Here is a 115343-nt window from a genome sequence, read left to right as displayed (position 1 = left end):
GGTCCCGTCCTCGTCCTGTTCCGCGTTCACCACCGACCAGGAGAACCCCACCCGGTCGGGGCCGCCGTGCCGGCCCGCGTCGTAGACGCTGAAGCCGAGACGTCGGCCGAGTTCGTCCCGTGCCAGCTCGTCGGCCTCGGTGACGACGGCCGTCAGGACCGCCACGCCGGGCCCGGTCGCCAGGCAGTCGACCCGGGCCACCATCCGCACCGTGACGTCCTGCTCGGCCACCCGGTGCGCGATGCGCACGGTTCCGGACGCGTCGGTGGGCAGGCCCCCCGGCAGGTCCGGCATCGGCCGGCTGTACGGCCTACCGACGGCGTCGAAGGTGAACGTCCGGACGTCACTGTCCGGCCAGTACGTCAGCCGGACGTCCGCCGATCCCGTCACCCGCGCCGTCGGTCCGGGCCGGAACTCGGGTACGGGTACCCGGGTTCCGGCCCCGCCGGCTGCGGGTGCGGCAGACGCCTGCGACCCGGTCAGCACGATGACGACCGCTGCCGCCGCCGCACCGATCCGATAGCTTGTCGTGCTCATCCTCTCCCCCTTCACCGACCGCCCGTCCGGACGTTCCGGAGTTCCACGATCCGCACCCGGGTGCTCCGGCACCTCCCTCTCCGGAGCCAGGCCGGTCCCCTTCCGGGGTGGCTCCGGCCACCGGCACCGGCCACTTCCGACGCGGCATCGTCCACCCGGGAGCCCGGGCCGGTGCCGATGACCGCTCTCGACCACGAATAAAGTGAAACGCCCTAAACAATCATCAGAGTGGACAAAAGAAGTGGGATAGAGCGCTCTCACAGGCTCTCGGATATTGACGTCGTCTTATGTTCGCGGGAAGGATCGGGCTGGCGCGCACCCGAACCGTTCTGGAGGCACGACAATGCGTTCGCACTCGCGATCCCGAACACCACTGATAACTCTGCTCACCGGCCTGCTCGTCGTCTCGCTGCTGCCCCCCGGCGCCGCGTCCGCGGCGCCCGGCGGAGCCACCGACTCCGCCGCCGCCAACTCCGCCGTCGGATCGGGCTGGCACGGCGGCCGGCCCGACTACCGCAACCCGAGGCTGCCGATCGACCGGCGGGTCGCCGACCTGCTCGGCCGGATGACCCTGGCGGAGAAGGTCGGCCAGATGGCCCAGGCCGAGCGGGCGGCGGTGGACGCCGACCCGACACTTGTCGCCCAGTGGAACCTCGGCTCACTGCTCTCCGGCGGCGGCTCGCTGCCCACCCCGAACACCCCGGAAGCCTGGCTGTCGATGGTCAACAACTTCCAGCGGCAGGCGCTGACCACCCGGCTGGGCATCCCGATCATCTACGGCGTCGACGCCGTGCACGGGCACAACAACGTCTACGGCGCCACCGTCTTTCCGCACAACATCGGCCTGGGCGCCACCCGCAACCCGCAACTCGTCCGGCAGATCGGCAAGGCCACCGGCGAGGAGGTGAGGGCCACCGGCATCCCGTGGAACTTCGCCCCCTGCCTCTGCGTCTCCCGGGACGAGCGCTGGGGCCGGGCGTACGAGGCGTTCAGCGAGGAGCCGGGGCTGGTCGGCGAGATGAGCAGCTACGTCGACGGGCTGCGCGACGCCGGGGTGCTGGCCACCGTCAAGCACTACGCCGGAGACGGCGACACCGTGTACGACCAGGCCGTTGCCGACGCGAACGAGAGCCTGCCACCCGGCTCCCAGCGGTACACGATCGACCAGGGCGTCACCGTGACCACCCGGGCCGAGTTCGCCCGGACCAACCTCGCGCCGTTCTGGACCGCGCTGCGCCGGCACGACGTGGACAGCGTGATGCCCTCCTTCTCCAGCGTGGACTGGATCGAGGACGGCGTCGGCAACCCGGTCAAGATGCACGCACACAAGGAACTGCTCACCGACGTACTCAAGGGCGCGCAGCGGTTCAAGGGCTTCGTCATCTCGGACTGGGAGGGCATCCACCAGATTCCCGACCCGGACGAGCCGACCGTGGCCGGGCTGACCGCGCACAAGGTACGGACCGCGGTGAACGCCGGCATCGACATGGCCATGGTGCCGAACAACGCCAAGCTCTTCATCGACCTGCTGCTCGCCGAGGTGCGGGCCGGCCGGGTCAGCCAGGCCCGGATCGACGACGCGGTACGCCGGATCCTGCGGGCCAAGTTCGAGATCGGCCTCTTCGAGCGCCCGTACGCCTCCGCCGACGACCTCGACGAGGTGGGCAGCCGGGAGCACCGGGCGCTGGCCCGACGGGCGGTCGCCGAGTCGCAGGTGCTGCTGAAGAACAGCAACCGGGCGCTGCCGCTACGCAAGGACGCCAAGATCTACGTCGCCGGGCGGAACGCCGACGACATCGGCAACCAGTCGGGCGGCTGGACGATCACCTGGCAGGGCGCCTCCGGCGACATCATCCCGGGCACCACGATCCTGGAGGGCATCCGCGAGGTGGCGCCACGGGCGAAGGTCACCTACAGCGCGGACGGCTCCGCCCCGACCGCCGGCTCGGACGTCGCGGTCGTGGTGGTCGGCGAGACGCCGTACACCGAGGGTTTCGGGGACGTCGGCGGGCCGGAGTGCGGCTGGTGCACCACCCCGCAGCAGGAGGAGAAGTCGCTCTCCCTCCAGCCGGGCGACAAGGCGGTCGTCGACAGGGTCTGCGGGGCGATCGACACCTGCGTGGTCCTCGTCGTCTCCGGCCGGCCGCAGGTGCTCACCGACCAGCTCGGCCAGATGGACGCGCTCGTCGCCTCCTGGCTGCCGGGCAGCGAGGGTGCCGGCGTCGCCGACGTCCTCTTCGGCCGGCGCCCGTTCACCGGCCGGCTCTCGGTGACCTGGCCGCGCAGCGAGGCGCAGGTGCCGATCAACATCGGTGACCGGAACTACCGCCCGCTCTTCCCGTACGGGTACGGCCTGCGTACCCGCTGAAAGTCCGGCCAGCCGGGGCGTGCCGCCGGTACCCGTGACCCGGGTACCGGCGGCACGCCCCGCCGTACTGGCGGCGCGCACCGCCCCCACGCTGGCCCACCGTCCGGCGGGCTGCCGGGCATTACCAGGACCACCTGGTTGAATACCGGGCCATGGAAATCTGGGCAGTCCTCGCCGTCGGTCTCCTCCTGCTCGTGCTGCTCCTGTTCGGGTCCTCCTCGGCGAGCCAACGCCAGCGGGAGACAGCCGCCCGACTGCGGCGGGTCGAACGGAAGCTCGACCTCGTGCTGGACCATCTCGGGTTGGTCGACCCCGAGGCGGTGCCGTCCGAGGTGGTGGAACACCTCCGGAAGGGACAGCGGATCGCGGCGGTCCGGGCGTACCGGCAGGCGACCGGCGAGAGCCTGCTGGAGGCGAAGCAGGCGGTCGACCGGATCGCCGAGCAGCGCGGGCTCTGACCGGGCGCCCCGGGCCGCCACCGGAGGCCGGGCCGCCGCCTGAGGATCGTCGGACCGGCCGGGTAGGGTCCGGCCCGTGACGCCTATCGACTGGTCCGGGGTACGCGACCAGGTGACCGCGCTGGCCGGTACGCCGGACGGCAGGGTCTTCGGCGCCGACGGTCACGGGTTCCGGCTCGAACCACCGCTCGACCCCAGCGAGCTGGCACAGCTGGAGGAGCAGCTCGGCGTGCAGCTGCCGGGCGACTACCGGCGTTTCCTGCTGGAGGTGGGCCGGGGCGGGGCCGGACCGTTCTACGGGCTGTTCCCGCCGCGCCGGGTGGCCGGCCGCTGGTGCTGGGTGGGCGACGGCGCCGAACTCACCGGGTTGGACACCCTCGCCGAGCCGTTCCCGCACACCGCCGCCGGCAACCCGGCGACCGACCTGCCGGAGCCGCCGGACGAGTCGGAGTTCGGCACCGACGAGGAGTTCACCGCCGCCGAGACCGCCTACTGGGCGCATTACGAGCGGGTGATGTACGACCCGGAGCACAGCGTCGGCGCCGTCTATTTGTGCCACCTCGGTTGTGCGTACCGGCACATGCTCGTGGTCAGCGGCCCGGAGCGGGGCTCGATGTGGGCCGACGACAGCGCCTCCGACGGAGGCTTCAGCCCGCTGGCCGGGCCGCACGGCGAGCGGATCGGCTTCGCCCGGTGGTATCTCGACTGGTTGGACGAGGCGACCGCCAAGGCGACCGAGCCGCTGCCAGGATAGCCGTGGCACCGGACGGCGGACGCCGCACCGCTGCCGGAACGGCTCACGGTCGACACCGGACGCTCGCGCAGCACCCGCTGCCGGAACAGGCCGGGGCGACACCGGACCGGGGCCGTCGGGCAGCCTGCTGGTACCGCCCGACGGCCCCGGCGGAGGGACCGGCCGAGGGACGGATCAGCCGGTCGCGCAGGCCGCGCCGTTCAGCGTGAACGACGCGGGCCGGGGGTTGCTGCCGGTGTGCGTGCCGTTGAAGCCGAAGCTGGTCGAGGCGCCCGGGGCGAGCGTCCCGTTGTAACCGAGGTTGGTGGCGGTCACCGCCGTGCCGGACTGGGTCACGGTGGCCGACCAGGCCTGGGTGATCCGCTGCCCGGCCGCGAAGGAGAAGGCGAGCGTCCAGCCGTTCACAGTGCTCGTCCCGGTGTTGGTGACTGTGATGGTGCCGCTGAACCCGCTGCTCCAGTCATTGCTGGTGTAGCCGATCCGGCAGCCACCGGCCGGCGCGCCGGGCGTGGTCACCGAGACCGGTGCCGACGCCGCCGAGACGTTGCCGGCCGCGTCCACCGCGACCACGTAGAACTGGTACGTGGCGCCGGCCGTCAGGCCGGTGACCGCGAAGGTGGAAGTGGTCGGCGAGCCGAGCAGGGCATCGGTGGCGCCGGCCTCGCGGTAGACCCGGTAACCGGTGACGCCGACGTCGTCGGTCGGCGCGGTCCAGCTCAGGGTGGCCCCGGTCGACGTCACCGCCGAGGCGGTCGGGGTGCCGGGCGTACCCGGTGGGGTGGTGTCGCCGGTCCCGGTCGGACGGGTGGTCACCGAGACCGGCGCGGACGCCGTCGAGCGGTTGCCGGCGGCGTCCTTTGCCACCACGTAGAACTGGTACGTCGTTTCGGCCGCCAACCCGGTCACCGCGTACGTCGGGGTGGCCGCCGAGCCGAGCAGCACGTCGGTGGCGCCGTTCTCCCGGTACACGTCGTAGCCGGTCACCCCGACGTTGTCGGTGGCGGCGGTCCAGGTGAGGGTGGCTCCGGTCGTGGTCACCGCCGAGGCGGTCGGGGTGCCGGGCGTACCCGGCGCGGTGGTGTCCGGCGCGGACGGTGCCGGTTCGGCCCCCCAGATCAGCGAGCCGCCCTCATAGAGCGCCACCTTCGGGTTGGGTCCGGCGCTGGCCTGGTACGACGGGTCGTTGCTCGGATCCCAGGTGCCGCCCTCCGGTACGCCGATCTTGAACTGCACCTCCATCCGGTGCGCCGACTGTCCGGCCGGGGCGATGGTGTGCCCGGAGCAGTCGACCTCGACGTACCAGATGTCGCCGGAGAGTTGCCGGGCCTCGGTCGGCGCCGGGCAGCCCTGGGTGTAGCCGCTCGTCACCTGGATCGCGCTGGTCCCCTCGGGCCGGAAGTAGTACCGGAACGCGGAGTCGGTGAGCGCCCGGGCCGGGAAGGCGGACCTGTTGTAGACGATCGCCTTGATGCCGGTGGCCCTCGGCTCGGCCTGCATCACCGTGGTCTCCACGGTGATCTCGTCGATGTCCGGTCGCTCGGTCGGCGGGAAGCTCGCCGACGGCGTGCCGCCGTACTCGGAGACCAGCCGGGCCAGCGCGGAGGTGAGCCCGGCGTTGTAGTCGGTGGCGACCTCGTTCATCACGTAGTCGCTCCGGCTGTCGGTGTACGCGTCGTTCGGCGAGGACGGCCCGCCGACAAGTGCGCCGTAGAGCGTGTGCCGGGTCGCCTCCGGCACCTGCATGCTGTCCCACCAGGAACCGTGCGCGGTGCGGTGGTGCGGGTTCTTCGGCGGGTTGGCACCGAAGCCGATCATGTAGCTGGAGTTGCGCGGGTTGTCGCCGAGGGCATAGTCGATCTGCCGCACCGCGAAGTCGTGGTAGCGGGCCTTCCGGGTGGCGTCGGTGGTCTTGTCGCTGTAGACGAGTGCCGCGAACGCGGTGTTGGCGGCATACCGCAGCGCGCCCCAGGTGTCCAGCACCGCCATCCCGCCCGGGGAGGTACGCACCTTCTCCCCGTTCACCCCGACCGTCCAGTAGTCGAGCCAGCGGTTGGCGTCGTCGACGTACTTCTGCTTGCCCGTCAGGTTGGCCAGCAGCACGTACGCCCCGAACTGCTTGTTGTCCCAGGCCACCGTCCACTTGTACATCCGGGTGCTGGACTGCTGCTCGGTGCCGAGCCGGTCGTACTCGGTCTCCGCCTTGGTCAGGTAGCTGGCGTCCCCGGTGGCCCGGTAGAGCCAGATCGCACCCCAGACCAGCTCGTCCTGGTAGCCGCTCCACGACTTGTAGAAGTTCGTCACGTCGGTGATGCACTCGTGGTACGCCCGGCGCACCGTGTCGGCGAAGCTGTAGAGCTGCCGGGCGTGCGTCAGCAGCCGGTCCGCGTAGGCCGGGTCGGTGGGACGGAACACCATCGAGGAGGCGGCCATCGCCGCCGCCGTCTCCCCGGCCAGGTCCGAGCCCCCACAACTGGCATCGATCTTGTACGCCGGCCGCGCCATCGGCAGCACCTCGGCCGGTCCCCACCACTTGTGGTCGTCGTCGCCCTTGCCGACCTGCCCGTAGAGCACGTTCGCCGACGGGTGCGCCCTGATGAAGTAGTCGTTGACGAAGCGCAGGTTGTTCAGCAGGTGCGGCAGCTGGCCGGAGGCCTGGTAGCCGGCCCGGTACTCCACCGCACCCCAGGCCAGCATGGTGGTGCTGAACGCCATCGGGAAGCCGAACTTGACGTGGTCGCCGGCGTCGTACCAGCCGCCGGTGAGGTCCAGCCGCACGTCGGAGCCGTCGGTCAGGGCCGAGTCGCCGCGCCAGGAGACCCGGTTCCAGTCGGGCAGCGGACCGGACTGCTGGGCCTCGTAGAAGTAGAGCGACTTCTGCAGCGCCTCGGCGTAGTTGAAGGCCGGCGCCGCCGCCGTGGCCGAGCCGGTCCCCACCGCCGACCCGGCCCTGGCCACCGTGCCGCTGCCGGGGGCCGGGGCGGCGGTCGCCGGGGCGATGCCGGTCAGCACCAGGGCGGCGGCGCTCAGCGCCGCCGCGCCGGCCACCGCCACCGAGCGGAGGTACCAGCGGCCCGGCCGCTGGCCGCGGTCGGGCCGCTGCCGGCCGTCTGGTCGCTGCCGACCGTCGAGGCGTTGCCGGGCGCCTGGCTTGGGCCGGGGACCGGGCCGGGGACGTTGCCCGTTCGGCCGGGCCGGGGCAATGCGGTCGCGCACTAGAATTGCTCCTGTCCGTGGAGCCGCGCGCGGCGACGCGTAGCGGAGGACACGAGGGGCGGATGTGGGCGCATCCGCCCCTCTCCCTGCGCGGTGCACGACGCGGGTGCTGGGCCTGGGAATTTCTACTGCGGTGTGGTGCCGGTGCGAGGGAGGGTGGATCTCGGTCCGTCGGAGCCCCGGGAGCGCTCCCATGGATGTCCAACAATGTAACTGCGCCATTGCCGGTTTGTGAAGGACCCAAACCGGCGACACCTCGATCACGATCGGGCACGGGTGCCGGCGGACGGGCGGCAGCACCGGCTCCGGCGCGCATGGCGAAGGGGCCCCTCCGGCCGTCCTACCGGAGGGACCCCTCCCTTCTCGCCCCAGTCAGGCGGTTCCGGGGCCCGGCCCCGAACCAGGACCGGACCGCCGGGTCTGTGCCACGCCGCTACGCCTCGGCGGCGGCGGGAGTCTCTGAATCGGACGTGACGGCGCCGCGAGCCCCGGCATCGGGAGTCCCGGCGACGGAAGCCCGCCCCGTCGAAGCCCCGGCGACGGAAGCTCCCACCGTCGAGGCCCCGGCCGTCGACACCGGAGCCGTCGAAGCCCCGGGGGCGGGGACCACGGTGGCGGAACCGCCGGCGGTCTGCCGGTCGTGCAGCGGCACGGTCACGGTCCACCGGCCACCGTCCCGGTCGATCGTCCGCGGCCGGCACAGCCGGTCCAGGATGCGCAGCATCCCCACGTTGTCGGCCCGGGTGTGCGCCAGCAGCGCGGCGTAGCCGGCCCGGGTGCCGTACCCGACCAGGCGGCGCAGGAGTGCCGTGCCGAGACCCCGACGCTGCCAGCCGTCCTCGACCAGCAGGGCGAGCTCGGCCAGCACCCCCTCGGCGGACAGGTTCGCCATCCCCACCACCCGCTCCGGCGTGCCGTCCGCACTCTCGGCCAGCGCCAGCAGGGTCACCCCGTGTGCCGGGGAGAGCAACCGGCGCAGCCGCTCCGGCGTCGCCCCGCCCCGCCCCGGATAACGCCGGCCCAGGGTCCGCGCCGAGCAGCGTGCCTGCATCGCCAGCAGCCCCGGCAGGTCGGCCGGCACCGCCGGGCGTACGGTCAGCTCGGCCCCGTCCGGCAACACCAGGGTCACCCGGTCGGCGGCCTGCCGGGCCAGCACGCCGGCCAGGTCCACCAGCGCCTGCGCACGGGCGTACTCGGCCGGGGTGAAGCTCGGCGCCGTCCGGAGCACCTCGAAGGAGCCGCCGTACGGGTCGGGCAGTCGCATCGTCCCGGCGTCGTGCCCCGGACCGGCGGGGCCGCCGGCCACCGGCCGCCAGGTGACCGAGTCCGCGTTGAGCAGGCCGCGCAGCGACTCACCGAGAGCGTCCGGGTCACGCACCAGTCGGCTGGCCAGCCCGAGCGCCCGGGTCGGCTGGTCGGCCAACCCCTGCGCCTCGCTGCGGGCCACCCAACAGTTCCGGCCCCGCCCGCGCTCCACCGCGGCGACCAGGTCGTCCGAGGTCAACTCGGCCGGCGCGTCCACCAGGAAGTCGTCGACGGCCCCCGCCTCGGTCGTGTGCACCTGGACGGTGAGGATGTTCACCCCGCGCAGCGCCAGGCTGGCGGTGAGCACGGAGAGGAACCCCGGCCGGTCGGCCACGGTCGCCCTGATCCGCCACAGTGTCATCGCAACTCCTTCCCGCTTCCAGCCTGCCCGCCCGCTGTTGCCGCCCGGTTGCTCAGCGGTGACGGGTCGTGATCGCCGGCAGTCGCCCGACCGCCGGTGCGGGCCCGGGCGGACCGACCGGCGCCACCGCGGAGCCGGCCGCCATCCGGGCCGGTGTCGTGGCCGGACCGACCGGCGCCACGGCGGAGCCCGCCGTGATCCCGGCCGGCGCCATCGTCGCGGCCGTCTCCGGCCCCATCGCCGGACCGGACCTCGCGGGCGCCGTCGGCCCGGCCAGCATCGCCGTGGAGCCCCCCGGCACCACCACCGGCGGCATCGGCACCACCGGGGACGACCCGCCCGCCACCGGCCCGGCCGCCGTCTCCCCCGCGGGCGGCGCGCTGACCAGGTCGAGCCGGTCGCCGAGAATCGTCGCGGCGGCGCGGACCAGTTGGGCGATCCGGTCCACCTCGGTGACGTGGAAGCCGGCCGCCTTCAGCCCCTCGCCGTCCACCCGGGCGAGCATCAGCACCAGTCCGGCCCGGCCGAACGGCGCGACCGCGTAGTGGGTGCCCACCGGTCCGTTCAGCGCCCGGGCCCGCAACGGGGTCACCTCCGGCAACTCCAGCGGGCTCGGTGCCCGCCAGCTCGCGTACGCCACGGCGGGTGCGCCGCTGCCCCGTACCGTCCCGGCGCCCATCCCGGTGCGCGCGGCCCAGTCCGCCGGCACCACGGCCGCCGCGGCCCAGTCGGCGGCGAGCAGCCCGGGTACGGCGTCGACCAGGGTGCCCAGCCCGTCCGCCGGGTTCGCGGCGATCTGGGCGAGCAGCTCGGCGTCCTGACCGCCGCCGGTCGGCGAGCCGATCGCCCGCCACATGCCGTTCACGCGTACTCCGGGGATGGCGCCGAGCCCGGCGCAGAGCCGGTCGACCCGGGAGGCGCCCGGCCAGACCACCGTGAAGTCGTCCACCGCCCGGCCACCCAGCCGCTCCAGCACCACCACCTGGACGATGTCGGCACCCGCGACGCCCAGCGTGCGAGCGACCTGCCCGAGCGTTCCGGGTCGATCCGGCAGGGTCACCCGAACCCTCAGCAACATGTCCGTCCCCTCCGTCGGCGGACCGGCGCGCGTTCCGCCGGCGAACTGTCAACCAGGCTGCCCGATGACCATTTCGCCCCTGTTGCCGCGCCATGTCCCCACCGCAACAACCCGTGTTCACCCCGAAGACGTACGGTGCGCGCGGGTGACCAGGCCAGCCGGCCCGGCCCGACTTCCAGCCAGGGCTTGACCGCACGGCCGACGATGTCATCAACTGTCCGGATGACCGATCCGCCGGCCACCGCCGTCCGGCCGGAACCTCCCGCCCCGTCCGGGCTCGACCTCGACCGGCTGGCCGGCCATCTCGCGGCGCACCGCCCCGACCTGCTGGCCGGCCCGCTCCGGGCGGAAGTGCTCGCCGGCGGCCGGTCCAACCTCACCTACCTGGTCCGGTCCGGGGACCGCGAGTTCGTGCTGCGCCGGCCGCCGCTGGGGCACGTGCTGGCCACCGCGCACGACATGGGCCGGGAGTTCCGGGTGATCTCCGCGCTCGCCCCGACCGGCGTGCCGGTGCCGGCCGCCCTGCTGCACTGTGCCGACGAGGCGGTGCTCGGGGCGCCGTTCTACCTGATGGAGCGGGTGCCCGGGGTGGTGTTCCGCAGCCGCGACCAGACCGATCCGCTGACCTCCGCCCAGCGCCGCGCGCTCGCGCTGGTCATGATGGACGTGCTGGCGGAGCTGCACACCGTCGACCCGGCCGCCGTCGGGCTGGCCGACTTCGGCCGCCCGGAAGGCTTCCTAGCCCGGCAGGTGCGCCGCTGGGGCGGGCAGCTCGACCGGTCCCGCAGCCGGCCGCTGCCCGGCATCGACGAGCTGCGCCGATGGCTGGCCGCCACCGCGCCGGACGGGGCCAACAGCGGGCGGATCGTGCACGGCGACTACCGGCTGGACAACCTGGTCGCCGAGTGCGGTCCCGTTCCGGGCGACGGCCCGGCGAGCCCGCCGGTGACGGTCCGGGCGGTACTCGACTGGGAGATGGCCACCCTCGGCGACCCGCTCGCCGACCTCGGGCTGCTGCTGACCTACTGGGAGGTGCTCGGCAACTCGGAGGTGGCCGAGGGCAACCCGGTGGCGGACGGGCTCGGCCCGCGTGCCGGCTTTCCGTCCGGCGCCGAGCTGCTCGACCGGTACGCGTCCCGCAGCGACGTCGACGTCGGCCCGTTGGACTGGCACGTGGCGTTGGGCTGCTTCAAGCTCGCCGTCATCTGCGAGGGCATCCACTACCGGCACACCCTTGGGCAGACCGTCGGCGACGGGTTCGACCGGATCGGGGCCCTGGTCCACCCGCTGGTCGCCTACGGCCTGACCGCATTCCGCCGGAACTGACCCGGCCCACCGCCGCATCGCCGGACGTCCCGCCGAGCGCACCTGTCGAGGAGTACCGATGGACTTCGGGTTCGACCCGCGCACCGCCGAGCTGCACGAGGCGCTGCACGACTTCCTGACCGACCGGATCCTGCCGGCCGAGCCCGTCTACGCCGAGCAGGTCGCCGCGGCCGCGGAGAGCGGCACCGACCGGTGGAGCCGGCCGCCGATCATGGCAGAGCTGAAGGCCGAGGCCCGGCGCCGGGGGCTGTGGAACCTCTTCCTGCCCCATCCGGAGTACGGCGCCGGGCTCGGCAACCTCCAGTACGCCCCGCTGGCCGAACTGACCGGCCGCAGTCCGCAGCTGGCCCCGGAGGCCCTCAACTGCGCCGCACCGGACACCGGCAACATGGAACTGCTCGCCGACTTCGGCAGCCCGGCCCAGCGGGAGCGCTGGCTGCGCCCGCTGCTCGACGGCGAGCTGCGCTCGGCGTTCTGCATGACCGAGCCGGAGGTCGCCTCCTCGGACGCGACGAACATCGCCACCACCATCGAGCCGGACGGCGACGGGTACGTGGTCACCGGACGGAAGTGGTGGTCGACCGGGGCGATGGACCCGCGCTGCGGGATCTTCGTGGTGCTGGGCAGGACCGACCCGTCGGCCCCCCGGCACCGGCAGCACAGCATGGTGTTGGTGCCCCGGGACACTCCCGGGGTGACGGTGCACCGGGGCCTGACCGTCTTCGGCTACTCCGACGGCGCGCACGGCGGGCACGCCGAGGTGAGCTTCGACGGCGTACGGGTGCCGGCGGACCATCTGATCGGCGCTCCCGGCGACGGCTTCGCGATCGCACAGGCGCGGCTCGGTCCGGGCCGGATCCACCACTGCATGCGCCTGGTCGGGATGGCCGAGCGCGCCCTCGAACTGCTCTGCCGGCGGGTCGCCGAGCGGGTCGCGTTCGGCCGGCCGCTTGCCGAGCAGGGTGTGGTGCGGGAGTGGATCGCCGAGTCCCGGGTACGGATCGAGCAGGCCCGGCTGCTGGTGCTGAAGACCGCCTGGCTGATGGACACCGTCGGCAACAAGGGCGCGCACACCGAGATCCAGGCGATCAAGATCGCTACTCCGGCGATGGCCGAGTGGGTGATCGACAAGGCGATCCAGGCGCACGGCGGCGCAGGGGTCAGCCAGGACACGCCGCTGGCCACGCTCTGGGCCGGCGCCCGTACCCTCCGGCTGGCCGACGGCCCGGACGAGGTGCACCGGGCCGCGCTGGCCCGCCGCGAGCTGCGCCGCTGGACCGGCGGCTGAGCCGCCGCGCCACCCGGCGTCGTCCAGCGCGCACGGCCAAGACGTCACCTCGCCGGACCACCGCCGGGCGGGGCGCTCGGCCACGACGCATCTGGCCGGACAGGCGACCGGTGCGGGCGGCGGGGACCTCCTGGCTGGCGGCCCGCAGGTCGCGGTCCGGGCTGGGCGGCCGACCCGGAATCCCGGCGGGCCCCGGGCTCAGCCGGACTGGCGGTGCACCAGGTGGGTGTCGAGCAGCACGTACGGCACGTCGCGCTCCTCCCGCCGGATCCGCGAGACGAGCAGCCGGGCCATCTGCCGCCCCATCTCCTCCATCGGCTGGAAGACGGTGGTCAGCGGCGGCTCGGTCTGCCGGGCGATCGGGGCGTCCTCGAAGCCGACCACCGCCACGTCCTCGGGGACCCGCCGGCCCGCCTCGCGCAGCGCCCGCAGCGCCCCGCAGGCCATCAGGTCGGAGGCGACGAAGACCGCGTCGAGTTCGGGACAGCTGTCCAGCAGCCGGCGCATCGCCGCCGCGCCACTCGTCTCGCTGAAGTCGCCGTACGCGATCATGCCCTCGCTGACCAGGCCGCCGCTGTCGCGGACCGCCTCCCGGTAGCCGGTCAGCCGGGCCACGCCGACGCCCATGTCCTGTGGACCGGCGATCGTCGCCACCCGCTTGCGGCCCTGCCCGACGAGGTGTTCGACCGCCTGCCGGGCGCCACCGGCGTTGTCCACGTCGACGAAGTACGCCCCGGACGGGTCGCCGAGCATCCTGGCCGGCCGGCCGCCGAGCACGGTCGGCAGCTCGCGCTGCTCCAGCAGGGTGGGCAGCGGGTCGGCGTCGTGCAGCGAGAGCAGCAGCACGCCGTCGACGTGCTGGTTGGTCAGGTGGTGCTCGACCCGTTCCCGCTCGGCCGGCGACTGTGCCATCGCCAACCAGAGCTGCATCGGGGTCTCCAGCAGCGCGGAGCTGATCCCGCGCACGATGCCGGCGAAGAACGGCTCGCCGAAGACCCGCTCCTCCGACTCGGAGACCACCAGGGCCACCGAGTCGGTCCGCTGGGTGACCAGGGCCCGGGCCGCCCGGTTCGGCACGTAGCCCAGCTCGGCGATGGCCCGCTGCACCGCCGCCCGGGCCTCCGGGCTCACCTGGGGTGATCCGTTGACGACGCGGGACACGGTGCCCCGCCCCACTCCGGCGCGGGCGGCGACCGCGTCCAGGGTGGGCCGCCCGAGCGAGCGGGTGCGCTGGGTTGTCATCGTCTGTCCCTCCGACGTCGGATGTCCGGCACCGACCCGCTGCGGGTCGGTGCCGGGCACCCCCAATACTGGCTGACCACGCCTATTGAACCCTCTTCGACCTGGACAGCGCCTCGCCTGCGTCCCGACCTTCACTCAGGGGCATGCCGGACCGCGAGCAGAGGTCGAAGGTTCATTGTGCGGCCAAACCGTTACGTCGGATGACCTCGGAGTACCACCTGGCGCTCGACTTGGGGATCCGGCGCTGGGTTTCGTAGTCGACGTAGACCATGCCGAAGCGCTTGGTGTAACCCCACGCCCACTCGTAGTTGTCAAGCAGTGACCAGGCGAAGTAGCCGCGCAGCGGCACCCCCGCATTGATCGCGGCGTGGCAGGCCCGCAGGTGCGCGTCGAAGTAGCCGAGCCGGTCCACGTCGTCGATCCGGTCGTCCACCACCTCGTCGACGAACGCGGAGCCGTTCTCGGTGATGTAGAGCGGCAGTTCCGGATATTCCCGGTACACCCGCTCCAGGGTCTCGACCAGCCCTGGTGCGTCGATCTCCCAGTCCATGTCGGTCACCGGGACACCCCGGGTGACGAACCGGACCTGCTCGCTGCCGGGCCAGGTCGACGGGGCCCGCCAGTACGGCTCCGGCTCGACGCCCTCGATCGGGGCGGCGACCACGTGCCGGCTGTAGTAGTTGATGCCGAGGAACGTCATCGGGGTGGAGATGGTCGCGAGGTCGCCCTCCCGGACGTGCCCGAAGTCGGTCACCGCGGCCAGGTCGGCGACCACGTCGGTCGGGTAGCTGCCGCGCAGCACCGGGTCCAGGAAGATCCGGTTGGCCAGCCCGTCGATCCGGCGGGCCGCGTCGGCGTCGCCGGCCGAGGAGGTCTGCGGGGAGACCGCGTACAGGTTGAGGGTCACCCCGACCTCGGCCTGCGGCCGGGCCGCCCGGATGGCCTGGGTGGCCAGGCCGTGCCCGAGCATCAGGTGGTGCGCCGCCCGGACCGCCTCCCTCGGGTTGGTCCGCCCGGGCGCGTGCCCGCCGGAGCCGTAGCCGAGGAAGGCCGAGCACCAGGGCTCGTTGAGGGTGATCCAGTGGTTGACCCGGTCGCCGAGGGCGGCGACGGTCAGCTCGGCGTACTCGGCGAACCGGGCGGCGGTGTCCCGGTTCGGCCAGCCGCCGGCGTCCTCGATCGCCTGCGGCAGGTCCCAGTGGTAGAGCGTGATCCACGGCTCGATGCCGTGCTCCAGCAGCTCGTCGGTGAGTCGCCGGTAGAAGTCCAGCCCCTCGGAGTTGCCGGACCCGTGCCCGTCGGGCTGGATCCGGGGCCAGGCGACCGAGAGCCGGTACGCCTTCAGCCCCAGCTCGGCCATCAGCTTCACGTCGTCGCGGTAGCGGTGGTAGTGGTCGCAGGCGACGTCCCCGGTGTGCCCCTGCAGGACCCGGCCGGGGGTGTGGCTGAAGGTGTCCCAGATCGATGCGCTTCGACCGCCCTCGTGCACCGCCCCCTCGATCTGGTACGCCGCGGTCGCCGCGCCCCAGACGAAGCCGGCGGGAAAGTCCACGGCTCCGCCTCCCTCGAGCAGTTGCGTGGACTGTGGGCTCGCGGAGTTGCTCACGACTTGACGGCGCCTTCCATGATGCCGCCGATGATCTGGCGGCCGAAGATGATGAACACGATCAGCAGCGGCAGGGTCGCCAGTGCGGTACCGGCGAACAGGGCTACATAATCCGTCTGGTACGGGCCGGACGAAAGGATCTTCAACGAGTACTGCACGGTCGGCGTGTCGGGGGTGAGCACGACGAACGGCCAGAGGAACTCGTTCCAGGTCTGCATGAAGGTCAGCAGGCCGAGTACGGCCGCCGCCGGGCGCAGTGCCGGGAGGACGACGTTCCAGTAGACCCGCCAGGTGGAGCAGCCGTCGAGCCGGGCTGCCTCGATCAACTCGTCGCTGATCGCCGAGGTCGCGTACTGACGCATCATGAAGACCCCGAAGCCCTGCACCAGGAACGGCACGATGACCGCCTGGAGGGTGCCGGTCCAGCCCAGCTCCACCATCATCAGGTAGAGCGGGATGATGCCGAGCTGGGTCGGCACCATCATGGTCAGGATGATCACCAGCAGCAGGGCGTTGCTGCCCCGGAACTTGAGCTTGGCGAAGGCGAAGCCGGCCAGGGTGGAGAAGAAGATCACCGAGATGGTCACCACCGAGGAGACCACCGCCGAGTTGATCAGGCCGTAGACGAACGAGGCGTCCTCGTTGGCCAGCATCCGGTCGATGTTCTCGAAGAGCTTGCCACCCGGGGTCGGCGGCATCTCGTAGACGGCGCCGTTGTCCCGCGAGGCGATGATGAACGACCAGACGATCGGGAAGATCGAGAGCACCGAGCCGATGATCAGCGCGAGGTAGGTCAGCGGGCTGGCCTGCCAGAGCTGGGCACCGGGCGCCCCACGGCGGCGACGGCGGCGGGCCGGCGCCGGGTCGGGGGTCACCGTCCGGGGCAGGGTCTGGATGGTGGTCACTTCTGCTCCCCCTTGACCGAGCGGCGGACCATCGCGAAGTTGATCAGCGCGAAGATGACGATCATCAGGAAGAGCAGCCAGGACATCGCGGCACCGGAGCCGTACTCGAAGTTGCCGGTGAAGGTGCGCTCGTAGATGTACATCGCCAGCGTCTGGAACTCGTTGGAGGCGCCGCCCCGGATCATGCCGAAGCCGTACATCAGGGGCTCGGTGAAGATCTGCAGGCCGCCGATGGTGGAGATGATGATCGTGAAGAGGATGGTGGGCCGGATCAGCGGGACGGTGATCTTCCAGAACTGCCGCCAGCTGGAGGCGCCGTCCAGGGCCGCCGACTCGTAGAGGTCCTTCGGGATGGCCTGCATCGCACCCAGGTAGATCAGCGCGTTGTAGCCGGTCCACCGCCAGTCGACCATGAAGGCGACCGCGAACCAGGAGGCGTAGCGGCTGTCCCGCCAGGCGACCGGGTCGAAGCCGACGGTGCCGAGCAGCCAGTTCACCAGGCCGTACCGGTCGGCGAAGATCAGCGCGAAGATGATGCCGACGGCGGCCACCGAGGTGATGTTGGGGATCAGGATGCCCATCCGGAACAGCGTGCGGGCCCGCATCTGCCGGTTCAGCAGGTTGGCCAGCATCAGCGCCACCACGAGCTGCGGCACGGTGCTGAGCACGAACATGCCGAACGTGTTGTAGGCGGCGTTCCAGAACTGGGAGTCGTCCATCAGGACCCGGTAGTTCTCCAGCCCGACGTACTCCTTGCTGCCACTGAGCAGGTCGTACTCGAAGAGGGAGACGTAGACCGTGTAGAGGACCGGGAAGAGGCCGAAGATCCCGAAGAGGATGAAGAACGGGGCGACGTAGAGGTACGGCGAGTACTTGATGTCCCAGCGACCGAGGCGGTACGACCGCCGGCGGTGCGACGGTTCCGGGGTGGGTGGCGTGGCAGCGTGCCGTGGTGTTGCCGCGCCGACAGCAGTGCTCATTGCGGGGTCCTTCCGGGGAGGTGGACCGGCCGGTGACCTCGCGGCGGTGCCCACACCCAGCGCGGGTGTGGGCACCGCGCCGGGCCCACGGGCTCCTCACCCGTGGGCACGGCAGGTCACCGGTCGACTAGCTGGTCGCCTTCTTGGCCTCGTCCATCGCCTTCTTCCAGGCGGCGTCCGAGCTGAGCTGGCCGCGCTCGGCTGCCTGCATCTGCGGCTCGACGATGGTCTCCCAGACCTGCTGGTGCTTGGCACCGAGGAAGACCGGCTTCATGTTCTTGACGCTCTCGCCGAAGATCTGGCCGGTCGGGGCGCCGCTGAAGTACTCGCTCGTCTTGTCCTTGAAGGCCGGGTCCTCGAGGCCGGCGATGTCCGACGGCATCGCACCGGCCTCCTTGAACGCCGCCAGGTGACCCTCCTTGCTGGTCAGGTACTTGGCCAGCTGGAACGCCTCCTTCGGGTGCTTGGTCTGCGCCGGCACCGCGAGGTAGGAGCCGCCCCAGTTGCCGCCACCGCCGGGGATCTTGGCGATGTCCCACTTGCCGGAGTTCGCCGGGCCGGACCGCTGCGCGATGACGCCCTCGGTCATCCAGGCCGGGCAGGGGATGGTGGCGAACGCCGAGTTCTTGAAGGCGGCGTCCCAGTCGGCGCTCCAGCGCTGCGCCTTGGCGGTCAGGCCGTCGGCCGCCATCTGCAGGCCCATGTCCCAGGTCTGCTTGACGATCGGGTTGGTGTCACCGATGAACTTGTTGTCCTTGTCGAAGAAGAACGTCTCGGAGTTCTGCATGACGTGCGGCTGCATCAGGCTGGTCGCGCTGTCCAGCCAGGCGGCCTTGACCTTGCCGCTGGCCTTGAACTCCTTGCCCAGCGCGATGTAGTCCTGCCAGGTGCTGATCCGCTGCGAGACCTGCTCGCGGTCGGTCGGCAGGCCGGCCTGCTCGAACAGGTCCTTGCGGTAGCACATGGCCAGGCCGCCGACGTCGGTGCCGAGCCCGATCAGCTTGCTGCCGTCCGGCGTCAGGGCGTTGTTCCACTTCCACTCCGGGAAGTTGGACTTCAGCTCGTCGGCCCCGAGTTCCAGCAGGTTGGCGAACTTGTCGTGGTTCTGCACGTAACCCAGCAGGACACCCTCTTCGAGCCCGACCACGTCGCCCGCGCCGCTGCCCGCGGCGAGCCACTGCACCAGCTTCGGCTGGAAGTCGCGCAACTCGCCCATCTTCTGGTGCTCGACCTTGATGTTCGGGTTGGCGGCCTCGAAGTCCTTGATCGCCTGGTCGTAGCCGAAGTTCTGGAAGGTCTGCAGGACCAGCTTGACCTGTCCCCCTTCGCCGGAGGACCCCTCGTTGTCGCTCTTGCTGCACGCCGTGCTGCCGAGAGCCACGCCCGCGGCGAGCGCGGCGACCGCGACGGTGCGGAGCCGGCGCCTGATGACGCTCATCCCTGACCCCTCTCAGGTGGGTTAACTCGTGTTGTGGTGGCGGAGATTTCGTGTGTCCGACGGTGCTGCTGGTGCGTTCCCGGTGTGGGAAGGTGCGTATGTCCACCCGCCGGGTGGCGCCGGGCTGATGGCTCGGCGCCGTGCGTTGGGGATTCGGTTCGACGCCTCGACGGGGCTGCTGTGGCTTGGGCCACAGACCCCCGGGAGCGCTCCCATGAGATTGCCGGGACGTTTCGGGGGTGTCAATGGGCATCTGGGAGCGTTCCCATTTCGTTACCGTCGGCGCCGGGTCACTCACCCGCAAAGCGGGCGTTATCCCCGAGGTAACGCGGAAGCTGACCGGCGGGTAACCGGACCGGCCGCCGCGCGGGCCCGCGGCAGGACGGGTTCCGCACCCGGCGTCGGGCAGGGTCCCGGTCCGGAACCCCGGAGTTCACTGTGGAGCGTCCATGCAATGGAACGGTCCAGCGGTGACGTGGTGCGGCTGGAACGGTGCAGCGGTGGAGTGGCGGTGCCGGACCGGGTCAGCTGAGCCAGCGGGCCAGGGTGCTGGCCCGGCCGGGGTCGAAACCCGACGGCTCGAAGGGCCGGCCGAGCCAGGCCCGCAACGAGTCGTGCTCCGGATGCCCCGGATCGGCCATCGCGGCGAGGAACTGCCGGTAGCCGAACGGGCCGCCGACGTCCTCGGGCGGGCAGGCCCCCTCCCCGGCGGAACAGACCGGATAGCGCTCCTCCGGATCGGCGCCGAAGACGTCCTCGACGGTCACGTCGTGCTCCCACCAGTCGCCGAAGTCGTAGGTGTAGAGGAACCGGCCGCCCTTGGTCGCCACCGCGTCCAGCCGGGTGTCCAGCTCGTCCCGGAGCGTCAACTCCCCCTCGGGGTCCGGTACGCCGTACTGGACCCCGTCGATGTCGAACGAGTGCAGGTGGCAGTTCTGCCAGCCCAGTACGGACTGGAAGACCCGGTGCACCCGGTCCAGGGTGTAGCCGCCCGGCACCAGCACCCGCCGCCAGACCGGCGGTGTGACGTCGGCGAGCGACACCTTGAGCTGGAAGATCTGACGGCGCATCGTCTCCCACCCTCTCGGCATAGGCTTACCGGCATGATCTGCCGAGCCTGCCGGGAGGACAGACACGACGAGTGCCGGGGCCGCAACTGGTGCGACTGCCAGCACCGTACCCCCGCACCCGTCCCTCCGGTCACCGGTCCGGCCAGCGAATGAGCGGGAATGTCGGAATCACCCGGCTCCGGCCTGCCCCGACGACGACCCCGCTGGACGAGCCGGCACTTGTCGCGCTCTATCCGCGCGCCGACCGGCCACACCTGCGGATGAACTTCGTGACGAGCGTCGACGGTGCGGTGGAACTGGACGGGCACTCCGCCGGGCTCTCCAGCGGACCGGACAAGCGGGTCTTCGGACTGCTCCGGATGCTCTGCGACGTACTGCTGGTCGGCGCCGGGACGCTGCGGCACGAGGGGTACCGGGGGCTTCGGCTGGACGAGCGACGCCGGGCGTGGCGGCGGGAGCACGGGCTGGCCGAGTACCCGACGCTTGTGGTGGTCTCCCGGACGCTGCGCCTCGACCCGGAGTCGGCGGCCTTCGCGGACGCCCCGGTCCGGCCGGTCGTGCTCACGACCGAGCGGGCCGAGGCCCCGGCCGGGCTCGCCGACGCCGCCGAGCTGCTGCGCCGGGGCGAGGAGCAGGTCGACCTGGCCGCCGGCCTGGCCGAGCTGCACCGCCGGGGACAGCACCAACTGCTCTGCGAGGGCGGGCCGCACCTGTTCGGTTCGCTCACCGCCGCCGGCCTGGTCGACGAGGTCTGCCTGACCGTGGCGCCGATGCTCACCGGTCCGGGCGCCGGCCGGATCACCGCCGGACCCACCACCAGGCCGCACGGGATGTCGCTGCGGCACGTGCTCGCCGCCGGGGACGAGCTGCTGCTCCGGTACGTCCGGGAGTGAGCCGACGCGGTGGTGCCCCGGCCCGTCGCCCGGGGCTCCACCGCACAGCACCTACCGTCGGGCGGCGTTCCAGCCGACCAGCTCGGCCGGACGGTTGGTGATGATCCCGTCCACTCCCAGGTCGTCGAGCTGCCGCCAGCCGGCCGGGGTGTCGACCGTCCAGACCATCAGCGCGATCCCGGCCCGGTGCAGTCCGGCGACGACCGCCGGCCGGGTGAGCAGCGCCGCGGCCGACGGGTTGTAGCTGGCCAGCCCGAGGTCGGCGGCGACCGCCACCGGGTCGGCGTCCAGCGTGCTGCGGAGCAGCCCGAGCGGCAGCTCCGGGGCGAGTTCGCGGGCGTACCGCAGCACGTCGACCTCGAAGCTCTGCACAAGTACCCGGTCGGCCATCTGCTGCTCGCGGACCACCGAGACGATCCGGGCGACCTCGGCCCGGCTGTGCGCGCCCTTGATCTCCAGTACCAGCCGGCCGCCCCGGGTCCGCAGGTCCGCCAGCTGCTCGGCCAGGGTCGGCATCCGGACCCCGGCGTAGTGCGGGGCGAACCAGGAGCCGGCGTCCAGCGCCCTGAGCCGGCTGCTGGTCAGCGCGCGGACCGCCCCGGTGCCGTCGGTGGTGCGGTCCACCGTCGCGTCGTGCAGCACGAACGGCACACCGTCGCTGCTCGGCTGCACGTCGTTCTCGATCCAGTCGGCGCCGCCGCGCCGGGCGATCTCCTGGGCGACCAGGGTGTTCTCCGGCGCCGCCGCCGAGGCGCCCCGGTGTGCGATCACCGCGACCGGGCTGCCCGGCGGCCGGAGCAGGGCGCTCGGGGCCAGCTCGGTGATCCGCACGTCGTCGAAGGAGACGGTGGCACCGTTGACGAGGAGCGCCTGCCCGGCGCCGCCCGAGCGGCGCAGGCTGCCGGTCCGGAGCAGTTCCCGGCCGTCGAAGGACCACCGGGCCTGGCTGCCGTGCACCTCGATCGCCACCCGGACGTCCCGGCCGGTGCCGGCGGCGGTCGGCGCGGCGGCGGTGTCCGTGACGTTCCAGGCGTTCCCGGTGGTGCGCTCGGCGAACTCCAGCCCGTTGGCCGCGGTGGTGCCGCTGCGCATGGTGGCGATCCACCACGGCGTCGCCCCGGTGGCGGGTACGTCGAGGCCGAGCGCGGCCCAGCGGGTGCTGGCGGTCACGGACTCGAAGCGTACGGTCGCCTCGAACCGGAAGTGCTCCAGGTACGCCCCAAATGTGATCTTGTTGTTCTGCCCGGAGCCGGTCGACGTGCCGTACAGCCGGCCGTTCCGCACCTGCCAACCGCCGTCCACCGCCCGCCAGCCGGCCGGCAGCGCGGCACCGTCGAAGTTCTCCGCCACGTGCACCCGGCCCGGCTCGGCGGCGGCCGGTCCCGGCTCGACGGTGGCGGCGGCTCCGGCGCCGACGGTGACGGCCAGCAGCAGCGCGACGGCGGACGCCGGGACACGCCGACCGCCTCGGATGCTGTCCCGCCCCGGCGGGGTGCCCGGACTCCGGCGGCTGCCGGCACTCCGGCGGAGACGGTGCCGCGCCGCGCACGGCGTGTTGCCTCCGGCTCGTGCCGGATCGAGGGTCATCATGGCGACCGAGGCTAACCGGACACCGGGAGCGGCCCACCAAGATCAGGTTAACGTGTCGCAAACCAGCCGGGTACGCCCGAGCACGGGACGAAGCCGGCAGCCGCCCGGCGGTTTCCGCACCGTCAGCCCGCTCGCCGGACCGGGCACCGCCGCGCCGCGTGGCACGGTGTCGTACTGGTGAGGCAGGATGCGACTCGTGTGTCTTGACCAGATTCCCACCCTGACCGGGGCGACACGGGCCGGTGCGACACGGATCGGGGTGACACGGTGACCGACAGTCAACCAGAGGGTCCGGGCGCAGTGGTCGGCCGGGTGCTCGGCACCGCCGACGCCACCCCGTTGCAGTTCTGGACCGCCGTCAACCCCGGCAGCTACCTCCAGCTCGACGACGTGGTGGTGACCCGTCGCGAGCTGCCCGACCGGGAGCCGGTCACCATCGCCGGGGTGGTCACCCAGGTCCGGGCCCGGCACGAGGGCGCGCAGTTCGACTCCGACGTCTTCGCCATCGCCGACGGCACCCTGCCGGCGATGGTGCAGGAGGCTGCCGAGATCACCACCACCCGGGTCGACCCGGAGCTCTACGTGCCGCCGTCGCCAGGTGCCGTGGTGCACCGGGCCGAGGGCGAGGCCCGGTCGGCGGCGCTGCACTTCGACCGGATGGAGCGCCGGGTGCCGATGGGGATCGGCCGGGACGGCGTGCCGGTCTTCCTCAACGCCGACTTCCTGGACGGCTCGCGCGGCGCGCACGTCTCGATCTCCGGCATCTCCGGGGTGGCCACCAAGACCAGCTTCGCCACCTTCCTGCTCTACTCGGTGTTCCGCTCCGGTGTGCTCGGCGGCGACGCGGTGAACGCCAAGGCGCTGATCTTCAACGTCAAGGGCGAGGACCTGCTCTTCCTCGACCACCCGAACAGCCGGCTCGACGCCGCCACCACCGAGACGTACGCGAAGCTGGGGCTCGACGCGGGCGCGTTCCCGGACGTCCGGGTCTACGCACCGCCCCGGGCCGGTGACTCCTCCGGCACCCCGGACGTGAGCAGCCGGCTCGCCGGGGTGGACAGCTTCTACTGGACGCTCACCGAGTTCTGCGCCGACCGGCTGCTGCCGTACGTCTTCGCCGACGCCGACGACGAGCGCCAGCAGTACACGATGGTGGTGCACTCGGTCGCCGCCCACCTGGCCCGGTACGCCCAGCCCGCCGACGGCGGTGTCAGCGTCGACGGGGTGCGGATCCACTCCTACCCCGACCTGGTCGACCACGTCGTCGAGCAGCTCACCGACGACGAGACCCGGTCGGAGTGGGCCGGCAGCGCGGTGAGCATGGGCACCGTCAACGCCTTCGCGCGGCGGCTGATCGGCAGCAAGAAGGACCTGGCCAGACTCATCAGGGGCGATCTGGCCACCCGCCGGCCGCACAGCGTGAACACCGCCGAGAGCGCCCAGCTGACAGTGGTCGACCTGCACAATTTGCCGGACCGGGCGCAGCGGTTCGTGGTCGGGGTGACCCTGAAGACCGAGTTCGAGCGCAAGGAGAAGGCCGGCACCGCCAAGCCGCTGCTCTTCGTCGTCCTCGACGAGCTGAACAAGTACGCCCCGCGGGAGGGGTCGTCGCCGATCAAGGAGGTGCTGCTGGACATCGCCGAGCGGGGCCGCTCGCTCGGGGTGATCCTGATCGGGGCGCAGCAGACCGCCAGCGAGGTCGAGCGGCGGATCGTCACCAACTCGGCGATCCGGGTGGTCGGCCGGCTCGACCCGGCCGAGGCGTCCCGCCCGGAGTACGGCTTCCTCCCCGCCGCACAGCGGCAGCGGGCGCTGCTGGCCAAGCCCGGCACCATGTTCGTCAACCAGCCGGACATCCCGGTGCCGCTCTGCCTGGACTTCCCCTTCCCGGCCTGGGCGACCCGGGTCTCCGAGGCCGGCACCGCGCCCACCGGGACACTCCGGTCGATCACCCAGGCAGCCGACCCGTTCGCGGTGGTCGGCTCCCGGGCCGGCACCCTCTCCGACGACGACATCCCCTTCTAGACAGTTACGGGTGAGGCGTGAAGATCCTGCACACCTCCGACTGGCACGTCGGCAAGGTCCTCAAGGGACAGTCCCGGACCGGCGAGCACCGGGACGTCCTCGCCCAGCTGGTCGAGGTCGCCCAGGCCGAGTCCCCCGACCTGGTGATCGTCGCCGGTGACCTCTACGACACCGCCGCGCCGACCCCGGAGGCGACCCGGCTGGTCACCCGGGCACTCTCCGCGCTGCGCCGCACCGGCGCACAGGTGGTGGCGATCGGCGGCAACCACGACAACGGCCCGGCGCTGGACGCGCTGCGCCCGTGGGCCGACGCGGCCGGGGTGGCACTGCGGGGCAGCGTGCGGGACAACCCGGCCGAACACGTCATCGACGGCACGACCGCCGACGGCGAGGCGTGGCGGCTGGTCGCCCTGCCGTTCCTCTCCCAGCGGTACGCGGTCCGCGCCGTCGAGATGTACGAGCTGACCGCCGCCGAGGCGGTGCAGACGTACGCCGACCACGTCGGCCGGGTGCTCGGACGGCTGACCGAGAGCTTCGACTCCGCCGACCGGGTGCACCTGGTCACCGGCCACCTGACAGTGGTCGGTGCGCGCACCGGCGGCGGCGAGCGGGAGGCGCACACGGTGCTCAACTACGCCGTACCTGCCTCGGTCTTCCCGGGCAACGCGCACTACGTGGCACTGGGGCACCTGCACCGGGCGCAGCAGGTGCTCGGCCCGTGCCACATCCGCTACAGCGGCAGCCCGCTGCCGATCGACTTCGGCGAGGAGGAGAACCGCCCCTCGGTGAGCATCGTCGAGGTCGGCACCCGGACGGCCGCTCGGGTCCGGGAGGTGCCGATCACGGCGGCGGCGCCGCTGCGCACCGTACGCGGCACCCTGGCCGAGCTGGCGACTGTCGACGACCCGACGGCGTGGCTGCGGGTCTACGTCCGGGAGGCGCCGAGAGCCGGGCTGCGTGAGGAGGTGCAGGAGCTGCTGCCCCGGGCGCTGGAGGTGCGGATCGACCCGGAGATGCTGCCCGACACCGGCGCGACCCGGGCCGCCCGGCGCGCCGGCCGCTCCCCCCGGGAGCTGTTCGGCGACTACCTGACCAGCCGGGGCGAGGCCGACGACGGGGTACGCGAACTCTTCGACGAACTCTACGACGAGGCGAGCAGATCGTGACCGACGAGGCCAGCCAGATCGTGACCGACGAGGCCAGCCAGATCGCGACCGAGGAGGCCAGCAAGTGATGGACGAGGAGGCGACCCGATAGTGCGTCCGCTCCGGCTCGACCTGGCCGGCTTCACCGCCTTCCGGGACGCCACCACAGTCGACTTCACCGACGCGGACTTCTTCGCCCTGGTCGGGCCGACCGGCTCGGGCAAGTCCAGCGTGCTCGACGCGATCTGCTTCGCGCTCTACGGCACGGTGCCGCGCTGGGGTGGCGCCCGGGGCATCGCGAACGCGCTGGCACCCTCGGCGAACGAGGCCCGGGTCCGGCTGGTCTTCGAGTCCGCCGGGGCGCGGTACGTGGCGACCCGGGTGGTGCGCCGGGACAGCCGGGGCAACGTCAAGACCGGCAACGCCGGGCTGCAACTGATGCCGCCCGGGTTCGACGTGACGAAGCTGGACACCGGGCTGAGTCCGGAGGATCTCGGCGAGGTGGTCGCCGGTACCCCGGCCGAGATGGACGACGCGGTACTGGAGGCGGTCGGGCTGCCGTACGAGCAGTTCACCAGCTGCGTACTGCTGCCGCAGGGGCAGTTCGCCGACTTCCTGCACGCCAAGCCGGCCACCCGGCAGCAGATCCTGGTCAACCTGCTCGGCCTCGGCGTCTACGAGCAGGTGCAGAAGCTCGCCACCGCCCGGGCCGGCCGGGCGGACGCCGCGCTGGACGCGGTGGACCGGATGCGGCACGGGCTCGGCGAGGTCGACGACGAGGCGCTGGCCGGGGCTGCCGCCCGGGTCGACGCGATGCGGGAGCTGGCCGCCGGGCTGGACGCGGCCGTACCCGAACTCCGGGCCGCCCGCGCCGCCGCGACGGACGCGGAGGCGGCGCTGGCCGGGCTGGACGCCGAACTCGCCGAACTGGCCCGGGTCCGCCCGCCCGGCGACCTCGGCACCGTCGCCGAGGCGCTGGCGCTGGCCCGGACCGGGGCGACCGAGGCCAACACGGCGGTGACCGTCGCCGAGGAGCGCGAGGAGAAGCTCCGGGGCGAGCTGGCCGGTGCCGGCGACCCGGCGGCACTGCGGCTGCTCCAGCAGGCGCACGCCGACCGGAAGCGGGTCGCCGACGAGGCCGCGACCCTGGCCGACGCGCTGGCCGGCGCCGATGCCGACCACACCGCGGCGGTGGCCGCGCTGGACCAAGCCCGCGCGCAGGCGCAGCGGGCCGGTGCGGAGCTGGAGGCGGCCCGGACCGCCTACCAGGAGGCGCAGACCGCCGACCGAGCCGCCGCGCTCCGCGCCCACCTGCATCCCGGGGCGCCCTGCCCGGTCTGCACCCAGCCGGTGACCGAGGTGCCGCAGCTGCCGGCCGGCTCGGCGGTGGCCGCCGCCAAGCAGGCCGGCGAGGCCGCCCGCTCCGCCGCCGACGCCGCCGACCGGCTGGTCGGCCAGCGGGACGCGGCCGCCCGGGAGCTGGAACGCACCCTGCACCAGGCGCGGGCCCGGCACGAACAGCTCACCGGCCGGCTCGCCGAACTCGACGCCCAGCTCGCCGACTCCCCCGGTCCGGCCGCACTGCGCCGGGAACTCGACCGGATCGCCGGACTGCGCCGCGACCTCGAGGCGGCCGGCGGGACGGTCCGGTCCGCCCGGGAGGCGGCCCGGCGGGCCCAGGCCGGCGTGACCGCGGCCGAGCAGCGGCTGCGCGGCGCATGGCACGACTTCGACGCCGCCCGGGACGGGCTGGCCCGGCTCGGCCCGCCGGCCGCCGACCGGACGGACGTGACCGCGGCCTGGGCCGGGCTCGCCGACTGGGCCGCCCGGGCCACCGACGAGCGGCGGGCGGGACGGGCCGACGCCGCCTCGGCGGTGACCGACGCACACGCCGTCGTCGACGCGGTCGCCGAGCGGATCGCCGGCCTCTTCACCGCCGTCGGGCTGGACCGGCCGGGCACGGACGCCGACCCGGTACGGCTGGCGGTGGTCGCCGTCGAGCGGGCCGACGCCGAGCACCGGCGGCTGGTCGAGCGCCGGGAGCAGCTTCGGGAACTGACCGAGCAGCGGGCCGGGCACGAGCGGGAGTCCCGGGTCGCCAAGGCGCTGGCCGGTCACCTACGGGCGAACAACTTCGAGCGCTGGCTGCTGGCCGAGGCGCTCGACATGCTCGTCGACGGCGCCTCCCGGATCCTGCGCGAACTGACCGGCGGGCAATACGACCTGGCGCACGACAAGGGCGAGTTCTTCGTCGTCGACCACCACGACGCCGGACTGCGCCGGGCGGTCCGGACGCTCTCCGGCGGCGAGACCTTCCAGGCGTCGCTGGCGCTGGCGCTGGCCCTCTCCGAACAGCTCGCCGGGCTCTCCACCACCACCGCCAGCCTGGAGTCGATCGTCCTCGACGAGGGCTTCGGCACCCTCGACGCGGCCACCCTGGACACCGTCGCCGCCACCCTGGAAAATCTCGCCGCCCGGGGCGACCGGATGGTCGGGGTGGTCACCCACGTGCCGGCGCTGGCCGAGCGGATCCCGGTCCGGTTCGAGGTACGCAAGGACGCCCGCAGCTCCCGGGTGGAACGGACCGGCCGGTGAGCACCCGGCTCTTCGTCGACGCCTGGGACCCCGCCTACGGCGCCTCGTTCGAGGCGGCCGGCGGCCCGGCGGCACCGTCCAGCGCACAGGTGCGGACCGACGTGGAGCTGCCCGCCGACGAGTGGCGGCCGATCGCCGCCCCGGACACCGTCGAGCCGCCGGACGTGGTGCTGCTGGTCGACGGGGTACGCCGGATCGACGCCAGCGTCTGGACCGAGGAGCCGGACGGCAGCTCCTTCCCCGGGCTGGCCGCCTCGTACGCCGCCGGGGTGGTCCGCTGCGACCTGCGCCGGGGCGCCGCCGAGCTGGCCGGCGCCGAGGTGGAGCGGGGGCTCTTCACCGCCAGCCCGTCGGCACAGGACGTGGTCGCCGGGCAGATCCGGTACGCCGTACACCGGTTGAGCGGGACCGGGGAGCTGAGCAAGTTGCCGGCGGCGGTCCAGGGGCCGCTGACCGCGCTGGAGGTGAAGGTCTCCGGTGCGGTCCGGGACGACGGCGACCTGCTGGTGGTGGACGGCCCGCTGCGCAGCCGGCGGCAACTGCCGCGCACCATCGGCTACATCAAGACCCAGCACAGCCAGTACCTGGACGGCCGGCACACCGCGCTGGTCACCGGGCTGGCCGCCCGGGAACGCTCCCCGGTCTTCCGGCTCGGCACCGCCTGGGGCGGCTACTCGTGGTATCTGCGGCTGCCCGGCTCGGGGCGCGGACCGTGGGCCGGAATCGTCCGGGTCGAGTGCTCGGCCGAGCTGGCCGAACGGCAGGCGATCGAGCTGGCCGACCTCTCCCTGGCCACGCTGCCGAAATTCGCCTCCACCCCCTACAAGGACCCCCGGGCACCGCAGAACCTGATCCCGATCGCCGGGCTGGAGCGCCGGCTGCGGGCCCGGCTCGGCGACGGCCGGCTGCTGCACCGTGCCCTCACCCTGGCCACCAGCCGAGCCGCCACCGGCCTCCCCCACTGACCCGCCGGCCTTCTCCGGTGACCCGTCACCGACCTCCCTCGCTGACCCGCCACCGGCCGCACGGTGATCCGCCACCGCTTCCGGCCGACCCGCCCGACCTGGTCGGGCGGGTCGGCGGGGATACTTCACCGGTGGGGCGGAAGAGGCGGACCGACGCGCTGGCGGTCAAGGTGGCGACCGGGCTGGCGGAACTGCGCCCGGACCCGGACCGGCCCGACTCGTACACCCTGCTCGTCGACGGGGCACCGCAGTCGCACGTCGACCTCGCCGACCCGACCCACCTGGAGTTCGAGTACGTCCGCCGGATCGCCATCGTGCTCGACCTCGTCGCGCCGTCCGGCGAGCCGCTGCGGGTACTGCACCTGGGCGGTGGCGCGCTGACCCTGCCCCGGTACCTCTCGGCCACCCGGCCCGGCTCGACGCAGCGGGTGGTGGAGATCGACGCCGGCCTGGTCGACCTGGTCCGGGAGAAGCTGCCCTGGCCGGCGGACCCTCGACTGCGGGTCCGGATCGGCGACGCCCGGGAGGTGCTCGGCACGGCCCGGGACGGCAGTTACGACATCGTGGTCGCCGACGTCTTCGCCGGGGCCCGCACCCCGGCGCACCTCTCCTCGGTGGAGTTCGCCGCCGAGGCGGCCCGGGTGTTGCGCCCCGGCGGCGTGTACGTGGTCAACGTGGCCGACGGCCCGCCGCTGCGGTACGCCCGTTCCCAGGTCGCCACCGTCCGGGCCGTACTTTCCGAGGTCTGCCTGATCGCCGACTCGGCGGTGCTGCGCGGCCGCCGGTACGGCAACCTGGTGCTCGCCGCCAGCCGGGCCGAGCTGCCGGTGCCGGAGCTGCTCCGGCGCGCCGCCGGAGACTGGTTTCCCGGCCGGGTGCTGGCCGGCGCCGACCTGGACCGGTTCGCCGACGGCGCCCGGGTGGTCGCCGACGCCGCGGCCCGATCCTCCACACCGCCGCCGCCGGGCAGCTTCAACATCGCCATCTAGTCGGGCCGCCAGCCTCCTTCGACACCGCCGTCGACCGGGGATCCGGCATCCCTTCGACATCGCCATCTAGTCGGACATCGGCGGATGAACCGTCACCGGGCGGCCGCCGCCCGCACAACTTCTCCGAGCTGCGTTGATCCGGCCCGACCCGGAATCCGTACATCCGGGCGGCGGGATCGATCCGGGCCTCGGGTGTGGGGCCGGGTACGCGCGCCTTCGACGCGGAGGTATGGCTGGGATGCAGGCGGTAGCCGGCGGATGGTATGGCGACACGGTCATGCCGGGGCGAATGTGCGCCACCTCGCAACGCCGGTCAATTCGGCACCGGAAAAGTCTCGACGCGCGGCCGAACGGACGGAATGATGGGCCGGTGACACCGCGACCGGCTGCCGGCCGCCACAATTCGACCCCCGCCGAGACGAGGCACTCCGACGAACTCGTTCGAGTGCTCTACGAGGAACATGCCAAACCTCTGCTGATGTTCGTCCTGCGACTGACCGGCGGTGACCGGCAGCGCGCCGAGGACGTGGTCCAGGAAACCCTGTTGCGCGCCTGGCGCAACGCACACCGGCTCGGCACCCACGGCCAGACGTCGTTGCGTCCCTGGTTGGTCACCGTCGCCCGACGGATCGTGATCGACGACCACCGCAGCGAACAGGCCCGGCCCGCCGAGACGTACGACCGCGATCTCGAAGGATTCTCCGAGTCGGACGACACGGACCGGGTGCTGCGGATGATGACCATCACGGACGCCCTGCGCACGTTGAGCCAGCCGCACCGGGAGGTGCTGGTCGCGACGTACTTCCGGGGACGCACCGTCCCGGAGGCGGCCGAGGAGCTGGGGCTGCCGCTCGGCACCGCCAAGTCCCGGGTCTACTACGCGCTCCGGGCGCTCCGGGCGGCCCTGCTGGAGCGGGGGGTGACCGAGTGAGCGCCGAGATCCACTGGGACGTCGCGTCGTACGCCCTCGGCGTCCTGGACGAGCGGGACACCGTGCGTTTCGAGGAGCACCTGGCGAGCTGCCCGCAGTGCGGGCTGGAGCTGGAGTCGCTGTTGCCGGTGGTGGACATGCTGGGCGAGGTCGACGGCCGCGACCTGATGACCGCCGAGCGCGCCGAGTCCGACGGGCTGCTGTTCGAGCGGGTCGCGGCGGCGGTCGGCGCGGACCGGCGGCGGGCCCGCAGCCGGCGGCTCTACAGCCTCGCCGCCGGGGTGGTGCTGGTGGCGATGCTGACCGGCCTGGCGCTGTTCGCCGGGACCCGGTTCGCCGACCCGGGTACGACCACCGCCCAACCGCCGCGGACCGGCACGTCCGCCAGCCCGGGAGCCGGCGGCCGGCCCACCCCGGCCGGCGAGCGGTTCACCGCCACCGACCCGGCCAGCGGGGTGAAGATGGAGGTGGTCCTCGGCTCGACGGCCTGGGGCACCCGGATCTGGTACTCGCTGAGCGGGCTGTCCGGGCCGAAGAGGTGCCGGCTGGTGCTGCTGCACAAGAACGGGCAGACCGAGGCGCTGTCCAGCTGGAAGGTGCCCAAGAACGGGTACGGCACGGCGGCCCAGCCCAACCCGCTGATGCTGGAGACGGCCACCTTCGCCGGTCAGGACGACATCGACCGGATCCAGGTGCAGGTGATCGACGACGACGGTACGACCGAGCCGCTGGTGACGGTGCCGGCCTGACCACGCCGGCCGGTGGTCACCGGTAGTGGGCCCCACCCCTGCTGCCGCACTGCTGCGGCTGTTGGCCCGGCGCCGCCGGACACGCATTGTTCCGGCTGCGCCACTCCTCGAACAATTGTGCGCCGAAAATCGGCTCGCGGGTCGACCCGTCGACGTTGCGACGGTGCCCGCAAACGGCGGGCGGCCGGACGGCTTCTGATTTGTACGTGCCGCACGGCGGGGAAGTTCAACGTTTCGCTGTGAAATTGTCCACTGCAAATAGGCTCATCCGGGCGGCCGGGCCGGCCGTACTTCCCGGCAACCTGTCCAGCGAAGGAGGGGACGTGGCACCGACGAAGCGCACCGGCGTCGTCCTGGTCGGCGCGGCCCTGGCCGCGATGACGGCCTGCGCACCAGCGGGAACCACCCCGAACACAAGTGTCGCCGACAACGCGCAGCCGGCGGCGAACGCGGCCGCCGAGCCGACCGCCGAACCCAGCGCCGTGCCGACCCCGGTCGAGGTGGCCGATGTGGACGTGACCGCCGGCCTGGTCGGCAAGCGGGTCCCCCGGATGGGTCAGGTGGTCACCGACGACAAGGGCTTCGTGCTCTACCGCTTCGACCGGGACTCGGCGAAGCCGCCGAAGACGACCTGTGCCGGCGAGTGCGCCCGGCTCTGGCCGCCGGCGCTCACCAACAGCAGGCCGGAACTCAAGGGCGTCGCCGCGGACAGGGTCGGTACGGTCGCCCGCCCCGACGGCACCAGGCAGATCACCATCGGCGGCTGGCCGGTGTACCGCTACATCGGCGACAAGAGGCCCGGGCAGTGGAAGGGCCAGGGCGTCGGCGGTACCTGGTTCGTGGTGACCCCGACCGGCACCAAGAACCTGAGCTGCCTGCCGACCGGTACGCCGAAGCCGGTCGCCCCGCCGCCGGCCGACGGGGAGGAAGAGGAGCAGGCTCCGCTGAGTTACTGAACGTTCCGCCACGGATGTTGTCCCCACAGCCGCGGCGGCCGGTCGTTGCCAGGGTGGGCGCGGTCGGTCGCCGCCGTGATTCCGGACGCGACGCGCGGCAACCGTCGCTGTCCGGCTGTGACGCCGGCCCTGCTCGGGGTCGGCGTCGCGGCCTGTCCGGCCCGGCCTCGACCAGCCACTGTGGACGACAACGGCAGGGCGTTGCGTGCTCCGGCGACCACTGCGACGCCCCCGCCGATGGTTCGCCCCCGGAAACATAATTTCCTTTTAAGTGGACCTCAAGAGTCTCCTATCTTCGCTACTCCGGTTTGACTCCCAGGCAACGCATTCCGTACGGTTTTTTTCGCACCGTTACCGGCTGAATATTCGGAAAGGCAGGAAGATGGAGACGATATACGGGTTGCCACCTGGCGACTACGATCGTCCGTCCACTTCGCCGTTTTCCGTGGCCAGCGCCGCGCCCGGTGACCCCCGCCGGGCCGACGGCGCGCCGATCGCCGGCTTCCGGGCCCGCCGCAGCGCCGGCCCGCCCAGCATCCCGATCCGGCCGGCCGCCCCCGTGGCCCCGGCATCACCGACCCTGGTCCCGCTGAGTTCCGACCTCGCTGACCGAACCCTCTAAGGAAGAGGTGGCACCACGTGAAGAACACCCCCGTCCGCTCCTCACGGCGGCGCTCGAACAAACCACCACGCAACAAGCGCCTGATCGCCGTGCTGGCCACGCTGGGCGTGTTCGGCGCGATCGTCACCGTGACCCAGGTTTCGAACGCCGGCACCTGGAACCGGTTCGGCCGGCCCACGGCGTCCAAGCCCTGCCCGACCGCCCCGGCACCGGCGACCAGCGCCCCGGGTGCGGCGAACCCGTCCGCCTCGGCGATCGCGGAGGGTCCTGGCACGGCGGCCAAGCCGCAGACCCGGTCGTACCACGACCACGGTGCCGTCCAGCACCCCGGTGACGGGCAGGAGCCGGGCACCCTGGCGCAGCGTGGTCGCCCCGGCGGCGGCGCGAACTGCACCCCGAGCCCGGGCACCGGTGGCAGCCCCGCGCCCGGCAACCCGGCCGCGCTCGAACCGCTCGGCGCCGACTGCTCCGACAGCGACCTCCAGGGGCACGACGGCTTCCAGAACGGGCCGCGCTGCGTCGGCACCGCGTTCGGCGAGGTCGGCGCGCCGGAGCAGAACCCCAGCCTGCTGATCACCCGGGCGCCGAACTCGGTCCGGGTCAACCAGCAGTTCACGCTCCAGGTCAGCACCCGCAACCTGGTCCGGGACCGGTTCCTGCCGGCCGCGCAGGGCGGCTACTACAAGGAGAGCTCGTTCCTCACCGACGAGGGTCTGGTCCGCGGCCACTTCCACTCCGCCTGCCGGATGCTGACCAGCACCCGTAACGCGCCGGACCCGGCGCCGGTGCCGGCCTTCTTCGTGGCCACCGAGGACGGCAACGGCGGCGCGCAGCCGGACACCGTCACGGTGACCGTGCCGGGCCTGACCCAGCGGGGTCTCGCGCAGTGCGCGATCTGGGCCGGCGACGGCTCGCACCGGATCCCGATGATGACCCGCGCCAACCAGGTGCCGGCCTTCGACGTGGTGCGGATCACCGTCCGGTGATCCCGGCCGGCCGAAGGGCCGGCCCGCCACAGGCCGGACGGCACCGGAACGCGCACGGGCGTTCCGGTGCCGTCCTGTCATATCCGCCGACGCTCCCGTCCCCGCCGTCAGCCGCCTATGCTGCCCGTCCCCGCCGTCAGCCGCCTATGCTGCCCGTTCGCGCCGTCCGGCAGACGTCCCGGTCCGGGCGGCGGACGGCCTGCCGTCGGCCGGCTTCCGGTCGGGCGTGGCAGAGTGTCCGGGTGACCGACACCGGGCCGAGCGCGAGCCGGCTGCTGCGCCCGCCCGAGCCCTACCAGTTCGGCGGCTCGCTCCGGTCGCTGGCGATGGGGGCGCACGACCCCTGCGCCCGGTTCGTCGGCGACACCTTCTGGTGGGCCACCCGTACCCCGGACGGGCCGGGGACGTTGGCGCTACGCCGGGTCGGAGGTGACCTGGTCGCCGACTGCTACGGGCCGGGCGGCGGCTGGGTGGCCGACCGGGCCGATGCCGTGGCCGGGCTCCGCGACGACCTGACCGGCTTCGACCGGCTCGCCGCCGGGCACCCGCTGGTGGCCAGGCTGGCCAACCTCCACCGGGGGCTCCGGCTCCCCGCCACCGGGCAGATCTTCCCCCGGCTGCTCCGGGCGGTCCTGGAACAGAAGGTCACCGGCAAGGAGGCGTTCCGGGCGTACTCGGCGACGGTGCGCCGGTTCGGCGTACCTGCCCCCGGGCCGCTGCCCCGGCTCTGGGCCCCGCCGGAACCGAAGGTGATCGCCTCGCAGCCGTACTGGGTGTTCCACCCGTTCGGGGTGGAGCAGCGGCGGGCCGAGACGCTGCGGCGGGCGGCGGTCGAGGCGGACCGGCTGGAACGGTGTGCCGACTCGGCCGAGGCGACCCGCCGGCTCACCGCCATCGCCGGGATCGGCCCGTGGACGGCCGCCGAGGTGGTCCGGGTCGCCTTCGGGGATCCGGACGCGGTGAGCGTCGGCGACTACCACATCCCGAACACGGTGGCCTGGGCGCTGGCCGGGGAGGCTCGCGGCGACGACGCCCGGATGCTGGACCTGCTGGAGCCGTTCCGGGGCCACCGTGCCCGGGTCTGCGTGCTGTTGGAGGCCGGCGGCCACCACGCGCCCCGGTTCGGCCCCCGGATGCCGATCCGCTCCTTCGCCCGGTTCTGACCCACCGGAGACAGGGCGCAGGGTCGAAGCACGGCATCGCGGGTCGAGGCACGGCATCGCGGGTCGAGGCACGGCATCGCGGGTCGAGGCACGGCATCGCGGGTCGAGGCACGGCATCGCGGGTCGAGGCACGGCATCGCGGGTCGAGGCACGGCATCGCGGGTCAGGGCGCGGACAGCCGGCGCAGGGTCGAGGCGCAGCGCCAGGCGTAGCCGCGCTGGAAGAGCGGCAGCAGCGGCCCGGCGGTCCGGGCCAGCACACTGGCGGGCCGGCTGAACGCGGTGAGTGTGAACCAGACCCGGCCGTCGTCGGTGCGCTCGACGAGGAACGCCTCCTCGCCCCGTACCGGGTGGCCGGGAAGGGTGCCGTAGCCGAAGCCGGCCCGGCGGTCGTCGCGTACCGTCCAGACCACCTCGCAGGGTGCGGCCAGCCGGAACCGGCCCAGCCCGAGCCCGGCGGTGACCCTCACCCCTGGCTCGGCCCGGGGCGCGCTGGCGTCGATGCGCACCCCCATGGCCCGGTGCATCCGCCAGCGGAGCACCGCCTCGCCCGCCACCTCGAAGCCGCCGGCCGGCAGGACGGCACGGTACCGCAGGTGCCGGTAACCGGATGGCAGCCGGCCGGTACGGGTGGCGCCGACCTCCGGATAGTTCGGTCCGGGCATCGCCTGGTGCACCTCCCCCAGCGATAGCCGCCCGGTGGCCGGGGGCTACCTGTCGATGGCGTCGCGGCGTGGCGTGCGCAGCCTAACCGCTGGGACAACCGCGCCCCCGGTGCGGCCGGGACCGCGACCCACCTGGTTGCCTGACGGGCGTGTCCACTGAGCTTCCTGCACCGAGCGCCGCCGACACCGCCGGAGACGACACCGACAGCGCCGGAGACGGCATCGACAGCGCCGGAGACGCCGCTGACAGCGCCGGAGGCGGCATCGACACCGCCGGACCGGTCGTCGTCCGGCCGGCCACGGTGGCCGATGCCGGCGAGATCCTGACCGTGCAGCGGGCCGCCTACCTGAGCGAGGCGCAGCGCTACTCGGACCCGTGGTTGCCGCCGCTGTCCGAGACGCTGGCCCAGCTCCGGGGCGTACTGGCGCAGCCGCCCGAGGATGGTGTCGTGCTCGTCGCCCGGCTCGGTACCCGCCTCGTCGGTGCCGTCCGGGTCCGGTTCGAGCACGGCGCCGGGCAGATCGGCACCGGGCAGGTCGGCCGGCTCGCCGTCGCGCCCGACGTGCAGGGGCAGGGCATCGGCAGTCGGCTGCTGCGCGCGGTGGAGGCCGCCAGCCCGCGCCAGGTGCGCCGGTTCGAGCTGTTCACCGGAGCCGACAGCGCGGAGAACCTGCGGCTCTACCGCCGGCACGGGTACCTCGACTACGCGCACCGGGCGCTCGACACCGGCCCGGGGCTGGTTTACCTGGAGAAGTACCGCTGCTGACCGGGACGTCCGGCCCGGGGAACGGTCGGCGGCCGGCGTCGTGCCCGGTCGCCGTCAGTTGGCCACCGAGAGCAGCGCCTCGGCGACCGTGGTACGGCTGTTCAGCACGGTCCGGCCGGTGCGGTGCGTGCTGACCAGGCCGGCGGCCCGGAGCACGGCGAGGTGCTGCGACACGCCCCCGGCGGAGAGCCCGGTGCGCCGGGCCAGCTCGGTGGTGGAGACCGGTGCCCGCATCTCGGCGAGTACCCGGGCCCGGCCCCGGCCGAGCACCGCGGCCAGGCTGTCCGACGACTGCCGGGGCGTCTCCCACAGCGTGGCGATGCCCCGGGCCGGGTACGCCAGCTGTGGCGCCGGCCCCGCGGCGACGCTCAACACCGACGGCCAGACGAAGACCGACGGGATCAGCACCAGCCCGCTCCCGTCCGGCACGTCGGCGGCGGTGCAGTGCTGCTGGGCGATCGCCAGTGTCTCGCCCTCCCAGCGCACCTGCTGGTGCAGGTCGTTGAGGAGTCCGGCGGCCCCGTCGGCGGCGAGCCGGCGGGCCCGGCGGTGCACCTCGGCGTCGAGCAGCAGCCGGATCCGGGCCCAGTCAGGAGCGAGCGCGACCCGCCAGTACCGGGCGATCTCGTCGGCGAGCCGGCGCAGCCCGTCGACCGGATCGGCGTACAGGTCGCGGACCGCCGGGCAGTGCCGGCCGGCATAGGCGTCGAGGTCGGCCCGGATCACCTCGGGCGGAGTGGCCAGGAGCCTGTCGAGTTCGGTGTCCAGGTCCGGGGTCAGCCCCTCGGGAGCCGGGGTGAGGAAGTCGGGCAGATAGTGCGGGCCGGCCGGAATCAGCTGCCAGAGCAGCCCGCCGCCGGAGTCCCCGGGGAACGCGGCGGTGGCCGGGGGGATCAGGCCGGCGTCGGCGAGCCGGGGACGTACCCGGGTCGCCCAGGGCAGGTGCACGGCGTGGTCGCCGGCGTCGCGCAGTACCCGGACGCTCGTCGCGACCTCCCAGAGGCAGGAGACGGCGAACCGGATCCGGGCCAGGGCGCCGCCCGGCAGGCCGATGGAGACCACGACATCCCTCCGCTGCCGCGACCCCGTCGCGGCCGTCCGTCCGCCGCTGCACCTTCGCCCCGGCGGGACCCTCGTTTTAGGCAGGGCTGAAAGAATACGGCGGGCCGGGTGGGCGGCGGAGACTACCCGCATGAGTGATCAACGCAGCCGCGCCGAACTGTTCCGCTCCCTGCACGTTGCGGGGAATCCGGTCGTCCTGGTCAACGCCTGGGACGCGGCCAGCGCCCGGATCGTGGCCGCCGCCGGTGCGCGGGCCGTCGCCACCACCAGCGCCGGGGTGGCGTGGAGCCTCGGCGCCCCGGACGGGGACGCCCTCGGCCGGGAGCTGGCCAGCGAACTCGTCGGGCGGGTCGTCGCCGCGGTGCCGCTGCCGGTCACCGCCGACATCGAGTCCGGTTTCGGAAGTACCCCGGATGAGGTCGCCGGGACCGTCCGCGCGGTACTGGCGACCGGCGCGGTCGGGGTGAACCTGGAGGACGCGGCGCCGGCCGGCGCAGCCGGGTTGCGCGACGTCGCCGACCAGTCCGCCCGGCTGGCCGCCGCCCGGGCCGTCGCGGACGAGGCCGGGGTGCCGCTGTACGTGAACGCCCGCGTCGACACCTTCCTGCGTGGTGCCGGCGGGCTGCCGGAGACCCTGGACCGGGCGGCCGAGTACCTCCGGGCCGGCGCCGACGGCATCTTCGTGCCCGGGGTGGTCGACCCGGACACCGTGACGGCACTTGTCGCCGGCATCCCCGCCCCGGTGAACGTCCTGGTCGGTCCGGGTGCCCCGACCGTCCCCGAGCTGGCCGAACTCGGGGTCGCCCGGGTCAGTCTCGGCTCGGCGGTGGCTGCGGCGGCGTACGCGGTGGTCCGGCGGGCCGCCGTCGAGACGTACGGTTCGGGCGGCTACGACGCCCTCGCCGGTGGCCTGGACTACGGGACGTTGAACGCGCTGATGCGCGGCTGACCACGTGCCGGCGCCACCTGCCGGCCGGTTCGTCGCCGGTGGTCGACCCCGGTCGGGAAGTATCGGCGGTGGATCCGAGGAAATTTTGGGGAACGATAGCGGGATGTCGAACACCGCAGAGGGCAGCAGCAGCGCCGACGGGGGCAGCACCACCGAGGGCGGCAGCGGCGCCAAGGGCAGCTACGTCAACCCGGGTGGCGAGTTCACCCGCGACCAGCGATACATCGCCACCCGGATCACCGCCGACGGGCGGGACGGCTATCCGGTGGAACCCGGCCGCTACCGGCTGGTGGTGAGCCGGGCCTGCCCGTGGGCCAACCGGGTGATCATCGTCCGCCGGCTGCTCGGACTGGAGGACGTACTGTCGATGGGGATCGCCGGGCCGACCCACGACGCCCGGAGCTGGACCTTCGACCTCGACCCGGGCGGGCGTGACCCGGTGCTCGGGATCGAGCGGCTCCAGGAGGCGTTCTTCGCCCGGTTCCCCGGCTACGAGCGTGGGATCACCGTGCCGGCGATCGTCGACGTACCGACCGGGCAGGTGGTGACGAACGACTACGCCCAGATCACCCTGGACCTGTCGACGCAGTGGCGGGAGTACCACCGGTCCGGTGCGCCCGACCTCTATCCGGAGGCGCTGCGGGAGGAGATCGACGAGGTGAACGGCGTCGTCTTCAGCGACGTCAACAACGGGGTGTACCGGTGCGGCTTCGCCGGCAGCCAGCAGGCGTACGAGCGGGCGTACCGGCGGCTCTTCGACCGGCTGGACTGGCTCTCGGCCCGGCTGGAGGGGCAGCGCTACCTGGTCGGCGACACCATCACCGAGGCCGACGTCCGGCTCTTCACCACCCTGGTCCGGTTCGACGCGGTCTACCACGGACACTTCAAGTGCAACCGGCAGAAGCTGACCGAGCAGCCGGTGCTGTGGGCGTACGCCCGGGATCTGTTCGGCACACCCGGGTTCGGCGACACCATCGACTTCGACCACATCAAGCGGCACTACTACGAGGTGCACCGGGACATCAACCCGACCGGGGTCGTACCGCTCGGCCCGGAGTTGGACAACTGGCTGGAGCCGCACGGCCGGGAGGCGCTCGGCGGGCGTCCGTTCGGGGACGGCACCCCGCCGCCACCACCGCGGACCGACGAGACCGTGCCGGCCGGACACACCCCGCTGGCCGGCTGAGCTCTGCCGCACGGATCGGCCCCGCCGGTGTGAAAACGACCGGCGGGGCCGGTCCGTGCCGGCAAACCCGCTCCGGCCGCCTGGGCGGAATGAGAGGCTTGTCGGCGATGGGCGGTCGGCCGGCAGGTGCCGGGCCGGCCCGGCGAGCGGGGGCCGCGTGGCGAGCAAGGAAATGGTGCTGCACCTGGTCGGCCAGGGGCGCGGCTACCAGGAGATCGGCGCGGAGCTGGGCATCCCGGCCGGGCAGGCGTACCTGGTCGGCACCGGCCTGCCGGCCGACGGCGGCGGCACCGTCACCCGGGCGCAGCGGCAGCGGCCCGGCGTCCTGCCGTCCCGCTCCCAGGCCCTGGTGAACCCGCGCGAGGTCAACCCGACCTCGTCGCCCCGGGTGCACCACTGGATGCGGGAGCGGGCCCGCGCCGACGGGCTGGCCCGGCCCGGCCGGTGACCGGTCGAGGACAGGAGGCGCAGGTGCGCGGAGTACCGATCGGCTCGTGGCCGGTCTGGCGCCAGCTCACCGGTCCGGACCGGACCGGCCGGGCCGCCTCGGTGAAATCGCGGCACAGCGCCGACCTGCACGCCCGGACCGCCGACGCCGACCGGGTGGTCAAGTCCGTCTGCCCGTACTGCGCGGTCGGCTGCGCGCAGAACGTCTACGTCTCCGACGAGCGGGTGGTGCAGATCGAGGGCGACCCCGACTCGCCGGTGAGCCGGGGACGGCTCTGCCCGAAGGGCGCCGCCTCGCTGCAACTGACCACCGACCCGGGCCGGCTGTCCAGGGTGCGCTACCGCCCGCCGTACGCCACCGACTGGCAGGACCTCGACCTCGACACCGCGATGGAGATGATCGCCGAGCGGGTGGTCCGGACCCGGCAGCAGACCTGGCAGGAGGAGCACGACGGAGCCCGGGTGGCCCGCACGATGGGGATCGCCAGCCTCGGCGGCGCCACCCTGGACAACGAGGAGAACTACCTGATCAAGAAGCTCTTCACCGCGCTCGGGGTGATCCAGGTGGAGAACCAGGCCCGGGTCTGCCACAGCTCCACCGTGATCGGCCTCGGCACCTCGTTCGGGCGCGGCGGGGCCACCACCTTCATGCAGGACCTCCAGCACGCCGACTGCATCGTGATCGAGGGCTCCAACTTCGCCGAGGCGCACCCGGTCGGCTTCCAGTGGGTGCTGGCGGCCAAGGCCCGGGGCGCCACCGTGATCCACGTCGATCCACGGTTCACCCGGACCAGTGCGCTGGCCGACCTGTACGTGCCGATCCGGGCCGGCACCGACGTCGCCTTCCTCGGCGGGATCATCAACCACGTACTCGCCGAGGGCCGGGACTTCCGGGAGTACGTGCTGGCGTACACGAACGCCGCGACGATCGTCGACGAGCGGTTCCGGGACACCGAGGACCTCGACGGGCTCTTCTCCGGCTTCGACCAGGAAAGCCACACCTACCAGGAGGAGAGCTGGCAGTACGAGGGCGTGCAGCTGGTCTCGGCGACAGGTGAGCGGGACAGGCAGTTCGAGGCCCGGGTGGCGGCCGGACGCGGCCCCCAGGACGGACCGGAGGGCGCGGCGGAGCGTGCCGGGCGCGGCTCGGGCCGGGGCGAGAAGTTCGGCTCCGGCACCGCGGCCCTGGACGGCCAACCCCGCCGCGACCCGACGCTGTCCGACCCGCGCTGTGTCTACCAGATCCTGAAGCGGCACTTCGCCCGCTACACCCCCGAGATGGTCGAACGGATCTGCGGCATCCCGCCGGAGGTCTTCGCCCAGGTCTGCCGGCACCTGGTGGAGAACTCCGGCCCGGAGCGGACCAGCGAGTTCGTCTACGCGGTCGGCTGGACCCAGCACTCCGACGGCTCGCAGTTCATCCGGGCGGCCAGCATCCTGCAACTGCTGCTCGGCAACATCGGCCGGCCCGGCGGCGGCATCCAGGCGCTGCGCGGGCACGCCAGCATCCAGGGCTCGACCGACATTCCGACGCTGTTCAACCTGCTGCCCGGCTACATCCCGATGCCGCACGCGCACCAGACGCAGACGCTTGCCGACTTCATCGTCGCCGACGCCGCCCGCAAGGGGTTCTGGGCGAACATGCGGGCCTACACGGTGAGCCTGCTCAAGGCGTGGTGGGGGGCGGCGGCGACGGCGGAGAACGACTTCTGTTTCGACTACCTGCCCCGGCTGACCGGCAGCCACTCGCACTACGACACCGTCTTCGAGCAACTGAACGGCACCTGCAAGGGCTATTTCCTGCTCGGCGAGAACCCGGCGGTCGGCTCGGCGAACGCCCGGATGCACCGGCTCGGCATGGCCAAGCTGGACTGGCTGGTGGTCCGGGACCTCAGCATGATCGAGAGCGCCACCTGGTGGAAGGACGGGCCGGAGATCGCCTCCGGTGAACTCACCACCGAACGGATCGGCACCGAGGTCTTCGTGCTCCCGGCGGCGGCGCACACCGAGAAGGACGGCAGCTTCACCAACACCAACCGGCTGCTGCAGTGGCACCACCAGGCGGTCGAACCGGCCGACGACCGGCGCAGCGACCTCTGGTTCATGTACCACCTGGGCCGGCTCGTCCGGCAGAAGCTGGCCGGCTCGACCGATCCGAAGGACCGGCCGATCCTCGACCTGACCTGGGACTACCCGACCGTGGGCCGGAGCGCCGAGCCGGACGCCGAGGCGGTACTCGCCGAGATCAACGGCTGGGACGCCGACGGCCGGCCGCTGTCGACGTACACCGAGTTGGCCGAGGACGGGTCGACGGTCTGCGGCTGCTGGATCTACTGCGGGGTGTACTCCGACGGGATCAACCAGGCCGCCCGGCGCAAGCCGGCCGAGGAACAGCACTGGGTCTCCCCGGAGTGGGCCTGGGCCTGGCCGGCGAACCGGCGGCTGCTCTACAACCGGGCCTCAGCCCGGCCGGACGGCCGGCCGTGGAGCGAGCGGAAGAAGTACGTCTGGTGGGACGCCGACGCCGGCCGGTGGACCGGGTACGACGTGCCGGACTTCGAGCCGACCAAGCCACCGGACTACGAGCCGCCCGCCGACGCCAGGGGGATCGCCGCGCTGCGCGGCACCGACGCGTTCATCATGCAGGCCGACGGGCTCGGCTGGCTCTACGCGCCGACAGGTGTGCTGGACGGCCCGCTGCCGGCGCACTACGAGCCGCAGGACTCCCCTGTGGACAATCCGCTCTACGGCCAGCAGCGCAACCCGGCCCGGCTGCTCCGGCCGCACGAGCAGAACAGGTACCACCCGAACGGCTCGCAGCGCGGCGCGCGGACCTTCCCGTACGTCGTCACCACCTACCGGCTCACCGAGCACTTCACGGCCGGCGGGATGAGCCGGTTCACGCCGTACCTGGCGGAGTTGCAGCCGGAGTTCTTCTGCGAGGTCTCCCCCGAGCTGGCCGCCGAACGCGGGCTGGTGCACCGCGGCTGGGCAACGATCGTCACCGCCCGGGGTGCGGTCGAGGCGCGGGTGCTGGTGACCGAGCGGATCGCACCGCTGCGCGTCGACGGCCGGGTGGTGCACCAGATCGGCCTGCCGTTCCACTGGGGACCGAACGGACACAGCCGGGGCGACGCGGCGAACGAGCTCACCTCGATCTCGCTGGACCCGAACTCGCACATCCAGGAGAGCAAGGCGTTCTCCGCCGACATCCGCCCCGGCCGGCGGCCACGCGGCCCGGAGCGGGCGGCGCTGGTCCGGGACTACCAGCGCCGGGCCGGGGTCACCACGTCGACCGGGACCGAGGTGTGACGCCGGTGGCTCCGGACCTGCGCGAGGCGACCGGGGACCGGCGCGATCCGGCCACCGCCGGCGGATATCCGCAGCCACCGGAACGGGTCGGCTTCTTCACCGACACCAGCGTCTGCATCGGCTGCAAGGCGTGCGAGGTGGCCTGCAAGGAGTGGAACGCGGTACCCGAGGACGGGCTGGACTTCACCGGCATGTCGTACGACAACACCGGCCAGCTCGGCGCGAACTCCTGGCGGCACGTCGCCTTCGTCGAGCAGCCCCGCCGGCTCGGCCGGCAGGAGGCCCAGCTCGCCCCGGCCGAGATCCCGGCCGCACTGCGCCGGGCGGCCGGCGGCCGGACCGCCGTCTCGCTCGGGATGCCGGGCTCGGCACCGCCGGACGGGCACGTCGACGCCGTACCCGGGATGGACTTCCGCTGGCTGATGTCGTCGGACGTGTGCAAACACTGCACGCATGCGGCCTGCCTGGACGTCTGCCCGACCGGTTCGCTGTTCCGCACCGAGTTCGGCACCGTGGTGGTGCAGCAGGACATCTGCAACGGCTGCGGCTACTGCGTACCGGCCTGCCCGTACGGGGTGATCGAGAAACGGGAGCAGGACGGCCGGGTCTGGAAGTGCACCCTCTGCTACGACCGGCTCTCGGTCGGCCAGGAACCGGCCTGCGCCAAGAGCTGCCCGACCGACTCGATCCAGTTCGGCGAACTCTCCGAACTGCGGGCCAGGGCCGCCGCCCGGGTCGACGCGCTACAGGTGGCCGGGGTGACCGACGCCCGGCTCTACGGCGCCGACCCGTACGACGGGGTGGGCGGGGCGGGCGCGTTCTTCCTGCTGCTGGACGAGCCCGAGGTGTACGGGTTGCCGCCCGATCCGGTGGTCACCACCAGGGACCTGCCGGCGATGTGGCGCCGGACCGCACTTGTCGCCGCCGGACTGCTCGCCGCCCTGGTCGCCACCGCCCTGCCCGGAGCCCGCCGATGACCCGCACCGCCTTGCCGGGCTCTCCGCCGGCGATCCGCAGCGCCTCGTCCGGCCGACCGCCGACGACCCGCACCGCAGCATTCGGCGGCCCGCCGACGACCCGCACCGCAGCATTCGGCGGCCCGCCGACGACCCGCACCGTTTCACCCGGAGGCCGCCGATGACGCACACCGACGTACGCCTCGATGCCGCGCCGGACCTGCCGGTCGAGCGGGATGCGCTGGTCGGCTCGGCCGGTCGGCCCGGTCGGCGGCAGCGCGGCGAGCGGCTGATGGTGCCTCGGGCCGAGTTCCGGTCCTACTACGGCCGGCCGGTGCTCAAGCCGCCGCCCTGGGAGGCGGCGAACATCGCCGGCTACCTATTCCTGGGCGGACTGGCCGGCGCCTCGTCGACGCTTGCCGCCGCCGCCGAACTCACCGGGCGGCCGAGGCTGGCCGCCGGGCTCAAGGCCGGTGCCGCGGTGGCGCTGGCCGGCTCGCTCTACTCCCTGGTGCACGACCTCGGTCGCCCGGAACGGTTCCTGCACATGCTGCGGGTGGTGAAGGTGACCTCGCCGATGAGCATCGGCTCCTGGCTGCTCGCCGGGTACGGCCCGTTGACGCTTGTCGCCGCCGGCAGCGCGGTGACCGGCCGGCTGCCCCGGCTGGGTCGGCTCGGCACGCTTGGCGCGGCCGTGCTCGGGCCGGCCGTCGCCTCGTACACGGCGACGCTCGTCGCGGACACCGCCGTGCCGGCCTGGCACGAGGCGTACCGGGAACTTCCGGTGCTCTTCGCGGGTTCGGCGGCGGCCTCGGCCGGTGCGCTCGGGCTGCTCGCCGCGCCCGCGTCCGAGGCCGGTCCCGCCCGCCGGGCCGCGCTGCTCGGGGTGGCCGGCGAGCTGGCGGCGGCGTACCGGATGGAACGCCGGCTCGGCATGCTGGCCGAGCCGATGCGCCACGGGCTGGCCGGCGGGCTGCTCCGGGCCGGCAGGCTGCTCGGCGCGGCGGGCGCCCTGGCGGTGGCGGCCGGCGCCGGGCCGACCGGCCGACAACGGCAGCGGTATCGGTATCGGCCGGGCACCGGCGGCCGGGTCGCCACGGTGGCCGGCGGCCGGCTGGCGACGATGGGTGGCGGCCGGCAGGTGACGGTGGGCGGCGCGGTGGCGATGCTCGCCGGTTCGGTCTGCCTCCGGTTCGGCGTCTTCCAGGCCGGCGTGGCGTCGGCGCGCGACCCGAAGTACACGGTGCAGCCGCAGCGGGAACGACTGGCGGCGCGTACCAGCCGGCGCAGGCGGAGCCCGTGAAGGCGGAGACCGTGCAGGCGGAGACCGTGCAGGCGGAGACCGTGCAGGCGGAGACCGTGCAGGCGGAGACCGTGCAGGCGGAGACCGTGCAGGCGGAGACCGTGCAGGCGGAGACCGTGCAGGCGGAGACCGTGCAGGCGGAGACCGTGCAGGTGGTGATCCGGTTCCTGCCGTTCGCCGGCATCGTGCTCGGCACCTGCGCGGCGGCCGTGCTCGCCGGCCGGCGGGCCGGGCCGGCCCGCCGGCGCGGCCGGCGCCGCTGACCGGCACGCCGCGCTCACCCGTCCGGTTCCGGCGCCGAGGGGTCGGCGCCGGCCAGTGCGAACAGTACGGTGCGGACGGCCTGCCGGAGGTCCTGCCGGCTCTGCTCGCTGCCGGGGGGTGGGGCGCTGAGCGAACCGGCCCCGACCAGGCGGTCGAAGAGCAGCCCGTCCACGCAGGCGACGAGGTGGTTGCCGCTGCGCTCCGGGTCGGCCGCACCCGCCTGGGCGAGCAGTGCCCGCGCCTGGGTCCGGGACGCGGTGCCGTAGGCCAGGATCTCCCGCAGCTCGAGGTGGTGGGTGGCCTCCAGCAGGCAGGCGTACCGGGCCAGCGTCCGGGTGCGTCCGGCGGTCAGCCAGTGGTCGAGCACGTTCGCGATCCGGCCGGCGAGCTGGTCGAGTTCCCGGGGCCCGAGCGGTCCACCCCAGGCGGGCGACCCGGCGGGCGGCTCGGCGGGCAGGTCGGTGGCTTCGAGGTCCGCCCGGTCGAGGTCGGCGAGGCGGCGTACCACCGCCTCGACCAGCGCCTTGCGGGTCCGGAAGTACACCGAGGTGGAGCCGAGCGGCAGCCCGGCGCGGGCGTCCACGGCCCGGTGGGTGAGCCCGCGCATGCCGAGTTCCGCCACCAGTTCGATCGCGGCGTCGGTGATGACGGCGAACCGGTCCCGTCCTGCGCTCACCCGGTGCTCCCTCCGATGTCGTTTTCTACGGATGTAGTATGGCCTTCTACAGATGTAGAAGGATCAGTTCTCGGAGGTGGGCGGGATGGATCGGACCGCGGTGGTGGTCGGGGCCGGAATCGGCGGTCTCTGCGCGGCGCTGGCGCTGCGCCGGCAGGGATGGCAGGTGACCGTCCTGGAACGGGCGCCCGCGTTCGGGGCGGTCGGCGCGGGCATCACCCTGCTGTCCAACGCGCTGACCGGGCTGGCGGCGCTCGGCGTCGACGAGCGGATCCGGGCCGCCGGCCGGGTGGAGGCGGCCGGCGGGACCCGGACCGCCGACGGCCGGTGGCTGTCCCGGCTCGACGCCGCCGACCTGGCCGGCCAGCTCGGCACGGAGTCGCTGGGCATCCACCGGGCGACATTGCACGAGATCCTCCGCGCCGCCCTACCCGAGGGCACGGCCGTGCGCACCGGAGCGGAGGTGGTCGAGGTGGTCGCCGGACCACCCGCCGAGGTCAGCTACGTCTCCGACGGCGTCCGCGACACGCTCCGGGCCGACCTGGTGGTCGGGGCGGACGGGCTGCGCAGCGCGGTACGCCGCCGGTTGTGGCCGGACGTCCCCGCTCCGGCGTACGTCGGCACCACCGCCTGGCGGGGCGTCACGGCGGCGCCCTGGACCGGTGAGCTGCTGGTGGCGATCACCTGGGCTCCGGGTGCCGAGTTCGGGATGGTGCCGCTCGGCGACGGCCGGGTCTACTGGTTCGGCGCGGTCAACGCCCCGGAGGGCGGGCGGACGCCGGACGAGTTGCGGGCGGCCCGGGAGCGGTTCGGGTCGTGGCACGCGCCGATCCCGGCGCTGCTGGACGCGACGGATCCGCAGGGAGTGCTGCGCAACGACCTCTACCACCTCGGCACCCCGCTGGGCAGCTACGTGACGGGGGCCGTGGCGCTGCTCGGCGATGCCGCGCACGCCATGACACCCAACCTGGGACAGGGAGCCGCGCAGGCGATCGAGGACGCGGTGGTACTCGGGTCGAGCCTGGCGGACGGCGTCGAGGTGTCGACAGGTCTCGCCCGGTACGACGCGCAGCGCCGCCCGCGCAGTCAGCAGGTGGCCCGCGCCTCCTACCTGGTCGGCCGGTTCGGACAGCAGTTGAGCAATCCGCTGGCCGTTCGGCTACGCAACGTGACGATGCGGCTGACGCCACCCCGGCTCGCACTCCGTTCGATGGCCCGGTACGCGGACTGGCGACCGCCGGCCGAGGCCCGCGGCTGAGTCACCGTCCCAGGCACCTCAATAGCAGAAAAGCCGCGTATCCGGCGCGAGATGAATCGACCATTCACCTACATTCACGCCACCACGGTGCCGTGTTCCGTGCCCGAACGTCCCGATTAGCCGCATAATGCAACACGGACCGCAGGGGCATCCGCCCCAAAGCGGCTAAAAGGAGCGAAAGGCCCGATCGTGAAGCTCACTTTCATTCGCAAGACGGCGCAGTCCCAGGTCAACAACTGCCCGTCGCTGTACCGCACGGACCGTGACACCTTCATCGTGCAGGGCTGGCGCGTCGCCGACCCCGAGGCGCTGGCCCAGCTCGACATCCCGGCGCACGAGACAGCGGTGGAGGTGCCGGCCGACGTACTGGCCGAGATCGCGAAGACGCTGTAGGTACACGCAGCCCCCGATAGACACCGTCGGTTCACGAGGCCCGGCCGGCCGGACGTTCGCGCAGGTCGGCCAGGGTCACCGGGGTACGGGCCAGCAGCAGCCGCTCCAGCGCGGCGACCGTACCCACCTCGCCGAGCACGTCCACCCCGCCCACCTCCCCCCGATAGGCGTACGCCAGCCGGTAGAGGTACCTCCCGGCAAGCCGCTCGACGGTCACCTGCCACCGCCCGCAGCAGGTGCAGACCCAGCCCCGCATCCGGCGAAGATAGCTCTGAGCTGCGAAAACTCCTCACCCGCCGTCCCTCGTGAGCAACTTCTGCGCCCCCTGGGGCGGATGTGACTCCCGGTACGGCCGCAGGGCACCCCGGCCCGTCGCCCATCTGGTTGACTTGGCCGGGTGGAGCTGCCGATCAACCCGCCGGTCGAGCCGATGCTGGCCAGGAGCGTGCCGAAGATCCCCACCGGGCCCGGGATGAGTTACGAGCCGAAGTGGGACGGCTTCCGCTGCATCGTCTTCCGGGACGGCGACGAGGTCGAGCTGGCCAGCCGGGGCGGCAAGACGCTGACCCGGTACTTCCCCGAGGTCGTCGCGCAGGCCCGGACGCAGTTGCCGACCCGCTGCGCGGTCGACGGCGAGCTGGTCGTGATCCGCCGGGACGGCCCGGACGGGGAGCCGAGGCTCGACTTCGAGCTGCTCAGCCAGCGCATCCATCCGGCCGCCTCCCGGGTCAACATGCTGGCCGAGACGACCCCGGCCGACCTGGTCGCCTTCGACCTGCTCGCGGTCGGCGACGAGTCGTTTCTCGACCGGCCCTACCAGGAGCGCCGGGCCCGGCTGGCCGAGGAGTTGCGCGACGTCGTACCCCCGGTGCACGTCACGCAGACCACCACCGACCCGGAGACGGCGGCCCGGTGGTTCGAGATCTTCGAGGGAGCCGGCCTGGACGGGCTGATCGCCAAGCCCGCCGACATCCCGTACGAGCCGGGCAAGCGACTGATGTTCAAGGTCAAGCACACCCGTACCGCCGACGTGGTGGTGGCCGGCTTCCGCTGGCACAAGTCCGGCCCGGTGGTCGGCTCGCTGCTGCTCGGCCTCTACGACGAGGCGGGCACGCTGCACCACGTGGGCGTCTCGGCGTCGTTCACCGCCGCCCGCCGGGTCGAGCTGCTGGACGAGCTGGCACCCTACCGCGAGGGCGTCGAGGAGCACCCCTGGGTGCACGGCGACCACACGGCCGGGCAGCGCATCCCGGGCGGTCCGAGCCGGTGGTCCGGCACCAAGAGCCTGGAGTGGGAGCCGCTGCGGCCGGAGCTGGTGGTCGAGGTCGGTTACGACGCGATGGAGGGGGACAGGTTCCGGCACACCGCCCAGTTCGTCCGCTGGCGGCCCGACCGGGAGCCGGCCTCCTGCGGGTACGACCAACTCGACCGCCCGATCCGGTTCGACGTCGACCAGGTGCTCCGGGGCGACCCGCTCGCCTCCGGCGCGTAGCCTGACCGTCGACACGAACACGGAGGACGTCCCCTTGCCCCGCTCGCACCTTCGCCGACTGCCCCTGGCCGGTCTCCTCGTCGCCGTGCTGCTGGTCGCCGGCTGCACCATCCCGCTGTTCCGGCCGGACGACGAGGGCGAGCGCGGCGGGCCGGCCGCACCGCCGAACGGCGCCGCCGCCGCAAGCTGGAAGCCCTGCCCGGAGGTGCCGCGAAAGCTGGTCGGCCGGGCCGCCTCAGGTATGCGCTACGACTGCGCCACCATCGACGTACCCGCTGACTGGAACACGCCCGGCGGTGCCGGCGCGGGCGGCGACAAGCTGGAGATCTCGCTGCTGCGGATCCGCTCGGCGAAGCAGCAGGACCGGATCGGCTCGCTGCTGGTCAACCCCGGCGGGCCGGGGGGTTCCGGCGTCGACTCGGCGGTCTACCTGTCGTTCGGGGCCAGCTTCGGCGGGCTGCCCGACGAGGTGACCAGGCGTTTCGACATCATCGGCTTCGACCCTCGGGGGGTTTCCCGCTCCTCCCCCGTCAAGTGCGTCTCCGACGCCGACCTGGACAGCACCTTCGGCTTCGAGCCCGATCCGGCCGACCAGGCCGAGTTCGACGAGCTGGTGGCGTTGAACCGCCGGATCGGCGACACCTGCGGCAGCAAATACGGCGAACGCCTGCGGCTGTTCTCCACCGAGCAGGCCGCGCACGACATGGACGCGATCCGCACCGCCGTCGGCGACGAGAAGCTGAGCTACCTCGGCTACTCCTACGGCACCCTGCTCGGCGCGACGTACGCCCAGCTCTTCCCGCGTAACGTCCGGGCGCTGGTGCTGGACGGCGCGGTCGACCCGGAGCAGGACATCGTGGCCGGCTCGGAGAGCCAGGCCAAGGGCTTCGAGCGGGCCTTCACCAACTTCACCACCTGGTGCCGCCAGACGCCGGGCCGCTGCCCGATCGCGCCGGACGCCCGGGGCGCGGTGACCGACGCGCTGGACAAGGCCCGGGTGAATCCGGTACGCGGCGAGGGCGGCCGGGAGGCGACCGCCGGCTGGATCTTCTACGCGGTGATCTCCTCGCTCTACACCGAGTCGGGTTGGCAGAAGCTCGCCGCCGCGATCGACTCGCTCGGCGAGGGCGACCCGAAGGAGGTCTTCGAACTCGCCGACGCGTACGCCGAGCGGGGCGAGGACGGGAGCTACACGAACCTCTTCGACGCGAACCTCGCGGTGAACTGCGCCGACGAGGAGGACCGGGTCGGGGTGGACCGGATCCGGTCGTTGCAGTCGGAGTGGCGCGAGAAGTACCCGCTCTTCGGCGCCCCGCTGGCCGTCGGCATGCTCAGCTGCGAGTTCTGGCCGGGGCAGCGGGACCCGTACCCGACCGGTCCGGCGACCGGCGCCCCGCCGATCGTCGTGGTCGGCACCACCGGCGATCCCGCCACTCCGTACGAGCAGACGCCGAAACTGGCCGAGATGCTCGACGTCGGCGTGGTGCTGACCTGGCAGGGCGAGGGGCACACCGCCTATCCGCAGACCCGCTGCATAACCGACGCCGTCGACGACTACCTGATCGACCTCAGGCCGCCGAGCCCCGGCACCACCTGCCCGGCCCGCTGACCCGATGGCTGAGCTGATCTTCCGAACCGCCCGCCGGGAAGACGTGCCGGCGATCGTCGCGATGCTGCTCGACGACGAGGTGGCCGCGAGCCGGGAGCCCGTGGCGGGCGCGAGCCGGGAGCCGGTGGAGCCGACCGGCGAGGAGGTCGACGCCGCATACTGGGCCGGCTTCGAGGCGGTCGACGCCGATCCACGCAACGAGCTGATCGTCGCCGAACTCGACGGCGAGCCGGTCGGCACCATGCAGCTCACCTTCATCCCCGGAGTGAGCCGGCGCGGCGCCGAACGGATGCAGATCGAGGCCGTCCGGGTCCGCTCCGACCGGCGCGGGGACGGGATCGGGCGGCGGATGATGGCCTGGGCGGTGGAACAGGCCCGGGAACGCGGCTGCCGGCTGGTCCAGTTGACCACCGACAAGCGGCGTACGGACGCGCACCGCTTCTATGCCGGACTCGGCTTCCAGGCCAGTCACGAGGGCATGAAACTGTCGCTCTGACGCGCTTAGCGAATCGCCGCCCCGACCGCAACACCGTTACTCGCCCGATCATGAGCAACCATTGCTCAACCGTTCCTCAACATATCGTCGCGCGGCGGTTCGGTGTTTACAGCCCTGGTCACCACCCCTAGGGTCGGGAGTCCTACCAGGACCGTCCCGTGTGCCAGCGGATCGGACCCGCCGACATCTTCTGTGGGGAGTGAGCGATCGTGGGCGGCATGTCGGAATTCCTGATCACAGAACTGCGGATCTTACGCACGGCACGCGGCATGACTCAGGAGGAGTTCGGAAAGGCGATCAAATATTCGGGGAGTCACGTCTCGTCCGTGGAGACCGGGCAACGTCCGCCGACCGAGGACTATCTCGACATCGTCGATCGGGTCTGCGAGACCGGCGGGTTGTTCAGTCGAATGCTGGCGCGGGTCAACACCCTGGAGATCGTGCACGTCTGGCTCCGCCCGTGGATCGAGATCGAGCGGGACGCGATAGTACTGAAGTCGTACGAGCCGCTCGTGGTGCCGGGACTGCTCCAGACCGAGGAGTACGCGCGGGCGCTGCTGCGCACCGGCACGCTGCCGGAGGCGGACCTGGAGCCGCAGGTGCGGGCCCGGATCGACCGCCAGCAGGTACTCGACCGGGAGAAGCCCCCGCTGGTCTTCGCGGTGCTGGACGAGGCCGTGCTGCGCCGCCCGATCGGCGGCCCGGCGGTGATGCGGGAACAGCTCGATCATCTGTTGGTGATGGCGGAGCGACCGAACGTGAACATCCATATAGTCCCGGCCGCCACCGGGGCGTACGTTGGACTGAACGGTGCGTTCGCGATCGCCACGCTGCCGGACTGCCGGGACCTGGTCTATCTGGACCACCAGCTCCAGGGGCTGGTCTCGGAGCGGCCGGACGATCTCCTGCTCGTCCGGGAGGCGTGGGAGAAGGTGCGCGGCGTTGCCCTGCCCGTGCAGCAGTCCATCGAGTTGATCAGGGAAGTGGCGGAGACATGGACGTAGCAGACGCCCGGTGGCGCAAGTCGACCCGATCCAGCGCCAACGCCGGCAACTGCGTGGAGGTGGCCGGCAACCTGCCCGGCCGGGTACTCGTCCGGGACAGCAAGGACCGGTCCGGGCCGGTGCTGGCCTTCGGCCCGGACGCCTGGCGGTCCTTCCTGGCCGAGGTGCCCCGGGACTGACCCGGCGGGAACATCCTCGTACGCCGTGATACCACCGTGTCATCGTGATGACACGGTGGTATCACCGCCGAACCGAACATCCCCGCCCGCCCGAACCGAACATGCCCGCCCGGGATCGAGCAGGCCCCCGAGCCGCGGATCACTCCGTCGGGCAGCCGCCGGAACCGCCCGGGTAGGTCGACACCCGCCGCTCGGTGACCGCGATGTAGTCGACAAGCGCCTGCCGGGAGCGAGTGAGCGTGTCGATCCGGTCGTCCAGCCCGTGCAGCCGGGCCCGCAACGTGTCCAGCGTTTCGGGGCACGGTTCGAGTTCCGGGGCCGTACCGGTGGCGCAGGGCAACAGGAACCCGATCTCCTGTGTGGAGAGTCCGGCTTCGAGCAGTCTCCTGATCTGGGTGACGGTCACCACGTCGCCGTCGCCGTACTCCCGGTAGCCGCTGCTGGCCCGTGCGGGTTCGAGCAGGCCCTGGGCCTCGTAGTAGCGCAACTGGTGCGTGTTGACCCCGGTCTGCCGGCTCAGTTCCCCGATCAGCACGGTCACGCCTCCTTGACCTTCATACCGGTGTGAACGTTGACGATCCTGCCATGAGCATCGACAAGACCCCCGTGACAGTCGTCGGCCTGGGCCTGATGGGCCGGGCGCTGGCCGGAACGTTCCTGCGCGCCGGCCACCCCACCACCGTGTGGAACCGGACCGCCGCCAGGGCCGACGAACTCGTCGCCGAGGGCGCCCGGCTCGCCGGCTCGCCCGCCGAGGCGGTGGCGGCCAGCCCGCTCGTGATCGTCTGCGTGTCGGACTACGCCGCCGTACGCGAACTCCTCGAACCGCTGGGCGACATCCTCGGTGCACGGGTCCTGGTGAACCTGACCTCGGGTACCTCCGAAGGGGCCCGGCAGACCGCCGAGTGGGTGACCCGGCAGGGCGGCAGCTACCTGGACGGGGCGATCATGGCGGTTCCGCCTGCGATCGGCACGGCCGAGGCCGTCCTCCTCTACAGCGGCCCCCGGGCCACCTTCGACCGGCACGAGCCGACGCTGCGGCTGCTCGGCGCCGGCACGGCGTACCTCGGTGCCGACCACGGGTTGTCGTCGCTGCACGACGTGGCGCTGCTCGGGGCGATGTGGAGCGTGCTGAACAGCTTCCTCCAGGGCGTCGCTCTGGTCGGCACGGCCGGCGTGGACGCCACCGCCTTCGCCGCGTTCGCCGGCCCGCTGATCGGCACGGTACGCGACTGGCTGCCCGACCTGGCCCAGCAGATCGACAAGCGCGACTACACCGCGCGGGACGCGACGATCGGCACCCACCTGGGCGCGATGGAGCACCTGGTGCACGAGAGCGAGTCGCTGGGGGTCGACGCCGGGCTGCCGAGGCTGCTGAGGGCCATGGCCGACCGGGCCGTCGCCGACGGGCACGCCGACAGCGACTACGCGGCGCTGATCGAGCAGTTCCGCAGACCCGGCCGCGTCGACCGGTAAGCCGGCGCGGCGTCGTCCGGTCAATCCTTGCGGTCACGGTCCCGGGACGGCTGGACCCGCTTGGGCTCCCCCGGCATCTTCGGATGGTCCGGCGGGTAGGGCAGGTCACCGGAGCCGTCCCGGTCGTCCCGGTCGGCCCACTCCAGCAGCGGGCTGATGTCCCACGGCGCGTCGTCGATGCCGGCGTGCGGGTCGCCGATCTTCGCGATCCGCTCCGGCACGGTCTTCAGATCGAAGTCGTCCGGCTCCACGTCCGGCAGCTCGTCCCAGGTCACCGGGGTGGAGACGGTGGCCCGGGCGTTGGCCCGCAAGGAATACGCGCAGGCGATCGTCCGGTCCCGGGCCATCTGGTTGTAGTCGACGAAGACCTTCTCGCCGCGCTGCTCCTTCCACCAGGCCGTGGTGACCAGGTCGGGGCGGCGCCGCTCCACCTCCCGGGCAAAGGCGATCACCGCCCGGCGCACCTCGGTGAAGGTCCAGCGGGGCTCGATCCGCAGGTAGACGTGCACGCCCCGGCCGCCGGAGGTCTTCGGCCAGCCGGTCGCGCCCAGCTCGTCGAGGATCGCCCGCACCTCGCCGGCCGCCTCCACCGCGTCGGCGAAGTCGGTGCCCGGCTGCGGGTCGAGGTCGATGCGCAACTCGTCGGGACGGTCGACGTCGTCGCCCCGGACCGGCCAGGGGTGGAAGACCACGGTCCCCATCTGGGCCGCCCAGGCGACGTGCGCCAGGTCGGCCGGGCAGAGCTCGTCGGCACTGCGACCGCTCGGGAACTGGATCCTGGCGGTCCGGATCCAGGGTGGCACGCCCCGGGCCGGCACCCGCTTCTGGTAGAACATCTCCCCCTCGATGCCCTCCGGGAAGCGCTGCAACGCCGTCGGCCGGTTGCCGAGCGCCCGCATGATCCCGTCGCCGACCGCGAGGTAGTAGTCGAACATGTCCTTCTTGGTGAACCCGCGACGGGGGAAGTAGACCCGGTCCGGGCTGCTCAACCGCACCGTGTGCCCGGCCACCTCGACCTCGAGGGGCTTCGCCTTCGCGCTCCCACCAGCCATGCGCCGACCCTATGCCACCGCTCCGACACCCGGGGCCCGACACGGAGACGCCGCCGGGCGGCACGTCCGCTCAGTTCAATGCAGCTCGGCTCAGCGCAGCGCTCGCGACTCCGGCTCCCAACTGCCGTGCCGGTGCGCCTCCCAGACCTGGCAGAGCAACACCAGCTTCTGCTCGAACCGGGGATCACGGTCGAAGAGGCCACCGTCGTACGGGGCGGGCAGCCGCAGCGGAGCCGCGTCGCCGAGATAGACCGCCACGACGGTACGGTCCCGGCGGCGCTCCGCCCGCACGTCGACCACCCGGGACCAGGCCACGGGCGCGCACGTCCGGTACGCCCGGCCGCACAGTCCCGCCTCGTCCAGCCGGACCCGGGTCCGGAGCCGGTCGGCGGTGCCGCAGAGCACACCGAGCGGCAGCGGCGCCAACACGGCGACCCAGCCCAGTTCGCCGAGGTCCCCCTGGCCGGGCAGGGCACCCGCGATCACGATCGCGGCGCCGCTGCCCAGTCCGCCCCAGCGCAGTCCCCGGACCACCGCCTGCCGCCAGGTCAGCCGGAACTCGGCGAGCACCGGCCGGTGCCCGCGACGCCGTCTACTTCCGCCCGGCCAGGTGGCGGTTCGCATGTCCTGTCAACGATCCGGCCGCCGGCCGGTGATTTACCAGTTGTTTCCCGCTGTTTTCGCACGGAGTTCGCGGCACGTCGCCGCCTGACGATCACCGCCGTACCGTAGGGGCATGGCTGACAACGTTCACCGGGACGACCGGGGGAATTCCCTGCCCACGAGCGAGGAGGAGTGGCGGGTCCGGCTCACTCCGGAGGAGTTCAGCGTGCTCCGCCAGGCGGGCACCGAACGGCCCTGGACCGGCGAGTACGTGGACACCAAGACCCCCGGCACCTACCACTGCCGGGCCTGCGGGGCGGAACTCTTCGCCAGCGACACCAAGTTCGACTCGCACTGCGGCTGGCCCAGCTTCGACCGGGCGCTGCCCGGCGCGATCCGCTACCTGGAGGACCGCTCGCTCGGCATGGTCCGGATCGAGGTGCGCTGCGCCAACTGCGACTCCCACCTCGGGCACCGCTTCGACGGCGAGGGCTTCACCCCGACCAACGCCCGGTACTGCATCAACTCGATCTCGATGCGGCTGGACCCGTCGACCACGTAGAATCATCGCATCTGCGGTGAAACGGGGAATACGGGGGAATTCGACATGGCGGGCACCTGCGAGGTCTGCGGCAACGACTACTGGATGGCGTTCGAGGTCCGCACGACCAGCGGGGACGTGCACACCTTCGACTCGTTCGAGTGCGCGGCGCACAAGCTCGCCCCGGTCTGCGAGCACTGCGGCATCCGGATCATGGGGCACGGCGTCGAGGTCTCCGGCCGGTTCTTCTGCTGCGGGCACTGCGCCCGCGCCGTCGAGGGCGAGCGGGGCGCGGAGATCCGCGACGCCGTCGGCGCCCGACCCTCCTGACCGGCCACACAGCCGCGGCCCGCCGCCGGGGTGCCGACGCCACTGGTACGCCCCGCGCCTACCATCGCGGGATGCACCAGTCGCAGACGCCACCGCTGACGGCGGACCCCGCCGGGCGGGAGAAGTTCCGGGTCGCCTCCTTCGCCGACCTCGACACCCGGACCCTGCACGATCTGCTGAAGCTCCGGATCGACGTCTTCGTGGTCGAGCAGGAGGCCGCCTATCCCGAACTCGACGGCCGGGACGTCGAGCCGGGCACCCGGCACCTGTGGTTCAGCCGGGGCGGCCGGCCGATCGCGTACCTGCGACTGCTCGCCGACCCGGGCGGGGTGGAACGGATCGGCCGGGTGGTGGTGGCTCCCGAGGCCCGCGGCGGCGGGTACGCCGGACGGCTGATGACCGAGGCGCTGGCCGTGGTCGGCGCCCGGCCCTGCGTACTCGACGCCCAGGCGCAGCTGGCCGACTTCTACGCCCGCCACGGCTTCACGGTCAGCGGCCCGGAGTACGTCGAGGACGGCATCGCGCACGTGCCCATGCGCCGCGAGCCGACCTGAGCCGACCGGCCGGCACCGTGCTGAGCCGACCGGCCGGCACCGTGCTGAGCCGACCGGCCGGCACCGTGCTGAGCCGACCGGCCGCACCGTCGGCAGTGCCCGACCGGAGCAGGCTACGGCAGCCCGTTCACCAGTTCCCCGACGCTGCGGCGCCGACCGGTGTAGAACGGCACCTCCTCGCGGACGTGCCGGCGGGCCCCGGAGGCGCGCAGGTCGCGCATCAGGTCGACGATCCGGTGCAGTTCGTCGGCCTCGAACGCGAGCAGCCACTCGTAGTCGCCGAGCGCGAACGAGGCGACGGTGTTGGCCCGGACGTCCGGATAGCCCCGGGCCATCATGCCGTGCTCGGCCAGCATCTCCCGGCGCTCGGCGTCGGGCAGCAGATACCACTCGTAGGAGCGGACGAACGGATAGACGCAGATGTAGCTCCGGGCCGGCTCGCCGGCCAGGAACGCCGGGATGTGGCTCTTGTTGAACTCCGCCGGCCGGTGCAACGCCAGCTGCGACCAGACCGGCGCCAGGTGCCGGCCGAGCGCGGTGCGCCGCAGCCGCCCGTACGCATCCTGGAGGGCGTCGCTGGACGAGGAGTGCCACCAGACGAGTACGTCCGCGTCGGCGCGCAGCCCCGAGACGTCGTAGCTGCCCCGCACCACCACGTCCTTGCCGGCCAGCTCCTCGAAGAGCGACTCGACCTCGGCGGCGACCCCGTCCCGGGCCTCCGGCAGCGGCCCGGTCGCCCGGAACACCGACCACATCGTGTAACGGATGCTCTCGTTCAGCTCGCGCAGCCGCGCCGCGTTGCTCTGCTCCACACCGCCCTGCGCCGAAGCCCCGCTCTGTGCACCGTCGCCCTGTTCCGCAGTCATGCCCTCGATACTCCCAGCACTTTGATGATCTCTTCGGCGGCGGTCTCGCCGGAGCGTACGCAGACCGGAATCCCCACCCCGTCGTAGCCGGCGCCGGCCAGCGCCAGGGTCGGGTGCGCGGTCCGCAGCGCCGCCCGGGCCGCCGCCACCCGGTCCAGGTGACCGGGAGCGTACTGCGGCAGCGCGCCGCCCCAGCGTTGCACGTGGCTGTCGACCGGCGCCGGCAGCGCCGCGCCGAGCAGCCCGGACAGCTCCCGGTGCACCGCCGTCACCAACTCGTCGTCGGCGCGTTGCAGCAGGTGCTCCTCGCCGTAGCGGCCGACCGAGGCGCGCAGCAGCACGGTGCCGTCCGGCCGGCGCAGGTGCGCCCACTTGCTGGTGAAGAAGGTGGCCGCCTTGACCAGGGTGCCCTCGGCGGCCGGTACCAGGAAACCGGAGAGGTCGGCCGGGACGGTGCCGGTCGCGGGGACCCGGCCGGCGGTCGGGGCGGCGGCGGCCGACAGGGCCGGTGCCACGGCGCCGGCCGATCCGGTTTCCGCCACCGGGCCGGGCAGGGCCAGGCTGACCAGCGCCACGCTGGCGTAGTCGAGCCGGCCGACGAGCGCGCCGGCCGCCACGTCGACGCCGCCGAGCAGCCGGGCGGCGGGCCGGGCCGGCAGGGCCAGCAGCACCGCGTCGACCTCGACCAGTTCCGGGTCGCGGGTCGGGCCGATCACCAGCCGCCAGCCGCCGGGGACGGGCAGCAGTTCCCGGACCGCCGCGTCCAGCCTGATCCGGGCCCGCGCCGCCTCGGCCACCGCCGCCACCAGCCGGCTCACCCCGCCGTCGACGGTGGCGAAGACGGGGGTACCGACCGGCCGGGGTGCGGCGGCCAGCGCCGCCCGGACCGCCCCGGTCAGGGTCCGTTCGGTGCGTGCCGCGCGGGCCAGCCCCGGCATCGTGGCGGCCAGCGAGAGTTCGTCGGCGCGGCCGGCGTAGACGCCGCCGAGCATCGGGTCGACGAGCCGGTCCACCACCTCGTCGCCGAGCCGGCGCCGGACCAGCTCGCCGACTGTCGGGTCGTCGTCCGGGCCGAGCAGCGGACGGCCCCCGTCGGCGTCCCGCTCCGCCGCCGGCCGGGCCACCGGGGCCACCGCGGCCAGGTCACCGGGTACTCCGACCAGGGTGCCCGGCGGCATCGGCCGCAGCTCACCGGCGATCGCCAGGGCCGCCCGCCCGGTCGCCGGGTGCACCAGCGCGTCGGCCAGCCCCACCCGGCGGGCCAGGGCGACCGCCGCCGAGTCCCCGCCGGCCGGGTCCCGGGTCAGGAACGCCTCGGCGCCGAACTCGACAGTCGATCCGGCCAGTTCTCCGGTACGCAGCTTGCCGCCGAGCGCGCCGGACTGCTCGTACACGGTGATCTCGGTGTCGGCGGGGAGCCGGTCCCGCAGCCGGAGCGCGGCGGCCAGCCCGGTCATCCCGCCGCCGACCACGGCGATCCGGAATCCCCGTGTGGTGTCACTCACCGGCGTGCCCGCCTCCCGCCTCAGCTCGCGGACGCCTCGTGGACCAGGGCGACGACCCGGGTCAGCACGTCCGGGTCGGTCTCCGGCAGCACGCCGTGCCCGAGGTTGAAGACGTGCCCGGGTGCGGCGGCGCCCTCGGCCAGCACCCGGCGCACCTCGGCCCGCACCGCCGGCCAGGGCGCGAAGAGTACCGCCGGGTCGAGGTTGCCCTGCACCGCCCTGTCCGGCCCGATCCGCACGGTGGCCGCGTCCAGCGGGGTACGCCAGTCCACCCCGACCACGTCCGCGCCGGCCTCGCCCATCGCGCCGAGCAGCTCGGCGGTGCCGACCCCGAAGTGGATCCGGGGCACGCCCGCGTCGGCCAGCCCGCGCAGCACTGTCGTCGAGTGCGGCAGCACGAACCGGCGGTAGTCGGCCTCGGAGAGCGCCCCGGCCCAGGAGTCGAAGAGCTGCACCGCCGAGACGCCGGCACCGACCTGCACCCGCAGGAAGGCGAGGGTGATCTCGGCCAGCCGGGCCAGCAGGGCGTGCCAGACGTCCGGGGCGCCGTGCATCAGCGCCTTGGTCCGCAGGTGGTTACGGGACGGGCCGCCCTCGACCAGATAGCTGGCCAGCGTGAAGGGCGCCCCGGCGAAGCCGATCAGCGGGGTGTCGCCGAGCTCGGCGACGAGCAGGCGTACGGCTTCGTCCACAAAGGAGACGTCGGTCGGGTCGATGGGCCGGATCCGCTCGACGTCGTCGAGGGTGCGTACCGGCTCGGCCACCACCGGCCCGGTGCCGGGGACGATGTCCAGGTCAACCCCGGCCGCCGCCACCGGTACGACGATGTCGCTGAACAGGATCGCCGCGTCGACGCCGTGCCGGCGTACCGGCTGGAGGGTGATCTCGGTGACCAGGTCGGGGCGACGGCAGGATTCCAGCATCGGTATCCCGGCCCGCACCTCGCGGTATTCGGGCAGCGAACGCCCGGCCTGCCGCATGAACCAGACCGGGGTGTGCGGCACCGGCTCCCGCCGGCAGGCCCGGACGAACGGCGAATCGGCCGGGCCACCGGTGGCCGGCTGGTCGTCTCGGGCCGCGTTGCCCGCAGTCGTGGTGCTCATCGGCGCAATCGTGCCACGCCACGCGAACCCGGCGACGCCCACCGCCGGGTTTTGTGGCCCGCCGGACGTACCCGCCGGTGCCGTGCCGGACGTACCCGCCGGTGCCGTGCCGGGCCGCGCCGGACTTACCCGTGGTGCGGCCTGCCGGTCGACCGGGGCCGGCTGACCGGCGCGGCGCCCCACCACGGCGCCGACGATCGGCTTAGGCTGCGGATATGGCCTCCCCGATCGTGCAGCCCGAGACCTTCGCCCGCGCGGTGGCCGGGTTGCGGTCGGCGGCGCCGCGTGCCGAGATCGTGCTGGAGGAGGTGGGTGCCCCGCAGCGGCTCGCCCCGTACGCCTTCGCACTGGCCGCCACCGTGCGCCGCGACGGCGAGGAGGTGGCCACCGGACGCCTGATCCTGCTGCACGACCCGGCCGGACACGAGGGCTGGGAGGGGACGCTGCGCCTGGTTACCTACGTCACCGCCGAGCTGGAGATCGACCTCGCCGCCGACCCGCTGCTGCCGGGCGTCGGCTGGACCTGGCTGACCGACGCCCTCCAGGCCCGGGACGCGGCCTACCGGGCGCTCGGCGGCACGGTGACACAGACCATGTCGACCCGGTTCGGCGAGCTGGCCGGCCCGCCGGCTGCCGGTGACATCGAGATCCGCGCCTCCTGGACCCCGACCGACGACGACCTGCGGGCGCACCTGCTGGCCTGGTGCACCCTGCTCGCCTCCACCGCCGGGCTGCCGCCGCCGGGTGTCACCGCGCTGCCGCAGTCCCGGCCGGCCGGCGCCGCCTGAGCCGCCGTCGCCACGTGATTCCGCCGGCGCCGCCTGACCTCGGTGGGCCCGGCCGGGTCGCACCGAAACCGCTGCGTCCCAACCGCTTCACCGATCCCAGCCGCCCCACCCGACCCGACTCGCCGGACCGGCTGCGCGATCACCAACGTGGCGAAGACTAGGGTTGTCAGGTGACCGACGAACCACCCCTGCGCCGTCGGGCCGCGCAACGCCGAGCAGGGGACGAGCCGCACAGCCTTCCGGTGACCGCGCCGGATTCCGAGACAGTGGGGCCCGACCCAACGCCCGGCGGGCCCGTACCGCTTCTCGCCCCTCGCGACGGCACCCCGGCCCCCGTCGAGACACCCGCCGGCCTGGCCGAGCTGGTGTCCCGGTTCGCCGCCGGCACCGGCCCGGTCGCCGTCGACGCCGAACGCGCCTCCGGCTACCGCTACAGCCAGCGGGCCTACCTCGTCCAGCTCCGGCGGGCCGGGGCCGGTACCGTGCTCATCGACCCGCTGCCGCTGGGCGACCTGCACACCCTGGACGAGGCGATCGCGGACACCGAGTGGGTACTGCACGCCGCCAGCCAGGATCTCGCCTGCCTCGCCGACCTCGGGCTGCGCCCCAGACGCCTCTTCGACACCGAGCTGGCCGCCCGGCTCGCCGGTTTCGAACGGGTCGGCCTGGCCGCGCTCACCGAGCAGCTGCTCGGCTTCACCCTGGAGAAGCACCACTCGGCGGCGGACTGGTCCACCCGGCCGCTGCCGGAGTCCTGGCTGACCTACGCCGCGCTGGACGTGGAGATGCTCGTCGAGCTGCGGGACAGGCTCGCGGCCGAGCTGGACCGGCAGGGCAAGGCGCAGTGGGCGGCCGAGGAGTTCGCCGCGCTGGTGGCCTGGGGCACCCAGCCGGCCCGGCAGCGGCCGGACCCGTGGCGGCGGACCTCCGGCATCCACCGGGTGCGGGGGGCACGGGCGCAGGCCCGGGTGCGCTCGCTCTGGTACGCCCGGGACGAGATCGCCGCCCGCCGCGACTCGGCGCCCGGCCGGGTGCTTCCGGACGCCGCGATCATCGCCGCCGCCGAGCTGGACCCGAAGGACGAGCGGACCCTGTTGATGCTGCCCGGCTTCGGCGGCCGTTCGGTACGCCGGCTCGTCCGGACCTGGCTGGACGCCCTCGCCGACGCCCGGCAGTTGCCGGACGACGCGCTGCCGGTGAGTCCGACGATCGACGGCCCGCCCCCGCCGCACCGCTGGGCCGAGCGGGACCCGGTGGCGGCCGGACGGCTGAGCCGGTGCCGGGAGGTGGTGACCCGGATCGCGGCGGCGCACACCCTGCCGCCGGAGAACCTGATCACCCCGGACTCGGTGCGCCGGCTGGCCTGGATCCCGCCCGAGGAGATCACTCCGGAGACGGTCGCCGAGACGCTGCGCGGGTACGGCGCCCGGGGCTGGCAGGTCGGCCTGATCGCCGAGGAGCTGGCGGCGGCCCTGGTCGAGCCGACCGCCTGACCCGCCCGCCCCGGCCCGCCTGGCCGGGGCGGGCCGGACCGGGCCGGGCCGATCCGGGCGGGCCGGGCCGAGCGATCCGGCCAGGTCGGTGGGCAGCCGGGTCGCGTCTGGTGGCCGGGTCGCGTCTGGTGGCCGGGTCGCGTCTGGTGGCCGGGTCGGGTCGGATGGCCGGGTCGCGTCGGGTGGGCGGGCCGCGTCGGGTGGGCGGCGGTCAGCGGCCGTCGGAGCCGTGTGGTTGCAGGTGCCGGGCGGGCCGGCGGAGGCCGAGCAGTTCGTCGCGGATCCGGCACCACCGCACGGCGTCCCGGATGCCGTCGGCTACGGAGTACTCCGGTTTCCAGTCCAGCAGCAGCCGGGACCGGGTACTCCGGGTGAAGGCGCCGGCCCCGTCGCCGGGGCGGGCCGGGGCGTCCCGGGTGCGCACCGGACCGACCGCCTCGGTGAAGGCGGCGACGAGTTCCCGGACGGTGGTGCCGTCCCCGGTGCCGAGGTTCACCGCCTCCACCGAGCGGCTGCCGCCGGCCGGCAGGATCTCGTCGAACCGGCGCAGTGCCTGCACGTGTGCGCGGGCCAGGTCCCAGACGTGCACGTAGTCGCGGACACCCGAGCCGTCCCGGGTGGGCCACTCGGTGCCGGTGATCAGGAACTCGCCGCCCTCGGCCCAGGCGTCGATGAGTCTGCCCAGCGCGTGCGTCGGGCGGGGCAGTTGCAGGCCGGTACGCAGCAGCGGATCGGCGCCGACCGGGTTGAAGTAGCGCAGTGAGAGTGCCCGCAGCCCGGTCGCCTCGGCGGTGTCCGCGAGCACCGTCTCCATCATCGCCTTGGTCCGGGCGTACGGGCTGGCCGGTGCGAGTGGTGAGGTCTCGTCGACCGAGAGGTCGGCGCCGGGCCGGTAGATCGCCGCCGAGGAGCTGAAGACGTAGCGGGTGACCCCGTTGCGGATCACGTGTTCGAGGAGGTCCAGCGACTTGCCGACGTTCTCCCGGTAGTAGCGCAGTGGCTGGCTCACCGACTCGGGCACCACGATCAGCGCCGCCGCGTGCAGCACCGCGCCGATCTCCGGATGCTCGGCGAAGATCCGGTCCAGCAGTGCGCCGTCGGAGATGTCGCCGCGGTAGAAGGTCCGTCCCCGGGTGAACTCGGCCCGGCCGGTGCAGAGGCTGTCCAGGATGACCGGCTCGATGCCCTCGTCCAGGCAGGCGGATGCGACGGTGCTGCCGATGAAGCCGGCACCGCCGGCGATCAGCACCTTCACCCGGCCTCCTGAGATTCGGAAAGTGTGGCTGATTGGGCGCCTTTTTCAGCGTTGCTCGGCATTTAGCTGCTAATAGCAGGATCAGCGGCCACTCAGCCGGACGATATGTGGTCCGGGCCACACGGGGGGTGCGAACGACTTTAGTTACTGGCTAGTAGCATCCGAGGTACCCGCCCAGCCGGGCCCCTGCGGCAAGGAGGCTCCAGTGCCCCGTGAAGTCCGGGACGTCGTCTTCGTCGACGGCGTCCGCACCCCGTTCGGCAAGGCAGGTGGGATGTACGCCCACACCCGCGCCGACGACCTGGTGATCCGCTGCATCCGCGAACTGCTGCGACGCAACCCCGTGCCGCCGGAGCGGGTCGACGAGGTGGCGATCGCCGCCACCACCCAGACCGGCGACCAGGGCCTCACCATCGGCCGTACCGCAGCGCTGCTCGCCGGGCTGCCCAGGACGGTTCCCGGGTACGCCATCGACCGGATGTGTGCCGGGGCGATGACCGCGGTCACCAGCGTGGCCGGCGGGATCGCGATGGGCGCCTACGACGTGGCGATCGCCGGCGGCGTCGAGCACATGGGCCGGCACCCGATGGGCGAGGGCGTGGACCCGAACCCGCGGATCCTGGCCGAGAAGCTCGTCGACCCCTCCGCCCTGGTGATGGGCTCCACCGCCGAGAACCTGCACGACCGGCTCCCGCACATCAGCCGGCAGCGGGCCGACGAGTACGCGCTCGCCTCGCAGGTGAAGACGGCCAAGGCGTACGCCAACGGCAAGCTCCAGCCCGACCTGGTGCCGGTGGCCGTCCGGGACCCGGAGAACGGCTGGGGACTCGCCACCGTCGACGAGGCGCCCCGGGAGACCTCCCTGGAGAAGCTGGCCACCCTGAAGACACCGTTCCGCCCGCACGGCCGGGTCACCGCCGGCAACGCCGCCGGACTCAACGACGGTGCCACCGCCGGCCTGCTCGCCGCCGAGGACGTCGCCCGGGAACTCGGGCTGCCGGTGGCGATGCGGCTGGTGTCGTACGGCTTCGTCGGGGTGGAGCCGGAGGTGATGGGGTACGGCCCGATCCCGTCGACCGAGAAGGCGCTGCGGATCGCCGGCCTCTCCATCGACGACATCGGCCTGTTCGAGCTGAACGAGGCGTTCGCGGTGCAGGTGCTGGCCTTCCTCGACCACTTCGGCATCGCCGACGACGACCCCCGGGTCAACCCGTGGGGCGGGGCGATCGCCATCGGCCACCCGCTCGCCTCCTCCGGGGTACGGCTGATGACGCAGCTCGCCCGGCACTTCGCCGAACACCCCGAGGTGCGGTACGGCATCACCGCCATGTGCATCGGCATCGGCATGGGCGGCACGGTCATCTGGGAGAACCCGGCCTGGGAGGGTGGCGACAAATGACGGTTCCACAGAACCCGAACGAGGTGGTCACCCGGGCGCTGCTGCGCCTGGTGCGGGTGCCTGGGCTGGACCGGCCCGCCGCACTGATCACACTGGACAACGGGCTCGACCACACCAAACCGAACACCTTCGGCCCGGCCGGGCTGTCCAGTCTGGACGATGCGGTCACGGCAGCGCTCGCCGCAGACCCGGCGTTCGTGGCGGTGACCGGCAAGCCGTACATCTTCTGCGTCGGCGCCGACCTGACCGGCCTGCCGCTGCTCTCCGACCGCGACCAGGCCCGCCAGATCGGCCGGCTCGGCCACCGGGTCTTCGGCCGGCTGCGCACCAGCACCGTGCCGACATTCGCCTTCGTCAACGGCGCCGCGATGGGCGGCGGGCTGGAGCTGGCGCTGCACTGCCACTACCGGACCCTCTCCGGCGGCGCGGCTGCGCTGGCCCTGCCCGAGGTCTCCCTCGGGCTGGTGCCCGGCTGGGGCGGCACCCAACTGCTGCCCAACCTGATCGGCATCGCCGGTGCCGCCCAGGTGGTCATCCAGAACCCGCTGATGCAGAACCGGATGCTCAAGCCGAAGCAGGCCGCCGAGCTGGGCATCGCGGACGCACTCTTCGAACCGGCCGACTTCCTGGAGCGCTCGCTCGAATGGGCCGCCCAGGTGGTGCGCGGCGAGGTCCAGGTGTCCCGACCGGAGGTCGACCGGGAGATGTGGGACGGCGTGCTCTACTTCGCCAGGAAGACCCTGGACGAACGGCTGCACGGCGCGGTGCCGTCCGCCTACCGGGCGCTGGAGCTGCTCGAACTGGCCCGCGAGGCGCCGGACGCGCCGGCCGGAGGCGACCCGGACGGACTGCCGAAGGGGATGGCCGCCGAGGTCGAGGCGCTGGCCGACCTGGTGTTCAGCGAGGAGTTGCGCAGCGGGCTCTACTCCTTCGACCTGGTGCAGCGCCGGGCGAAGCGGCCGGCCGGTGCCCCGGACAAGGGGCTGGCCCGGCCGGTGACGAAGGTCGGCATCGTCGGCGCCGGCCTGATGGCCTCGCAGCTCGCGCTGCTGTTCGCCCGCCGGCTCCAGGTCCCGGTGGTGCTCACCGACCTGGACCAGTCCAGGGTGGACAAAGGCGTCGGCTACGTGCACGCCGAGATCGACAAGCTGGTCGGCAAGGGCCGGCTTCCCGAGGGTACGGCCGCCAAGCTGCGCGGCCTGGTCAGCGGCTCGGTCGACAAGGGCGTCTTCGCCGACGCCGACTTCGTGATCGAGGCGGTCTTCGAGGACCTGGCCGTGAAGAAGCAGGTCTGGGCCGAGCTGGAGAAGATCGTTTCCCCGGAGGCGGTGCTGGCCACCAACACCTCCTCGCTCTCGGTGAGCGCGATGGCCGCCGACCTGGAGCACCCGGAACGGGTGGTCGGATTCCACTTCTTCAACCCGGTCGCGGTGCTCCCGCTGCTGGAGATCGTCCGGGGCGAGCGGACCGACGAGGCCACCCTGGCCACCGCCTTCGCGGTCGGCAGGGAGCTGCGCAAGTCCTGCGTACTCGTGGCCGACGCGCCGGCCTTCGTGGTCAACCGGCTGCTGACCCGCTTCCTCGGCGAGATCTTCGCGGCCGTGGACGCCGGCACCCCGCCCGAGGTGGCGGACGCCGCGCTCGACCCGCTCGGCCTGCCGATGCGCCCGCTGGCGCTGCTCCAGCTCGTCGGGCCGGCGGTGGCGTACCACGTCGGCGGGACGCTGCACGCCGCCTTCCCGGACCGGTTCGCGGTGAGCGGGAACCTGCGCCGGATCGCCGAGTCCGGCAAGCCGCTGGTGGTCGACGGTGACGTCAACCCCGAGGTGGCCGGCCTGCTGGAGGTCGGTTCCGCTCCGCTGACCGCCGAGGAGGTACGCCGACGGGCGCTGGACGCGCTCGCCGAAGAGGTCCGGCTGATGCTGGACGAGGGTGTGGTAGCCGAGCCGCAGGACATCGACCTGTGCATGCTGCTCGGCGCCGGCTGGCCGTTCCACCTCGGCGGGATCACGCCCTACCTGGACCGGTCCGGCACCGCCGAGCGGGTCACCGGCCGCCGCTTCCTGGCACCGGGCCTGGCCAGCCTGCCCGGCTGACCGACCGACGATCGCGGTGACCAGGGACCTGTCCCGGCGAGTCGCACGGCGCGCTGTGCGACCTGGTCCCTGATCACCGCGATCTGCCCGGACGCCGGCGGTGAACGCCGACCGGCGGGTCAGCCGGTCCGCAACCGCCAGCCCTCGAGATGGGTCGGTGCGGTGGTGTTCTGCGGGTAGTAGCCCCACTCCTCGCACCGGCCGCCGGTCGCCGGCTGGCCGCTGAGCGAGGTCGTCGTCCGCCACGCCTCCACCGCGTAGCTGACCTGGTACGCCTCCACCCCGTACTCGGCGATCAGCCGGCTGCGCGGCGGAACCGGCACGGCGATGCTCACCCCCCGCTCGGTGACCTGGGTCGCCACGATCTGGGTGCTGATGTTCGTGGTGAAGAAGTCCTGCTGCCCGCTCGCGGTGATGCCCACAGTGGTCTGGATGCTGAAGGTCCGGGACACCCGCGAGGTGATCGTGTAGTTGACCGTGCTGTCCGTGCCGTTGTCGAGCAGTTGGCCGTCACTGACCAGGAACGTCGGCGTGGCGCTGTGCAGGGTGTAGCGGTAGCCCTCCCAGACCCGCCAGCCGCGGCCGTTGGAGATGACCCGCCAACTGGTGATGCTGGCCGGGCACGGGACGATCGCGCCGGCACTGGCGACGCCGGGCGCGACCGCGACCGCCGGTACGGCGAGCCCACCGGCGAGCAGCGAGAGCACCCCCAGCCGGGCCCGCCAGCGCCCTCCGCTCCGCCCCGCGGAGCTGCCGAACTTGACCTTCCAGGTGTTCACGAGACCTCCCGGAGATACCCGACGCGGTTGCGCCGTACGGCTTGGCAACAGTGCTGGTGGCGGAGCGTCGCGGTGCGGCCTGCCCGGCCGGGCGGGGGCGCCGGCCGGGCAGGACTCGAGATTCGCGTACCGGACTGAACCGTCACTGGACGCCGACTGGATTCGTCCCGTCGACAGGACCCGGACACCGACCTTCACGGGTCCCGCACACCGTGCGCACGGTCTGCACGGCAGGCACACGCACGGAAGTGGAGGCCGGCCGGGTCCCAGACGTCGACGACATGCCCTGACGATAGGCCGGCTCGTCGCCGACGGCCTGTCGTGGCCACATGTCCACGCCGTGGCCACCTGCCGTCCCGAGGCCGAATGGCCGGCCGGTCGACCCGTCGTCACGGCCGAGCCGAAGCGGTACGCGGGGTACGACATCGGCGTGATCCCGTTCAGTTAGTCGCCCGCTGCCCACCCCGGCGGTCAACCGCCGCTTGGCCGACTGCCCGGCTGCGGGCCGCCGCCACACACCGCTGCCGGTGCGGAACGGTGTGTGGCGGCCCGGCGACTCAGCCGGTGCGCTCGGCGACGCTGCGCTCCACGCAGAACTCGTTGCCCTCCGGGTCGGCCAGCACCGCCCAGCCGGTGCCGTCCGGCCGCCGATGGTCGGCGGCCAGGGTCGCGCCCAGTCCGAGCAGCCGCTCGACCTCCTCGTCCCGGGTCCGGTCGGCCGGTTGCAGGCAGACATGCAGCCGGCTCGGCCCCGAGTTGCCCTCCGGCACCTGCTGGAAGAAGACCTGCGGGCCGACGCTGTCCGGCGCCAGCAGGGTGATCTCGTCGTCGCCGGGCTGGTCCTCCGGGCGTAGGGACCGGTCCAGCACCGCCGCCCAGAAGCGGGCCAACTCGTACGTGTCGGCGCAGTGGAAACTCACGTTGTGGATGGTGGAACTCACGGATCCTCCGGATGGAAGTGTGCGCCTCGCGGAGGAACGCGGTTCGGTCAGCGGTGGCCGAGGCGAGGCACGGGACAAGACGTGGAAACCATCACCGCACCTCCCTCCCATGATCCGGGCTGACGGCGGCAAGCTTTGCACGAGCGCCACGGGATTGGCAATCCGGTTTCCCGCCGCCCTCCCGCCGCGCCGGGTGGGCACTTCCGGTGGGCGCTCGGACAGCGACGCCAAGCACACGGAAGGCCACCAGGCGGTGAGCGACACGCCGGAAATTCGACCGGTACACCGGCTGGACCGCTCCGGCCGCAAGGATGAACGATCAGGCCGGCTGGTCCGCTGCGGGGGACGGCCCGAGAGGAAGCACGACGACAGGCAAGGAGCGACCGGTGCCCCTCCCACAGCTTCGCCGGGTCCGCTGGGCCGTACGCGCCACCCTGGCCCTCGGGGTGGCCGCCTCGGTGGTCGCCAACATCCTGCACGCCCGCGACAATCCGATCAGCCAGGCGATCGCCGCCTGGCCACCACTGGCGCTGCTGCTCACCGTCGAGTTGATCTCACGGGTGCCGGTGCACCGCCGCTCGCTGGCGTTCGCCCGGATGGCCGCCACCGCCACCATCGCCGGGATCGCCGCCTGGGTGTCGTACTGGCACATGGTCGGGGTGGCCGCCAGGTACGGCGAGACGGGCGCCTCGCCGTACCTGCTGCCACTCTCGGTCGACGGGCTGATCGTGGTAGCCAGCATCTGCCTGGTCGAGCTGGGCGGCCGGATCTCCGCCGCCCAGGCCGCCACGACTGCCGCCCAGGCCGCCACGGCCGGCACGACTGCCGCCCCGGCCAGCACGACTGCCGCCGCCTCGACGGCCACGGTGATCCCGTCGGCCCCGGCGGTGCAGCCCGCCGTCCCGACCGAGCCGGCCGGCCGGCACCCCGACGAGGCCACCGCCACCCCACCCGCCGTCACCGGCCCGGGAACCGCCCGGCCCACCGGCACGACTACCAGCCGACCCGCCGCTGCCGGCCCGGCCCGACCGACCAGCACGGGTGCGGCCCGGCCAGCCAGCCTCGGAACGAGCGGGTCCGGGACACCAGTGCCGGCCCTGACCTCGGCGGCAGCGGGCGGGACGTCCCGGAAGCGCGCCCCGGCCGGCCGGACGGCCAAGCCGGGCAGCCAGGCACGGCCCCGCCGCCCGATCACCGAGACCGCCGCACTGGCCGCCGCGATCCAGGCGGAGCGTCCCGAGGCCAGTGACGCCGACGTGGCGCAGGAACTCGGCATCACCACCGCCCGGCTGCGGGCGATCCGCCGCGAGGTACGCGACCTCGACCTGGTCGCCTGAACGCCGGCAAGGCTCAGTCGGGCACCAGCAAGGCTCAGTCGGGCACCTGCAAGGCTCAGTCGGGCGTCGGGGCCGTACCCGGGCCCGGCTCGGCGAGGCCGGCCGGGGTGCCGGCGGTCGGCTGGGGAGGCGTACCCGAACCGGACAGCCCGGCCGGGGCGACGCGGCCGGCGACCGAGCCGAGCGGGTCGGTGCTGGCCGCGCTCACCGCGTTCGGCGGTGACAGCGGCCGGACCGGCACGGCGACCGGGTTCCCACCGACCGCCGCCGAGGCGGCCACCACCGGAGTGGTCTCGGCCGCCGGCAGCGTCACCGTCACCTCCAGCCCGCCGCCGTCCTGGGCGATCGCGCTCACCGTGCCGCCGTGCGCGTCGCAGACGGCACGGACGATCGACAGGCCCAGCCCGGAGCCACGGGCGCCGGTACGCTCCCGGCCGCCCCGCCGGAACGCCTCGAACAACCCGGGCACGTCCGCCTGCTCCACCTCGAACCCGGTGTTGCCGACCACCAGCCAGGCCTGCTCGGGACCCGAACCGGTCCGCACCCACATCCGGCCGTGCAGGTGGTTGTAGCGCACCGCGTTCTCGATCAGGTTGCCGGCCAGCCGCTCCAGCAGGCCGGGATCGCCGACCACCGGTGCCGGGGCCAGCGCCGTGGAGACCTGGAGCTTCAGCCGGGTGGTCTCGTTACGCACCGCCGAGAGGGCCGCGCTGGCCCCGGTGGCCAGATCGGTCGGCGCCTTCCGGGCCAACCGGCGGCCCGACTGCGCCTCGCTGCGGGCCAGCACCAGCAGCGCGTCGACCAGGTTGTTGGCCCGCTCCGAGGCGTCCCGGACCACCGTGGCCATCCGCCGGTACTCGGCCACGTCCGCCTCGTCGTCGGCCATCGTCACGTCGATCTCGGTACGCATCACCGCCAGCGGGGTACGCAGCTCGTGCGAGGCGTTGGCGACGAACCGCTTCTGCGCCTCGAAGGCGTCGGCGATCCGGTCCAGCATCGCGTCGAAGGTGCCGGCCAGCTCGGCCACCTCGTCGTCCGCCCCGGAGTAGCGGATCCGCTGGTCGAGGGTGGCCTCGCCGAGCCGGCGGGCCGTCGAGGTGACCTGGTGCAGCGGGCGCAGCGCCCGGCCGGCCACCGCGTACGCCCCGGCCACCCCGACAATGCTGATCACCAGCAGCGCCAGCAGCGCCTTGACCAGCAGTTCCCTGGTGGCGGCCCGGGCCATCTCCTGATGCCACTGGATCGCACCGACCGTCCGGCCGTCCGAGAGCACCAGATCGGGGTTCGACCGGAGCTGGATGTCCGGGGCCAGCGCGTCCCGGACCAGCAACCAGGCGAGCAGCACCAGGATCGCACCGGCACCGATCAGCAGGATCCCGTTGAGCAGGGTCAGCCGCAGCCGCAGGGTGGGCCGCACCCGGGGCCGGCGGCGGGTCAGATAGACGGTCATGCGCTCACCTGCCCCGGCAGGTACGGATCGGCCACCCGGTAGCCGGCGCCGACCACCGTCTCGATCAGCGGCGGATCACCGAGTTTCTTCCGCAGGGTCATCACGGTGACCCGGACCGTGGTGGTGAACGGGTCGGTGTTGGCGTCCCAGACCCGTTCCAGGAGTTCCTCGCTGGAGACCACCGCCCCGCGCGCCTTGACCAGTTCCTCCAGTACGCCGAACTCCTTGCGGGTCAGGTCCACCGCCGCACCGCCCCGGGTCGCGACCCGGCGGGCCGGGTCGACCGACAGGTCGGCGACGGTAAGTACCGGCGGGGTGACCGGGGTGGCCCGGCGGCCGAGCGCCTGCACCCGGGCGACCAGCTCGTCGAAGGCGAACGGCTTCGGCAGGTAGTCGTCGGCACCGAGTTGGAGCCCCTCCACCCGGTCGGCGACCGTGCCGCTGGCGGTAAGCATCAGCACCCGGGTCAGGGTGCCGGAGCTGACCAGGTCGGCGCAGATCTGGTCGCCGTGCACGCCGGGCAGGTCCCGGTCCAGCACCAGCACGTCGTACCGGGTGACGAACGCCATCTCGTGCCCGGTCGAGCCGTCGTAGGCGACGTCCACCGCCATGCCCTGTCGGCGCAGCCCCCGGACGATCGCGTCGGCGAGGTTCCGCTCGTCCTCCACCACCAGTACCCGCACCACGACCTCCCCGGCTGCCTGTACGGGACAACCTATCCGCGCCCGACAAGTGACAGCCCGCTGGCGCTCACCCGCTGGTGTCGGCCCGCTGTCGTCCGGGCAGTCGCCACACCCCGATCGAGGCGTCCATCCGCCGGCAGTGCAGCACTGTCGCGCTCAGCCGGCAGTCGCCGGAGACCTCGGACAGCACTGCCAGCAGCCGGGCCCGCCAGGTCGCCGGATCGAACTCCAGCACCCGGGCCCGCCGGTCCGCGCCGTACCGGACGCCGACGAGTCGCGCTCCGCGTGGCGTCAGGTGCCCCATGGCGCCGAGGTCGGCGAGTACCCGTCCGGTGGCCGGGTCCAGCACCGCCAGCGCCCCGTCCGGGCCGGAGCCCTCGGCGGCGACCAGTGCGTCGCCGACCGCCCAGAGCCTGGTCCAGCGCCCGTCCGACCAGCGGGTCGCGCCGGTTCGCGGGTCCCAGACCCGGACCCCCCGCTGGGGACGCAGACTGCACAGATCGGCTCCGCAGGCGACCGGCCCCCGTCCCCTCTGCGGGTCGGTGCGCACGGACCAGCGCCGGTCCAGCTCCGGCAGGCGGTACCCGGTCACCGTGCTCTCGTCGTACACCAGGAACATCCCGGTGGTGACCTCGGCGTCGAAGCGGGGCGGCGAACCGGTGACCGGCACCGGCAGCCGCACCGCCCGGACGACGGCCCCGGTGCCCAGGTCCCGCACCTCGACCAGGCCGGACGGCAGGGCCAGGACCAGCGTCGACGCCCGCGCGGGTGCCGTCGGGTCGGCCGACGTCGCGTCGAAGCGCGGCAACACGCCGTCCGGCACCGGCAGCGACCACCGCACCGCGCCGGAAGCCGGATCCACCGCCTCCAGCCGGCCGGACCCGGCCGGCGCCCCCGGCCGCCCGTCCCCGGCCGTCGTCCAGAGCACCAGGTCGCCACCGTCGCTCGACACCATCAGGATCGCCTGGCGCTCCCAGGCCACGGTGCCGGTCCGCACGTCCAGCACGGTCAGCCGGGCGCTCCGAGCCAGCGACGGTTCCGGGTGGGTCGTCAGCAGCAGTCGGTCACCGAGTACCTGGAGGTCGTCGACCACGTCGGGCGGCGACAGCCGCCAGCGCGGCTCGACCCCGGGCAACCCGTAGGCGACCAGTTCCCGGCCGCCCCGGACGCCCGGACCGGACCTGTCGGGTTCGCTGACGACCAGCCAGTCCCGGCCGGCGAGGACGGTGGCGCCGAGCCGGGCCGGCACCACCGATTCCGGCCACGGCCGTGGGAAGGGATTTCCGGCCGCCACCGTGCCGAGTACGACGATCAACATCGCGCCCAGCAGGAACGGCCGGACCGCCCCGCGCCGCGCCGCCCGACGCCGGTCCGTCCGGTGCGCCGTCGTCCGGTCCGGTCCGGTCGGCTGCCCGCGCGACCCGCCGGCCAAATCCCCGAGCTCGATGGTGGGCATCCTGCTGCTCCTCCCCCGCTCTCCGTTCCGACGCCGCTTTCGCCTCCGGGACTCCCGCTCGCATCCGGGCGCCGCCGTCCGGTGCGCCGCCGTCCGGACGGGGCGGGCGGCGGGCGCCGGTGGGCGCCCGGATGGTCCGGTATGGCCGCCGTGCTGCGCGGGCACGTTCCGGATACACCGGAGCGGGTACCGGCAATTCGGACGCGAAGCCACCTGTACGATGGCGCCTCGTGGCAGTTCCGGTGGTGGACAGTTCTTCGGACGCCGAAGCCAGCTCGACCGAGGTCGGTCGCTCCCGACAGTGGCGGATGCTCCGCCCTCCCGTCCGGATCGACATACTGGCCATCGGAGCGTACGTCCTGCTCGGCGTCTTCGTCTGCGCCAACTACTGGGTCGACGTGAACCACCGGGTGTCGTCGCACCTGCCGACCGACCACAGCTGGTTCGAGTGGCTCTTCGCGCACGGCGCGTACTCGGTCCGGCATCTGGAGAACCCGCTCTTCTCCGCCCGGCAGAACGCCCCGGACGGGGTGAACATGATGGCGAACACCTCGCTGCTGGGCGTGACCCTGCCGCTGGCCCCGCTCACCTGGGCGTTCGGCCCGCAGGTGACGTACGCGCTGTATCTCGGCGGGGTGTTGGCGGCGACCGCGGCCACCTCGTACTGGGCGCTCTCCCGGCACCTGGTCCGGTCCCGGGGTGCGGCGTTCGTCGGCGGCGCATTCCTCGGTTTCGCCCCCGGCATCGTGCACCACGCCAACGGGCAGCCGAACTTCGTCTCCAACTTCCTGCTCCCGCTGATCGTCGTGCGGGTGTTCCGGCTCGGCGAGCCGGGTCGCTGGCTGCGCAACGGGCTGGTGCTGGGGCTGCTGGTGGCGTACCAGATCTTCGTGAACGAGGAGATGCTGCTGCTCACCGCGCTGGCCTGCGCGGTGGCCGTGCCCCTCTACGTCGCCTTCCGGTGGTCGCTGATGCGCGGCCGGATCTGGACCCTCCTGCGCGGCCTCGGCGTCGGCGGCGCGCTGGCGCTGCTGCTTGCCGGCTACCCGATCTGGTACCAGTTCAACGGTCCGCAGTCCTACCGGGGCCTACAGGGCGGCGTCTTCCACAACTGGGGCGAGGATCTGCGGGCCTTCGTCACCTACTCCCGGGACACCATCGCCGGCTCGCCGGAGGTGGAGAAGACGATCGGGGTGACCGAGCAGAACACCTGGCTGGGCTGGCCCCTCGTCGGTCTGGTCGTACTCGTCGCGGTGCTGCTCTGGCGGGGCTCCGTCGTCGCCCGGATCGCCGCGCTGCTCGGGGCCGGTTTCGCGCTCGCCTCGCTGGGCCGGCAGATCCGCTACGACGGCCAGCTCACCGAACACGAGGGGCCGTGGCACCTGCTGCCGGAGGACCTGCCACTGGTCGAGATGATGATGCCGACCCGGCTCAGCCTGGTCACGGTCGCCACCGTCGGCATCCTGGTCGCGCTCGCCTGGAACGAGGTCGCCAGGACCCGACCGCGACCGGCGACCGCGAGCACCACCGCGCCGGCCAGCTCGATCGGCACGACGTCGAACGGCACGACACCCGACGGCACGACACCCGACGGCACGACGTCGACCGTCCCGGCCGACACCGTCCCGGCCGACACCGTCGCGGCCAGCGCGTCCGGCAGGACCGACCCGCCCGGCACGACGGCGGCCGGCCGGACCGACCCGGCTCCGGCCAGCACGAACGGCACCGCTCCAGGCCGCCCGGACAGTGCCGGGCCGGTCGCGCGGCGGCTGCGGATCCTGGCGTACGCGGCGATCGTGCTCGCGCTGCTGCCGATCTTCCCGCGCCCGCTGCCGGCCATGCACATCGACCCGCCGCCGACGTTCATCACCTCCGGAGCCTGGCGACCCTACGTACCAGACGGCCGGACCCTGGTGCCGGTGCCGATCCCGAGCAACGTGCACGGCCTGTCCACGCTGCGCTGGAGCGCCCTGACCCAACATGCGTTCCCGATCCCGGCCGGCTACTTCATCGGCCCGGACGCCGACGGCTTCGGGGTCTTCGGAGCGCCGTCCCGGCCGACCAGCCTGCTGATCTACGGAACCATGGACCGGGGCGCCGCACCGCTGATCACCGAGGAGAACCGTCGGCAGGCTGTCGAGGACCTGCGGTTCTGGAAGGCGTCGGTGGTCGTGCTCGGTGACCATCCGGCCGCGCCCGCCCTGCACGTCCTGCTGGCCGGACTGCTCGGCCCGGGACAGCGGGTGGACGACGTCTGGCTCTGGGACGTCCGCCCGCTCGTCGACTGACGTCCGGCCGCCGGCGGTGGCTCAGCCGACGAGAGGGCGGACGTCCCAGACCCAGGCGCCGGAGATGTCCCGGCCCGGCCCGAGCAGCTGGTCCAGGGTCTCCCGGACCGGTACGCCCCGGTGCAGGCCGCCCTGCACCACGATCGCGGCCCGCCAGTGCCGCAGGTCCTCGACCGCCTGCCGCCGTTCGAGGTCACCGATCGGCGGGACCTCGCCGGTGGCCGCCACCCGGTCCAGCAGCACCGCCGTCGGGCGGTCCGGCGCACCCCAGCGCCCCTGCGGATCGTCCGGGCCGGTGGGTCCGATGAAGTAGCCGCCCGGCGTGGTGAAGGCCAGCCCGGTCCGGGCCGACCAGAACATCCCGGCGGTCGCCTCGGCGCCCCGGGTCGGCGGGACCGCCACGAGGGTGCGCCCCGGCGGCACGTACGAGCGCCACTCGCCGGTGGCGACGAAGTCCGGTACCGGCCAGACCGGTCTGGTCTGCAACGGAGTCGGCGTCAGCGGCAGCAGGGCGGCGGCCACCGCCCCGGTCCAGAGCAGCCGGACCGGCACCCGCCCGCCGGCCACCCCCGACCGGGCCGCCGTCGCAGCCCCGGCCGCCGTCGCAGCCCCGGCCGCCGTCGCAGCCCCGGACGATGCCGTCACACCGGCCCCCACCGCCGTACCGGCGCCCGCCGTCCGCCGGAACACCTCGTCGAAGGAGAGCGCCAGCAGGATCGCCAGGGCCGGTACGCAGATCAGCGGGAACCGCGCCGGCACCGCCAGGTCGATCGGCGGCAGCCCGGAGACCAGCCGGTACGGGCCGGGCACGTCCAGGATCTCCCCGTTCAGCCGCAGGTCCTCGCCGAGGGAGAGCGCGGAGAAGACGAGTACGCACAGCGCCAGCGCCCGCACCAACGGTCGGCGCCACAACCAGATCGCCACCACCGTGCAGAGCACGATGAGCGCCAGCCCGAAGAAGGAGTTCTCCTCGGTCAGGTTCGGCGACAGAATTCCCGGTACCGAGTCGTGACCGGTGATCGTCTGCCGGGACGCGGCGGTGAACGACGCCAGGTCCAGCGGGTACGCCTTCGGGTCGAAAGGCAGCCCGCGATAGTGTCCCGGGCCGAAGAACTGGAACCACAGCGGGTACGCCAGCAGCACCACCCCGACCAGCGTGCCGACGCCGAGCCGGCCGAGGAACGCCGGAGCGAGCCGCCGGGCGGTGCGCGGGGCGGCTGCCGCGTAGCCGACGGTGAACAGCCCGCAGGCGAGTACCAGGAAGGCCAGTACCTCCTCGCCGAGGAAGACCTGGTAGCTGACCAGCACGCCGAGCAGTACACCGCGCCGGACCACCCGGTCGGTGCGCGGGTCGAAGACCACCGCCAGGATCGCCGGCACCAGGAACTGGGCGATCATGTGCAGGTGCCCGGTGGCCTGCGAGATCATCCCGGGCGCGAACCCGCAGAACAGGCCGGCGACGGCGGCGCCGAGGCGGGAGCCGACGATCCGGCGGGACAGGAAGAGGTACCAGGCGGTGGCCGTACCCGCCAGCGAGAGGACGACCGCGAGCAGATAGCTGGTCTGCGAGCCGGAGAGCAGGGTCACCGGGGTCAGCGGGACGCCGAGGCCGAGCACCGAGGTGTTCGCCATCAGGTTGATCCCGTCCGGTGCGTTCAACGCGGTGCTGTAGAACGGGTTCTCCAGGTGGGTCACCGCCCGGGCCGCCCGGGCCAGCATCCACTCGAAGAGCATCATGTCGTTGCCGGCGTACGTCATCCGGTCCCGGTGCAGCCACAGCCCGGAGGTGACGTGAACGGCGGTGACCAGGTAGAGCAGCACGGCCGCCGCGTCGACGAGCGGCCCCCGCCGCCGCGCCGCCCAGGCCCGCAGTCCGCCGAACCGGCCGGCGGCGGCGTGCCGGAGGGTCGTCCACCGGCCGACGCCGGGCGTCGACACCGCCGCCGGGACCGCGACGTCGGGCGCGGTCTCGGCGGGTCGCCCCGGCCCGCTCACCCAGCCGTGCGGTCGGTCAGGGCGCGGACGTCCCACAGCCACACGTCACCGGTCCGCCGGGCCGGGCCGGCGAGCTGGTCGACGGTGCTGCGCAGCGCCTCGACGTTGTGCTGCTTCAGCGGCAGCACCAGGATCGCGGCCCGCCAGTGCCGCAGCTCGTCCAGGGCGCGTCGGCGCTGCCGGTCGTCGAGCGTCGCCGGCTGGCCGCTGGTGGCGACCTGGTCCAGCACCGCGCTCAGCCCGCTGGGCCGCCCGCCGAACCGGCCCGGATCACCGGTGTTGCCGTTGCGGGGCGCCAGGAAGTAGCCGCCGGGGATCTTGAAGTCGAGGTTGACGGCGGCGGCCCAGCGCATCCCGTTGGTGTGTCCCATCGCCGGGATCGGCACCGGAACCAGCGTCTGGTCCGGGCCGACGTACGGCCGCCACTGGCCGGAGGTGATGAAGTGCGGCACCGGCGGCCGGCTCACCTCGCGCAGCGGCAGCGGCAGGATCGGCACCAGCGCGATCGCCAGCGCGGCCACCACCACCGCCCGCACCGTCCGGCGGTCGGCGACCTCGGACTTCCAGGCCCGGTCGGTGGCGAGGGCGATCAGCAGCCCGATCACCACCGTGGTGATCAGTCCGAACCGGGTCGGCACCACCGCGTCCAGCAGCGGGGCCTTGACCAGGACGTCCCAGGGTCCCCAGAGGGCGCCCCGGTTCCACCAGGAGATCCGCTCGCCCAGCGACAGGATCGCGAAGAGCAGGCCGGTCACGGCGAGCGCCCGGATCACCACCTCGCGGCGGAGCCAGACCACCACGGCCACGGTCAGCAGCGCCAGGCTCCAGCCGAAGAAGGCGTTCTCCTCGGAGTAGTTCGGGGCGAGGTCGGCGTTGGCCTCCTGGTTGCCGCCGAGCGTGGTGGAGCCGGGTACGAAGAACGCCGCCAGGTCGTTGCCGTAGTCGCGTACCGCGTCGCTGAGTCCGTGGTACGCCTGCCGGCCGGCGAACTGCACGATCAGCGGGTACGCCAGCAGCGCCCCGGCGAGCACGGCGCAGACCGCCAGTCCGGTGCCGAGCGGACGCCACGCCGCCTTCCAGCGGGCCGGTTCCTGCGCCAGCACGGCGAGCAGGAAGACGCCGCAGGCCATCGCGGTGAAGAGCAGGATCTCCTCGTTGATGAACGCCTGGTAGGTGACGAGCAGCGCCAGGATCACGCCGTCGACCACCGGCCGGGTGGAGCGGATCAGCACCAGTACCCGCCAGACGATGAACGGCAGCAGGAACTGCGAGATGATGTTCGGATGCCAGTTGGCGTGCGACAGCAGCGCCGGGGAGAAGCCGCAGAACCAGCCGCCGACGACGGCCGCGACCGGGCTGCCGACCAGGTGCCGGGACAGCACGTAATACCAGGCGGAGGCGGTGCCGGCCAGGCCGAACGTCACAAGCACCACGAAGGAGACCGCCGGGCCGAACAGCAGCGTCACCGGCACCATCGGGATGCCGAGTCCCAGGATGGCGGTGTTGGCCATCAGGTTGACGCCGTCAGGATAGTTCAACCGGTCGGTGAAGAACGGGAACTCGCCGTGCAGCACCACCCGTACGGAGTGGGCGAGGAAGTACTGCACCTGCGCCGGGTCGCTGCTGTAGAGCGCGGCGACCCGGCCGGCCGGGTCGAGCCAGATCTGGCTGGTCACCCAGAAGCCGGCGACCAGGAAGGCCGCGTACACGACGAGGTCGCGGCGCCAGGTGGGCCAGCGGGCCGGTCGGGTGGCCGGACTGCCGGTGTTCCGGTCCGGGGTGCCCGGATCCCGGTCGGCGTCGCCGGAGCGCGGGGCCGGCTCCCGACCGGCCGGTGCGGTTTCCGAACCGGTCTCGGAACGGGTGCCCGAACCCGTCGACTCCGCCGCGCCCCCGTCGGTTCCGGTCGCCGTTCGGCTGCCTGACTCGGGGCCCTCCGGGTCAGGCGTGCTGTGCAGACGTGGCTCGGCAAGCGTCACAGTCGGCGGAGTCTACAGGAGTACCCCTTTGGTCCCAGTTGCCTGGGCGGCGGGTTTCCGCAGGGCGAGTCGCGGTGCCGGAGGCGGTGGTTCCCGATCGGCCGGGCTTTTCCGGGTCACGCCCGAGCCGCGTCCGAGATCTCGTAGGATGTGGCTTCTGTAGACGACTGAGGCGGATCGGGAGCACAGCGGTGGGTTCACTCGCTCGTAGCGGGATCGTCGGCACGGCCCTCACCCTGGCCCTCCTCACCAGCGGGTGCGGCACCGTGCCGAAGGAACCTCCGGTCGCGCTCCGGATCGGCTACGACACACTGGACGGCACTCTCCAGGTGTGGCCCTCGCGGGGTTCCCTGGCCGGTGACGCGACGGCTGCCGCCGCGGTGGCCCGGGCCGTCGACGCATGGCGCTCCCCGGTCGAGGACCGGGTGCACCTGCCCTCCTCCGGCATCCTCTGGCTCGGCGAGGTCGACGGCGGCCGGCTGGCGCTGGTCGCCGCCGACGTGCCCGGCGAGGCGGCGTCGTGGCTGTTGCAGCTGACCGGCGACGGGGCGGACTTCACCGTCGACCGGGCGGTCGAATACAGCGACCCCGGCTACCTGGTCTACTCCGACGTGCTGCCCGTGCAACTGCCCACCGGCCGGCGTTACCTGGTCTCCGCCCGGGTGGACCGGCTGCTCGGGCCGGACCGCCAGCCGCTCGCGGTCACCGACGGCCTGACCGGTCCGGTCGCGCTGCCGTCGTGTGCCGCCCGCACCGTCACCGCCCGGTTGCGCCCCAGCGAGTCGCTGCCGACCGGCAAGTCCGCCGACCGGCTCGTCGACCTGGGCACCGGCGTCGAGGCACCACGCTATCCGCTGCTCGTCGACGGCACCGGCTCCTCCGCCGCCGCCGTGCTGGAGGGTCTGGACACCTGCGCCCTCGCCGCCAAGACCGGTCCGTTCGGCAGCATCCCGCACCGGGTGCACGGCGAGGTCCACTCCGGATCGGTGCCGGCCTCCTGGCCGATCGACCAACTCCGCAGCAAGGAGTTGGCCAAGGTCGAGCTGGCCGGCGCCGGGCCGGAACCGGTCCGGCTCGAACAGCTGAGCTGGCGCACCGACGAGGGGATGATGACGGCGGCCCTGCTCCGGCCGGCCGACGGTCCGCCGGTGGTCTCGGCCGCCGACCGGCTGGAGCCGCTCCAGGCGTACGTCCTGCCGCTGTCCAGCCCCGTCGTGGTGCTGGCCTGGACACCGGACCCGGAGACCACCAGCCTCACGGTGCCGCCGAACACGACCCGCCTGGTCGACCGTCCCGGCCTGGTCGTGGTGCCGAAGCCGGCCGAGCGGGAGACCTTCAGGTTGATCGGCCCGGACAAGACCACCGACCGCTCGGCCGGCGGCAAGTAGGAGAAGTACGGCGGCGCCGACGAGCCCGGTCACCAGGACCGGACCGTCGGCGCCGACTGTGCCGGGTCAGCCCCGGCCGTTGCGTCCCTTCGCCGCCCGGTCGCCGTTCGGGGTGGCCACCCGGACCGGGGCGATCGGCTCGTCGTCGAGCTGGGAGACCCAGCCGGTGACGTCCCGGGCCACGTCCTGGGCGGTCAGTCCGAGGTCGGCGAGGATCTGTGCCCGGCTGCCGTGCGGCTGCCACACCGGCGGTACCCCGAGGTCGCGCACCGGCACCCGGACGTCGGCGTCCCGCAGCGCCTTGGCCAGGGCGTCACCGACCCCACCGGCGCGTACGCCGTCCTCGACGGTCACCACGAGTCGGTGGCTGGCGGCCAGGGTGACCAGTTCGCTCGGCACCGGCCGGACCCAGCGCGGGTCGACCACCGTCACGCCGTAGCCCTGCTCGGCGACCCGGGCGGCCACCTCGACGCCGAGCTGCCCGAACGCGCCGACCGCGACCAGCAGCACGTCGGTACGGGCCGACTCGGCGAGTACGTCCACCCCACCTGCCACCGAGTCGGCGGCGGTGACCCGGCGCAGTGCCGGCAGGTCGGCGACGACGGCACCGGTCGGGAAGCGCAGGATGGTCGGCCCGTCCTCGACGGCGACCGCCTCGCGCAGCTCGGCGCGCAGGGTCGCGGCGTCCCGGGGGGCGGCGATGCGCAGCCCCGGCACCACTCCGAAGACGGACATGTCCCAGATGCCGTAGTGGCTCGGCCCGTCCGGACCGGTGATCCCGGCCCGGTCCAGCACGAACGTCACCGGCAGCCTGTGCATGGCGACGTCGAGCAGCACCTGGTCGAAGGCGCGGTTGAGGAAGGTCGCGTAGACCGCGACCACCGGGTGCAGGCCGCCCATCGCCAGGCCGGCGGCCGAGGTGGCGGCGTGCTGTTCGGCGATGCCGACGTCGTAGACCCGCTCCGGGTACTTGCCGGCCATCGTGGCGATGCCGGTCGGCTCGGCCATCGCGGCGGTGATCCCCACCACGTCCGGCCGCTCGTCGGCGATCGCGACCAACTCGTCGGCGAAGACCTGCGTCCACTTCACCGAGGACGCGGCCAGCATCTTGCCGGTCTCCACGTCGAAGGCGCTCGGGCTGTGCAGGCAGTCGGCGTCGTCCTCCTCGGCCGGCCGGTAGCCCAGCCCCTTGCGGGTCACCGCGTGCACTATCACCGGCCCGCCGAAGCCCTTGGCCCGGCGCAGCGCGGACTCCATCGCCGCCACGTCGTGCCCGTCGACCGGGCCGAAGTACTTGATGCCGAGGTCCTCGAACATCGCCTGCGGCGCGACCGCGTCCTTGATGCCCTTCTTGACCGCGTGCAGCACCTCGTACATCGGCTTGCCGACCAGCGGCGTGGAGCCGAGCGCCTCCTTGACGGTGTCCAGCACCTTCTCGTAGCCGGGGTTGAGCCGCAGCGTCGCCAGGTGGTCGGCCAGGCCGCCGATCGTCGGTGCGTACGACCGGCCGTTGTCGTTGACCACGATGACCAGCGGGTTGCGGGCGGCGGCGATGTTGTTGAGCGCCTCCCAGCACATGCCGCCGGTCAACGCCCCGTCGCCGACCACCGCCACGACGTTGCGCGACTCGCCGCGCAGCGCGTACGCCTTGGCCAGTCCGTCCGCGTAGGAGAGTGCGGTCGAGGCGTGCGAGTTCTCGATGATGTCGTGCTCGCTCTCGGCCCGGCTCGGGTAACCGGAGAGGCCGCCGCGCTGCTTGAGCTGGTCGAAGCCGTCCTGCCGGCCGGTGAGCATCTTGTGCACGTACGCCTGGTGGCCGGTGTCGAACAGGAAGCGGTCCCGGGGCGAGTCGAAGACCCGGTGCATGGCGAGGGTCAGCTCGACGACTCCGAGGTTCGGGCCGAGGTGCCCACCGGTCCGGGAGACCTTCGCGACCAGGAAGTCCCGGATCTCGGCGGCGAGCAGGGTCAGGTCCTCGGCGGACATCCGCTTGACGTCCTGCGGTCCCCGGACCGCACCCAGCAGCCGTCGTCCGTTCGACGTCTCCGACTCCGCCGCGGTCATGCCGTCACCTCGCGCTCGGCAGGGGTATCGGGCCGCACGGCGGTGGGCTGGCTGATTCGCTCCCTACACAGGCTCATAGCCGCAGAGTCTATCGGGGCGGGCCGGACGCGCAGCCGGGCCGCCGAAGCAGGGCCACCGGATCCGGGTGGAGATCGAGGACGACACCCGCCACCGATCATCAGAGTCCCGTTGACCGGACGGTGGACGGTCGCGGACAGTCGACGACCCCGCACCGCGAGTGGTGGGGCGGTGGTCCGCCAAACGAACGAAAAATCGGGCAGATGCCGCCAAGGGCCGTAGCATTGCCGGTAACCCACCCTCCTCGAAGGTTGCGACATGTCGCCTGCTGGCTCCCGCCCCGACCGGTCCACCGGTCGCGCCCGAACCACCCCGACATCCGGCCGGTACGCCGTCGGCCAGTTCCTCGCCGTCGGCATCGTGCTGCTGGTCGCCCTGCCGTTGCTGCCGCTGATCGCGCTTGTCGTCGCCTGGATCCGGCTCCGCGACCGGGCTGCCGCCCGAGCCGCCCGCCGGGATACGGAGGCGGTCCCCACGGCGCCCCGGTCCGCCCTACAGGCCACTCCCTGACAGTCGCACCGCCGAATCCCCGTTGCCCGCCCGGCCGGTGGTCCCGCAGAGTTGCCGGAACCACCGACGAGGGCCGGAAGGCAGATCACGCCGGATCGTCTCGCTGCCGGACCGCAGTTACCTGATCGGCAGCCGCGAGGAGCTGCTCTACGCCCGGGGTGACCTGATCGGCAATCCCGCGCTCGGCATCGTCGACGCGCTCCGCCCGATCGCCGACCGGCTGCCCCCGGTCGACGGGGACGCCGTCGTGGTGCACCACCTGGAGGTCTACGGCGGCAGGGTGACCGCCGCGTCGAAGCACTACACCGGCTCCCGGGCGGTCGGCGCCCGGCTCTTCGACGTGCTGGTGCTGTCGGACTACGCCGAGCTGCTGGAGTGGCCGGCGGAGCGGATCTCGCGCTGGCGTGAGTCGGCCGGCCAGCCGTTCGTCGCCGAGGCCGAACTGCTGGCCCGGGCCGAGGCCGCCGGGCTGTCGACGGTGCCCCGGCTGGACGTGCTGGAGGCGGCGGAGCTGCCTACCGACCTGGAGAAGATTCACCGGCCGCTCGGCGACTACCTGCCGGCGACGACGGTGGCGCTGGACGGTACGCCGGGCCGGGCCGAGGGCATCGTGCTGCGCACGGAGACCCGGTCGGTGATCGCCAAGGCGAGGTTCCAGGACAACGAGCGGACCCTGAAGCGTCGCCGTACGGGCCGCTGAGCGCCATCCGGGTGGCCGGCGGGTCCGGCGGCGGGCCCCGGTTCAGTCCCCGTCCGGCAGCAGCAGTGCCACCAGTTCGACGTGCTGGGTCATCGGGAACAGGTCGTACCCGCGCAGCGTGGCGAGCCGCCAGCCCGCCTGGCGGAAGGTGCGGGCGTCCCGGGCGAACGCCGCCGGGTCGCAGGCCACGTAGGCCACCGCCCGGCTGGTGGCCGCGGCGACCGCCCGGACCACCTCGGCGCCGGCACCGGCGCGCGGCGGGTCCAGCACCACCAGGTCGACCGGCCCGACGATCCGGCGGCGGCGCAGCGCCGGCCCCACCGAGGCCCGGACCACCTCGACCGAGGGCAGGTCGCGCAGGTTGTCCCGGGCGGCCTCGACCGCCGGCCCGGCCGACTCGACCAGGGTGATCCGGCCGGCCGGGCCGACCCGGTCCGCCAGCGCCGCCGCGAACAGTCCGGCACCGCCGTACAGGTCCCAGGCGGACTCGCCGGGCCGGGGCGCCAGCAGGTCCACCACGGCCGCCGCCAGGGTCTCCGCCGCTGCCGGATGTACCTGCCAGAACGCCTCCGGCGGCAGCCGCCAGGTCCGGCCGACCGCCACCTCCCGGACCCGCTCCGGACCACCCACCTGGTCGGTGCCGCCATCCGCCGAGCCACCATGCACGGGGTCGGCACTGCCCTGCCCCGGCACACCACCGCCGCCCGTCGGGCCGTCAGCCTCCCGGTCGGGCCCGCCGCCCGTCGGGCCGCCGGCCGGGGGCACGGCCGCGTCGCCGAGGTCGCCACCGGCGGGCGGGTCGGCGGCGCGCCGGCCGCGTACCGTCACGTCGCCGGCCGAGGAGGCGATCACCTCCACGACGTCGACGTCGGGCCAGCGGCGACCGCTGGCGGCGAGTACCGGCAGTTCCTGGAGGGCCGGGCGGGCGATCCGGCACCTGTCGATCGGGACCACCTCGTGCGAGCGGTGCTTGAGCAGCCCGGCCCGGCCGGCGGCGTCGACGGCGTACCGGACCCGGGAGCGCCAGCCGAGCATCCCGCCGGGCAGCTCGTCGACCCGGACGTCCAACGCGGCCACCTGCTCCGGGGTCAGGCCGGCCAGCCGGCGCAACTGCTCGCGGACCACCTCGGCCTTCCAGTGCCGCTGCGCGGCCGGGGCGACGTGCTGGAGGTCGCAGCCGCCGCACCGGTCCGGCCCCGCCCACGGGCAGGGCGGGACGACCCGGTCCGGCGAGGCGTCGAGTACGGTCACCGCGTCCGCCCGCAGGAAGTCCCGGCGTACCTCGGTGATCTCGGCGACCACCCGCTCCCCCGGCAGCGCGTGCCGGACGAAGACCACCTGCCCGTCCAGCCGGGCCACGCAGTGCCCGCCGTGTGCCACCGGCCCGACGGTCAGCTCGACCCGCTCCGCCTCGCCCGGACCGGTCGACCCCGCACCCGGACCGCTCGACGCCGCCCGGACCCGCTCCCCCGCGCTCATCGCGGACCGGCCGCGTCCCGCCCGGGGGCGGGCGGCGGCTCCTCGAGGTCGGTACCGGCCAGCGGTGGTGGCGGGGCTGCGGCGGCCGCGGTGTTCGACGGTGGGGGCGGCCCGAACAGGCCGCCGACCGGGGCGCCGCCGCGCGGTCCCCGGGCCGGTCCACGGTTGAGGGTGGCGTCGAACCGGTCCAGGTTCTTCCGGGCGGTGGAGGCGAGCTGCCACGGCACGCTTGTCACCATCACCCCGGGTTCGAAGAGCAGCCGTCCCTTGATCCGCAGTGCGCTCTGGTTGTGCAGCAGGTTCTCCCACCAGTGCCCGACGACGTACTCCGGGATGAAGACCGTGACCACGTCGCGCGGCGACTCCCGGCGGGCCGACGCGACGAAGTCGAGGATCGGCCGGGTGATCTCCCGGTACGGTGAGTCGATCACGGTCAGCGGGACGGTGACCCCGTGCCGTTCCCACTCCGCCTGCACCGCCCGGGTGTCCGCCTCGTCGACGTTCACGGTCAGCGCGGTCAGGGTGTCCGGCCGGGTCGCCAGGGCATAGGCGACCGCCCGCAGGGTCGGCTGGTGCACCTTGCTGACCAGCACGATGGCGTGGTTGCGGGCCGGCAGCACCGGGCGGCCCTCGGCCGGGGTCAGCTCGGCGGCGACCCGGTCGTAGTGCCGGCGGATGCCGAGCATCATGGCGTAGATCACCGCCATCGCGGCGATGGCGATCCAGGCGCCGAGCAGGAACTTGGTGACCAGGACGACCACCAGCACCGCCCCGGTCAGCCCCATCCCGAAGGTGTTGATGGCCCGGGACCTGACCATCCTGCGCCGCACCACCGGATCCCGCTCGGTACGCAGCAACCGGTTCCAGTGCCGGATCATCCCGGCCTGGGAGAGCGTGAACGAGACGAAGACGCCGACGATGTAGAGCTGGATCAGCCGGGTCACCTCCGCCTGGAAAGAGACGATCAGCAGGATCGCGGTGAGCGCCAGGAAGACGATGCCGTTGGAGAAGGCCAGCCGGTCGCCCCGGGTGTGCAACTGCCGGGGCAGGTAGCGGTCCTGGGCCAGGATCGAGCCGAGCACCGGGAAGCCGTTGAAGGCGGTGTTGGCGGCCAGGAAGAGGATCAGAGCGGTCGCGCCGGCCACCACGAAGAGGAGTACCCCGCCACCGAAGATCGCCTCGCCGAGCTGCACCGTGACGGTCTTCTGCACGTACCCGACCGGGCCGTCCGCGAGCTGCCGGGCCGGGTTCTCCATGAACTGCAGGCCGGTCAGCCGGGAGAGCCAGATGATCCCCATGATCATGATGATCGCCACCGAGCCGAGCATCAGCAGCGTGGTCGCGGCGTTGCGGCTCTTCGGCGGCTTGAACGCGGGTACGCCGTTGGAGATCGCCTCCACCCCGGTCAGCGCGGCGCAGCCGGAGGAGAAGGCCCGCAGCAGCAGGAAGGCCATCGCGAAGGCGGTCAGGTCGGCGTGCTCGGCGCTGACCACCAACTCGGCGCTCGGCGCCCGGAGGTCGTGGCCGAGTACGAAGATCCGGACCAGTCCGGTGAGGATCATCCCGATGATGACGATCATGAAGCCGTAGGTCGGGATCGCGAACGCCGTGCCGGACTCCCGCAACCCGCGCAGGTTGATCGCGGTCAGCAGGGCCACCGCGGTCACCGCGACCCCGACCCGGTGCTCGGCGACGAACGGCAGCACCGAGCCGAGGTTGGCCACCCCGGAGGAGACCGAGACGGCGACGGTGAGCACGTAGTCGACGAGCAGCGCGCTGGCCACCCCGACACCGAACTTCGGCCCGAGGTTGACCGTGGCCACCTCGTAGTCGCCGCCGCCGGACGGATAGGCGTGCACGTTCTGCCGGTAGCTCGCGACCACGGTGAGCATCACCACCACGACGGCGAGCGCGACCCAGGGCGAGAAGACGTACGCCGACGCGCCGGCGATGGAGAGCGTCAGCAGGATCTCGTCCGGGGCGTACGCCACGCTGGAGAGCGCGTCGGAGGCGAAGACCGGCAGTGCGATGCGCTTCGGCAGCAGCGTGTGCTGCAACTTGTCCGACCGGAACGGTCGACCCAGCAGCAGGCGCTTCACTAGCGAGGTGGGACTGGCCACAACCGCTAAGCGTACGGCCGCCGGATTCGCCCGGACGCCCGGTGCGGCGATCTTCGACGGTGCCGGTGGGACCGCGCTCCGCCGGCCGCGCCGGGGAGGTCGGGCGGCACGGACGGGGAGCCGAATGGCTACGCTCATGGTGACATCACCCCGCCGGTCGGGTTCGGTCCCGCGGTGTCCCGGGAGGACGTACCTTGCACGTCGTGATCATGGGCTGTGGCCGGGTCGGTTCGACCCTGGCGCACAACCTGGAGTCGCGCGGCCACTCGGTGGCCGTCATCGACCAGGACGCGGACGCGTTCCGCCGGCTCGGCCCGGACTTCGGCGGGATCACCGTCACCGGCGCCGGGTTCGACGCCGAGGTGCTCCGGCAGGCCGGTGTCGAGCGGGCGGACGGCTTCGCCGCCGTCTCCAGCGGCGACAACTCGAACATCATCTCGGCCAGGCTGGCCCGCGAGACGTACGGCGTCTCCCGGGTGGTGGCCCGGATCTACGACTCCAAGCGCGCCCAGGTCTACGAGCGGCTCGGCATCCCGACCGTGGCCACCGTCCGGTGGACCGCCGACCGGATCGTCCGGCACCTGGTGCCGGAGGGGCACGTGGAGATCTTCCGCGATCCGACCAGCACCGTGTCGATCATCGAGGTGCCGGTGCACGACCACTGGATCGGCCGGCCGATCCGCGGGCTGGAGGAGGCGACCGGCGCCCGGGTCGGCTATCTGACCCGGTTCGGGATCGCCGCCCTGCCCACCGCGTCGAGCGTGCTCCAGGAGGGCGACCAGGTCTCGATGCTGGTCACCGACGACATCGCCGACCAGGTGACGACGGTGGCCGGCTCACCGCCGGAAGGAGGGCGCTGAGATGCGGGTCGCCATCGCCGGAGCCGGCAACGTCGGGCGCTCCATCGCCCAGGAACTGATCGAGAACGGGCACCAGGTGATGCTCATCGAGCGGAAGCCGAAGATGCTCCGCCCGGAACGCGTACCTGCGGCCGAGTGGGTGCTCGCCGACGCCTGCGAGCTGACCAGCCTGGAAGAGGCCGACCTGGCCAGTTGTGACGTGGTGGTGGCCGCCACCGGCGACGACAAGGTCAACCTGGTGGTCTCGCTGCTGGCCAAGACGGAGTTCGCCGTGGCCCGGGTGGTCGCCCGGGTCAACCGGGCCGAGAACGAGTGGCTCTTCACCGACCAGTGGGGCGTCGACGTGGCGGTCAGCAAGCCGCGGGTGATGGCGGCCCTGGTCGAGGAGGCGGTGACCGTCGGCGACCTGGTGCGGCTGATGACGTTCCGGCAGGGCGAGGCGAACCTGGTCGAGATCACCCTGCCGCCGACCGCCCCGTACGTCGGACACCCGATCCACTCCGTGCCGCTGCCCCGCGACTCGGCGCTGACCGCGATCCTGCGCGGCAAGCGGGTGCTGGTGCCGAGCCCGGACGATCCGCTGGAGGCCGGTGACGAGCTGATCTTCGTCTGCACGGCCGAGGTCGAGGACGAGGTCCGCAAGGTGGTCCTCGGCCCGGACAGCGTCGAACGGACCCGGGGCGGCAGCGTCTAGTAGGTCTCTCGACACCAACCGTCTGAATCCCGGCCGGGTGCCGGCCAGGAATCAGACGCCGGCCAGGCCCTGCGGGCTGTTGTAGGGGATGCCGACCCTGGTGACCTCGTCGAGCGAACCATCCGGCTGGACCGCGTAGCCCACCAGGCTCGCCGCGTTTCCGTAGATCTGGTAGAGGTAGGCGCCGTCGGACGACATCCAGTTGTCGCTCGGGCCGCTGCTGACGGTGCCGTTGAGCGCCCGGAAGTTGCCATCTCCGGGGACCCTCGGGCAGGCCGGGTCCTTCGCGACGACGGGCTTGTCACCGTCGAGTTGGAAGCTGCTCAGGTTGCTGTAGCCGAAGTTGGTGGCGAACACCGTCCGGTGAGACGGACAGCCAGCACAGTTCGGAGGGGCGGCCCGCACTCGTGTCGATCTGTACGAGCGGGCCGACGGTGATCACCCCGGCTGCGTCGATCTTGCCGATGGCAATCCCGTCGCCGACGGCGTATCCGACGACGAAGGTGTCCGGACGGCCGTTCAGGAAGGCGATGTAGAAAGGAGAGCCGCCACCCCCCGTCATGGAACGAGGGCTCACCAAGAACGCCCTCGGCATTGATCGGGAACACGGTCAGACCGTCTGGGTCCGGCGCGTTCGATGCGATCGACTTCGGCTGTCCGCCGTCCCGCATGACTTCGGGCGACGCGCGGTCAGCCGCCGAGCGGGGTCGGTACGCTCGGCACCCGGTTCACCCGTCGGACCGCCCAGATGGTGATCACCAGCAGCAGCGCGTACGGCGGATAGCCGAGCAGCAGCCGGGCGATGCCGAGCGCGGTGTCCTTGTCGGCCAGGTAGAGCCCGGCCTGCACACCCACCTTGGCCAGCCACACCACGCCCCAGAGCACGGTGAGCCGGGTGAAGGTGCGGACCAGTCGGGGATCCTGCCGCCACTCCGACCGGCCACCGGCGGCGATGATCGACCAGATCCAGCCGACGAGCGGCTGCCGGATCACCGCCGAGCCGAGCAGCACCAGCCCGTAGACGATGCCGTAGAGGATGCCGGGCAGGTAGAAATCGCGCTCGTCACCGGTACGCCAGGCGATCATCGCGCCGATGCCGATCCCGACCAGGCCGTTGACGGCATGCCGTACCGGGCGTCGCTGGAAGAGCCGGACGGCCGCGATCAGCACCGCGACCGCCACCGAGGCGATCACCGCCGGACGCAGCTCGGTGATGATGTTGACCGCGACGAAGACGACCACGGGGACGCTGGACTCGACCATTCCCCGCCAGCCGCCGAGCTGCTCGGCCATCTGCTCGGTCAGGCTGGGAAGCGGCTCCTCCTCCTCCGGTTTCCGGCCGGCGGTCGGGTCGCTGCCCGTGCTGTCGGTGCGGGGCTGTCCAGCGGTCATCTGGGTATCTTCCGGTCGCGTCCGGTGCCGCCGCCGTCCGTGCTCACCGCGGCGACTCCAGCTCGTAGTACGGGTTGTAGATGACTTTACGGTCATCGCGTACCGCCATGCGACCGCGCGCGGTCAATTGCCGGCCCGGCTCGATTCCGGCAATGTGCCGGCGGCCCAGCCAGACCAGGGTCACCACGTCGCTGCCGTCGTAGAGGTCCGCCTCCAGGGTGGGCAGGTTCGTCCGGGGGGTGTAGACGACGGTTCGGAGCCGGCCCGAGACCGACACCACCTGTCCCCGGCTGCACTGCCTGGCCGGGGTGCTGCCGCACTCCGCGCTCTCCCGGAGCAGTTCCTCGGCCTCGATCTCGGCCTCGCTCGCGGTCAGCCGTTGCAGGAAACCCCGCCACGAGACCCGGCCCTGGTCGGTGGCCATCTCCCGGTGTCACCCTCCTCGAGGCGCTGTCCCCGGCACGTACCCGACACGACTGGCGGCGCGCCGTCCCGCAAGCGTACGCCGTCGCGACACCGCACACCGCCTGGCGGGCAGCGGCCAGCGGCCGACGGCAAGCGGGCGGCGGCGGGCGGTGGGCGGGCGCCAGCGGGTGGCGGGCGGCGGGCGGCGGGTGTGGGTGGCGGGCGGCGCTGGGTGGGAGGTCAGGAGCCGTCGCGGCGGGGTCGCGGCTCGGCGTGCCGCGGATGCTGCTGGCCGGAGACCGCCCCGTTGACCCCGTTGACCGCGGTGCCGGGCTGGCCGCCGTCCGGCTGCGGCGCGGCCGCATCCCGGGGCAGCCGCAGCGGCAGCGGCTCGCGGACCGGCTTGGCCTCCTGGCCCCGGTCGACCACCAGCCCGTTCAGGCACTCGGTAAGCGGTCCGGCCGCGGCCGGGTCGCTGGCGGCCCGTCCCTGGAAGACGCCCTGGATCATCCAGCGCGGCCCGTCCACACCGACGAACCGCAGGTCGGCGAGGCCACCGTCCGGAGTACGGACCCGGGCCCGCAGCTCGGTGCCGTGCTCGCCGGTCACCTCCTCGGCCGTCACCCCGTCGGCCGCCAGCGAGGTACGGATCTCCTCCCGCCACTCCGGCCAGATGTCGTCGGTACGCGGCGCCGCGAACACCCCCAGCTGGAGCGCGCTCTCGCCGTGCACGAGTACGACCTGCTGGATCACGCCGTCCGGGTTGGCCTGGACGCGCACCTCCACGTCCGGCACGGCGGGGATGTGCAGGCTGCCCAGGTCGAGCCGCTGGACGCCCGAGGGCGCGTCGTGGATGTCGTACGGCCCGTGGCCGGGCCCCTCGGGCTCGGTCGCGGCGGCGAGGTCCTGGGTGTCGGCCGACTGCCGACCGGAGCGCTCGTCGCGGGAGTGGCGCCCGCCGCGTCCTCGGGAGAAGATCATCTTGCTTACCTGCTACCTTCCGTTTCCGGCTGTCGGATGGGCGGATCTCACTCGCATTGTCGGCCACGGCCCACGGTGCCGGCCGACCCGGGCTCCACTTTCCGGCCGTTCACCGGCCACCCGCCTCCTCCACCGCCCGCGCGCTCCCGTCGACCGGCCCGACGAGCCCCGCCGACCCGACCGGTCCGACCCGCTCGGCCGGTCGCACAGGCTCGGCCGGCCCGACCAGCGGCATGGGCTCGGCCGCCCCGTCCAACGCCATCGGCTCGGCCGACTCGACCGGCGGCATCGGCTCGGCCGGCTGGTGTGGCACGCGCGAGGCGGGTGGCACGCGTGATGTGGCCAGGCCGGCGTGCCCGCCGGTCGAGCCGTGCCCGCCCGTACCCCGGACGGAGTCGGGCAGCTCGTCGACGGGCAGGAACTCCGCCCGCTCCACCCGCTGCACCACGAGCTGCGCGATCCGGTCGCCCCGGGAGATCTTCGCCGGGCGGTCCCGGTCGTGGTTCACCAGGTTGACCAGGATCTCGCCCCGGTAACCGGAGTCGACCGTACCGGGCGCGTTCAGCACCGTCACGCCGAGCCGGGCCGCCAGGCCCGACCGGGGGTGGACGAGGCCGACGTACCCGGATGGCAGGGCGAGCGCGACACCGGTGCGGACCAGCCGCCACCGGCCCGGCGGGATCTCCACCTCCTCGGCGGCGACCAGGTCGGCCCCGGCGTCGCCGGGATGGGCGTACGCCGGCAACGGCAGGTCGGGGTCGAGTCGCCGGACGGGTACGGGCACAGGCTGCGTCACGCGCTCACTCTCCTGTCAGGTTCGTCGGTCCACCGGTGCTGCCCCCATCCTGCCGGGTCGACCGGCCGCGCCGGGCCGTACCCTTCCAGCGTGGCCCCGACAAGTTCCGAGCCCTCCGCCGTCGTGCCGGCCCGGTCCGGGTACGCCGAGCGGCTGACCCTGCCCTGGTGGCTCTGGCTGGCCGGGTTCGGCGTCGCCGGGTTGCTGGCCACCGAACTCTGGCTCGGCTCCACCGGGGTACGCGCCTGGCTGCCGTTCGTGGTGCTGTTGCCGCTGGCCGCCGTCGGTCTCGGCTGGCTGGGCCGGATCCGGCTCGCCGTACGCGACGGCGAACTCCTGGTCGACGACGCCCGGCTGCCGGTGCGGTTCGTCGCCGACGCGATCCCGCTGGACGCCGGGGGCCGGCGCGAGGTGCTCGGGGTCGGTGCCGACCCGCTGGCCTTCGTGGTGCAGCGGCCGTGGGTGCCGGGAGCGGTGCAGGTGGTCCTGGCCGACCCGGCCGACCCGACGCCCTACTGGGTGGTCAGCACCCGCCACCCGGTACGCCTGGCCGAGGCGATCCTCGCCGCCCGCGCCCCGAACTGACAGCCGGTCCGGTCAGCCGTCGAGGGCCTTGGGCCCCTGGCGGAGATCTTCCCGGACCCGGTCGCCGAGTCCCCGGGTGGCCCGGCCGTTGAGGAAGCCGGCCACGGCCGCGCCGGTCAGGAACGGTCCGAGTGTGGTCAGGTTGCGGCCGAACCGCCGCAGCAGCCGGTCCCGCAGCTCCTTGCGGGCCGCCGTGCCGAGCACCGCCCCGACCCCCACCCCGGGCAGCAACGGGTTGACTCCGCGCTGGGCCGCCCAGGAACGGACCAGGGTCGCCGCACGCTGGCTGCTGCCGCCGGGCAGCCGCACCCCGTACGCCTCGTGCAGCTCACCGATCAGCTTCAGCTCGATGGCGACCACGGCGACGGTCTCGGCGGTGAGCAGTACCGGTGCCGAGAGCAGGGTCGGGGTGACCACCCACTCCACCGCCGCCACCCCGCCACCGGCCGCGCCGATCCCGGCGGTGGCCCGCACGGCGTTGCGGACCAGTCGCTCGGCCAGGGCGTCCCCGTCGAGCCCGTCGAAGTGCCGGCGCAGCGTCTCCCGGTCCCGTACCGGGATGTGCGGCGCGATCTCCGCCACCGTGTCGGTGAGCCAGCGCAGCGCCGCCCTCGGCTTGAACAGGTTGCCGGGCCGGGCGACCCGCACCTGGTTGACCAGCCGGCCGAGCAGGCGGCGCCGCCGGTTCTGGTTGAGTTCGTCGGCGGTGAGCGCGGCGACCGTCGCACTCAGCTCCTCGTCCGCACCCGGTTGGTCGTCGCGGAGCGCGAGTTCCCGGGCCGACGTGTCGGCCGCCGGGTCGTCCCCGCCGACGGGCGCGGGCGGGTCGGCCGGTACCGGTGACGGCGCATCGGCCCGTCCCGGCGCAGGCTGGTCGGCGGGTACCGGCGAGAACGCGTCGGGCGCCCGGTCGGAGCGGCTCATCATGACCTCCCAGCGCGTGTCCTCGGATGGGCGTGCCAGCACGCGCCTCGAGTCAAGCAGTTACCCGCCAACCCCGCATGTCGAATCACCTGCGGCGACCTCCGGTGCGTGGAGGCCGCCGCTCCCCCCGTCCCGGCAGCTTCACCCCGTACCCGCCGGACCGGCTTCCCCGCCCGGAAACGCCGCTGTCGTCAGCGGGCTGTCAGGCGCACTCACGGCAGATGAGGTCACCGTTGCGCTCCACCGCGAGCTGGCTGCGGTGGTGCACCAGGAAGCAGCGCGCGCAGCGGAACTCGTCCGACTGCATCGGCAGCACCTTGACGGTGAGCTCCTCGTCGGCCAGGTCGGCACCGGGCAGCTCGAAGCTCTCGGCGACCTCGGCCTCGTCGACGTCCACGGCGGCCGACTGTGAGTCGACCCGCCGAGCCTTGAGCTCTTCCAGGCTGTCCTCGCCGAGGTCGACCTCGTCGCGACGCGGGGCGTCGTAGTCGGTGGCCATCGGTCTCACTCTCCCATATCGATATAGTCGCTTCCGGTTGTAACGCCGGAGGACGCTGTTTCGGTTCCCGCTGGCCGGCCTTCTCTTCCGGTCGCCCGACCCGGCGCACGCCCCGGGTCGCGGCCGCCGGGTGGAACTGCCCCGGCGAGCGGGGTACCTTACCCCCCTTCGGGCGAGGCATGTATACCGTCCCTGCGGCATGCATGTACGTCCGAGCGCGCGGAGTTGTTCCCAATGTGACTCAGGCGACACGAAGATAGGGGTACCGGTCGGCCGATCGTCGTCGCCGCGCCGACAAATCTGGCGGATTCAGCACCCGGTCGGACAACCGCCGGGCGCACCGGCATACTCGATAGCCACGGCGGCCCGTGTGGCCGGCCGGTCGGGGTCGTTCCACAAACCAGCTTCGCAGGAGCCAAGCAGATGAGTTTCGCGCGCGTCCGGGCCCTCGTCGTCGTCGGCGTGCTCGCGGTGATCGCCATGGTGTTCGTCGGCATCACCCTCGTCCGCGACACCCAGGCCGGCAAGGAGGTCGCCAGCGACTGCCAGGAAGGCGACAAGCTCGCCGACACCCGGTTGCGACAGTCGAAGGACATCAAGATCAACGTCTACAACGGGACCGACGTCGTCGGCCAGGCCAACACGTTGAAGACCGACTTCCAGAACCGGCAGTTCAAGGTGCTCAAGGCCGGCGACGCACCGAAGAAGGTGAAGGGCATCGACGAGGCCGTGGCGATCCTGCGGTACGGCCCGAAGGGCGTCGGCTCGTACCAGGTGCTCAGGGCGTACTTCCTGAACGAGGCACAGCCGGAGTTCCAGCTCGAGCGCGAGGACGACACGGTGGACGTGATCATCGGCGGCGAGTTCAAGCAACTGGCCACCATCACCGAGGTCAACCAGGCGCTGAGCCAGCGGGACCCGGAGAGCACCCAGCTGCCGCCGCGGACCTGCGCCGACCCCAACCTGCGCTGACCCCGGCTCAGGGCCCGCCGGCCGCGTCGAGCCGGGCCAGGTGGTCGTGCAGCGGGCCGAACAGCGCCGGTGGGGCCGCGATCACCAGGTCCGGTCCCGGTGCGGCACCGGCCAGACCGGCGACCCGGAGCCCGGCCTCGGTGGCGACCAGCCCGCCGGCCGCGTGGTCCCAGAGGTTAAGGCCCTTCTCGTAGTAGCCGTCGACAAGTCCCTCGGCGGCCAGGCAGAGGTCGATCGAGGCGACGCCGAACCGACGGATGTCCCGGACGTGCGGAATCAGCCGGTGCAGCACCCCGGCCTGGTGTTCCCGGCGCGCGGGGTCGTAGCCGAACCCGGTGGCCACCAGCGCCTGGCCGAGGTCGGTCTCGGCCGAGCCGGCCAGCCGCCGGCCGTCCCGGTGGGCACCACCGCCGCGCACCGCCGTCCACTCGTCCCCGGTGGCGGCGTTCCGGACCACCCCGGCGACCACCTCCCCGTCGACCTCGGCGGCCAGCGAGACGGCGTAGTGCGGCAGCCCGTAGAGATAGTTCACGGTGCCGTCGATCGGGTCGAGGATCCACCGTACGCGGCTGTCACCGGCCGGACCGGCGCCGTCGGCGTCGCCGTACTCCTCGCCGAGTACCGCGTCGGCGGGCCGGGTCGCCCGCAGGGTCGCCACCGCCTGCCGCTCCACCGCCCGGTCGGCCGCGGTCACCACGTCGGTCACGGTGCTCTTGGTGCCGATTCCGGACACTCCCTCGGCACGCATCCGGTACGCGGTCTCCGCGGCCTCCCGGGCCACCTCGACCGCGATCTTCAACAGCTCCTCCGGAGCCGGTGCCGTACCACGCATGACGTCCCCTTCCCGCACGCCTGTGACGTGCCGCCCCGGCCGCGAGTATCATCCTTACAAAGTCAAAACGCGCATCGGGTCGGTGGCCCCGGACCACGTCTCCGGCGTGCGGCGCGGGATGATCGCCGCAGACGGCGCTACAATTCACGCCTGCCCACGCGCCACGGACCGCCGAGCACCGGCCGGCCCGGGACACGGGGGTCCCTCAACCACATCGGCCCGACACAACGCACCGCGCTGCGCCGGCCGATCCCGGCCGTGCTCAGCTCATCGCCTCCGGAAGGTCATTCGTGACAGAACCCCGCCACACCGGCGCCGACGTACGCTCGCTCACCGACACCCTGATCGCGCGGGCGCAGACCGCCGGCGGCCAGCTCACGTCGGCCGAGCTGGCGCGTACGGTCGAGTCTGCTGAGGTGACTCCGGCCCAGGCCAAGAAGATCCTGCGTGCGCTCTCCGACGCCGGGGTCACCGTCGTGGTCGACGGCTCGGCGAGTACCCGGCGCCGGGTCGCCGCCGCCCGGTCCGCGACTCCCGCGTCCCGGGCGACCACCGCCAAGGCAACCAAGAAGTCGGCGCAGCCGGCCCCGAAGCAGGCTCCCGCCGCCGAAGAGGCGGCCGGCGCGGTCCGCAAGCCGGCGGCCCGCAAGCCGGCGCTGGCGGCCGACGGCGCGTCGCCGGCCGGTGCCGGCAAACCGGCCGCCAAGGCCACCGAGCCGGCCGCCAAGGCTCCGGCGAAGGCCGGCCGGGCCGCGGGCACCGGCCCGGCCAAGGCCACCAAGGCGGCCAAGGGCGCCACCCCGGCCAAGGCCGGCGAGCCGGACAGCCCGGGCGAGGAGATCGATCCGGAGGAGCTTGCCGCCGAGATCGAGGACGTGGTGGTCGAGGAGCCGGCGGAGCTGGCCAAGGCCGCCGAGGCGGACGCCGCTGACGCCGCGACCGACAACGACTTCGAGTGGGACGACGAGGAGTCCGAGGCGCTCAAGCAGGCGCGCCGGGATGCCGAGCTGACCGCCTCGGCGGACTCGGTCCGGGCCTACCTCAAGCAGATCGGCAAGGTCCCGCTGCTCAACGCCGAGCAGGAGGTGGAGCTGGCCAAGCGGATCGAGGCCGGGCTCTACGCCGCCGAGCGACTGCGGGCCGCCGAGGAGGGCGAGGAGAAGCTCGTCCGGGAGATGCAGCGCGACCTGATGTGGATCTCCCGGGACGGGGAGCGGGCCAAGAACCACCTGCTGGAGGCGAACCTGCGGCTGGTGGTGTCGCTGGCCAAGCGGTACACCGGGCGGGGGATGGCCTTCCTCGACCTGATCCAGGAGGGCAACCTCGGCCTGATCCGCGCCGTCGAGAAGTTCGACTACACCAAGGGCTACAAGTTCTCCACCTACGCCACCTGGTGGATCCGGCAGGCGATCACCCGGGCCATGGCCGACCAGGCCCGCACCATCCGCATCCCGGTGCACATGGTCGAAGTGATCAACAAGCTGGGCCGGATCCAGCGCGAGCTGCTCCAGGACCTGGGCCGCGAGCCCACCCCGGAGGAGCTGGCGAAGGAGATGGACATCACACCCGAAAAGGTGCTGGAGATCCAGCAGTACGCCCGGGAGCCGATCTCGCTCGACCAGACCATCGGTGACGAGGGAGACAGCCAGCTCGGCGACTTCATCGAGGACTCCGAGGCGGTCGTCGCGGTCGACGCGGTCTCCTTCTCGCTGCTCCAGGACCAGCTCCAGCAGGTGCTCCAGACCCTCTCCGAGCGGGAGGCCGGCGTGGTGCGGCTGCGTTTCGGGCTGACCGACGGGCAGCCGCGTACCCTGGACGAGATCGGTCAGGTGTACGGCGTGACCCGGGAGCGGATCCGGCAGATCGAGTCCAAGACGATGTCGAAGCTGCGCCACCCGTCCCGTTCGCAGGTGTTGCGCGATTATCTTGACTGACCCCAAAAGTCAACCAGTCGTGTCCATCTGATCACCACACGTACATCGGGCGGTGGTGATCGGTTGGTTCCCCACTTGTGATCGTTGACGTGGCACCCTGGTAGCACGGCACACTGTCTCTACCACGTGTGACATCGGTCCCCCGGGGGCACACTGGGAAGGGCAGACCCCACAAGGGTGTTGCACGATAGGTGAGCAATGAACGACGAGAGTGTTCATCGGTGACGACCGCAGGAGGAAGGCGATGACCCCGACCCTCACGCCGCCGCCCGAGACGGTGGCTCCCCCAGCCGCCGATGAACGGTGCGACCGCTGTAACGCTGCCGGCAAGCTCCGGATCACCCTCGCGGGTGGGAGCGAGCTGGTGTTCTGTGGACATCACGCGAACAAGTACGCCGAGGATCTCGTGAAGATCACGGTTCGGTACGCGGTTGACCCGGAATTCAGCTGGCGTGGCGCCGATTTGATGGCGAACTGACCCAACCAGGACATAACTGACCGGAGGTGCCCGAAGGGGCGCCTCCGGTCGTCTATCTCAACCCCGACAGGCGGGATTTCCCGGTCAGAGCGTCTGGACGGTGGCGATCCGCTCCTCGAGCTGCTCGATCGTGGCCTGGGCGCTCGGCGGGCCGCCGCAGCGGCGGCGCAGCTCGGCATGGATCTTGCCGTGCGGCAGTCCGGTCCGGTGGTGGTGCGCCGCGACCAGCGCGTTGAGCTGGCGGCGCAGGCTGACCCGCCGTTCCGCCGCGCTCATCGGCCGGCTCTCCGGCCGGGGCGCCGGCACCGGCTCGGCGGTCTTCCGGCGACGCTGGGCGGCCAACTGGTCGGCCTGGCGCTTGCTCAGCAGCACCGCGACCTGGTCGGCGGTGAGCAGGCCGGGCAGGCCGAGATATTCCTCCTCCTCCGGCGTACCCGCCTGGGCGGCGGTGCCGAAGGACGCCCCGTCGAAGATCACCTGGTCGAGTTCGGCGGTCGCGGAGAGCGCCTCGAACCGCTTCTCCAGCTCACCGCTGGCCTGCTCGTTGCGCTGCGCCCGTTCCAGCAGGTCGTCGTCGAGCCCGTCACCGTGCTTCGGCCCGCCGAGCACGTGGTCCCGCTCGACCTCCATCTCGCTGGCCAGCCCGAGCAGGTGCGGCACGCTGGGCAGGAAGACCGACGCCGTCTCGCCCGGCCGGCGGGCCCGGACGAACCGCCCGATCGCCTGGGCGAAGAAGAGCGGGGTGGAAGCGCTTGTCGCGTAGACGCCGACGGCCAGCCTCGGGATGTCGACCCCTTCGGAGACCATCCGCACCGCGACCATCCAGCGTTGCTCGGAGACGGTGAACGCGGCGATCCGGTCCGAGGCCCCCTGGTCGTCCGAGAGCACCACCACCGCCCGCTCCCCGGTGATCCGTTCGATCAGCCGGGCGTACGACCGGGCCGCCTGCTGGTCGGTGGCGATCACCAGACCGGCGGCGTCCGAGACCCCACCGGCCCGGAGCACCTGCAACCGGGCGTCGGCGGCCCGCAACACCTGCGGCATCCAGTCCCCGGCCGGGTCCAGCGCGGTACGCCACGCCTGGGCGATCAGGTCCTGGGTCATCGGCTCACCCAGCCGGGCCGCCAACTCGTCCCCGGCACTCGTCCGCCACCGGGTCTCCCCCGAGTACGCCAGGAAGATCACCGGGCGGACGACGCCGTCGGCGAGTGCGTCGGAGTAGCCGTACACCGAGTCCGCCCGGGAGCGTTGCAGGCCGTCGGGGCCCCGCTCGTAGCTGACGAACGGGATCGGGTTCTCGTCGGAGCGGAACGGCGTACCGGTCAGCATCAGCCGGCGTACGGCCGGCTCGAAGGCGGCCTTGACCCCGTCCCCCCAGGACCGGGAGTCGCCGGCGTGGTGGATCTCGTCCAGGATCACCAGGGTCCGCCGGGTCATCGTCCGGCGGCGGTGCACCTGCGGGGCGATCCCGACCTGCGCGTAGGTGACGACCGCGCCGTGGAAGTCAGCCGAGGAGTGCAGGTCGGCGTTGCGGAACGCCGCGTCGAGCTGGATGCCGACCCGGGCCGCCGCGACCGCCCACTGGGTCTTCAGGTGCTCGGTCGGCGCGACCACGGTGACCGCCTCGACCGTGCCGTCGGCGAGCAGTTCGGCGGCGATCCGCAGCGCGAAGGTGGTCTTGCCGGCCCCGGGGGTGGCGACGGCCAGGAAGTCCTCGGAGCGGCGCCGCAGGTACTCCACCAACGCCTTGCGCTGCCAGGACCGCAGCGCGGGAAACGATTCGAGTACCGGCAGTCGGGCTCCCACGCGGACACTCCCCCTCCGACGGCCAGGTATCCAGGCACACGAAAACGCCTCCGCGACCGGACGAGCGCGAAGGCCGTACCAGCATAACCAGCCGGCCCCACCAGACCCAGGCGACACCGGCGGCGCACCGGCCACGGTTGGCACAGCCGTCGAGGACCTCCGACGATGCCGGGTGGGGGCGCGGCAGCCGGGCCGTCAGCGGCCCTGGTCGGCCGGCTGACCGGTACCGTCGGCGGCCCGTCCGCCGGGTCCGGACCGGCGGCCGGGGTCCCGGGCCGCAGGCGCGGCCGACTCCGTGGCCGAGGCGGGCCGGTCGGCCGGGACCGGGGCGGACCAGCGGCGGCGCAGGGCCACCAGCCGGAGGGCGAAGACGAAGAGCGCCGCCGCCATCAGCGGTCCGGGGCCGGCGAGGTCGACCCGGTGCAGGCCGACGACCGCGACCGCACCGGCCAGGGCCGCCACCGCGTAGATCTCCCGGCGCAGCACGACCGGGATCTCCCCGGTCAGCAGGTCCCGGCCCAGACCGCCGCCGATCCCGGTCAACATGCCGATCATGCAGGCGCCGACCGGGGGGAGGCCGGTGTCCAGCGCGGTCAGGGTACCGGTGACGGTGAAGAGGCCGAGCCCGGCCGCGTCGAGGACCAGCACCGTGGTGCGCAGTCGCGCCAGTTGGGGGTGCAACCAGAAGACCGCCGCGGCGGTGACCGTCGCGGTGACCGCGTACCGCCAGTCGGCGAAGGCCAGTGGCGGCCCGGCGCCGATCACCAGGTCCCGGAAGATGCCGCCGCCGAGTGCGGCGACGAAGCCGACGAATACCACCCCGAACAGGTCCAGCCGCTTCACCACGGCGGCGGAGGCGCCGGAGGCAGCGAAGATCGCCACACCGGTGAGGTCGGCGAGAAGCAGGGCGGCTGCGGCGGTCACCGCAGGATGTTACGCGCTGACGGGCGGCTCCGGCCCGGCTCAGTCGCGCATCGAGTCGTAGATCTCCTTGCACTTCGGGCAGACCGGCGAGCCCGGCTTGGCGGCCTTGGTGACCGGGAACGTCTCACCGCAGAGCGCGATCACGAAGGTCCCCATGACCGCACTCTCGGCGATTCTGTCTTTCCGGACGTAGTGGAACATCTCCGGCCCGGTGTCCGCGTCCTTCAGCTCCGGACGCTCGAGAACCTCAGTGCTCACGGCAGCGATTCCTCCCTCGGTGACCCCGCCAACGGTCAAGTCTGGCAGGTCACTGCCGAGCGGTCCACCGGAACACCCCCCGGCCCCGGACCGTACGGTGGTCAGCCGTGACCGATTATCAGATCCGGTACGGCGCCGAGGTGGCCGAGGCACTGCGCACCGATCGCCCCGTCGTCGCCCTGGAGAGCACCATCGTCTCGCACGGCCTGCCCCGCCCGGACAACCTGCGGGTGGCCCGCGAGATCGAAGCGGCGGTACGCGCCGACGGCGCTGTGCCGGCCACCATCGGAATGGTCGACGGCGATCTCGTGGTCGGCCTCGACGACACCCAGCTGACCCGGCTCGCCTCCGCGGACGGGGTGGCGAAGCTCTCCGTACGCGACCTGGCGCTGGCCGCCGCCACCGGGGCCGACGGGGCGACCACGGTGGCCGCGACAAGTGCGGTCGCGGCGGCGGCCGGGATCCGGGTCTTCGCCACCGGCGGGCTCGGCGGGGTGCACCGGGAGGCGGCGCAGACCTTCGACGAGTCGGCCGACCTGACCGCGCTCTCCCGTACCCCGATCGCGGTGGTCTGCGCCGGGGTGAAGTCGATCCTCGACGTCGGCGCGACGCTGGAACGGCTGGAGACGCTGGGTGTGGCGGTGGTCGGTTACCGCAGCCGCCGGTTCCCCGGCTTCTTCGTCACCGACGGCGGCTTCGACCTGGACTGGTCGGTCGACTCGCCGGAACAGGTGGCCGCGGCGCTCGCTGCCCGGGCCGGGCACGGGGTCACGGCCGGCGCGCTGATCGTGGCCAACCCGCTTCCCGTCGACGAGCAGCTCGACCCGGCCCTGCACGACCGCACCCTGGCCGACGGCCTGACCCGGCTCGCCGCCGACGGGGTGACCGGCAAGGCGGTCACCCCGTTCCTGCTGGCACACTTCCACTCCGCCACCGACGGTGCCAGCCTGGCGGTGAACGTCCGGATCATCCTGCGCAACGCCGCTCTCGCCGCCCGGATCGCCGTGGCCGCCGCCGGCCGGCGATGACGCCCGGAGGTGCGCCTCCGGCTCCGCCGCCGGGCCAGGGTGGGCCGCCGCGCCGGATCGTCGTGGTCGGCGACGTCGTCACCGACGTGCTGGCGGTGCTGGCCGGGCCGGTGGCGCCCGGATCCGACACCTCGGCCGAGATCCGGGTCACCGGGGGCGGCCAGGCCGCCAACACCGCCGCCTGGCTGGCCTGGCAGGGCTGCCCGGTCACCCTGGTCGGCGCCGTCGGCGTGGACGACGCCGGTACCTCCCGGATCGCCGAGCTGACCACGCTGGGCGTGCACTGTGCGGTGCGCCGGTATCCGGACGCTCCGACCGGCACCGTCATCGTGCTGGCCGGCGACGGCGAGCGGACCATGGTCACCCAGCGCGGCGCGAACCTCCGGCTGACCCCGGAGCAGGTCGACGCGGCGCTGGGCGAGGCTGTGGACGCGGGGCATCTGCACCTGTCGGCGTACACCCTGCTGGACGCCGGGTCGCGCCGGGCCGGGCTGGCCGCGCTGGCCGCCGCGCGCGGACGCGGCCTTCCCACGAGCGTCGACGCGGCCTCCGCCGAACCGTTGCGCCGGGTCGGTGCGCCCGCGTTCCTGGCCTGGGTACGCGATGCGGACCTGCTGCTCGCCAACGCGGACGAGGCGGTGGTGCTGGCCGGCGCGGGTACGCCCGCGGCGCAGGCACGGACGCTGACCGGGGTGGCCCGGCACGTGGTGGTGAAGGACGGTGCCGCCGGCGCGGTCTGGGCCGAACGCGGCGGCCCGGTGGTCTCCGTGCCGGCCCGGCGGGTGCCGGTGCGCGACGTGACCGGGGCCGGAGACGCGTTCGCGGCCGGCCTGCTGGCGGCCCGGGTCGGCGGCGCCGGCCCGGCCGAGGCGCTGGACCGGGCGGCCGACCTGGGCGCGGCCGCGGTCGGCACCCTCGGAGCGCGGCCGCCGGCCGGCGGGCCCACCGGCGAGGGTCGACAGCGCTGACAACCGGGCCGATGCCGGTCGGGGGCGAAGGTGATCCGGGGCGACGCCGGACCGGGCAGCGCAGGTCCGAGGCCGTGCCGGCCGGCCCGCCCGCTGCGCCCGGTGCGGGTTCGAGGCCGTGCCGGCCGGCCCGCCCGCTGCGCCCGGTGCAGTGCCGCGGGGTTGCGGCAATTCGGCAACCGGTGCGTGCGGGGTTGGTCACCGGCCGGTTCAGGGTACCGACCGGGGGCGGTCAGCCCGGGATCACGGCTCGGCGTCGATCACCCGGTGCGGGCGTTCCTCGGCGGGCAGCGCCCGGGGCGGCGTCTGGTCGAGATGGTTGCGCCGCATCCGCGCGCCGATCCGGTGCTCCTCCTTCGGCGGGCGGTCGTTCGCGAGCAGCACGGCCAACCAGGGGATCAGCACCATGCCGACGGCACAGAGCGGCAGCCAGAGCCAGAGCAGCGGTGCCTTGGCGCCGACCAGGACGGCGCCGACGACGACACATAGCGCCCGGACCGACATCATCACGAGGTACCGGCGCTGCCGGCTGTGCAACTGGTCGTCCTGGCTGCGTGAGGCGTCGGTGATCAGGATCGGCTGGTACGCCTGACGCTTCACCACGGGCCTCCGGAGGAATGCGGTCGGTCCTCCCCGGAACTTCCCCGTCCCGGGATGCCGTCTCCCATACTCGCACCTTCCACCGTGCGACGACGCGGGGCCGGCCCCCGGACCTGGTTCGTCACGTCACATCCGCGTGTTACCTACGTGGTACGCTCCCTCGGGTGGGCAGCAGGTTCAGCTTCACCGACGAGGCACTGGGAAACCTGAAGGTCCACGACGTCACCCCCGGCGAGGTGTGGGAGGCGCTGCACAGCGCCCGACGGGTCATCCGGCACCTCGGCGACGACGTCATGATCGTCTACGCCATGTCACGGCGCGGACGACGACTGGCCATCCTGCTGGCCGAGGCCGATCAAGTTGACAACGACTGGGACATCCTCTCCGCGCGTGACCTGACCGACATCGAGTCCAAGCGCTACGAGGAGGCGGTCCGGGGGCGCCGGCGATGAGTCCGTCCACCGGACGGGCCCGGAATCGCGCACCAGGAAACCGGGATCGATCACGAGGTCGAGCACGGAGACGAGGAGGAGGCGGTGACGATGCACCGAGACGATGCCGTCAAGCGGTTCCACGCCGAAGACGACGGACTCGCGGATCTGATCGACGACGCGCAGCCGGTCGAACTGCCCACCCCGGACACCGACGTGCCGATGGTCAGCCGCTCCGTACGCCTGCCGTTGGACACCTACGAACGGGTCCGCTCGGCCGCCGAGGCGCGCGGCATCGGGGTGACCACCCTGATGCGGCAGTGGATCGAGGCAGGGCTGGCCGACCTGGACGACTCGGCGACGGTGTCGCTGGCCGACGTACGCCGGGCACTGGCCGCGCTCGCCCACCCGACGGCGGCCTGAAACCGGCCACCAACCGGCCGGCACCCCGCGGCCGGCAACCGGATGCCGACAGACCCGGCTGGACCGGTGGCCGGGCACGCCTGGGAACGGCTGCCGGCCGGCGGGGCGACACCGCGTCCGTCGGCTCAGACCGGCGGCGCGGGCTGCTCGGGCGTCTGTCCCCATGCCCGGCGCAGATCGGACAGGGCCACCCCGAGCAGCACCGCCGCGGTGATGCCGGCGACGGTCAGCAACGGCAACCGGCGGGTCACCGGTACCAGCACCGCGGACGCCGCCAGCAGGACCAGGCCGGCCACCCGGGTCCAGGAGACCCGACCGAACACCTGGAACTCGAAGCCGGCCCGACCGGCCAGGAAGAGCGCTGGACCGCCCAGGATGGCGATCAGCCAGGCGGGCACGATGTGCCCGAACGGGTGGGTGATGGACAGCTCGAAGCCGACCCCGGTGAGCACGATGCCGGCGATCATGACCAGGTGCGTGTACGCGGCGGCCAGGCCGAGCCGCGTCGGATCCCGCGCCTGGATGATCGCGTTCGGTAGTACGTGCCCGGCCCGGTAGAAGTAGATCCGCCAGAGCAGCACCGTGGTCAGCAGCGCCAGCCCGAGCGCGGCGCTCCTGGCCGGGGTGAAGGCGGCCCCCTCGGTGCTGCTGAAACTGATCCCGGTGACCAGGATCAGCTCGCCGAGCGCGATCAACAGGAACTGCTGGTAGCGCTCGGCCAGGTGCTCCCCGGCGAACGGCTGCCCCCCGTAGTGCGCCCGGCCGAGCCGGGGCGTCGGCCAGCCCAGGGTGAAGCCGAGGTAGTCCACGGCGACCGCCACACTCCAGAGCACTCCCCGCAGGGCGTTCTCACCGGCCAGGCCGCCGACGAGCCACGGCAGGGCGGTCACCCCGGCCCAGAAGAGCACCCGGCGCGGCGTACCCGGGTCGCCCGGGACGGACCGGCCCCGCGTGGCCAGCAGGAAGAACCCGACGCGGCCGAACTGGACCGCGAGATACGCACCGGCGAAGATCAGGCCCCGGTCGCCGAACCCCTCCGGCACGGCGACGGCCACCACCATGCTGCACACCACGGTCACCACCACGACGCCCTGCACCGCCAACGTCTCGGGTTCCAGGGTGCTGGTGGCCCAGGCCGTCGACGCCCAGATGAACCAGAGCACCAGGAAGAGCACCAGAGTCTGGCCGGCCTCGGCGAGCAGGATGCGCTGATTGCTGGTGAAGTCCTCGACCAGCCGCTGGGATACCCGGGTCAGCGCGAAGACGAAGACCAGGTCCAGGAAGAGTTCCAGAAAGGTGGCCCGCTGCGAGCTCGCCTCGGTGCGCAGGAGCGGATCGATCGGCGTGTCAGCCATACGGCGTCGGCCCGCCGGTTCGGGGCGGCGGTCCGGGGCGGCGTACCCGGACCAGAGCCCGCGATCCCGGGCCTACGCCGGCCAGAGCCTTCCGGGCCACCGCGTCGCTCCCTGAGTGTCGACGATCTCTTCACTCAACGAGCCAACCCCCGCCGAGGCGCGGCGGGTGCGCCGGCTCAGCCCGGGGCGGCGGCCTTGGCGGCGGCCTTCATCTGCTGTTTGTGCTCGCGTACCTTGGCCAGCGACGACTCGTCCACCACGTCCGCGACGGAACGGTGGACGCCGTCGAGCCCGTAGTCGCCGGCCGCCTCCCGCCAGCCGGGCGGCTGCACGCCGAAGCGTTTGCCGAGCAGAGCCAGGAAGATCTGCCCCTTCTGCCTGCCGAAGCCGGGCAGCCCGGTGATCCGCTTCAGCAGTTCCCGGCCGTCCTCGGCACCGGACCAGAGCCGGCCCGGATCGCCGTCGTACCGCTCGACGAGGGCTCGACACACCTCCTGCACCCGAGCCGCCATGGCCCTGGGGAACCGGTGCAGGGCGGGCCGCTCGGCGAAGATCGCGGTCAGCGCCTCCGGGTCGAAGTCGGCCAACTCGGCCGCGTCCGGGACGTGCCCGAGCCGTTCGACCAACTCGTACGGGCCGGCGAACGCCTTCTCCATGCTGACCTGCTGGTCCAGCACCATCCCGATCAACAGTGCGAGCGGGTCCCGCCGGAGCAGTTCGTTGGCTTCGGCACCGATGGGCAGCGAGAGTGGCATGGTCCGATGATGCCGTAATCGTCGCGTGAGCAGTGCGACGGCGCGTTCATTGGTGACGAGGACATCACACGTTACAGTCATCGCTTCCGATGGACGACGGACGTGTGTCGCGCTCGGGCGACGGCGGATCGGGAGATCTCAGCCCCCATGCACCACGACATGGTCAACCAAGCGTCGAGGAATCGGTGGATCTACCACTTCACACACCTCGACAACGTCGAAGCCGACGTCAGGCGGAGTTCCTGGTACACCAGAGGGTGTCGACGCAGGTGATCAGATGGAACGGGATATACGACGACAGGCGGGGGGAACAGGTCGGCGGGATACTGCGTGATCATCCGCTGGCGGAGCGCATCATCGTCAGACCAGCCTGGTACTACGGATACGGACGGGGGTGGGGAGAATGATCGAGGAAGGTCACGGCAACCTGCTCACTGCCGACGTCGAAGCGCTGGTCAACACCGTCAACACGGCCGGCGTCATGGGCAAAGGCATTGCTCTGCAATTCAAGCGGGCATATCCGGCAAACTTCCACGCGTACCGCGCGGCTTGCGCACGAGGCGAGGTCCGTACGGGTGAGGTCTGGACGTTCGACAACGCCGTCCTGGGTCCTCGGCGTTACATCCTGAACTTCCCCACCAAGCGGCACTGGCGGGCCGCCGCACGTATGGAGGACATCGCGCCCGGCCTCGAATCCCTGGTCCAAGTCGTTCGCGAGCACCGGATCAGGTCGCTCGCCATCCCCGCTCTGGGCTGCGGCAACGGTGGACTGCCGTGGAACGAGGTCCGTCCCCTCATCGAGCAAGCCTGCGCACGAATGCCCGACGTCCGCGCCGTCGTCTTTCCTCCCGAGGGGGCTCCGCCGCCGGGTGCGATGCGAACGCGACGCCCCGCCCCGCCCCGACCTGACCTGACCTGACCTGACCACTCATCGGGCAATGCTGCTGGTCGCAATCGCTCGTCATCTCGACCGTGCCCGACTTCAGGAAGTGCGGGAAGGTATCAGCGAGCTCGAGATCCAGAAGCTTGCCTACTTCCTCCAGTCGCTGGGCGCTCCGCTCAGACTGACGTTCGGGCGTGGGACGTACGGGCCGTATGCGGCCGGGTTGAGCCGCACTCCTCCGACGGCTGATCCCGGGCAGCTGGCCGGTCGGGTGGCGTCCTGGAGCCTTCGCAAGGCTCGTATGTTCACCGACAAGCATGTGCGGATCGCCACTGCTCGCCTTCTGGAGCGGGAGCTTCTTCCGGCGTAGGTGCGGCGGACCAACAGCGTCAGCGGTCTCGCGGAGCGGTTCGTCGGCCACGGCGTCGGAGGGATGGCCGACGGCGGACCACTGTCGCGACTCGCCGGTAATCTGGTGGGACGGCCTGGTTGGCACCTCCCGCCCGTGTGCCGGCAGGAGTCGGGCCGTCGATCCGGATCCTCCCCTGCCGATCGGAGGGACCATGGCGTTGATCCTCGCGGCGACGGCGGGTGCGCTCGTCGCCGTGCTGGCGGTCGGCGTACTCGTGCTGACCGGTAGGGGTGGCGAGGGGCAGCGGCTGGTCCGCTGGTCAGGGCTGGTGATCACGGTGCTGGTGGCGCTCGTCCTCGCACCGCTCACCGTCGACGATTCCGGTGCGGCGGCGGCGCTGGTGCTGCTCGGCGTACCCGTGCTCGCCGCCGCCCTGCCGGCACTGGCCCAGCGGTTCGCGGCACGCCTGGCCGGGTACCTCGACCTGGTCGCCACCGTCGCGATCGGCGGCTGGGGCCTGCTGCTGGCCCTCGGCGGCCTCGGCGTCGCGTTCCTGCCCTCGGCGCTGTTGTTCCTGGCCGGCGCGGTCCGGAGCCTGGCAACCGGTCACCGGGCACCCTCCGGTCCGACGCCCGGCGGCTGACCGCCGGCGGCCGGCGGCCGGCGGACCTAGCAGTACCGGTGCACGTGGGTGGCCCAGTTCCGGTACGGCGCGACGTCGCCGAGAGCCCGTGCGGCGGCGCCGACCGAGAAGAGTCGACTGCCGCTGTAGAGGAACGCCACCGACCCGCTGGAGAGGTTGTAGTGCGCGGATTCGACCCGGTAGCGCCAACCCCAGGCGGCCGGGTCCTGCCGGCCGCAGTCGGATCGCCTGCCCCGGGGATAGCCGTAGCTGGTGCGGTCGTAGAAGCAGAACCAGCCCTGCGGGCAGTCGGCGACGGCGGCCCGGGTGTGCGCGGGACGGGTCAGGGCGACGAGTGGTGGGGCGGCTGCTGGCGACGGTCGTTGTCGTGCACGCTCAGGCCTTTCGAGGGGCGGGTAACGCATCACGGACGTGCTGCGTCACCCGCCGGGTCCAGCGGTTCAGACCACCGTTGAGATCATTCCCCGTCCGGGAGGGTTGCAGCCGATCCGGATGATCTCGAACGACAATTCGGATCATCCCATCAGTGGGCAGCCGAGGCTAGTCCGGAAAAAGCGGAACCTCGGTCGCGATCCGGCGGTAAATCGGTCACCCCCTATGTGTCGTGACAACATTCGCATCGTCAAGAACCTGCCGACCAATCCGAAAATGCTTCGTCTGTTCCTGTGCACGTGCATTCGCAAAACCAGCCAGGGTGACCTGTCGCCATTTGGCTACGTACTGTAGGGTCTCCACGAAACGTGGCCAGTTGGTCACAGGTTCCCGGTTCGGCCTTGCCATGGGTCCAGCGGAATCGGGCGGGGCCTTCCGTTGCAGCGGAAGGCCCCCTTTCAACCCATCAGGCCCCGATTGCCCGAATCTGCGCTGCTGACAGTGAGCCCAGGAGAACTCCCCGGGCCGCACCGCAGCTTCCAACGGCACCCCTGTTTCAGCAACAGCACGATGCATACCATCGACAACGCGAGTACGGCGACGAGCATTATTCCCGCGACGGCGGCGCCGGCAGCGACGCGCCCCCGGTCCGACGATTCCCCACCGGAACCGGAATCCGGGGCCCTCTTTCTTCCAGCCATTGTCGGCCTCTTTGCCTGCGCCAAACAGCGACACCCGACGGTGCACGCCGGCCGGGGTTTCCAATGGTGACGACGAGAGCAGCGTTTACCGGACAGCCCTGGACCGCCCACCGATCACCTCGATTCAGGGATCATGTGCAAGTGAGGAGGATTCGTCAAGACGTACCAGAAATCCGTGCTTGTTCCGATTTACCGACGCATTGTTCTGTGCATCGGAGATGCGGCTCGCACCATCGCGGAAAAACTGCATAGGAGGACGGAAAAAGGCCGCACGCTGCGGCGGCGTCCGACGGAACAACTCCACCGGGATCGGAAGAACCGCGCCGGAAACGGGCTCGCCGGCCGGGCACCGGGTTCCGGGCAGGACGGCTGGCCGGAACGGCGAAAGAACCCGCAGTCTCCACCCGGCACCTGCCCGCCGCTAACCGTCATCCGCCGGTGGCGGTACGTGTCCGAAGGCCCGTGCTCAGTTCCCGACCGCGCGGAGCCCGGCCCGGTTGCCGGGCAGGGAGGCCAGGCCACCGGTCCCGGCGGTGCGGCCGGATGTGCGGGCGAGGCCCGGCGCGCCGCTGAGGATCGTCGATGTTGCCGGGGTGGGCCGGGCCGTGCTGGAATGGTTCATATCGCCGCAGTGCGGGGGCAACCGCACTGGGAACGGCCAGCACGGGAGCACCGCACCGCAGCGCCGGCAGCGCGCCGCCAGCACGTCACAGTCACCCTGCCGGATCCGCGCTGCGTTCGCCGGGCCAGATTCCGACCGACGACGGCAACGCTCCCGCCCAGCCCGGGTCGGCGCGTCCGACGAGATATGCCAACGCAGCAGCAACCCGGCGACGAGAGAAGACACGATCATGAGTACCCGGAACATTTTCGCGGGGTGGTACCGCAACCGCTTCGTGTGGGTGGCGGTCATCCTGCTGGCGGTGTCGGCCGGCACGGTCGTACTGCTGAACACGGCCGGTTCCGACGCCAAGCCGGCGGATCTGCGCGGGCAGATCATGACCCGGCTGCGTACCACCCTGGAGTCTGCCGACCCGGGGCAGCACCAGCACGCCGGCCACAACGTGCAGCAGGCGACCGCCGAGAAGGACGGTAAGAAGCCGGCGATCATCTGCGGCGTCCACGTCTACGGCTTCGAACCGGGCGAGGTCAGCACCCTGGCCGAGGTGAAGACGGTCTACGGCTTCCACCTCTGCGGCGTCGCCGAGCAGAAGCGCCCGTGGGACTGGGCGGTCAAGCTGGCCGGCCCGGTGATCGTGGACATGGCCACCGAACCGCCGGGCATCCAGGTGGTCGAGGCGACCGAGAACGTACGGTTCGTCGACCGGCTGCGGGAGATGTTCCCGGACAAGTACGAGGAACTGGCGCTCAAGGAGTCGCTGGACGAGAACGAGATGGCCAGCCTGCGCCGCCGTTACGACGAGGCGGCGGGGCTCTGACCGCTGACCCGAACGGCACTCGCCCAGGGACCGGCCGGGGGTGACCAGGGACCAGCCGGGATGACCGGGCGGGGACGTGGTATCGCACCCACCCGGTCGTCCGAGGTCCCGCACCGGCACTCGTCGCGGCTTCCGGACTGGCCGGGCGGCCGTGGGTTTCGGCGTGGGCGTTCCGGCCGCGGCGCCACACCTAGAGGCTGAACAACTCGGTCACCCAACCGTTCGGGGCGCCGCCCGGAAGGCTCGCCCAGCCGGTGCCGGTCCACCGGGCGAGATAGTCGGTGGGCGAGCCGAGCGCCTGGGTGAACCCGCCACCGACGACCAGCTCGCCGTAGTGCACGGTGACCGCGTAGACGGTGCTGTTCAGGGTCGTACCGGGTGCGGTGGTGAACGCCGACCACGCGCTGCCGTTCCACCGCGCGACGTGGTTCACCGCGAGCGGACCGGCGTGGGTGAACTCCCCGCCGACCACGAGCGTTCCCTGGTAGACCGCCATGTCCCGGACCGAGCTGGACAGGCCGGTGCCGGACGGCCCGGTCAGCGCCGACCAGGCGTTGCCGTTCCACCGGGCGATGTTGTTCACCTGCACACCGTCCGCGGTGTCGAAGGAGCCCGCCGCGACCAGATCGCCGTTGTAGTTCTCCAGCGACGTGACCGAGCCGTTGAGTTCGCCGGGGTTGATGCCACCGGCCAGCGCCGACCAGGAACTGCCGTCCCACCGGGCGATCCGGCTGGCCGGCAGACCGCCCGCCTCGGTGAAGCCGCCGCCGGCGATCAGGGCACCGTTGTGGACGGTCAGGTCCCAGACGGCGGCGCTGTCCACCCCGGTACCGGACGGTCCGGTCAGGGTGTGCCACTCGGTGCCGTCCCAGCGCGCGATGTGGTTGGCCGGCAGGCCGCCGGCGTTGAGGAACTGGCCGCCGACGATCAGGCTGCCGTTGAAGACCTGGAGGCTGCTGACGAAGTCCAGCAGGTAGCTCATCACACCGGTGCCGGCGGAGCCGGTCAGCGGCTGCCAGTCCGTGCCGTCCCAGCGGGCGATGCCCCGGACGAGCTTCCCGCCCGCGTAGACGAAAGCGCCGCCCGCGATCAGGTCTCCGTTGAAGACCGTCATGGCACTGACCTGGCTGTCGGTTCCGTCGCCGCCAGGGCCGGCGAACGCCGACCAGGTGCCGCCGTCCCACCGGGCG

105 protein-coding genes and 4 pseudogenes (2 of these 109 cut by a window edge) are annotated in these 115343 nt (G+C 72.9%); 58 read left to right on the top strand and 51 right to left on the bottom strand.

What is annotated here, in order from left to right:
• On the bottom strand, positions 1–537 hold the 5' portion of the coding sequence (locus ACN28A_RS24855; RefSeq protein ID WP_421398583.1) for a hypothetical protein. It extends 114 nt beyond the left edge of the window; the window shows 537 of its 651 coding nt (coding positions 1–537); the start codon lies at positions 535–537; the stop codon falls past the left edge of the window.
• A gap of 343 nt (positions 538–880) precedes the next feature.
• On the opposite strand from ACN28A_RS24855, the gene ACN28A_RS24850 reads away from it, so the two are divergent.
• From ACN28A_RS24850 to ACN28A_RS24840, 3 genes are all read left to right on the top strand, one after another.
• The gene (locus tag ACN28A_RS24850) at positions 881–2905 is read left to right on the top strand and encodes a glycoside hydrolase family 3 protein (protein ID WP_421398581.1); all 2025 of its coding nucleotides are present in this window, start codon (positions 881–883) and stop codon (positions 2903–2905) included.
• A 152-nt stretch (positions 2906–3057) separates the two neighbouring features.
• Entirely contained in the window at positions 3058–3363 is a 306-nt protein-coding gene (locus ACN28A_RS24845) for a hypothetical protein (RefSeq protein ID WP_421398579.1), read from the top strand.
• A gap of 76 nt (positions 3364–3439) precedes the next feature.
• Entirely contained in the window at positions 3440–4117 is a 678-nt protein-coding gene (locus ACN28A_RS24840) for an SMI1/KNR4 family protein (RefSeq protein WP_421398576.1), read from the top strand.
• A 174-nt stretch (positions 4118–4291) separates the two neighbouring features.
• Here ACN28A_RS24840 and ACN28A_RS24835 read toward each other — a convergent pair whose 3' ends face one another.
• The 3 genes and pseudogenes from ACN28A_RS24835 to ACN28A_RS24825 all read right to left on the bottom strand — a co-directional run.
• Positions 4292–7072 (bottom strand): glycoside hydrolase family 9 protein, encoded by a 2781-nt coding sequence (locus ACN28A_RS24835; protein ID WP_421404638.1) that lies wholly within the window; start codon positions 7070–7072, stop codon positions 4292–4294.
• A gap of 691 nt (positions 7073–7763) precedes the next feature.
• A complete protein-coding gene (locus ACN28A_RS24830) occupies positions 7764–8996 on the bottom strand; it encodes a GNAT family N-acetyltransferase (protein ID WP_421398575.1) in 1233 nt (410 codons plus the stop codon).
• A gap of 370 nt (positions 8997–9366) precedes the next feature.
• Positions 9367–10074, bottom strand: a pseudogene (locus ACN28A_RS24825) (amino acid-binding protein); the annotation flags it as partial.
• Between the two features lie 222 nt (positions 10075–10296).
• Between ACN28A_RS24825 and ACN28A_RS24820 the strand changes: the two are divergent.
• Both ACN28A_RS24820 and ACN28A_RS24815 read left to right on the top strand, forming a co-directional pair.
• The gene (locus ACN28A_RS24820; protein WP_421398573.1) at positions 10297–11400 is read left to right on the top strand and encodes a phosphotransferase family protein; all 1104 of its coding nucleotides are present in this window, start codon (positions 10297–10299) and stop codon (positions 11398–11400) included.
• Between the two features lie 58 nt (positions 11401–11458).
• Positions 11459–12688 (top strand): acyl-CoA dehydrogenase family protein, encoded by a 1230-nt coding sequence (locus ACN28A_RS24815; protein ID WP_421398571.1) that lies wholly within the window; start codon positions 11459–11461, stop codon positions 12686–12688.
• A 198-nt stretch (positions 12689–12886) separates the two neighbouring features.
• Here the strand turns inward: ACN28A_RS24815 and ACN28A_RS24810 are convergent, their stop codons facing one another.
• The 6 genes from ACN28A_RS24810 to ACN28A_RS24785 all read right to left on the bottom strand — a co-directional run bounded on the left by ACN28A_RS24810 (position 12887) and on the right by ACN28A_RS24785 (position 19929).
• A complete protein-coding gene (locus ACN28A_RS24810) occupies positions 12887–13930 on the bottom strand; it encodes a LacI family DNA-binding transcriptional regulator (protein ID WP_421398569.1) in 1044 nt (347 codons plus the stop codon).
• Positions 13931–14102: 172 nt separating this feature from the next.
• Positions 14103–15536 (bottom strand): GH1 family beta-glucosidase, encoded by a 1434-nt coding sequence (locus tag ACN28A_RS24805; protein WP_421398566.1) that lies wholly within the window; start codon positions 15534–15536, stop codon positions 14103–14105.
• Positions 15533–16411 carry a carbohydrate ABC transporter permease gene (locus ACN28A_RS24800; protein ID WP_421404636.1) on the bottom strand — a complete coding sequence of 293 codons (879 nt, stop codon included), beginning with the start codon at positions 16409–16411 and terminating at the stop codon, positions 15533–15535. The genes ACN28A_RS24805 and ACN28A_RS24800 overlap by 4 nt, the downstream gene beginning before the upstream one ends.
• A 26-nt stretch (positions 16412–16437) precedes the next feature.
• Positions 16438–17421, bottom strand: coding sequence for a carbohydrate ABC transporter permease (locus ACN28A_RS24795; RefSeq protein WP_278060548.1), 984 nt, complete (start codon positions 17419–17421; stop codon positions 16438–16440).
• 127 nt (positions 17422–17548) lie between these two features.
• Positions 17549–18859, bottom strand: a complete 1311-nt coding sequence (locus tag ACN28A_RS24790) for an extracellular solute-binding protein (protein WP_421398564.1) — start codon at positions 18857–18859, stop codon at positions 17549–17551.
• A gap of 524 nt (positions 18860–19383) precedes the next feature.
• Entirely contained in the window at positions 19384–19929 is a 546-nt protein-coding gene (locus tag ACN28A_RS24785) for a plasmid pRiA4b ORF-3 family protein (RefSeq protein WP_421398562.1), read from the bottom strand.
• Positions 19930–20078: 149 nt separating this feature from the next.
• On the opposite strand from ACN28A_RS24785, the gene ACN28A_RS24780 reads away from it, so the two are divergent.
• Positions 20079–20822, top strand: coding sequence for a pyrimidine reductase family protein (locus tag ACN28A_RS24780; RefSeq protein WP_421398559.1), 744 nt, complete (start codon positions 20079–20081; stop codon positions 20820–20822).
• A 51-nt stretch (positions 20823–20873) separates the two neighbouring features.
• On the opposite strand, the gene ACN28A_RS24775 is transcribed toward ACN28A_RS24780, so the two are convergent.
• Positions 20874–22412 carry a glycerophosphodiester phosphodiesterase gene (locus ACN28A_RS24775; RefSeq protein ID WP_421398557.1) on the bottom strand — a complete coding sequence of 513 codons (1539 nt, stop codon included), beginning with the start codon at positions 22410–22412 and terminating at the stop codon, positions 20874–20876.
• A 267-nt stretch (positions 22413–22679) separates the two neighbouring features.
• Here ACN28A_RS24775 and ACN28A_RS24770 point away from each other — a divergent pair, with 267 nt between their 5' ends.
• The 10 genes from ACN28A_RS24770 to ACN28A_RS24725 all read left to right on the top strand — a co-directional run bounded on the left by ACN28A_RS24770 (position 22680) and on the right by ACN28A_RS24725 (position 35538).
• A complete protein-coding gene (locus tag ACN28A_RS24770) occupies positions 22680–24437 on the top strand; it encodes an ATP-binding protein (RefSeq protein ID WP_421398554.1) in 1758 nt (585 codons plus the stop codon).
• A 17-nt stretch (positions 24438–24454) separates the two neighbouring features.
• Positions 24455–25603: an exonuclease SbcCD subunit D gene (locus tag ACN28A_RS24765; RefSeq protein WP_421398552.1), complete on the top strand. Its 1149-nt coding sequence runs from the start codon at positions 24455–24457 to the stop codon at positions 25601–25603.
• Between the two features lie 90 nt (positions 25604–25693).
• Positions 25694–28177: an AAA family ATPase gene (locus ACN28A_RS24760; RefSeq protein WP_421398550.1), complete on the top strand. Its 2484-nt coding sequence runs from the start codon at positions 25694–25696 to the stop codon at positions 28175–28177.
• Complete coding sequence (locus ACN28A_RS24755; protein WP_421398548.1) at positions 28174–29142, top strand: hypothetical protein; 969 nt, start codon at positions 28174–28176, stop codon at positions 29140–29142. The genes ACN28A_RS24760 and ACN28A_RS24755 overlap by 4 nt, the downstream gene beginning before the upstream one ends.
• Before the next feature lie 131 nt (positions 29143–29273).
• On the top strand, positions 29274–30131 hold the full coding sequence (locus ACN28A_RS24750; protein WP_421398546.1) for a spermidine synthase: 858 nt from the start codon (positions 29274–29276) through the stop codon (positions 30129–30131).
• 238 nt (positions 30132–30369) lie between these two features.
• Positions 30370–31062 carry a sigma-70 family RNA polymerase sigma factor gene (locus tag ACN28A_RS24745; protein WP_421398544.1) on the top strand — a complete coding sequence of 231 codons (693 nt, stop codon included), beginning with the start codon at positions 30370–30372 and terminating at the stop codon, positions 31060–31062.
• Positions 31059–31811, top strand: a complete 753-nt coding sequence (locus tag ACN28A_RS24740; protein ID WP_421398542.1) for a zf-HC2 domain-containing protein — start codon at positions 31059–31061, stop codon at positions 31809–31811. Before ACN28A_RS24745 ends, ACN28A_RS24740 begins: the two co-directional genes overlap by 4 nt.
• A gap of 323 nt (positions 31812–32134) precedes the next feature.
• On the top strand, positions 32135–32767 hold the full coding sequence (locus tag ACN28A_RS24735) for a hypothetical protein (RefSeq protein ID WP_421398540.1): 633 nt from the start codon (positions 32135–32137) through the stop codon (positions 32765–32767).
• Positions 32768–33406: 639 nt separating this feature from the next.
• Positions 33407–34375 (top strand): Pecanex-like protein 1, encoded by a 969-nt coding sequence (locus ACN28A_RS24730; RefSeq protein WP_421398537.1) that lies wholly within the window; start codon positions 33407–33409, stop codon positions 34373–34375.
• Between the two features lie 242 nt (positions 34376–34617).
• Entirely contained in the window at positions 34618–35538 is a 921-nt protein-coding gene (locus ACN28A_RS24725) for a DNA-3-methyladenine glycosylase family protein (protein WP_421398533.1), read from the top strand.
• A gap of 163 nt (positions 35539–35701) precedes the next feature.
• Here the strand turns inward: ACN28A_RS24725 and ACN28A_RS24720 are convergent, their stop codons facing one another.
• Positions 35702–36202, bottom strand: a complete 501-nt coding sequence (locus ACN28A_RS24720; RefSeq protein WP_421398530.1) for a DUF1990 family protein — start codon at positions 36200–36202, stop codon at positions 35702–35704.
• Between the two features lie 263 nt (positions 36203–36465).
• Between ACN28A_RS24720 and ACN28A_RS24715 the strand changes: the two genes are divergently transcribed.
• Complete coding sequence (locus tag ACN28A_RS24715; protein ID WP_421404634.1) at positions 36466–36969, top strand: GNAT family N-acetyltransferase; 504 nt, start codon at positions 36466–36468, stop codon at positions 36967–36969.
• A 54-nt stretch (positions 36970–37023) separates the two neighbouring features.
• On the opposite strand, the gene ACN28A_RS24710 is transcribed toward ACN28A_RS24715, so the two are convergent.
• A complete protein-coding gene (locus ACN28A_RS24710) occupies positions 37024–38031 on the bottom strand; it encodes a helix-turn-helix domain-containing protein (protein WP_421398527.1) in 1008 nt (335 codons plus the stop codon).
• A gap of 130 nt (positions 38032–38161) precedes the next feature.
• Here ACN28A_RS24710 and ACN28A_RS24705 point away from each other — a divergent pair, with 130 nt between their 5' ends.
• The 6 genes from ACN28A_RS24705 to nrfD all read left to right on the top strand — a co-directional run bounded on the left by ACN28A_RS24705 (position 38162) and on the right by nrfD (position 46184).
• Complete coding sequence (locus tag ACN28A_RS24705) at positions 38162–38980, top strand: isocitrate lyase/PEP mutase family protein (RefSeq protein ID WP_421398524.1); 819 nt, start codon at positions 38162–38164, stop codon at positions 38978–38980.
• A gap of 103 nt (positions 38981–39083) precedes the next feature.
• Positions 39084–40166, top strand: a complete 1083-nt coding sequence (locus ACN28A_RS24700; protein ID WP_421398523.1) for a glutathione S-transferase family protein — start codon at positions 39084–39086, stop codon at positions 40164–40166.
• Between the two features lie 157 nt (positions 40167–40323).
• Positions 40324–40614, top strand: coding sequence for a hypothetical protein (locus ACN28A_RS24695; RefSeq protein ID WP_421398521.1), 291 nt, complete (start codon positions 40324–40326; stop codon positions 40612–40614).
• Positions 40615–40637: 23 nt separating this feature from the next.
• Positions 40638–43925, top strand: a complete 3288-nt coding sequence (gene fdh, locus ACN28A_RS24690; protein ID WP_421398518.1) for a formate dehydrogenase — start codon at positions 40638–40640, stop codon at positions 43923–43925.
• Between the two features lie 5 nt (positions 43926–43930).
• On the top strand, positions 43931–44902 hold the full coding sequence (locus tag ACN28A_RS24685; protein WP_421398515.1) for a 4Fe-4S dicluster domain-containing protein: 972 nt from the start codon (positions 43931–43933) through the stop codon (positions 44900–44902).
• Between the two features lie 160 nt (positions 44903–45062).
• Entirely contained in the window at positions 45063–46184 is a 1122-nt protein-coding gene (gene nrfD / locus ACN28A_RS24680) for an NrfD/PsrC family molybdoenzyme membrane anchor subunit (protein WP_421398513.1), read from the top strand.
• 58 nt (positions 46185–46242) lie between these two features.
• Here nrfD and ACN28A_RS24675 read toward each other — a convergent pair.
• Together ACN28A_RS24675 and ACN28A_RS24670 are read right to left on the bottom strand one after the other, a co-directional pair.
• Positions 46243–46368: pseudogene (locus ACN28A_RS24675) on the bottom strand (hypothetical protein); the annotation flags it as partial.
• Between the two features lie 93 nt (positions 46369–46461).
• On the bottom strand, positions 46462–47124 hold the full coding sequence (locus tag ACN28A_RS24670; protein WP_421398511.1) for a TetR/AcrR family transcriptional regulator: 663 nt from the start codon (positions 47122–47124) through the stop codon (positions 46462–46464).
• A gap of 85 nt (positions 47125–47209) precedes the next feature.
• On the opposite strand from ACN28A_RS24670, the gene ACN28A_RS24665 reads away from it, so the two are divergent.
• Positions 47210–48382: an FAD-dependent oxidoreductase gene (locus ACN28A_RS24665; RefSeq protein WP_421398508.1), complete on the top strand. Its 1173-nt coding sequence runs from the start codon at positions 47210–47212 to the stop codon at positions 48380–48382.
• A 189-nt stretch (positions 48383–48571) separates the two neighbouring features.
• Positions 48572–48775 carry a hypothetical protein gene (locus ACN28A_RS24660; RefSeq protein ID WP_278060524.1) on the top strand — a complete coding sequence of 68 codons (204 nt, stop codon included), beginning with the start codon at positions 48572–48574 and terminating at the stop codon, positions 48773–48775.
• Positions 48776–48806: 31 nt separating this feature from the next.
• Here the strand turns inward: ACN28A_RS24660 and ACN28A_RS24655 are convergent, their stop codons facing one another.
• Complete coding sequence (locus ACN28A_RS24655; protein ID WP_421398506.1) at positions 48807–49031, bottom strand: hypothetical protein; 225 nt, start codon at positions 49029–49031, stop codon at positions 48807–48809.
• Positions 49032–49172: 141 nt separating this feature from the next.
• Here ACN28A_RS24655 and ACN28A_RS24650 point away from each other — a divergent pair, with 141 nt between their 5' ends.
• The 5 genes from ACN28A_RS24650 to ACN28A_RS24630 all read left to right on the top strand — a co-directional run bounded on the left by ACN28A_RS24650 (position 49173) and on the right by ACN28A_RS24630 (position 53555).
• Positions 49173–50267 carry an ATP-dependent DNA ligase gene (locus ACN28A_RS24650; protein WP_421398503.1) on the top strand — a complete coding sequence of 365 codons (1095 nt, stop codon included), beginning with the start codon at positions 49173–49175 and terminating at the stop codon, positions 50265–50267.
• A gap of 34 nt (positions 50268–50301) precedes the next feature.
• Complete coding sequence (locus ACN28A_RS24645; protein ID WP_421398501.1) at positions 50302–51876, top strand: alpha/beta hydrolase; 1575 nt, start codon at positions 50302–50304, stop codon at positions 51874–51876.
• 4 nt (positions 51877–51880) lie between these two features.
• A complete protein-coding gene (locus tag ACN28A_RS24640) occupies positions 51881–52372 on the top strand; it encodes a GNAT family N-acetyltransferase (RefSeq protein ID WP_421398499.1) in 492 nt (163 codons plus the stop codon).
• 218 nt (positions 52373–52590) lie between these two features.
• A complete protein-coding gene (locus tag ACN28A_RS24635) occupies positions 52591–53376 on the top strand; it encodes a helix-turn-helix domain-containing protein (RefSeq protein ID WP_421398497.1) in 786 nt (261 codons plus the stop codon).
• On the top strand, positions 53367–53555 hold the full coding sequence (locus ACN28A_RS24630) for a DUF397 domain-containing protein (protein WP_421398495.1): 189 nt from the start codon (positions 53367–53369) through the stop codon (positions 53553–53555). Before ACN28A_RS24635 ends, ACN28A_RS24630 begins: the two co-directional genes overlap by 10 nt.
• Positions 53556–53694: 139 nt before the next feature.
• On the opposite strand, the gene ACN28A_RS24625 is transcribed toward ACN28A_RS24630, so the two are convergent.
• Positions 53695–54096 carry a MerR family transcriptional regulator gene (locus tag ACN28A_RS24625; protein ID WP_421398492.1) on the bottom strand — a complete coding sequence of 134 codons (402 nt, stop codon included), beginning with the start codon at positions 54094–54096 and terminating at the stop codon, positions 53695–53697.
• Positions 54097–54140: 44 nt separating this feature from the next.
• Between ACN28A_RS24625 and ACN28A_RS24620 the strand changes: the two genes are divergently transcribed.
• Positions 54141–55031, top strand: coding sequence for an NAD(P)-dependent oxidoreductase (locus tag ACN28A_RS24620; protein WP_421398490.1), 891 nt, complete (start codon positions 54141–54143; stop codon positions 55029–55031).
• 20 nt (positions 55032–55051) lie between these two features.
• Here ACN28A_RS24620 and ligD read toward each other — a convergent pair whose 3' ends face one another.
• Both ligD and ACN28A_RS24610 read right to left on the bottom strand, forming a co-directional pair.
• Positions 55052–56083, bottom strand: coding sequence for a non-homologous end-joining DNA ligase (gene ligD / locus ACN28A_RS24615; protein WP_421398488.1), 1032 nt, complete (start codon positions 56081–56083; stop codon positions 55052–55054).
• 90 nt (positions 56084–56173) lie between these two features.
• Positions 56174–56707, bottom strand: a complete 534-nt coding sequence (locus ACN28A_RS24610) for a hypothetical protein (protein WP_421398486.1) — start codon at positions 56705–56707, stop codon at positions 56174–56176.
• Positions 56708–56819: 112 nt separating this feature from the next.
• Here ACN28A_RS24610 and msrB point away from each other — a divergent pair, with 112 nt between their 5' ends.
• From msrB to ACN28A_RS24595, 3 genes are all read left to right on the top strand, one after another.
• Positions 56820–57248 carry a peptide-methionine (R)-S-oxide reductase MsrB gene (gene msrB / locus ACN28A_RS24605; RefSeq protein WP_421398484.1) on the top strand — a complete coding sequence of 143 codons (429 nt, stop codon included), beginning with the start codon at positions 56820–56822 and terminating at the stop codon, positions 57246–57248.
• Between the two features lie 45 nt (positions 57249–57293).
• On the top strand, positions 57294–57557 hold the full coding sequence (locus tag ACN28A_RS24600) for a Prokaryotic metallothionein (RefSeq protein ID WP_421398481.1): 264 nt from the start codon (positions 57294–57296) through the stop codon (positions 57555–57557).
• Between the two features lie 71 nt (positions 57558–57628).
• Complete coding sequence (locus ACN28A_RS24595; protein WP_421398479.1) at positions 57629–58111, top strand: GNAT family N-acetyltransferase; 483 nt, start codon at positions 57629–57631, stop codon at positions 58109–58111.
• 113 nt (positions 58112–58224) lie between these two features.
• On the opposite strand, the gene hemQ is transcribed toward ACN28A_RS24595, so the two are convergent.
• The 3 genes from hemQ to hemE form a co-directional block, all read right to left on the bottom strand.
• The gene (gene hemQ / locus ACN28A_RS24590) at positions 58225–58977 is read right to left on the bottom strand and encodes a hydrogen peroxide-dependent heme synthase (protein WP_421398477.1); all 753 of its coding nucleotides are present in this window, start codon (positions 58975–58977) and stop codon (positions 58225–58227) included.
• On the bottom strand, positions 58974–60434 hold the full coding sequence (gene hemG / locus ACN28A_RS24585; protein WP_421404632.1) for a protoporphyrinogen oxidase: 1461 nt from the start codon (positions 60432–60434) through the stop codon (positions 58974–58976). Before hemG ends, hemQ begins: the two co-directional genes overlap by 4 nt.
• 68 nt (positions 60435–60502) lie before the next feature.
• A complete protein-coding gene (hemE, locus tag ACN28A_RS24580) occupies positions 60503–61585 on the bottom strand; it encodes a uroporphyrinogen decarboxylase (RefSeq protein WP_421398475.1) in 1083 nt (360 codons plus the stop codon).
• Between the two features lie 215 nt (positions 61586–61800).
• Between hemE and ACN28A_RS24575 the strand changes: the two genes are divergently transcribed.
• Positions 61801–62373 (top strand): DUF3000 domain-containing protein, encoded by a 573-nt coding sequence (locus ACN28A_RS24575; RefSeq protein ID WP_278060507.1) that lies wholly within the window; start codon positions 61801–61803, stop codon positions 62371–62373.
• 170 nt (positions 62374–62543) lie between these two features.
• Complete coding sequence (locus ACN28A_RS24570; RefSeq protein WP_421398472.1) at positions 62544–63866, top strand: ribonuclease D; 1323 nt, start codon at positions 62544–62546, stop codon at positions 63864–63866.
• Between the two features lie 211 nt (positions 63867–64077).
• On the opposite strand, the gene galE is transcribed toward ACN28A_RS24570, so the two are convergent.
• Positions 64078–65121 carry a UDP-glucose 4-epimerase GalE gene (gene galE, locus ACN28A_RS24565; RefSeq protein ID WP_421398471.1) on the bottom strand — a complete coding sequence of 348 codons (1044 nt, stop codon included), beginning with the start codon at positions 65119–65121 and terminating at the stop codon, positions 64078–64080.
• Positions 65122–65326: 205 nt separating this feature from the next.
• Here galE and ACN28A_RS24560 point away from each other — a divergent pair, with 205 nt between their 5' ends.
• Both ACN28A_RS24560 and ACN28A_RS24555 read left to right on the top strand, forming a co-directional pair.
• Positions 65327–66520 carry a thiolase family protein gene (locus ACN28A_RS24560; protein ID WP_421398469.1) on the top strand — a complete coding sequence of 398 codons (1194 nt, stop codon included), beginning with the start codon at positions 65327–65329 and terminating at the stop codon, positions 66518–66520.
• On the top strand, positions 66517–68616 hold the full coding sequence (locus ACN28A_RS24555; RefSeq protein ID WP_421398467.1) for a 3-hydroxyacyl-CoA dehydrogenase NAD-binding domain-containing protein: 2100 nt from the start codon (positions 66517–66519) through the stop codon (positions 68614–68616). The genes ACN28A_RS24560 and ACN28A_RS24555 overlap by 4 nt, the downstream gene beginning before the upstream one ends.
• 119 nt (positions 68617–68735) lie before the next feature.
• On the opposite strand, the gene ACN28A_RS24550 is transcribed toward ACN28A_RS24555, so the two are convergent.
• Positions 68736–69395 carry a hypothetical protein gene (locus ACN28A_RS24550; protein ID WP_421398465.1) on the bottom strand — a complete coding sequence of 220 codons (660 nt, stop codon included), beginning with the start codon at positions 69393–69395 and terminating at the stop codon, positions 68736–68738.
• Between the two features lie 557 nt (positions 69396–69952).
• Entirely contained in the window at positions 69953–70336 is a 384-nt protein-coding gene (locus tag ACN28A_RS24545; RefSeq protein ID WP_421398463.1) for a VOC family protein, read from the bottom strand.
• Positions 70337–70722: 386 nt separating this feature from the next.
• On the opposite strand from ACN28A_RS24545, the gene ACN28A_RS24540 reads away from it, so the two are divergent.
• Complete coding sequence (locus ACN28A_RS24540; protein WP_421398462.1) at positions 70723–71673, top strand: DUF2637 domain-containing protein; 951 nt, start codon at positions 70723–70725, stop codon at positions 71671–71673.
• A 292-nt stretch (positions 71674–71965) separates the two neighbouring features.
• On the opposite strand, the pseudogene ACN28A_RS24535 reads toward ACN28A_RS24540, so the two are convergent.
• From ACN28A_RS24535 to ACN28A_RS24525, 3 genes and pseudogenes are all read right to left on the bottom strand, one after another.
• A pseudogene (locus ACN28A_RS24535) lies at positions 71966–73111 on the bottom strand (sensor histidine kinase); the annotation flags it as partial.
• A gap of 8 nt (positions 73112–73119) precedes the next feature.
• Positions 73120–73806 (bottom strand): response regulator transcription factor, encoded by a 687-nt coding sequence (locus tag ACN28A_RS24530; protein ID WP_278060498.1) that lies wholly within the window; start codon positions 73804–73806, stop codon positions 73120–73122.
• 67 nt (positions 73807–73873) lie between these two features.
• A complete protein-coding gene (locus tag ACN28A_RS24525; RefSeq protein WP_421398460.1) occupies positions 73874–75262 on the bottom strand; it encodes a PQQ-binding-like beta-propeller repeat protein in 1389 nt (462 codons plus the stop codon).
• Positions 75263–75504: 242 nt separating this feature from the next.
• Here ACN28A_RS24525 and ACN28A_RS24520 point away from each other — a divergent pair, with 242 nt between their 5' ends.
• Positions 75505–77550: a hypothetical protein gene (locus tag ACN28A_RS24520; protein ID WP_421404630.1), complete on the top strand. Its 2046-nt coding sequence runs from the start codon at positions 75505–75507 to the stop codon at positions 77548–77550.
• A gap of 21 nt (positions 77551–77571) precedes the next feature.
• On the opposite strand, the gene ACN28A_RS24515 is transcribed toward ACN28A_RS24520, so the two are convergent.
• Complete coding sequence (locus ACN28A_RS24515) at positions 77572–79545, bottom strand: hypothetical protein (protein ID WP_421398457.1); 1974 nt, start codon at positions 79543–79545, stop codon at positions 77572–77574.
• Complete coding sequence (locus ACN28A_RS24510) at positions 79542–81524, bottom strand: hypothetical protein (RefSeq protein ID WP_421398454.1); 1983 nt, start codon at positions 81522–81524, stop codon at positions 79542–79544. Before ACN28A_RS24510 ends, ACN28A_RS24515 begins: the two co-directional genes overlap by 4 nt.
• 191 nt (positions 81525–81715) lie before the next feature.
• On the opposite strand from ACN28A_RS24510, the gene ACN28A_RS24505 reads away from it, so the two are divergent.
• Positions 81716–82912: a hypothetical protein gene (locus tag ACN28A_RS24505; protein WP_421398452.1), complete on the top strand. Its 1197-nt coding sequence runs from the start codon at positions 81716–81718 to the stop codon at positions 82910–82912.
• 66 nt (positions 82913–82978) lie between these two features.
• Here ACN28A_RS24505 and dxs read toward each other — a convergent pair whose 3' ends face one another.
• On the bottom strand, positions 82979–84976 hold the full coding sequence (dxs, locus tag ACN28A_RS24500) for a 1-deoxy-D-xylulose-5-phosphate synthase (RefSeq protein WP_421398450.1): 1998 nt from the start codon (positions 84974–84976) through the stop codon (positions 82979–82981).
• A 336-nt stretch (positions 84977–85312) separates the two neighbouring features.
• Here dxs and ACN28A_RS24495 point away from each other — a divergent pair, with 336 nt between their 5' ends.
• A complete protein-coding gene (locus tag ACN28A_RS24495; RefSeq protein WP_421398448.1) occupies positions 85313–85564 on the top strand; it encodes a hypothetical protein in 252 nt (83 codons plus the stop codon).
• 22 nt (positions 85565–85586) lie between these two features.
• Complete coding sequence (locus tag ACN28A_RS24490) at positions 85587–86264, top strand: RNA ligase family protein (RefSeq protein WP_421398445.1); 678 nt, start codon at positions 85587–85589, stop codon at positions 86262–86264.
• A 42-nt stretch (positions 86265–86306) separates the two neighbouring features.
• On the opposite strand, the gene ACN28A_RS24485 is transcribed toward ACN28A_RS24490, so the two are convergent.
• Complete coding sequence (locus ACN28A_RS24485) at positions 86307–87743, bottom strand: class I SAM-dependent RNA methyltransferase (RefSeq protein WP_421398443.1); 1437 nt, start codon at positions 87741–87743, stop codon at positions 86307–86309.
• Positions 87740–89863 carry an APC family permease gene (locus tag ACN28A_RS24480; protein ID WP_421398441.1) on the bottom strand — a complete coding sequence of 708 codons (2124 nt, stop codon included), beginning with the start codon at positions 89861–89863 and terminating at the stop codon, positions 87740–87742. The genes ACN28A_RS24485 and ACN28A_RS24480 overlap by 4 nt, the downstream gene beginning before the upstream one ends.
• A gap of 194 nt (positions 89864–90057) precedes the next feature.
• Between ACN28A_RS24480 and ACN28A_RS24475 the strand changes: the two genes are divergently transcribed.
• Positions 90058–90723 carry a potassium channel family protein gene (locus ACN28A_RS24475; RefSeq protein WP_278060488.1) on the top strand — a complete coding sequence of 222 codons (666 nt, stop codon included), beginning with the start codon at positions 90058–90060 and terminating at the stop codon, positions 90721–90723.
• Between the two features lies 1 nt (position 90724).
• Positions 90725–91417, top strand: a complete 693-nt coding sequence (locus ACN28A_RS24470) for a potassium channel family protein (protein WP_421398439.1) — start codon at positions 90725–90727, stop codon at positions 91415–91417.
• A 51-nt stretch (positions 91418–91468) separates the two neighbouring features.
• Here ACN28A_RS24470 and ACN28A_RS24465 read toward each other — a convergent pair whose 3' ends face one another.
• From ACN28A_RS24465 to dut, 6 genes and pseudogenes are all read right to left on the bottom strand, one after another.
• Positions 91469–91774, bottom strand: coding sequence for a hypothetical protein (locus ACN28A_RS24465; RefSeq protein WP_421398436.1), 306 nt, complete (start codon positions 91772–91774; stop codon positions 91469–91471).
• The gene (locus ACN28A_RS24460) at positions 91719–91979 is read right to left on the bottom strand and encodes a hypothetical protein (protein ID WP_421398434.1); all 261 of its coding nucleotides are present in this window, start codon (positions 91977–91979) and stop codon (positions 91719–91721) included. The genes ACN28A_RS24465 and ACN28A_RS24460 overlap by 56 nt, the downstream gene beginning before the upstream one ends.
• 128 nt (positions 91980–92107) lie before the next feature.
• On the bottom strand, positions 92108–92809 hold the full coding sequence (locus ACN28A_RS24455; protein ID WP_421398432.1) for a DUF3159 domain-containing protein: 702 nt from the start codon (positions 92807–92809) through the stop codon (positions 92108–92110).
• A 43-nt stretch (positions 92810–92852) separates the two neighbouring features.
• A complete protein-coding gene (locus ACN28A_RS24450) occupies positions 92853–93233 on the bottom strand; it encodes an OB-fold nucleic acid binding domain-containing protein (RefSeq protein ID WP_278060483.1) in 381 nt (126 codons plus the stop codon).
• A gap of 221 nt (positions 93234–93454) precedes the next feature.
• Positions 93455–94195, bottom strand: a complete 741-nt coding sequence (locus ACN28A_RS24445; RefSeq protein ID WP_421398430.1) for a DUF3710 domain-containing protein — start codon at positions 94193–94195, stop codon at positions 93455–93457.
• Positions 94196–94502: 307 nt separating this feature from the next.
• Positions 94503–94991: pseudogene (gene dut, locus ACN28A_RS24440) on the bottom strand (dUTP diphosphatase); the annotation flags it as partial.
• A gap of 90 nt (positions 94992–95081) precedes the next feature.
• Here dut and ACN28A_RS24435 point away from each other — a divergent pair.
• On the top strand, positions 95082–95576 hold the full coding sequence (locus ACN28A_RS24435; protein ID WP_421398427.1) for a DUF3093 domain-containing protein: 495 nt from the start codon (positions 95082–95084) through the stop codon (positions 95574–95576).
• A 12-nt stretch (positions 95577–95588) separates the two neighbouring features.
• Here ACN28A_RS24435 and ACN28A_RS24430 read toward each other — a convergent pair whose 3' ends face one another.
• Together ACN28A_RS24430 and ACN28A_RS24425 are read right to left on the bottom strand one after the other, a co-directional pair.
• Positions 95589–96503, bottom strand: a complete 915-nt coding sequence (locus ACN28A_RS24430; protein WP_421398425.1) for a hypothetical protein — start codon at positions 96501–96503, stop codon at positions 95589–95591.
• Positions 96504–96702: 199 nt separating this feature from the next.
• Positions 96703–96999: a DUF4193 domain-containing protein gene (locus tag ACN28A_RS24425; protein WP_101370510.1), complete on the bottom strand. Its 297-nt coding sequence runs from the start codon at positions 96997–96999 to the stop codon at positions 96703–96705.
• A gap of 423 nt (positions 97000–97422) precedes the next feature.
• Between ACN28A_RS24425 and ACN28A_RS24420 the strand changes: the two genes are divergently transcribed.
• Positions 97423–97971, top strand: coding sequence for a LytR C-terminal domain-containing protein (locus ACN28A_RS24420; RefSeq protein WP_421398422.1), 549 nt, complete (start codon positions 97423–97425; stop codon positions 97969–97971).
• 7 nt (positions 97972–97978) lie between these two features.
• Here the strand turns inward: ACN28A_RS24420 and ACN28A_RS24415 are convergent, their stop codons facing one another.
• Entirely contained in the window at positions 97979–98803 is an 825-nt protein-coding gene (locus ACN28A_RS24415; RefSeq protein ID WP_421398420.1) for an inositol monophosphatase family protein, read from the bottom strand.
• A 290-nt stretch (positions 98804–99093) separates the two neighbouring features.
• Here ACN28A_RS24415 and ACN28A_RS24410 point away from each other — a divergent pair, with 290 nt between their 5' ends.
• Both ACN28A_RS24410 and ACN28A_RS24405 read left to right on the top strand, forming a co-directional pair.
• A complete protein-coding gene (locus ACN28A_RS24410; RefSeq protein ID WP_421398417.1) occupies positions 99094–100737 on the top strand; it encodes an RNA polymerase sigma factor in 1644 nt (547 codons plus the stop codon).
• Between the two features lie 244 nt (positions 100738–100981).
• Positions 100982–101215 (top strand): DUF7455 domain-containing protein, encoded by a 234-nt coding sequence (locus ACN28A_RS24405; protein ID WP_101371992.1) that lies wholly within the window; start codon positions 100982–100984, stop codon positions 101213–101215.
• An 84-nt stretch (positions 101216–101299) separates the two neighbouring features.
• Here ACN28A_RS24405 and ACN28A_RS24400 read toward each other — a convergent pair whose 3' ends face one another.
• From ACN28A_RS24400 to ACN28A_RS24390, 3 genes are all read right to left on the bottom strand, one after another.
• A complete protein-coding gene (locus ACN28A_RS24400) occupies positions 101300–103021 on the bottom strand; it encodes a DEAD/DEAH box helicase (RefSeq protein ID WP_421398414.1) in 1722 nt (573 codons plus the stop codon).
• Between the two features lie 195 nt (positions 103022–103216).
• Entirely contained in the window at positions 103217–103945 is a 729-nt protein-coding gene (locus ACN28A_RS24395; protein ID WP_421398412.1) for a trimeric intracellular cation channel family protein, read from the bottom strand.
• 39 nt (positions 103946–103984) lie between these two features.
• Entirely contained in the window at positions 103985–104203 is a 219-nt protein-coding gene (locus ACN28A_RS24390; protein WP_278060475.1) for a DUF3039 domain-containing protein, read from the bottom strand.
• 107 nt (positions 104204–104310) lie between these two features.
• Here ACN28A_RS24390 and ACN28A_RS24385 point away from each other — a divergent pair, with 107 nt between their 5' ends.
• On the top strand, positions 104311–105231 hold the full coding sequence (locus ACN28A_RS24385) for a pseudouridine-5'-phosphate glycosidase (RefSeq protein ID WP_421398409.1): 921 nt from the start codon (positions 104311–104313) through the stop codon (positions 105229–105231).
• Positions 105228–106199 (top strand): carbohydrate kinase family protein, encoded by a 972-nt coding sequence (locus tag ACN28A_RS24380; protein WP_421398406.1) that lies wholly within the window; start codon positions 105228–105230, stop codon positions 106197–106199. Before ACN28A_RS24385 ends, ACN28A_RS24380 begins: the two co-directional genes overlap by 4 nt.
• 243 nt (positions 106200–106442) lie before the next feature.
• Here ACN28A_RS24380 and ACN28A_RS24375 read toward each other — a convergent pair whose 3' ends face one another.
• Positions 106443–106799: a DUF3099 domain-containing protein gene (locus ACN28A_RS24375; protein ID WP_421404629.1), complete on the bottom strand. Its 357-nt coding sequence runs from the start codon at positions 106797–106799 to the stop codon at positions 106443–106445.
• A 164-nt stretch (positions 106800–106963) separates the two neighbouring features.
• Between ACN28A_RS24375 and ACN28A_RS24370 the strand changes: the two genes are divergently transcribed.
• A complete protein-coding gene (locus ACN28A_RS24370) occupies positions 106964–107251 on the top strand; it encodes a hypothetical protein (protein WP_421398404.1) in 288 nt (95 codons plus the stop codon).
• A 90-nt stretch (positions 107252–107341) separates the two neighbouring features.
• Entirely contained in the window at positions 107342–107653 is a 312-nt protein-coding gene (locus ACN28A_RS24365) for a hypothetical protein (RefSeq protein WP_421404628.1), read from the top strand.
• Positions 107654–107778: 125 nt separating this feature from the next.
• Here the strand turns inward: ACN28A_RS24365 and ACN28A_RS24360 are convergent, their stop codons facing one another.
• Together ACN28A_RS24360 and ACN28A_RS24355 are read right to left on the bottom strand one after the other, a co-directional pair.
• A complete protein-coding gene (locus tag ACN28A_RS24360) occupies positions 107779–109008 on the bottom strand; it encodes a low temperature requirement protein A (RefSeq protein ID WP_421398401.1) in 1230 nt (409 codons plus the stop codon).
• Between the two features lie 176 nt (positions 109009–109184).
• Positions 109185–109763, bottom strand: a complete 579-nt coding sequence (locus ACN28A_RS24355; RefSeq protein ID WP_421398399.1) for an HhH-GPD-type base excision DNA repair protein — start codon at positions 109761–109763, stop codon at positions 109185–109187.
• 89 nt (positions 109764–109852) lie between these two features.
• On the opposite strand from ACN28A_RS24355, the gene ACN28A_RS24350 reads away from it, so the two are divergent.
• From ACN28A_RS24350 to ACN28A_RS24335, 4 genes are all read left to right on the top strand, one after another.
• Positions 109853–110170, top strand: a complete 318-nt coding sequence (locus ACN28A_RS24350) for a DarT ssDNA thymidine ADP-ribosyltransferase family protein (protein WP_421398397.1) — start codon at positions 109853–109855, stop codon at positions 110168–110170.
• Positions 110167–110682 (top strand): macro domain-containing protein, encoded by a 516-nt coding sequence (locus ACN28A_RS24345; RefSeq protein WP_421398394.1) that lies wholly within the window; start codon positions 110167–110169, stop codon positions 110680–110682. The genes ACN28A_RS24350 and ACN28A_RS24345 overlap by 4 nt, the downstream gene beginning before the upstream one ends.
• Before the next feature lie 19 nt (positions 110683–110701).
• Positions 110702–111016 (top strand): hypothetical protein, encoded by a 315-nt coding sequence (locus ACN28A_RS24340; protein ID WP_421398393.1) that lies wholly within the window; start codon positions 110702–110704, stop codon positions 111014–111016.
• 193 nt (positions 111017–111209) lie between these two features.
• Positions 111210–111641, top strand: a complete 432-nt coding sequence (locus ACN28A_RS24335; protein WP_421398390.1) for a hypothetical protein — start codon at positions 111210–111212, stop codon at positions 111639–111641.
• A 26-nt stretch (positions 111642–111667) separates the two neighbouring features.
• Here the strand turns inward: ACN28A_RS24335 and ACN28A_RS24330 are convergent, their stop codons facing one another.
• Positions 111668–112045 carry a peptidase inhibitor family I36 protein gene (locus ACN28A_RS24330; RefSeq protein WP_421398388.1) on the bottom strand — a complete coding sequence of 126 codons (378 nt, stop codon included), beginning with the start codon at positions 112043–112045 and terminating at the stop codon, positions 111668–111670.
• A gap of 1135 nt (positions 112046–113180) precedes the next feature.
• Positions 113181–113336: a hypothetical protein gene (locus tag ACN28A_RS24325; RefSeq protein ID WP_421398387.1), complete on the bottom strand. Its 156-nt coding sequence runs from the start codon at positions 113334–113336 to the stop codon at positions 113181–113183.
• 229 nt (positions 113337–113565) lie between these two features.
• Between ACN28A_RS24325 and ACN28A_RS24320 the strand changes: the two genes are divergently transcribed.
• Complete coding sequence (locus ACN28A_RS24320) at positions 113566–114153, top strand: hypothetical protein (RefSeq protein WP_421398385.1); 588 nt, start codon at positions 113566–113568, stop codon at positions 114151–114153.
• Between the two features lie 190 nt (positions 114154–114343).
• Here ACN28A_RS24320 and ACN28A_RS24315 read toward each other — a convergent pair whose 3' ends face one another.
• Positions 114344–115343: the 3' portion of a hypothetical protein gene (locus ACN28A_RS24315; protein WP_421398383.1), read on the bottom strand. It continues 521 nt past the right edge of the window; the window shows 1000 of its 1521 coding nt (coding positions 522–1521); the start codon falls outside the window, past its right edge; it ends in the stop codon at positions 114344–114346.

It is taken from the genome of Plantactinospora sp. WMMB782, assembly GCF_049179135.1.
Lineage (GTDB): Bacteria > Actinomycetota > Actinomycetes > Mycobacteriales > Micromonosporaceae > Plantactinospora.
Note: the sequence above shows the minus strand (reverse complement) of the source record. Positions and strands in the feature narration are given on the sequence as shown.

Excerpts from the sequence above, each read along its gene's own strand:
- ACN28A_RS24815 (WP_421398571.1), top strand. The coding sequence starts at position 11,459 with ATGGACTTCGGGTTCGACCCGCGCACCGCCGAGCTGCACGAGGCGCTG.
- ACN28A_RS24330 (WP_421398388.1), bottom strand. The coding sequence starts at position 112,045 with ATGCGTTACCCGCCCCTCGAAAGGCCTGAGCGTGCACGACAACGACCG.
- ACN28A_RS24610 (WP_421398486.1), bottom strand. The coding sequence starts at position 56,707 with ATGCGAACCGCCACCTGGCCGGGCGGAAGTAGACGGCGTCGCGGGCAC.
- nrfD (WP_421398513.1), top strand. The coding sequence starts at position 45,063 with ATGACGCACACCGACGTACGCCTCGATGCCGCGCCGGACCTGCCGGTC.
- ACN28A_RS24820 (WP_421398573.1), top strand. The coding sequence starts at position 10,297 with ATGACCGATCCGCCGGCCACCGCCGTCCGGCCGGAACCTCCCGCCCCG.
- ACN28A_RS24775 (WP_421398557.1), bottom strand. The coding sequence starts at position 22,412 with ATGATGACCCTCGATCCGGCACGAGCCGGAGGCAACACGCCGTGCGCG.
- ACN28A_RS24430 (WP_421398425.1), bottom strand. The coding sequence starts at position 96,503 with ATGATGAGCCGCTCCGACCGGGCGCCCGACGCGTTCTCGCCGGTACCC.
- ACN28A_RS24455 (WP_421398432.1), bottom strand. The coding sequence starts at position 92,809 with ATGACCGCTGGACAGCCCCGCACCGACAGCACGGGCAGCGACCCGACC.
- ACN28A_RS24630 (WP_421398495.1), top strand. The coding sequence starts at position 53,367 with ATGGACGTAGCAGACGCCCGGTGGCGCAAGTCGACCCGATCCAGCGCC.
- ACN28A_RS24360 (WP_421398401.1), bottom strand. The coding sequence starts at position 109,008 with ATGGCTGACACGCCGATCGATCCGCTCCTGCGCACCGAGGCGAGCTCG.
- hemQ (WP_421398477.1), bottom strand. The coding sequence starts at position 58,977 with ATGACTGCGGAACAGGGCGACGGTGCACAGAGCGGGGCTTCGGCGCAG.
- ACN28A_RS24555 (WP_421398467.1), top strand. The coding sequence starts at position 66,517 with ATGACGGTTCCACAGAACCCGAACGAGGTGGTCACCCGGGCGCTGCTG.
- ACN28A_RS24485 (WP_421398443.1), bottom strand. The coding sequence starts at position 87,743 with ATGAGCGCGGGGGAGCGGGTCCGGGCGGCGTCGAGCGGTCCGGGTGCG.
- ACN28A_RS24340 (WP_421398393.1), top strand. The coding sequence starts at position 110,702 with ATGCTGCTGGTCGCAATCGCTCGTCATCTCGACCGTGCCCGACTTCAG.
- ACN28A_RS24355 (WP_421398399.1), bottom strand. The coding sequence starts at position 109,763 with ATGCCACTCTCGCTGCCCATCGGTGCCGAAGCCAACGAACTGCTCCGG.
- hemE (WP_421398475.1), bottom strand. The coding sequence starts at position 61,585 with ATGAGCACCACGACTGCGGGCAACGCGGCCCGAGACGACCAGCCGGCC.
- ACN28A_RS24450 (WP_278060483.1), bottom strand. The coding sequence starts at position 93,233 with ATGGCCACCGACCAGGGCCGGGTCTCGTGGCGGGGTTTCCTGCAACGG.
- ACN28A_RS24795 (WP_278060548.1), bottom strand. The coding sequence starts at position 17,421 with ATGAGCACTGCTGTCGGCGCGGCAACACCACGGCACGCTGCCACGCCA.
- ACN28A_RS24420 (WP_421398422.1), top strand. The coding sequence starts at position 97,423 with ATGAGTTTCGCGCGCGTCCGGGCCCTCGTCGTCGTCGGCGTGCTCGCG.
- dxs (WP_421398450.1), bottom strand. The coding sequence starts at position 84,976 with ATGACCGCGGCGGAGTCGGAGACGTCGAACGGACGACGGCTGCTGGGT.
- ACN28A_RS24640 (WP_421398499.1), top strand. The coding sequence starts at position 51,881 with ATGGCTGAGCTGATCTTCCGAACCGCCCGCCGGGAAGACGTGCCGGCG.
- ACN28A_RS24850 (WP_421398581.1), top strand. The coding sequence starts at position 881 with ATGCGTTCGCACTCGCGATCCCGAACACCACTGATAACTCTGCTCACC.
- hemG (WP_421404632.1), bottom strand. The coding sequence starts at position 60,434 with ATGACCGGGCTGGCCGCCGCGCTCCGGCTGCGGGACCGGCTCCCCGCC.
- ACN28A_RS24495 (WP_421398448.1), top strand. The coding sequence starts at position 85,313 with ATGTCGCCTGCTGGCTCCCGCCCCGACCGGTCCACCGGTCGCGCCCGA.
- ACN28A_RS24365 (WP_421404628.1), top strand. The coding sequence starts at position 107,342 with ATGCACCGAGACGATGCCGTCAAGCGGTTCCACGCCGAAGACGACGGA.
- ACN28A_RS24380 (WP_421398406.1), top strand. The coding sequence starts at position 105,228 with ATGACGCCCGGAGGTGCGCCTCCGGCTCCGCCGCCGGGCCAGGGTGGG.
- ACN28A_RS24780 (WP_421398559.1), top strand. The coding sequence starts at position 20,079 with ATGAGCGGGAATGTCGGAATCACCCGGCTCCGGCCTGCCCCGACGACG.
- ACN28A_RS24335 (WP_421398390.1), top strand. The coding sequence starts at position 111,210 with ATGGCGTTGATCCTCGCGGCGACGGCGGGTGCGCTCGTCGCCGTGCTG.
- ACN28A_RS24425 (WP_101370510.1), bottom strand. The coding sequence starts at position 96,999 with ATGGCCACCGACTACGACGCCCCGCGTCGCGACGAGGTCGACCTCGGC.
- ACN28A_RS24845 (WP_421398579.1), top strand. The coding sequence starts at position 3,058 with ATGGAAATCTGGGCAGTCCTCGCCGTCGGTCTCCTCCTGCTCGTGCTG.
- ACN28A_RS24525 (WP_421398460.1), bottom strand. The coding sequence starts at position 75,262 with ATGCCCACCATCGAGCTCGGGGATTTGGCCGGCGGGTCGCGCGGGCAG.
- ACN28A_RS24790 (WP_421398564.1), bottom strand. The coding sequence starts at position 18,859 with ATGAGCGTCATCAGGCGCCGGCTCCGCACCGTCGCGGTCGCCGCGCTC.
- ACN28A_RS24595 (WP_421398479.1), top strand. The coding sequence starts at position 57,629 with ATGCACCAGTCGCAGACGCCACCGCTGACGGCGGACCCCGCCGGGCGG.
- ACN28A_RS24830 (WP_421398575.1), bottom strand. The coding sequence starts at position 8,996 with ATGACACTGTGGCGGATCAGGGCGACCGTGGCCGACCGGCCGGGGTTC.
- ACN28A_RS24460 (WP_421398434.1), bottom strand. The coding sequence starts at position 91,979 with ATGACGGGGGGTGGCGGCTCTCCTTTCTACATCGCCTTCCTGAACGGC.
- ACN28A_RS24320 (WP_421398385.1), top strand. The coding sequence starts at position 113,566 with ATGAGTACCCGGAACATTTTCGCGGGGTGGTACCGCAACCGCTTCGTG.
- ACN28A_RS24350 (WP_421398397.1), top strand. The coding sequence starts at position 109,853 with ATGGACGACGGACGTGTGTCGCGCTCGGGCGACGGCGGATCGGGAGAT.
- ACN28A_RS24575 (WP_278060507.1), top strand. The coding sequence starts at position 61,801 with ATGGCCTCCCCGATCGTGCAGCCCGAGACCTTCGCCCGCGCGGTGGCC.
- ACN28A_RS24635 (WP_421398497.1), top strand. The coding sequence starts at position 52,591 with ATGTCGGAATTCCTGATCACAGAACTGCGGATCTTACGCACGGCACGC.
- ACN28A_RS24700 (WP_421398523.1), top strand. The coding sequence starts at position 39,084 with ATGTCGAACACCGCAGAGGGCAGCAGCAGCGCCGACGGGGGCAGCACC.
- ACN28A_RS24745 (WP_421398544.1), top strand. The coding sequence starts at position 30,370 with ATGCAGGCGGTAGCCGGCGGATGGTATGGCGACACGGTCATGCCGGGG.
- ACN28A_RS24705 (WP_421398524.1), top strand. The coding sequence starts at position 38,162 with ATGAGTGATCAACGCAGCCGCGCCGAACTGTTCCGCTCCCTGCACGTT.
- ACN28A_RS24470 (WP_421398439.1), top strand. The coding sequence starts at position 90,725 with ATGCGGGTCGCCATCGCCGGAGCCGGCAACGTCGGGCGCTCCATCGCC.
- ligD (WP_421398488.1), bottom strand. The coding sequence starts at position 56,083 with ATGGCTGGTGGGAGCGCGAAGGCGAAGCCCCTCGAGGTCGAGGTGGCC.
- ACN28A_RS24445 (WP_421398430.1), bottom strand. The coding sequence starts at position 94,195 with ATGATCTTCTCCCGAGGACGCGGCGGGCGCCACTCCCGCGACGAGCGC.
- ACN28A_RS24655 (WP_421398506.1), bottom strand. The coding sequence starts at position 49,031 with ATGCGGGGCTGGGTCTGCACCTGCTGCGGGCGGTGGCAGGTGACCGTC.
- ACN28A_RS24405 (WP_101371992.1), top strand. The coding sequence starts at position 100,982 with ATGACCCCGACCCTCACGCCGCCGCCCGAGACGGTGGCTCCCCCAGCC.
- ACN28A_RS24345 (WP_421398394.1), top strand. The coding sequence starts at position 110,167 with ATGATCGAGGAAGGTCACGGCAACCTGCTCACTGCCGACGTCGAAGCG.
- ACN28A_RS24810 (WP_421398569.1), bottom strand. The coding sequence starts at position 13,930 with ATGACAACCCAGCGCACCCGCTCGCTCGGGCGGCCCACCCTGGACGCG.
- ACN28A_RS24665 (WP_421398508.1), top strand. The coding sequence starts at position 47,210 with ATGGATCGGACCGCGGTGGTGGTCGGGGCCGGAATCGGCGGTCTCTGC.
- ACN28A_RS24620 (WP_421398490.1), top strand. The coding sequence starts at position 54,141 with ATGAGCATCGACAAGACCCCCGTGACAGTCGTCGGCCTGGGCCTGATG.
- ACN28A_RS24325 (WP_421398387.1), bottom strand. The coding sequence starts at position 113,336 with ATGAACCATTCCAGCACGGCCCGGCCCACCCCGGCAACATCGACGATC.
- msrB (WP_421398484.1), top strand. The coding sequence starts at position 56,820 with ATGGCTGACAACGTTCACCGGGACGACCGGGGGAATTCCCTGCCCACG.
- ACN28A_RS24720 (WP_421398530.1), bottom strand. The coding sequence starts at position 36,202 with ATGCCCGGACCGAACTATCCGGAGGTCGGCGCCACCCGTACCGGCCGG.
- ACN28A_RS24600 (WP_421398481.1), top strand. The coding sequence starts at position 57,294 with ATGGCGGGCACCTGCGAGGTCTGCGGCAACGACTACTGGATGGCGTTC.
- ACN28A_RS24785 (WP_421398562.1), bottom strand. The coding sequence starts at position 19,929 with ATGCGCCGTCAGATCTTCCAGCTCAAGGTGTCGCTCGCCGACGTCACA.
- ACN28A_RS24415 (WP_421398420.1), bottom strand. The coding sequence starts at position 98,803 with ATGCGTGGTACGGCACCGGCTCCGGAGGAGCTGTTGAAGATCGCGGTC.